Origin of the sequence: Burkholderia sp. AU45274 (assembly GCF_030482505.1) — a bacterium.
Lineage (GTDB): Bacteria > Pseudomonadota > Gammaproteobacteria > Burkholderiales > Burkholderiaceae > Burkholderia.
In genome coordinates this window covers 276289-391631 of record NZ_JAUJQE010000006.1, presented here as the reverse complement: position 1 = coordinate 391631, position 115343 = coordinate 276289, and the positions used below count along the sequence as shown (strand labels likewise).

At 67.4% G+C, this 115343-nt stretch carries 97 protein-coding genes and 1 pseudogene (2 of these 98 only partly in view); 46 read left to right on the top strand and 52 right to left on the bottom strand.

Going from position 1 to position 115343, the window contains the following annotated elements; genetic code table 11:
• Together QZM35_RS23840 and QZM35_RS23835 are read left to right on the top strand one after the other, a co-directional pair.
• On the top strand, positions 1 to 816 hold the 3' portion of the coding sequence (locus tag QZM35_RS23840) for a porin (RefSeq protein ID WP_089433215.1). 297 nt of this gene lie to the left of the window's left edge; the window shows 816 of its 1113 coding nt (coding positions 298-1113); the start codon falls outside the window, past its left edge; its stop codon occupies positions 814 to 816.
• A 10-nt stretch (positions 817 to 826) separates the two neighbouring features.
• Entirely contained in the window at positions 827 to 1879 is a 1053-nt protein-coding gene (locus tag QZM35_RS23835) for a nucleoside hydrolase (protein ID WP_301776925.1), read from the top strand.
• Between the two features lie 6 nt (positions 1880 to 1885).
• Here QZM35_RS23835 and QZM35_RS23830 read toward each other — a convergent pair whose 3' ends face one another.
• Complete coding sequence (locus tag QZM35_RS23830; protein WP_089426706.1) at positions 1886 to 2797, bottom strand: LysR family transcriptional regulator; 912 nt, start codon at positions 2795 to 2797, stop codon at positions 1886 to 1888.
• 94 nt (positions 2798 to 2891) lie between these two features.
• Here QZM35_RS23830 and QZM35_RS23825 point away from each other — a divergent pair, with 94 nt between their 5' ends.
• The 4 genes from QZM35_RS23825 (at position 2892) to QZM35_RS23810 (ending at position 9039) form a co-directional block, all read left to right on the top strand.
• Positions 2892 to 4241: an NCS2 family permease gene (locus QZM35_RS23825; protein WP_089426707.1), complete on the top strand. Its 1350-nt coding sequence runs from the start codon at positions 2892 to 2894 to the stop codon at positions 4239 to 4241.
• Positions 4242 to 4287: 46 nt separating this feature from the next.
• Positions 4288 to 5388, top strand: coding sequence for an adenosine deaminase (add, locus tag QZM35_RS23820; protein WP_301776924.1), 1101 nt, complete (start codon positions 4288 to 4290; stop codon positions 5386 to 5388).
• A gap of 408 nt (positions 5389 to 5796) precedes the next feature.
• Positions 5797 to 7059 (top strand): hypothetical protein, encoded by a 1263-nt coding sequence (locus tag QZM35_RS23815; RefSeq protein WP_256976922.1) that lies wholly within the window; start codon positions 5797 to 5799, stop codon positions 7057 to 7059.
• A gap of 54 nt (positions 7060 to 7113) precedes the next feature.
• A complete protein-coding gene (locus tag QZM35_RS23810) occupies positions 7114 to 9039 on the top strand; it encodes a WG repeat-containing protein (RefSeq protein WP_301776923.1) in 1926 nt (641 codons plus the stop codon).
• 46 nt (positions 9040 to 9085) lie between these two features.
• Here QZM35_RS23810 and QZM35_RS23805 read toward each other — a convergent pair whose 3' ends face one another.
• Both QZM35_RS23805 and QZM35_RS23800 read right to left on the bottom strand, forming a co-directional pair.
• Positions 9086 to 11314: a penicillin-binding protein 1A gene (locus QZM35_RS23805; RefSeq protein ID WP_089433209.1), complete on the bottom strand. Its 2229-nt coding sequence runs from the start codon at positions 11312 to 11314 to the stop codon at positions 9086 to 9088.
• Between the two features lie 192 nt (positions 11315 to 11506).
• Positions 11507 to 13021 carry a PLP-dependent aminotransferase family protein gene (locus tag QZM35_RS23800; protein WP_089433208.1) on the bottom strand — a complete coding sequence of 505 codons (1515 nt, stop codon included), beginning with the start codon at positions 13019 to 13021 and terminating at the stop codon, positions 11507 to 11509.
• 123 nt (positions 13022 to 13144) lie between these two features.
• Between QZM35_RS23800 and QZM35_RS23795 the strand changes: the two genes are divergently transcribed.
• Complete coding sequence (locus QZM35_RS23795) at positions 13145 to 13783, top strand: FMN-binding negative transcriptional regulator (protein WP_301776922.1); 639 nt, start codon at positions 13145 to 13147, stop codon at positions 13781 to 13783.
• A 55-nt stretch (positions 13784 to 13838) separates the two neighbouring features.
• Here the strand turns inward: QZM35_RS23795 and QZM35_RS23790 are convergent, their stop codons facing one another.
• Positions 13839 to 14420: a thioredoxin family protein gene (locus QZM35_RS23790; protein WP_089426713.1), complete on the bottom strand. Its 582-nt coding sequence runs from the start codon at positions 14418 to 14420 to the stop codon at positions 13839 to 13841.
• Between the two features lie 227 nt (positions 14421 to 14647).
• Here QZM35_RS23790 and QZM35_RS23785 point away from each other — a divergent pair, with 227 nt between their 5' ends.
• Entirely contained in the window at positions 14648 to 15388 is a 741-nt protein-coding gene (locus tag QZM35_RS23785; RefSeq protein ID WP_089426714.1) for a response regulator, read from the top strand.
• Positions 15385 to 16707, top strand: a complete 1323-nt coding sequence (locus QZM35_RS23780) for an ATP-binding protein (protein ID WP_301776921.1) — start codon at positions 15385 to 15387, stop codon at positions 16705 to 16707. Before QZM35_RS23785 ends, QZM35_RS23780 begins: the two co-directional genes overlap by 4 nt.
• Before the next feature lie 60 nt (positions 16708 to 16767).
• Here QZM35_RS23780 and QZM35_RS23775 read toward each other — a convergent pair whose 3' ends face one another.
• The 4 genes from QZM35_RS23775 to QZM35_RS23760 form a co-directional block, all read right to left on the bottom strand.
• Entirely contained in the window at positions 16768 to 17379 is a 612-nt protein-coding gene (locus QZM35_RS23775) for an alpha/beta fold hydrolase (RefSeq protein ID WP_301776920.1), read from the bottom strand.
• Between the two features lie 62 nt (positions 17380 to 17441).
• Positions 17442 to 18176 carry a metallophosphoesterase gene (locus QZM35_RS23770; protein ID WP_174976155.1) on the bottom strand — a complete coding sequence of 245 codons (735 nt, stop codon included), beginning with the start codon at positions 18174 to 18176 and terminating at the stop codon, positions 17442 to 17444.
• Between the two features lie 110 nt (positions 18177 to 18286).
• On the bottom strand, positions 18287 to 18820 hold the full coding sequence (locus tag QZM35_RS23765; RefSeq protein ID WP_174976154.1) for a GNAT family N-acetyltransferase: 534 nt from the start codon (positions 18818 to 18820) through the stop codon (positions 18287 to 18289).
• 12 nt (positions 18821 to 18832) lie between these two features.
• Positions 18833 to 19465: a LysE family translocator gene (locus QZM35_RS23760; RefSeq protein WP_226272435.1), complete on the bottom strand. Its 633-nt coding sequence runs from the start codon at positions 19463 to 19465 to the stop codon at positions 18833 to 18835.
• Positions 19466 to 19771: 306 nt separating this feature from the next.
• Here QZM35_RS23760 and QZM35_RS23755 point away from each other — a divergent pair, with 306 nt between their 5' ends.
• The 3 genes from QZM35_RS23755 (at position 19772) to QZM35_RS23745 (ending at position 23532) form a co-directional block, all read left to right on the top strand.
• Entirely contained in the window at positions 19772 to 20965 is a 1194-nt protein-coding gene (locus tag QZM35_RS23755) for a porin (protein ID WP_089475553.1), read from the top strand.
• 56 nt (positions 20966 to 21021) lie between these two features.
• Entirely contained in the window at positions 21022 to 21144 is a 123-nt protein-coding gene (locus QZM35_RS23750) for a hypothetical protein (protein ID WP_301776919.1), read from the top strand.
• A 465-nt stretch (positions 21145 to 21609) separates the two neighbouring features.
• Positions 21610 to 23532, top strand: coding sequence for an SMP-30/gluconolactonase/LRE family protein (locus tag QZM35_RS23745; protein ID WP_089426720.1), 1923 nt, complete (start codon positions 21610 to 21612; stop codon positions 23530 to 23532).
• A 43-nt stretch (positions 23533 to 23575) separates the two neighbouring features.
• Here QZM35_RS23745 and QZM35_RS23740 read toward each other — a convergent pair whose 3' ends face one another.
• From QZM35_RS23740 to QZM35_RS23720, 5 genes are all read right to left on the bottom strand, one after another.
• A complete protein-coding gene (locus QZM35_RS23740; protein ID WP_301776918.1) occupies positions 23576 to 24511 on the bottom strand; it encodes a c-type cytochrome in 936 nt (311 codons plus the stop codon).
• Positions 24508 to 25194, bottom strand: coding sequence for a c-type cytochrome (locus QZM35_RS23735; RefSeq protein WP_301776917.1), 687 nt, complete (start codon positions 25192 to 25194; stop codon positions 24508 to 24510). The genes QZM35_RS23740 and QZM35_RS23735 overlap by 4 nt, the downstream gene beginning before the upstream one ends.
• 58 nt (positions 25195 to 25252) lie before the next feature.
• A complete protein-coding gene (locus QZM35_RS23730) occupies positions 25253 to 26317 on the bottom strand; it encodes a substrate-binding domain-containing protein (protein WP_301776916.1) in 1065 nt (354 codons plus the stop codon).
• 8 nt (positions 26318 to 26325) lie between these two features.
• The gene (locus QZM35_RS23725) at positions 26326 to 27117 is read right to left on the bottom strand and encodes a transcriptional initiation protein Tat (RefSeq protein ID WP_089475548.1); all 792 of its coding nucleotides are present in this window, start codon (positions 27115 to 27117) and stop codon (positions 26326 to 26328) included.
• A 425-nt stretch (positions 27118 to 27542) separates the two neighbouring features.
• Positions 27543 to 29732, bottom strand: coding sequence for a TonB-dependent siderophore receptor (locus tag QZM35_RS23720; protein WP_301776915.1), 2190 nt, complete (start codon positions 29730 to 29732; stop codon positions 27543 to 27545).
• Between the two features lie 399 nt (positions 29733 to 30131).
• On the opposite strand from QZM35_RS23720, the gene QZM35_RS23715 reads away from it, so the two are divergent.
• A complete protein-coding gene (locus QZM35_RS23715; RefSeq protein ID WP_089426725.1) occupies positions 30132 to 30578 on the top strand; it encodes a hypothetical protein in 447 nt (148 codons plus the stop codon).
• A gap of 25 nt (positions 30579 to 30603) precedes the next feature.
• Here QZM35_RS23715 and QZM35_RS23710 read toward each other — a convergent pair whose 3' ends face one another.
• The 5 genes from QZM35_RS23710 to QZM35_RS23690 form a co-directional block, all read right to left on the bottom strand.
• A complete protein-coding gene (locus QZM35_RS23710; RefSeq protein WP_301776914.1) occupies positions 30604 to 31695 on the bottom strand; it encodes a porin in 1092 nt (363 codons plus the stop codon).
• A gap of 102 nt (positions 31696 to 31797) precedes the next feature.
• A complete protein-coding gene (locus QZM35_RS23705; protein WP_301776913.1) occupies positions 31798 to 33141 on the bottom strand; it encodes an MFS transporter in 1344 nt (447 codons plus the stop codon).
• 155 nt (positions 33142 to 33296) lie between these two features.
• Positions 33297 to 34361, bottom strand: a complete 1065-nt coding sequence (locus tag QZM35_RS23700; RefSeq protein WP_301776912.1) for a Rieske 2Fe-2S domain-containing protein — start codon at positions 34359 to 34361, stop codon at positions 33297 to 33299.
• Positions 34362 to 34410: 49 nt separating this feature from the next.
• Complete coding sequence (locus QZM35_RS23695) at positions 34411 to 35376, bottom strand: PDR/VanB family oxidoreductase (RefSeq protein WP_301776911.1); 966 nt, start codon at positions 35374 to 35376, stop codon at positions 34411 to 34413.
• Positions 35373 to 36452, bottom strand: coding sequence for an aromatic ring-hydroxylating dioxygenase subunit alpha (locus QZM35_RS23690; RefSeq protein WP_301776940.1), 1080 nt, complete (start codon positions 36450 to 36452; stop codon positions 35373 to 35375). Before QZM35_RS23690 ends, QZM35_RS23695 begins: the two co-directional genes overlap by 4 nt.
• Positions 36453 to 36651: 199 nt before the next feature.
• On the opposite strand from QZM35_RS23690, the gene QZM35_RS23685 reads away from it, so the two are divergent.
• The gene (locus QZM35_RS23685; protein ID WP_089426730.1) at positions 36652 to 37140 is read left to right on the top strand and encodes a MarR family winged helix-turn-helix transcriptional regulator; all 489 of its coding nucleotides are present in this window, start codon (positions 36652 to 36654) and stop codon (positions 37138 to 37140) included.
• A gap of 55 nt (positions 37141 to 37195) precedes the next feature.
• Here QZM35_RS23685 and QZM35_RS23680 read toward each other — a convergent pair whose 3' ends face one another.
• Positions 37196 to 37942, bottom strand: coding sequence for a TetR/AcrR family transcriptional regulator (locus QZM35_RS23680; RefSeq protein ID WP_089426731.1), 747 nt, complete (start codon positions 37940 to 37942; stop codon positions 37196 to 37198).
• 170 nt (positions 37943 to 38112) lie between these two features.
• Here QZM35_RS23680 and QZM35_RS23675 point away from each other — a divergent pair, with 170 nt between their 5' ends.
• The 6 genes from QZM35_RS23675 to QZM35_RS23650 all read left to right on the top strand — a co-directional run bounded on the left by QZM35_RS23675 (position 38113) and on the right by QZM35_RS23650 (position 46469).
• Complete coding sequence (locus QZM35_RS23675) at positions 38113 to 39294, top strand: isovaleryl-CoA dehydrogenase (RefSeq protein WP_039339638.1); 1182 nt, start codon at positions 38113 to 38115, stop codon at positions 39292 to 39294.
• Between the two features lie 31 nt (positions 39295 to 39325).
• Positions 39326 to 40933: a carboxyl transferase domain-containing protein gene (locus QZM35_RS23670; RefSeq protein ID WP_089426732.1), complete on the top strand. Its 1608-nt coding sequence runs from the start codon at positions 39326 to 39328 to the stop codon at positions 40931 to 40933.
• Between the two features lie 19 nt (positions 40934 to 40952).
• Complete coding sequence (locus QZM35_RS23665) at positions 40953 to 41738, top strand: enoyl-CoA hydratase/isomerase family protein (RefSeq protein WP_089433191.1); 786 nt, start codon at positions 40953 to 40955, stop codon at positions 41736 to 41738.
• Between the two features lie 45 nt (positions 41739 to 41783).
• Positions 41784 to 43781 carry an acetyl/propionyl/methylcrotonyl-CoA carboxylase subunit alpha gene (locus QZM35_RS23660; RefSeq protein ID WP_301776910.1) on the top strand — a complete coding sequence of 666 codons (1998 nt, stop codon included), beginning with the start codon at positions 41784 to 41786 and terminating at the stop codon, positions 43779 to 43781.
• Positions 43782 to 44108: 327 nt separating this feature from the next.
• Positions 44109 to 44312 (top strand): hypothetical protein, encoded by a 204-nt coding sequence (locus tag QZM35_RS23655; protein WP_301776909.1) that lies wholly within the window; start codon positions 44109 to 44111, stop codon positions 44310 to 44312.
• A 42-nt stretch (positions 44313 to 44354) separates the two neighbouring features.
• Entirely contained in the window at positions 44355 to 46469 is a 2115-nt protein-coding gene (locus QZM35_RS23650) for a phosphocholine-specific phospholipase C (protein ID WP_089433188.1), read from the top strand.
• 104 nt (positions 46470 to 46573) lie between these two features.
• Here the strand turns inward: QZM35_RS23650 and QZM35_RS23645 are convergent, their stop codons facing one another.
• Positions 46574 to 47896, bottom strand: a complete 1323-nt coding sequence (locus QZM35_RS23645) for a galactosyl transferase GMA12/MNN10 domain protein (protein ID WP_301776908.1) — start codon at positions 47894 to 47896, stop codon at positions 46574 to 46576.
• A 445-nt stretch (positions 47897 to 48341) separates the two neighbouring features.
• On the opposite strand from QZM35_RS23645, the gene QZM35_RS23640 reads away from it, so the two are divergent.
• From QZM35_RS23640 to QZM35_RS23630, 3 genes are all read left to right on the top strand, one after another.
• A complete protein-coding gene (locus tag QZM35_RS23640) occupies positions 48342 to 49484 on the top strand; it encodes a DUF2827 domain-containing protein (protein WP_089426737.1) in 1143 nt (380 codons plus the stop codon).
• Positions 49485 to 50262: 778 nt separating this feature from the next.
• Complete coding sequence (locus QZM35_RS23635; protein WP_089426738.1) at positions 50263 to 51066, top strand: EAL domain-containing protein; 804 nt, start codon at positions 50263 to 50265, stop codon at positions 51064 to 51066.
• Between the two features lie 92 nt (positions 51067 to 51158).
• On the top strand, positions 51159 to 51575 hold the full coding sequence (locus QZM35_RS23630; RefSeq protein WP_089429033.1) for a hypothetical protein: 417 nt from the start codon (positions 51159 to 51161) through the stop codon (positions 51573 to 51575).
• A 98-nt stretch (positions 51576 to 51673) separates the two neighbouring features.
• Here the strand turns inward: QZM35_RS23630 and QZM35_RS23625 are convergent, their stop codons facing one another.
• The 11 genes from QZM35_RS23625 to QZM35_RS23575 form a co-directional block, all read right to left on the bottom strand.
• On the bottom strand, positions 51674 to 53647 hold the full coding sequence (locus tag QZM35_RS23625; protein ID WP_301776907.1) for an FkbM family methyltransferase: 1974 nt from the start codon (positions 53645 to 53647) through the stop codon (positions 51674 to 51676).
• 23 nt (positions 53648 to 53670) lie between these two features.
• A complete protein-coding gene (locus tag QZM35_RS23620; RefSeq protein WP_301776906.1) occupies positions 53671 to 54807 on the bottom strand; it encodes a DUF2827 family protein in 1137 nt (378 codons plus the stop codon).
• A 31-nt stretch (positions 54808 to 54838) separates the two neighbouring features.
• Complete coding sequence (locus tag QZM35_RS23615; RefSeq protein ID WP_089426741.1) at positions 54839 to 55303, bottom strand: DUF4019 domain-containing protein; 465 nt, start codon at positions 55301 to 55303, stop codon at positions 54839 to 54841.
• A gap of 25 nt (positions 55304 to 55328) precedes the next feature.
• Positions 55329 to 56483 carry a DUF2827 domain-containing protein gene (locus QZM35_RS23610; RefSeq protein ID WP_089475529.1) on the bottom strand — a complete coding sequence of 385 codons (1155 nt, stop codon included), beginning with the start codon at positions 56481 to 56483 and terminating at the stop codon, positions 55329 to 55331.
• A 14-nt stretch (positions 56484 to 56497) separates the two neighbouring features.
• Positions 56498 to 57643 (bottom strand): DUF2827 domain-containing protein, encoded by a 1146-nt coding sequence (locus QZM35_RS23605; RefSeq protein ID WP_301776905.1) that lies wholly within the window; start codon positions 57641 to 57643, stop codon positions 56498 to 56500.
• A gap of 402 nt (positions 57644 to 58045) precedes the next feature.
• Entirely contained in the window at positions 58046 to 58708 is a 663-nt protein-coding gene (locus QZM35_RS23600; protein WP_089426744.1) for an OmpA family protein, read from the bottom strand.
• A 124-nt stretch (positions 58709 to 58832) separates the two neighbouring features.
• Positions 58833 to 66686: an ESPR-type extended signal peptide-containing protein gene (locus QZM35_RS23595; RefSeq protein WP_301776939.1), complete on the bottom strand. Its 7854-nt coding sequence runs from the start codon at positions 66684 to 66686 to the stop codon at positions 58833 to 58835.
• A 1008-nt stretch (positions 66687 to 67694) separates the two neighbouring features.
• Positions 67695 to 68597 carry an aminomethyltransferase gene (locus tag QZM35_RS23590; RefSeq protein ID WP_089426749.1) on the bottom strand — a complete coding sequence of 301 codons (903 nt, stop codon included), beginning with the start codon at positions 68595 to 68597 and terminating at the stop codon, positions 67695 to 67697.
• 95 nt (positions 68598 to 68692) lie between these two features.
• Complete coding sequence (locus tag QZM35_RS23585; protein ID WP_011354057.1) at positions 68693 to 68911, bottom strand: hypothetical protein; 219 nt, start codon at positions 68909 to 68911, stop codon at positions 68693 to 68695.
• Positions 68912 to 69139: 228 nt separating this feature from the next.
• Positions 69140 to 69790: an NADPH-dependent FMN reductase gene (locus QZM35_RS23580; protein WP_089433181.1), complete on the bottom strand. Its 651-nt coding sequence runs from the start codon at positions 69788 to 69790 to the stop codon at positions 69140 to 69142.
• Between the two features lie 311 nt (positions 69791 to 70101).
• On the bottom strand, positions 70102 to 70407 hold the full coding sequence (locus tag QZM35_RS23575) for an NIPSNAP family protein (protein WP_089426751.1): 306 nt from the start codon (positions 70405 to 70407) through the stop codon (positions 70102 to 70104).
• A 279-nt stretch (positions 70408 to 70686) separates the two neighbouring features.
• Between QZM35_RS23575 and QZM35_RS23570 the strand changes: the two genes are divergently transcribed.
• The 3 genes from QZM35_RS23570 to QZM35_RS23560 all read left to right on the top strand — a co-directional run bounded on the left by QZM35_RS23570 (position 70687) and on the right by QZM35_RS23560 (position 74631).
• Positions 70687 to 71475, top strand: a complete 789-nt coding sequence (locus QZM35_RS23570) for a GNAT family N-acetyltransferase (RefSeq protein WP_089426752.1) — start codon at positions 70687 to 70689, stop codon at positions 71473 to 71475.
• A 359-nt stretch (positions 71476 to 71834) separates the two neighbouring features.
• Positions 71835 to 73892, top strand: coding sequence for a potassium-transporting ATPase subunit KdpB (gene kdpB / locus QZM35_RS23565; RefSeq protein WP_089433180.1), 2058 nt, complete (start codon positions 71835 to 71837; stop codon positions 73890 to 73892).
• A 40-nt stretch (positions 73893 to 73932) separates the two neighbouring features.
• Positions 73933 to 74631, top strand: coding sequence for a winged helix-turn-helix domain-containing protein (locus QZM35_RS23560; protein WP_089433179.1), 699 nt, complete (start codon positions 73933 to 73935; stop codon positions 74629 to 74631).
• Between the two features lie 8 nt (positions 74632 to 74639).
• On the opposite strand, the gene QZM35_RS23555 is transcribed toward QZM35_RS23560, so the two are convergent.
• The 3 genes from QZM35_RS23555 to QZM35_RS23545 all read right to left on the bottom strand — a co-directional run bounded on the left by QZM35_RS23555 (position 74640) and on the right by QZM35_RS23545 (position 80156).
• Positions 74640 to 75293 (bottom strand): lytic transglycosylase domain-containing protein, encoded by a 654-nt coding sequence (locus QZM35_RS23555; protein ID WP_089433178.1) that lies wholly within the window; start codon positions 75291 to 75293, stop codon positions 74640 to 74642.
• A 121-nt stretch (positions 75294 to 75414) separates the two neighbouring features.
• Positions 75415 to 76758 carry a DUF3999 domain-containing protein gene (locus tag QZM35_RS23550; RefSeq protein ID WP_301776904.1) on the bottom strand — a complete coding sequence of 448 codons (1344 nt, stop codon included), beginning with the start codon at positions 76756 to 76758 and terminating at the stop codon, positions 75415 to 75417.
• Entirely contained in the window at positions 76755 to 80156 is a 3402-nt protein-coding gene (locus QZM35_RS23545; RefSeq protein WP_301776903.1) for a DUF2339 domain-containing protein, read from the bottom strand. Before QZM35_RS23545 ends, QZM35_RS23550 begins: the two co-directional genes overlap by 4 nt.
• Before the next feature lie 482 nt (positions 80157 to 80638).
• Between QZM35_RS23545 and QZM35_RS23540 the strand changes: the two are divergent.
• The 5 genes and pseudogenes from QZM35_RS23540 to QZM35_RS23520 all read left to right on the top strand — a co-directional run.
• Positions 80639 to 81930 (top strand): annotated as a pseudogene (locus QZM35_RS23540) (glycine betaine/L-proline ABC transporter ATP-binding protein); the annotation flags it as partial.
• Positions 81923 to 82819: a choline ABC transporter permease subunit gene (gene choW / locus QZM35_RS23535; RefSeq protein ID WP_046549695.1), complete on the top strand. Its 897-nt coding sequence runs from the start codon at positions 81923 to 81925 to the stop codon at positions 82817 to 82819. The pseudogene QZM35_RS23540 and the gene choW, both read left to right, overlap by 8 nt.
• A 105-nt stretch (positions 82820 to 82924) precedes the next feature.
• Entirely contained in the window at positions 82925 to 83923 is a 999-nt protein-coding gene (locus QZM35_RS23530) for a GlxA family transcriptional regulator (RefSeq protein WP_089433175.1), read from the top strand.
• A gap of 98 nt (positions 83924 to 84021) precedes the next feature.
• Entirely contained in the window at positions 84022 to 84969 is a 948-nt protein-coding gene (locus tag QZM35_RS23525) for a choline ABC transporter substrate-binding protein (RefSeq protein WP_089426758.1), read from the top strand.
• A gap of 302 nt (positions 84970 to 85271) precedes the next feature.
• Positions 85272 to 85898 carry a trimeric intracellular cation channel family protein gene (locus QZM35_RS23520; RefSeq protein ID WP_174973900.1) on the top strand — a complete coding sequence of 209 codons (627 nt, stop codon included), beginning with the start codon at positions 85272 to 85274 and terminating at the stop codon, positions 85896 to 85898.
• A gap of 9 nt (positions 85899 to 85907) precedes the next feature.
• Here the strand turns inward: QZM35_RS23520 and QZM35_RS23515 are convergent, their stop codons facing one another.
• Positions 85908 to 86333, bottom strand: a complete 426-nt coding sequence (locus QZM35_RS23515) for a PACE efflux transporter (protein ID WP_301776902.1) — start codon at positions 86331 to 86333, stop codon at positions 85908 to 85910.
• Between the two features lie 147 nt (positions 86334 to 86480).
• Between QZM35_RS23515 and QZM35_RS23510 the strand changes: the two genes are divergently transcribed.
• Positions 86481 to 87410, top strand: a complete 930-nt coding sequence (locus tag QZM35_RS23510) for a LysR substrate-binding domain-containing protein (RefSeq protein WP_301776901.1) — start codon at positions 86481 to 86483, stop codon at positions 87408 to 87410.
• A gap of 49 nt (positions 87411 to 87459) precedes the next feature.
• Here the strand turns inward: QZM35_RS23510 and QZM35_RS23505 are convergent, their stop codons facing one another.
• The 3 genes from QZM35_RS23505 to QZM35_RS23495 form a co-directional block, all read right to left on the bottom strand.
• Positions 87460 to 88605 (bottom strand): exo-alpha-sialidase, encoded by a 1146-nt coding sequence (locus QZM35_RS23505; RefSeq protein WP_174973872.1) that lies wholly within the window; start codon positions 88603 to 88605, stop codon positions 87460 to 87462.
• A gap of 66 nt (positions 88606 to 88671) precedes the next feature.
• Entirely contained in the window at positions 88672 to 88941 is a 270-nt protein-coding gene (locus QZM35_RS23500; RefSeq protein ID WP_043180651.1) for a MoaD/ThiS family protein, read from the bottom strand.
• 122 nt (positions 88942 to 89063) lie between these two features.
• Positions 89064 to 89462: a nuclear transport factor 2 family protein gene (locus QZM35_RS23495; RefSeq protein WP_301776900.1), complete on the bottom strand. Its 399-nt coding sequence runs from the start codon at positions 89460 to 89462 to the stop codon at positions 89064 to 89066.
• Positions 89463 to 89542: 80 nt separating this feature from the next.
• Between QZM35_RS23495 and QZM35_RS23490 the strand changes: the two genes are divergently transcribed.
• Positions 89543 to 90499: a LysR substrate-binding domain-containing protein gene (locus tag QZM35_RS23490; RefSeq protein ID WP_089426763.1), complete on the top strand. Its 957-nt coding sequence runs from the start codon at positions 89543 to 89545 to the stop codon at positions 90497 to 90499.
• 25 nt (positions 90500 to 90524) lie between these two features.
• On the opposite strand, the gene QZM35_RS23485 is transcribed toward QZM35_RS23490, so the two are convergent.
• Positions 90525 to 91214, bottom strand: coding sequence for an aspartyl/asparaginyl beta-hydroxylase domain-containing protein (locus QZM35_RS23485; protein WP_301776899.1), 690 nt, complete (start codon positions 91212 to 91214; stop codon positions 90525 to 90527).
• 243 nt (positions 91215 to 91457) lie between these two features.
• Here QZM35_RS23485 and QZM35_RS23480 point away from each other — a divergent pair, with 243 nt between their 5' ends.
• On the top strand, positions 91458 to 91802 hold the full coding sequence (locus tag QZM35_RS23480) for a DUF4148 domain-containing protein (protein ID WP_301776898.1): 345 nt from the start codon (positions 91458 to 91460) through the stop codon (positions 91800 to 91802).
• Between the two features lie 80 nt (positions 91803 to 91882).
• Positions 91883 to 92158 carry a DUF4148 domain-containing protein gene (locus tag QZM35_RS23475; RefSeq protein ID WP_175239984.1) on the top strand — a complete coding sequence of 92 codons (276 nt, stop codon included), beginning with the start codon at positions 91883 to 91885 and terminating at the stop codon, positions 92156 to 92158.
• A gap of 266 nt (positions 92159 to 92424) precedes the next feature.
• On the opposite strand, the gene QZM35_RS23470 is transcribed toward QZM35_RS23475, so the two are convergent.
• Positions 92425 to 93006, bottom strand: a complete 582-nt coding sequence (locus QZM35_RS23470; RefSeq protein WP_301776897.1) for a cytochrome b — start codon at positions 93004 to 93006, stop codon at positions 92425 to 92427.
• Positions 93007 to 93196: 190 nt separating this feature from the next.
• On the opposite strand from QZM35_RS23470, the gene QZM35_RS23465 reads away from it, so the two are divergent.
• From QZM35_RS23465 to QZM35_RS23455, 3 genes are all read left to right on the top strand, one after another.
• The gene (locus QZM35_RS23465; protein WP_301776896.1) at positions 93197 to 93547 is read left to right on the top strand and encodes a hypothetical protein; all 351 of its coding nucleotides are present in this window, start codon (positions 93197 to 93199) and stop codon (positions 93545 to 93547) included.
• A gap of 62 nt (positions 93548 to 93609) precedes the next feature.
• The gene (gene hpnI / locus QZM35_RS23460) at positions 93610 to 94779 is read left to right on the top strand and encodes a bacteriohopanetetrol glucosamine biosynthesis glycosyltransferase HpnI (RefSeq protein WP_089433167.1); all 1170 of its coding nucleotides are present in this window, start codon (positions 93610 to 93612) and stop codon (positions 94777 to 94779) included.
• A complete protein-coding gene (locus QZM35_RS23455; protein WP_089426770.1) occupies positions 94776 to 95864 on the top strand; it encodes a lysylphosphatidylglycerol synthase domain-containing protein in 1089 nt (362 codons plus the stop codon). The genes hpnI and QZM35_RS23455 overlap by 4 nt, the downstream gene beginning before the upstream one ends.
• A gap of 43 nt (positions 95865 to 95907) precedes the next feature.
• On the opposite strand, the gene denD is transcribed toward QZM35_RS23455, so the two are convergent.
• From denD to QZM35_RS23415, 8 genes are all read right to left on the bottom strand, one after another.
• Positions 95908 to 96879, bottom strand: coding sequence for a D-erythronate dehydrogenase (gene denD / locus QZM35_RS23450; protein ID WP_089426771.1), 972 nt, complete (start codon positions 96877 to 96879; stop codon positions 95908 to 95910).
• 28 nt (positions 96880 to 96907) lie between these two features.
• Positions 96908 to 97684, bottom strand: coding sequence for a 2-oxo-tetronate isomerase (gene otnI / locus QZM35_RS23445; RefSeq protein ID WP_089426772.1), 777 nt, complete (start codon positions 97682 to 97684; stop codon positions 96908 to 96910).
• A gap of 80 nt (positions 97685 to 97764) precedes the next feature.
• The gene (locus QZM35_RS23440) at positions 97765 to 99090 is read right to left on the bottom strand and encodes an MFS transporter (protein ID WP_301776895.1); all 1326 of its coding nucleotides are present in this window, start codon (positions 99088 to 99090) and stop codon (positions 97765 to 97767) included.
• A 112-nt stretch (positions 99091 to 99202) separates the two neighbouring features.
• Entirely contained in the window at positions 99203 to 99841 is a 639-nt protein-coding gene (locus tag QZM35_RS23435; RefSeq protein WP_301776894.1) for an aldolase, read from the bottom strand.
• Complete coding sequence (gene otnK, locus QZM35_RS23430) at positions 99838 to 101136, bottom strand: 3-oxo-tetronate kinase (RefSeq protein WP_301776893.1); 1299 nt, start codon at positions 101134 to 101136, stop codon at positions 99838 to 99840. The genes QZM35_RS23435 and otnK overlap by 4 nt, the downstream gene beginning before the upstream one ends.
• A gap of 19 nt (positions 101137 to 101155) precedes the next feature.
• Entirely contained in the window at positions 101156 to 102046 is an 891-nt protein-coding gene (gene ltnD / locus QZM35_RS23425) for an L-threonate dehydrogenase (protein ID WP_206147542.1), read from the bottom strand.
• A gap of 49 nt (positions 102047 to 102095) precedes the next feature.
• Positions 102096 to 102800 (bottom strand): FadR/GntR family transcriptional regulator, encoded by a 705-nt coding sequence (locus QZM35_RS23420; RefSeq protein ID WP_011354089.1) that lies wholly within the window; start codon positions 102798 to 102800, stop codon positions 102096 to 102098.
• A 189-nt stretch (positions 102801 to 102989) separates the two neighbouring features.
• Positions 102990 to 104057 (bottom strand): GlxA family transcriptional regulator, encoded by a 1068-nt coding sequence (locus QZM35_RS23415; RefSeq protein ID WP_089433349.1) that lies wholly within the window; start codon positions 104055 to 104057, stop codon positions 102990 to 102992.
• 289 nt (positions 104058 to 104346) lie between these two features.
• Here QZM35_RS23415 and QZM35_RS23410 point away from each other — a divergent pair, with 289 nt between their 5' ends.
• Genes QZM35_RS23410 through QZM35_RS23385 form a run of 6 tightly spaced genes read left to right on the top strand, consistent with a single transcriptional unit; the run spans position 104347 to position 111391 of the window.
• Entirely contained in the window at positions 104347 to 105732 is a 1386-nt protein-coding gene (locus QZM35_RS23410) for an L-serine ammonia-lyase (protein ID WP_089426777.1), read from the top strand.
• 16 nt (positions 105733 to 105748) lie between these two features.
• Complete coding sequence (locus tag QZM35_RS23405) at positions 105749 to 106993, top strand: sarcosine oxidase subunit beta family protein (RefSeq protein ID WP_050068735.1); 1245 nt, start codon at positions 105749 to 105751, stop codon at positions 106991 to 106993.
• A 31-nt stretch (positions 106994 to 107024) separates the two neighbouring features.
• Entirely contained in the window at positions 107025 to 107324 is a 300-nt protein-coding gene (locus QZM35_RS23400) for a sarcosine oxidase subunit delta (protein WP_011354096.1), read from the top strand.
• Positions 107321 to 110332: a sarcosine oxidase subunit alpha family protein gene (locus QZM35_RS23395; RefSeq protein ID WP_089433163.1), complete on the top strand. Its 3012-nt coding sequence runs from the start codon at positions 107321 to 107323 to the stop codon at positions 110330 to 110332. Before QZM35_RS23400 ends, QZM35_RS23395 begins: the two co-directional genes overlap by 4 nt.
• A complete protein-coding gene (locus QZM35_RS23390) occupies positions 110322 to 110954 on the top strand; it encodes a sarcosine oxidase subunit gamma (protein WP_089426779.1) in 633 nt (210 codons plus the stop codon). The genes QZM35_RS23395 and QZM35_RS23390 overlap by 11 nt, the downstream gene beginning before the upstream one ends.
• A complete protein-coding gene (locus QZM35_RS23385) occupies positions 110951 to 111391 on the top strand; it encodes a dihydroneopterin aldolase (RefSeq protein WP_011354099.1) in 441 nt (146 codons plus the stop codon). Before QZM35_RS23390 ends, QZM35_RS23385 begins: the two co-directional genes overlap by 4 nt.
• A 130-nt stretch (positions 111392 to 111521) precedes the next feature.
• Here QZM35_RS23385 and QZM35_RS23380 read toward each other — a convergent pair whose 3' ends face one another.
• Positions 111522 to 111758 carry a hypothetical protein gene (locus QZM35_RS23380; protein ID WP_206147544.1) on the bottom strand — a complete coding sequence of 79 codons (237 nt, stop codon included), beginning with the start codon at positions 111756 to 111758 and terminating at the stop codon, positions 111522 to 111524.
• Between the two features lie 68 nt (positions 111759 to 111826).
• Here QZM35_RS23380 and QZM35_RS23375 point away from each other — a divergent pair, with 68 nt between their 5' ends.
• On the top strand, positions 111827 to 112591 hold the full coding sequence (locus tag QZM35_RS23375; RefSeq protein ID WP_301776892.1) for a hypothetical protein: 765 nt from the start codon (positions 111827 to 111829) through the stop codon (positions 112589 to 112591).
• Positions 112592 to 112744: 153 nt separating this feature from the next.
• Here QZM35_RS23375 and QZM35_RS23370 read toward each other — a convergent pair whose 3' ends face one another.
• Positions 112745 to 113818 (bottom strand): alkene reductase, encoded by a 1074-nt coding sequence (locus tag QZM35_RS23370; protein WP_301776891.1) that lies wholly within the window; start codon positions 113816 to 113818, stop codon positions 112745 to 112747.
• 172 nt (positions 113819 to 113990) lie between these two features.
• On the opposite strand from QZM35_RS23370, the gene QZM35_RS23365 reads away from it, so the two are divergent.
• Positions 113991 to 114866 (top strand): LysR family transcriptional regulator, encoded by an 876-nt coding sequence (locus tag QZM35_RS23365; RefSeq protein WP_301776890.1) that lies wholly within the window; start codon positions 113991 to 113993, stop codon positions 114864 to 114866.
• 22 nt (positions 114867 to 114888) lie between these two features.
• On the opposite strand, the gene QZM35_RS23360 is transcribed toward QZM35_RS23365, so the two are convergent.
• On the bottom strand, positions 114889 to 115287 hold the full coding sequence (locus tag QZM35_RS23360) for a lysozyme inhibitor LprI family protein (protein WP_174973849.1): 399 nt from the start codon (positions 115285 to 115287) through the stop codon (positions 114889 to 114891).
• Positions 115288 to 115309: 22 nt separating this feature from the next.
• On the bottom strand, positions 115310 to 115343 hold the 3' portion of the coding sequence (locus QZM35_RS23355) for a lytic transglycosylase domain-containing protein (RefSeq protein WP_089426785.1). The gene runs 650 nt beyond the window's last position; the window shows 34 of its 684 coding nt (coding positions 651-684); its start codon lies beyond the right edge, outside the window — the gene reads right to left on this strand; it ends in the stop codon at positions 115310 to 115312.

Genomic DNA, 115343 nt, shown 5'->3' with positions numbered 1-115343 from the left:
GCCTACGTCGGCCTCGCCGACCGCACCTACGGCTCGCTGACGTTCGGCCGCCAGTACGATGCGATCCACGACTACATCGGGCCGGTGATCATCGCGAGCAACGGCGTGAACATCGGCGACAACGACAACGGCTACAACGACATCCGCGTGCAGAACTCGGTGAAGTACGTGAGCCCCGTCTACTACGGCCTGAAATTCACCGCGCTGTACGGCTTCAGCAACGCGCCCGGCTTCGCGAACAACAGCGCATACAGCTTCGGGCTCGGCTACGAGCAGGGCCCGCTGCGCTGGAGCGCGGTCTACGCGCAGTACAACCATCCGTACAGCGCGACGAACCAGGACGGCGCGATCGCGAACGACTATGCGTCGCCGCTGCTGATCTTCAGCAAGAGCGCGATGTCGCCGGCGGCTTACGCGAGCCGGCAGCGGATCGCGGGCACGGGCGGCTTCTACACGATCGGCCGCGCGCAGTTCGCGGCGATGTTTACCGACGTGCGCTACGATTACCTCGACAATTCGCACCTGCACCTGCAGAACCTCGGCGTGAACGTCGTCTACACGATGACGCCGCAGCTCTTCCTCGGCGCCGCGTATGCGTTCACGAACGGCAAGTACGACGTGATCGACAAGCGGCCGAAATGGCACCAGGTGAACCTGCAGGCCGATTACTTCCTGTCGAAACGCACCGACGTCGCGCTGACGGTGATCGCGCAGCAGGCGGCCGGCGACGCGGACCATGCGCAGATCTTCGCCTACGCACGGTCGACCGGCACGCGCCAGATGATGGCGACGCTCGGCGTCCGGCATGTTTTCTGAGCGCCCGACCATGACCCATCCGATCGCATCCCGCCGTACCTTCCTGAAACTGTCCGCCGCGCTGGCCGGCACCGCGCTGCTGCCGGAAACGGGCGCGTTCGCGGCCGGCGACGCCGCCGGGCGCCGCACGGTGATCATCGATACCGACCCGGGGCAGGACGACGCCATCGCGATCCTGTTCGCGCTGGGCGCGCAAGACAAGCTCGACGTGCGCGCGCTGACCGCCGTCGCCGGCAACGTGCCGCTCGACCTGACTGAACGCAATGCGCGGATCATTCGCGACTGGGCCGGCCGCACGAAGACGCTGCCCGTCTACGCAGGCTGCCCGCGTCCGCTCGTGCGCGACCTCGTGACGGCCGCGAACGTGCACGGCAAGACCGGGCTCGAAGGCGTCGAGCTGCACGAGCCGCGCGCACCGCTTGCCGCCGGTCACGCGGTGGCGTACCTCGTCGATACGCTGAGCCGCGCGGCGCCGGGTAGCGTGACGCTGTGCGCGCTCGGCCCGCTGACGAACCTCGCGACCGCGTTGGTCGAAGCGCCGCAGATTCGCGGCGCGCTGCGCGAGATCGTGCTGATGGGCGGCGCGTTCTTCGAGCGCGGCAACATCACGCCGGCCGCCGAATTCAACATTTACGTCGATCCGCAGGCGGCCGAAGTCGTATTCGGCAGCGGCGTGCCGATCGTCGTGCTGCCGCGCGATGTCGCCGTGAAAGCGCCGATCACGCCGGCGCGCGTCGCGCCGTTCCGCGCGCTCGGCAACCGCTGCGGCGCGATCGTCGCCGACATCATGGAGGCCGAACTCGCGTACAACAAGAAGCGGCGCGGCGTCGAAGATGCGCCGATGTACGATCCGACCGCGGTCGGCTATCTCGTCGATCCGACGTTGTTCGGCGGACGCAAGGTGAACGTGACGGTCGAGACGACCGGCCAGTGGACACTCGGCGAGACGGTCGTCGACTGGAACGGGCGCAGCGGCCGTACGGCGAACGCGACGTGGATCAACGAGGTCGATGCGGACCGCTTCTACGCGGCGCTCGTCGAGCGCATCGCGAAGTTGCCCTGAAGGCATTCAGATGTGCTTCGCAATCCATTCGCGGCACGCGCGCACGTGCGGGCCGCGATCGTCGCCGGTGAGCGAGATCAGCGAGATCGCGCGCGTGACGCGTGGCTTGTCGACGCGCAGCGCGACGAGTTCGGGATCGTGCAGATGCATCGTGTAGAGGCTCGGCAGCACGGCGGTCGCGAGGCCGTTGCGCGCAAGCGCGTAGAGCGGCTCGGTGTACTCCATCCGGTACGTGACGTTCAGGCGCAGCTTCTCGGCGCCGCCGGTGCGATGCAGCGATTCGCTGACGCTGCCGCGCACGAACACCGCGAGCTCGCGATCGACGAGCCTGGCCCACGTGACGCTCTTCGCGCGGGCAAGCGGATCGTCATGCCGCACGACGATCACGATCTCGTCCTCGAAGAGCTGCTGGTAGCGCAGCGTGCCGTCGTCGCTGTCCGGTTCGCGCACGCCGATGCCGAGATCCGCGACGCTGTCGCGCACGGCTTCGACGAGCGCGCTGTTGGGCAGGTCGGTGAGGGTGAAGCGCAGGGTCGGATGCGCGTCGCGCAGCGCATTGAGCGCGGGCAGCAGGCGGCCCGCGACCGACGGGATGAACGCGATGCGCACGGTCTGGATGCGTTCGCCGATGAGCCGTGTCATGTCGTCGAAGGTGCCGCGCGCCTGGTTGAGCAGGCGTTCGGCGAGCGGCAGCACGGCAACGCCTGCGGAGGTGAGTGTGAGCCGGTGCGCGGAGCGCGCGAACAGGCGCCCGCCGAGCAGGAACTCGATCTGGCGGATCGACGCGGTGAGCGCGGGCTGCGTGAGCGACAGCGCCTGCGCGGCCTGCGTGAAGCTGCGTGCGTGGGCAAGCACGACGAAGTGCTGGACCTGCCGCAGCGTGAGCGCGGGCAGCAGCGACGAGCGGTCGGACGACATCGGGCAATAACGGTCGGGATGCGGTACGCGGCAGTATAAGACCGCGCTGCGTGAATCGACACAGGACAATATTCGGAATCACAGGAGAACCACCATGTCAGCGACTGACACGATGCCGGCGCACGCGCCGGCCAACTGGCTCGAACGCCGCTTCGCGCTCGCCGCGCGCGGCACGAGCGTGCGCACGGAGACGATCGCGGGCGTCACGTCGTTTCTCGCGGCCGCGTACCTGCTCGTCGTGATCCCGTCGCTGCTCGCGACGGGCGGCATGGAGCGCGGCGCGGCGACGACCGCGACGATCATCGTGTTCGTGCTGTTCACCACGCTGATGGGGCTCTACGCGAACCTGCCGTTCCTCGTCGGCCCCGGCATCGGCGGCTCGGTGATCATCGGCGTGACGCTCGCGACGACCGAGCACGTCGGCTGGCAGACGGGTCTCGGCATTGCCTGCGTGTCGGGCGTGCTGTTCTTCCTGCTGACGATCCTCGGCGCGCGCGGCGTCGTGGTGCGGCTGATTCCGGTGCAGATCAAGCTCGGGCTCGGCGCGTCGATCGGGCTGTTCGTGACGATGCTCGGGCTGCGCAACGCGGGGATGGTCGTCGCGAACGCGAAGACCAACGCGTTCGCGCTCGGCGATTTCTCGCGGCCGGGTGCGCTCGTTGCGCTGATCGGCCTCGCGGTCGCGATCGTGCTGCAGGCGCGCAAGGTGCCCGGCGCGATCCTGATCGCGATCCTCGTCGCAGCCGCGGCCGGCGTGCCGCTCGGCGTCACGCATCTGCCCGCGTCGTTCGTGTCGCTGCCGCACAGCATCGCGCCGATCGCGTTCAAGCTCGACATCGGCAGCGCGTTGAGCCTCGCGGCCGCGCCGTACCTGTTCGCGTTCTTCGCGGCGGAATTCTTCTCGACGCTCGGCACCGCGCTCGCGGTCGGCGCGAAGGCGAACCTGCTCGACGAGCAGGGCAACCTGCCGAACATCAACCGGCCGTTCCTCGTCGATTCGCTCGCGGCGACGCTCGGGCCCGTGTTCGGCATTCCCGCGCTGACCGCGCTGATCGAATCGGCGGCAGGCGTCGAGGCCGGCGGCCGCAGCGGGCTGTCGTCGCTGGCGGCGGCCGTGCTGTTCGCCGCGATGCTGCTGTTCGTGCCGGTCGCGCTCGCGATCCCGAAAGAGGCGACCGCGCCGGCGCTGATCCTGATCGGGCTGTCGATGTTCGCGACGATCCGCCATACGCATTTCGACGACTTCACCGATGCGCTGCCCGTGATGTCGATGGTGCTGCTCACGCTGATGTCGAACAGCTTCGGCACCGGCATCGCGGGCGGGCTGCTGTGCTACGTGCTCGTCAAGCTGCTGGCCGGCCGCTGGCGCGACGTGTCGTGGGGGCTCGTCGTGCTCGCGCTTCCGCTCGGCTACTACTTCTGGACCGTCGTGAAGCCGCACTGAGAGACGGCTTTCGCGACGCATCGGCACTACCCATAACGAGACTGCAATGAAGGCAACACCAGGTAACGTCCCGGCCGCGCGCACAGGCATCGAGATCACGCCGGCCCACCGGGCCTTCTTCCACGCGCTGCCGAAGGTCGAGCTGCATTGCCACCTGCTTGGCGCGGTGCGGCACGACACGTTCGTCGCGCTCGCGGCGCGCAGCGGCGCGCCGATCGAGCGCGCGGAGATCGACGCGTTCTATGCGCGGGGCGAGAAGCCGGTCGGCGTGCTGCATGTGCTGCGCGTGCTCGACCGGTATCTGCTCACGCAGCCCGACGACCTGCGGCGGATCGCCTACGAGTATCTGGAGGATGCGGCCGCGCACCACGTCCGGCATGCGGAATTCTTCTGGAATCCGACGGGTACGGTGCGCGTGTCGGGGATCGCGTATGCGGATGCGCAGGCCGCGATCGTGACGGGTATTCGCGACGCCGCACGCGACTTCGGGATCGGCGCGCGCCTGATCCCGAGCATCGACCGCGAGCAGGATCCCGACGAAGCGGTGGCGATCGTCGAATGGATGAAGGCGAATCGCGCGGATGAAGTGGCGGGGCTCGGGATCGACTATCGCGAGAACGACCGGCCGCCGGAGCTGTTCTGGAAGGCGTACCGCAATGCGCGCGCGGCGGGCTTTCGCACGACCGCGCATGCGGGCGAGTTCGGGATGCCGTGGCGCAACGTCGAGACGGCCGTCGATCTGTTGCAGGTCGATCGCGTCGATCACGGTTACACGATCGTCGACAACCCGGAGCTGTGCGCGCGCTATGCGGAGCGCGGGATCGTCTTCACCGTCGTGCCGACGAATTCGTACTATCTGCGTACGCTGCCGCCGGAGCAATGGGCGGAACTTCACCCGATGCGCAAGATGCCGGGCCTCGGGCTGAAGATCCATCCGAACACCGACGATCCGACGCTGCACAAGGTCAATCCGTCGGAGGCATGGGAGCTGATGTTCAGCCATTTCGGGTTCACCGTGGCCGAGCTGAAGCAGTTCATACTGAACGGGATCGACGGCGCATGGGTGGACGACGCGACGAAGGCTGCGTGGCGTGCGGCGTGGGCGCCGGAGTTCGACGTGCTGGCTGCCACGCTCGCGGCGGGCTGAACGCGGCTGCGTTTTACGCCGGCTGGTGCTTCAACCGGCCGGCGACTCGTTGTGCCGGAACAGCTTCACGACGCCCGGCAGGCCGCCGGCGTCGAGCGATTCCGCGTAGCGGTGCAGCAGGTTCGCGATCGCGACTGCGCTCTGGGTCATGCGGGCTCCCCCCTCGTTGAGCGATGACGACGATGGTGCGCGGCGCGCGGCGGCTCCGCTTCGTCCGGGTGGCCTGAGCCGGCACACGCCTCTCCATACCTTTTCATTTCCTGCACATCGCCGTTATTGCCCGCGCCGGCTGGCACGCGTCGCCCGCGTTCGCTATATTGGCGTCCGGTAGCGATTGGTCGTGTCGCAGCCGCCGTGCGCTGTCGCGCCGGATATTCCCAAAACAATTCGAAGAGAGAGGCTTCAGCCGTGCGTACCCCCTTGTTCTGTCTGCTGTTGCTCGCGTCGCTGTCCGCGCGGGCCGGCACTGCCTGTGATGCGTTGCTCGGCGATTACGCGCCGGCGGCCGGCAAACCCGCGACGCTGCGCGTCGAGAAAGTGGGCGGCGAGATCGTGCTGCGTGTGCGCGACGCCGGCCAGTGGAGTGTCGAAACGGCGCCGACGCACGAGGCCGAGCTGGAAACCGACGGTCCCGACAAGGCGCCGCCGGGCACCTGCGTGCTCGACGTGCCGGGCGGCGAACTGATCAAGCTGCCGATCGGCGCGCCGTATCAGGTTACATCGATTGCCGGCAAGAACTTCGAGACGAAGCATTCGACGACTGGCGTCGTGATGCTGGCGATACAGGGTTTTCAGGTCAACGGCATGGAACTGTATCCGGTCGCGCGCAGCGGCGATTCGCGGCCGGAGCCCGTGAAGGCGGTGGCGGGGCGGGAGATTGCCGGCGCGGGCCCGTGCCCGGGCCACCGTCCGCCCGACATGAGCCAGGCCGACTTCGATGCGCTGCCGGAAGCCGCGCACACGTATTTCGCCGACCTCGATCCGGTGCGGCAGCGCGCGTTCGTGTGCGGCCAGACGCTCGACGAGATCGTTGGCGACGGCCTGATGTCGAACGACGACAAGGAAATCGATACGATGTGGCGCCGGCTCGGCATGCTGTTGCGCGCGCATCAGGTGCCGCGTGACGAACTCGGCCGCGACGATCGCTGGCGCGTGGCCGGCCAGTTGCTGCGGCAGATCCGGCCCGACGCAGGCGCGCAGGCGTCGCCCGATCGCGCGCGCCGGCAGGCACTCGTGCTCGACGCGCTGGTGCCGAGCCTGCCGCCGCCCGACACGCTGCGCGATGGCCGCGAAGAGCACGCGAGCGACCTCGTCGCCGAAATCGTGAAACTGCCGGAACCGGAGGCACTCGCCGCGCTCGGCAAGTTGCAGGCGCGCGGCGTGCTGCGCTGGCAGCTCCATGACAACAACCCGTACCGGCTCGCCGACGTCGCATTGCCGGACGCATTGAATCCGCCCGTGGCCGCTTCGGTCTTCGTGCTGCTCGCGAAGGAGGCGAACCCGGACGTGCTGCATGACGATGCGCTGCTCGACGGCGAGGTGACTGCGCGCCGTGTCGACGGCGTGCAGCGCCTGCTCGACGCCGGCGTGAAGCCGTCCGCGAAAGTGCTGGCGGACGCCGCCGACACGCCGGAGATCCTGCGGCTGCTGAAGGCATCCACCGCACGCTGATGGCGGGCGAACCGACGCAATACGACGACAACAAGAACCAGGGCGACCCTTCCAATGGGCAATCGATCATGGCTGTATCTCCAGGCCGGTGACGGCGACGACGCGCGGACGATCGCGCTGGCGGAATCCAACAATCACTTTCCGCTGCTGTGGCGCGTATTGCTCGCCGACGGCGGCGCGGGCGACGCGATCACCGATCAGCGCGTATTCGGCGATGCCGGCACGCCGAATCTCACCAGCGACGCGCGCGCCGCGCTTGCGCGACTCAGCCGGCTCGCGTCGTTCGTCGTCGCGTATCCGCTGCCCGGCGACGATCCGGCGCTCGCGCGCCAGTTCGATGCGGTCGTGCGGCATCTCGGCGAATCGATCGATGCGCTCGGCGACGCGCACGGCGCAGCCCGGTTTTCCGCGAATCTCGACGAGTTGTCGTGGCTCGACGGCGGCGATCCGAACGACTACATCGACCAGGAACGCGATGCCTGCACGCGGCTGTGGTGGCAGGTCGCAAACTGCATGGATTTCCGCGACGTGCGCGGCGTGCGCGATGCGCTCGAGATCGAGTCGCCGCCCGACTGGCGCGACTGGGCGTGGGGCTTCGGGTTCGGCGGCCTGTTGCATCACTATTTCGTTCGTCAGCAGCCGCCGCGCGGCGTGGCGTTTGCCGAGCTGTTCGATGCCGGCGAAGCGCACGGCGACCGGCTCGGCTACGGCACGTTCAGCTTTCGCGCACGCAACGGGCTGTGGGGTGTGCGACGTGAAACCGACGATGCGTGGCACGTGATCGTGCCGCCCGAGTGGACGAACCTGTGGACGAGCGGCGCGCGCGACGACCGGCTCCTGTGGGCCGAGCGCGACGGGAAGGTCGGCCTGCTGTTCGCCGATGGCGATGTCGACCGCGACGGTGATGGCGACGGCGACGAGATGCGGATCGTGCGCGAACCGTCGTTCGACGCCGTGTGGGATTTCAGCGGCGACGTCGCCTGCGTGCGCGTCGGCGAGCGGTTCGGACTCGTGCGCACGGACGGCACGTGGGTGCTCGAACCGTCGCTCGACGATTTCGGCGACTTCACGGGCGGAGTCGCGTCCGCGAGCCTGGACGGCCGCTGGGGCTTCGTCGACACGCGCGGTGCGTGGGCGATTCCGCCGCGTTTCGACGATGCGCACGAGTTCGAGAACGGCACCGTCGCGGCGGTATCCGAGGGCGAACGGTGGGGGCTGATCGGGCGCGACGGGCAATGGCGCGCGCAGCCCGATTGGGACGCGCTCGAATGGTCGTCCGAATGCGGCGCCTTCGTCGCGCGGCGCAACGGTCACGTCGGCCTCGTCGATGCGAAAGGCCGCGTCGTCGTCGAGCCGCATTATGCGGAAGTCGCCAGGCTGACCGACGACGAACGGACGGACATGCTGACGGAGCTCGGCGCGATCCGCCATATCGTGCGGCGCGACGACGGGCGTTGCGCGATCGTCGACGGGCAGGGCCGCGTGCTGACGCCGTTCGACTTCGTCAACATGGGGGCGCTGCCGTGGTTGCCCGATGACGAAGCCGTGCCGGGCGAGCTGTTCACGCGTTACGCGATCGGTGTCCTGCCGGGCGAGCCGGTGCAACTCGCGATCTGCGATCTCGAGACGGGCGCGACGCTCGTGCAGGGACGCTACGACGACGTGGCCGGCCTGTTCTGGGGCGCCGGTCACGGCTGGCTGGCCGGTGTGGAGGAGGGCGGCGACGACGTGCGTGCGACGGTGCTTCGCGCGGACGGCACCGTGCTGCATCCGGCGCGTTACACGCGCATCGGTGACGATGCGCTGTTCGACGACGATCGCGACGCCGCCGACGGACACGCGATGCTGATGCCGTGGTTCGTCCGCCGTGTCGCGGTCGCGCAGAGCTGGAGCGTGGGCGAACCGGTCGCCGCATTGCGCGACGACGGCGTGCCCGTATGGCTGTACGCGGACGGGCACGTGACGACGACGCTTCGATAGGCCGAGCCGTTGTCGTGGAGGCCGGCGTGGCGCGCCGGCACTCCGATCATCGGAAGAACTTCAGCCAGTCGAACAGGCCCGGATGCGGCGTGCGCCGCCGTGGCGCCGGCGCGCTGCGCGGCCGGAAATCCGGCGAGAACTGCGCGTGCGGATCGATCGCCCGCGCGCGCAGCGCCGCATCGTAGAAACTGCCGACGATCGGCAGCGCGCTGTGCGCGCCCGCGCCCCAGTAATCGCTGCGCAGCGTCACGCTGCCGTCGTCGAAGCCGACCCACGCGCCGGCCACGAGCTGCGGATGCATCAGGATGAACCAGCCGTCCGCGTTGTCCTGCGTCGTGCCCGTCTTGCCGGCGACGTCGACGCGAATGCCGTAACGCGAACGGATGTCGGCGCCGGTGCCGCGATCGACGACATCGCGCATCACGTCCACTAGCGTCTGCGCGGCGGGCTCGGGCAACGCACGTTCGGGCGGCGCGCTGCCGAAGACGGCGAGCACCTTGCCGTCGCGGTCCTCGATGCGCGTGATCGTCTGCGGTGCGACGTATACGCCGCGGTTCGCGATCGTGCCGTACGCGGACACCATCTCCTTCAGCGTGACGGGGCTCGTGCCGAGCGCGAGCGACGGCACCGCGTCGAGCGGGCTTTCGCGCACGCCCATCGCGCGGGCGAGCTGTGCGACCTTCGCGGCGCCTTCGTGCTGCATCACCTGCGCGGTGATGCGGTTGCGTGACAGCGCGAGCGCATCGCGCAGCGTCATCGGCTCATCGGTCGGCGGCTCGGCATCGGTCGGGCGCCAGACCGCGCGCCCGTCGATCGGGATCGCCACGGGGCGGTCCATGAACGTATCGCCCGGCCGCATGCCGTCCGCGAACGCGGCGCCATAGACGAACGGCTTGAACGTCGAGCCGGGCTGGCGCCGCGCCTGCGACACGTGATCGAACGGTTCGCTGCCGAAATCGGGGCTGCCGACCCACGCACGGATCGCGCCGTTGCGCGGATCGATCGCGACGAAGCCGGCCTGCACCTGCGTCTTGCGCTCGCACAGCGCGCGCATGAAATCGCGATTGGCGCCGAGCCGCTTCAGCGCCACGACATCGGTCAGCCCCGCGTCGCGCGCTTGCCGATAGTCGGGCGTCTGGCGGATGAAGCCGCGGAACAGGTCGTTGCGCAGCCCGCAGCCGGACGGGCCGCGCCACGCGCTGTCGGCGATCGCCTGCAGCCGTTCGGTCTGCCGCGTCAGCGCCTGCGTCGCCATGTCCTGCAGTCGCGCGTCGAGCGTCGTGCGCACGACGAGTCCATCGGCGTACAGATCGTAGTTGTTGCGATCGGCCCACGCGATCAGCCATTTGCGCAACTGCACCGCGAAGTGCGGGGCGAGGCCGGGCTGCCCGGATTGCGGCTCGAAGTCGACGCGCAGCGGCTGGCGCTGCAGTTTCGCGAGCTGCTGCGGCGTCAGCATGTGCATCTGCGCCATCCGGTCGAGCACGATGTTGCGTCGCTGTACCGCGCGCTCCGGGTTCAGCACCGGGTTGTAGTAGCTGTTGCCCTTCAGCATCCCGACGAGCGTCGCGCTTTCGACGATGTCGAGCTGGTCGGCCGACTTGCCGAAGTAGGTGCGCGCGGCCATTTCGACGCCGTACGCGTTGTACAGGAACGGCACGGTGTTCAGGTAGGTCTCGAGAATCTCGTCCTTGCTGTACACCGACTCGATCTTGAACGCGGTGATCAGCTCCTTCACCTTGCGCGTGAGCGTCGGCGCGCGGCCGACTTCATCCGGATACAGGTTGCGTGCAAGCTGCTGCGTGATCGTCGAGCCGCCCTGGCGGTCGCCCGAGAACGTGTGCAGCCCGGCCGCGAGCGTGCGGCGCACGTCGATGCCGTGATGCGCGTAGAAACGGTGGTCCTCGGTCGCGATCAGCGCGTCGACCATGTGCGGCGAGATCTGCTTGAGCGGCACCCATTCGCGGTTGACGGGCCGGAACTCGGCGATCAGCTGGCCGTCGGCGGACAGCACGCGCGCGGGACGATCGATGCGCGCCTTGCGGATGTCGCCGATGCTCGGCGTGAACGGGACGAACGCGAGCAGCACCAGCAGGCCCAGCACCGGGATCGCGGCGAGCGTCAGCGCGACGCCGCGTCGCGTCGGATGACGCAGGCGATGCAGCACGCCGGCGCCCAGCGCGCGGAGGCGCACGCCGCAGGCGGCGGCGAACGGTACGACGCGGGCGCGGCAACGGAGCCACGCGTGTCGGAGAAGCGGCACGAAGCGATTCAAGGCGACAGGAGCGCGGATGGAAGAGGCGCGATCCTAGCAAACGGCACACGGGCGACGCCCGCCAAAACAGCCGTTTGCTTGCAGGATTTACAGACGATTACGTTTGTTGCCCGCCGACAACCTTTTACGGGGCGGCGTGGCGCGATTCTCCCGACGAATCGCGCCACGCCGCCGGCGCTCGAAGCTGTCCGGTCAGCGCGGCACGGCGCCGTCGGCGGCCATTGCGACCACCTCCGCGAGCCGCTGCGCGGCCGCTTCCATCTGCGCGCGGCCGAACCCGCCGAAGCCGAGCACGAGCCCCGGGCGGGCGGTGCCGGGCGCGAACATCGGCGACACCGCGCGCACCGCGACGCCGGCTTGCGCGGCGCGCTCGACCACGTCGAGATCGTCGATCCCTTCCGCGAGCCACAGCACGACGTGCATCCCCTGATCGCCCGGCTGCACCCACGCGCGTTCGCGCGGCAGCCGCGCACCGAGCGTGTCGATCAGCAGCGTGCGCTGTTCCGCATACACGCCGCGCACGCGGCGGATGTGGCGGTCGAGGTGGCCTTCCGCGATGAACGCGGCCAGCACGTGCTGGTCGGCGGTCGGCACATGGCGATCCATCAGCACGCGGGCGCCGCAGAACGCGGGCACGAGATCGTCGGGCGCGATCACGTAGCCGAGCCGCAGCGACGGAAACAGGATCTTGCTGAACGTTCCGAGGTAGATCACGCGGTCGGGGTCGAGCCCTTGCAGCGACGGGAACGGATGGCCTTCGTAGCGCAGCTCGCTGTCGTAATCGTCCTCGACCACCCACGCGCGTTGCCCACGCGCCCAGGCGAGCAGCGCATTGCGCCGCGCCATGCTGAGCGGCATGCCGAGCGGATATTGATGCGACGGCGTGACGAACGCGACCCGCGCATGCGGCGCGAGACGGATGCCGGCATCGACGTCGATGCCGTCGGCGTCGACCGGCACCCGCACCATCGCGTCGCGCCGCCCGGTGCTGTCGAGCAGCGCGGTGATGCCGCGATAGGCCGGATTCTCGACCCACGCCTGATCGCCCGCGCCGAGCAGCACCTGGCTCGCGAGATGCAGCCCCTGCTGCGTGCCGCTGGTGATCACGACCTGGTCGGCATGGCAGCGCACCGAGCGCGAGCGGCGCACGTAGTCGGCGATCGCCTCGCGCAGCGGCAGCGCGCCTTGCGGATCGGCATAGCCGGACGGCGCGCCGGCGCCGCGCGCGCGCAGGCGGTTGCCGAGCCGGCGCCAGATGTCGTCGGGCGCGGTGAGGCCGATCGGCACCGAAATCGCGAACGGCATGGCCGGCAGCGGGCGGAATTCGCCGGCGATCCGCGCGAAGGTGGCGGCCGGCTCGGGGAGGCCGGCGCGCGCGGGAGGGCGGTGTCGGGCAGGCGGTTCGGGGGCGTTGACGGGAGGCGGCCCGGCGAGCGCGAGCGCGCTCGCGACCCGCGTGCCCGCGCCGCCGCGCGATTCGAGAAAGCCTTCGGCGATGAGCTGCGCATACGCATCGACGACGGTGCCGCGCGCCACTTGCAGCGACGCGGCGAGCAGCCGTGTGGACGGCAGCGCGTCGCCCGGGTGGACGTCGCCGCGCCGCACGGCGTCGCGCAGCGCCTGCGCGAGCTGGCGGCTCAGGTCGCCGGCTGCACGATCGAGCGCGCCGAGCGACGGGATGTCGACGTTCCGGGCCGTTCTTGCCATGATTCTGGTCTGCTGAAATTGTTTCAAACTGGCTCTACAGCATAAACCAGTTTGGCGCCACAATCGGCGCATGACGGGCCCGCGCCCGTTCCATTCCCACCCCCGCATGACCGTGGAGCCGCCATGTACGTCCCCGCCGATTTCAACGAACCCAACCCCGACGCGCTGCGCGAGCTGATCGTGCAGCATCCGTTCGGCAGCCTGATCACGCACGGCAAGAGCGGGCTCGATGCGAATCACATCCCGTTCGAGCTGCTGCCCGGCGACGGTGGGCTCGGCGAACTGCATGCGCACGTCTCGCGCGCGAATCCGGTCTGGCAGGACGTCGCGAACGGCGACGAGGTGCTCGTGATCTTCCGCGCGGGCGACGCGTATATCTCGCCGACCTGGTATCCGAGCAAGCATGTCGCACACCGGCAGGTGCCGACGTGGAACTACGTGGTCGTGCATGCGCACGGCCGCATCACGGTGCGCGACGACGCGAAGTTCGTGCGCGGCGTGGTCGCGCGGCTGACGCGCACGCATGAGGCGTCGCAGCCGGTGCCGTGGAAGATGGGCGACGCGCCGGCGGATTATCTCGACGCGATGCTGCAGGCGATCGTCGGGCTGCAGATTGAGATCACGCGGCTCGTCGGCAAGCGCAAGCTCGGGCAGAACAAGGACGAGGCCGATATCCGCGGCGCCGGCGACGCGCTGGTCGCGAACGGCAGCCTCGCGATCGGGGAAGCGATGATCGCGGCGGCCGACGCGAAGCACGGGTGAGCGCCCGCGACGGGCAGGCATGCGCGGGCAAGCGCCACGCCCGCACGCCGGCCCGTCACTGCGTGCGCGTCGCGCCCTTCGCGCCTTCACCGGCCTGCGCGAGCGCGCCGCGGATCGCGGCCTCGGTCTTGTCGTACCCGCCTTCGCCATAGCGCGTATAGACGACTTTCCCGTTCGCGTCGATCAGGTACAGCGCGGGCCAGTACTGGTTGCCGTACGCGCGCCACGTGTCGTAGCGGTTGTCCTGCGCGACCGGATACCGGATGCCGAAGCGCTTGATCGCATCGGCGACGTTGCCCGCGTCGCGCTCGAACGGATACTCGGGCGTATGCACGCCGACCACGACGAGCCCCTGGTCGCGATACTTCCGGTCCCACTCCTTCACGTACGGAATCGTATGAATGCAATTGATGCACGAGTACGTCCAGAAGTCGACGAGCACGACCTTGCCGTGCAACTGGCCGAGCGTCAGCGGCGCGCTGTTGTGCCAGCGGTCGATGCCGGTGAAATCGGGTGCGGCCATGCCGGCCTGCGAAGTCGGCATGCCCGCGTCGTCGCGGGTGCCCGCGAAGGCGGCGAGCCCGGCCGTGGCGGCAAGGGCGAAGACGAGGGCGGCGATCTTGAGGCGGGGCAGCATGGCGTTCTCCTGAGCGGGAGGCCGCCGCGCGGTGGCGGCGGCCGGACGGGTTTCGACAGGCCCCATTAAGCGGCGCCGACGTATCTGCGATGTGTCCGGCGCGCCACGCGTGTGCAATGTTGTGTGTCGTCACGGCGGCGCGATACATTGGGATACAAACGCATGCCCGCCGTGCGGTATAAAAGCGGACATCACCTGCCCGAATACCTCGACACCGACCACGACTCATGGACAAGATCGACCACGTGCTGATCGTCGACGACGACCGCGCGATCCGCGAACTGATCGCGGATTACCTGGAGAAGAACGGCATGCGCGTGTCGCTGGCCGCGAACGGCCGCGAGATGCGCAACGTGCTGGACGACGGCGCGCCCGACCTGATCGTGCTCGACCTGATGATGCCGGGCGAGGACGGCCTCACGCTGTGCCGCGACCTGCGCGCCGGCAAGTTCCGTACGGTGCCCGTGCTGATGCTGACCGCCCGCGGCGAGGAAACCGACCGCATCATCGGCCTCGAGATGGGCGCCGACGATTACCTGGCCAAGCCGTTCGCGGTGCGCGAGCTGCTCGCGCGGATCCGCTCGGTGCTGCGGCGCGCGCGCATGCTGCCGCCCGGCATGCAGGTGACGGAAACCGCGGAGATGCTCGCGTTCGGCGAATGGCGGCTCGACACGACCGGGCGCCACCTGCTCGATGCGGAAGGCACGCTGGTCGCGCTGAGCGGCGCCGAATACCGGCTGCTGCGCGTATTCCTCGACAACCCGCAACGCGTGCTGACGCGCGACCAGTTGCTCAATCTCACGCAGGGTCGGCAGTCCGATCCGTTCGACCGTTCGATCGACCTGCTCGTGAGCCGGCTGCGCCAGCGCCTGCGCGACGGCGCGCGCGAACCGCGCTACATCAAGACGCTGCGCAACGAGGGCTATGTGTTCTCGTCGGCCGTGACCGCCGTCGACGGTGCGCCATGAGCGCGCGCATGCCGTGGCACTGGCCGCGCTCGCTGTTCGCGCGGCTCGCGCTGATCCTGTGCGTGGGCCTCGCGCTCGCGCAGACGCTGTCGTTCTGGCTCACCGTGACCGAGCGCGACCAGGCAACCACCAACCTGATGATGGGCTACATCGAGCGCGAGGTCGCGAGCTCGGTCGCGCTGCTCGACCACCTGCCGCCGGCCGAGCGGGCCGCGTGGGTGCCGCGCCTCGCGCGGCGCAGCTACGCGTTCATCCTCGGGCCCGGCGAGACCGGCACGCCGCCGGAAGCGCGGCTGTCGGCGCGCGTCGAGCGCTCGATTTCCGACGGCATCGGCGGCGACTACCCGCTGACCGCGAACGCGATTCCCGGCGACCGCGAACATCTGCAGGTGCATCTGCGGCTGACCGACGGATCGCCGCTGACGATCGACATCCATCCGATGTCGACGGTGCCGCTGTCGGGCTGGCTGCCGGTCGTGCTCGTGCTGCAGCTCGCGGTGCTGGCCGCGTGCTGCTGGCTCGCGGTGCGGCTCGCGACGCGGCCGCTCAAGCAGCTCGCGCAGGCCGCCGATGCGCTCGGCCCCGACCTGAAGGGCGAGCGGCTGAACGAGGGCGGGCCGTCGGAAGTCGCGCGCGCCGCCCGCGCGTTCAACGCGATGCAGGATCGCATCGCGCAGTACATGGCCGAGCGTATGCAGATCCTCGCGTCGATCTCGCACGACCTGCAGACGCCGATCACGCGGATGCGCTTGCGCGCCGACATGATGGAGGACGACGCGCAGGGCGCGAAGCTGCGCCAGGACCTGCTCGAGATGGAGCATCTGGTGAAGGAGGGCGTCGCGTATGCGCGGACGCTGCACGGCAACGAGGAAGCCGCGCGCCGCATCGATCTCGATGCGCTGCTCGACAGCATCGTGTGCGACTACACGGATGCGGGGCAGGACGTGGCGCTGCACAGCCGCGCGCCGCTCGCGCTCGTCACGCGGCCGAAGGCGCTGCGCCGCATCGTCGGCAACCTCGTCGACAACGCGCTGAAGTTCGCGGGCGCGGCCGAGATCGACGTGCACGCCGCGCCGGACGGCGGCGCGGTGATCGCGGTGCTCGACCGCGGGCCCGGCATTCCGGACGATCAGCTCGACGCGGTGTTCGAGCCGTTCCGGCGTGTGGAGACGTCGCGCAACCGCGAGACGGGCGGCACGGGGCTCGGCCTCGCGATCGCGCGGCAGCTCGCGCTGGCGATGGGCGGCACGCTCACGCTGACCAACCGGGCGGACGGCGGCGGGCTCGAGGCGCGGCTCACGTTGAGGAATGCGGGGTGACCGCGCGCGGCGTGTGAGCACTTCGGCTTCAGGTTCGTGCTGAAGCCGAAGCGCGCGACGTCACCCGCGCCGCAGATGCGCATCGACGAGCGGCGCGAGCGTCGTCGCATGCACGGCCGCGAGATCGTGCCGGCCGCCCGGCACGACATGCAATTGCGCATCGGGCAGCCGTTCGAGCAGGCGCCGGCCGGCCGCGACGGGGCTGATCGGGTCGTCGTCGCCCCACAGCAGCAGCGTCGGCTGCGCGATGCGGCCGATATCCCGCGACAGGTCGGCACGGAACGTCAGGAACCAGTCGGGAAGCTGCGGGTTCGCTTCCGCGAAGCCGGTGCGCCAGTCCTGCGCGCCGAGCCCGGCCATGTCGAGGCCGCCGGACGTGACCGTCAGCACGAGGTGCGTGATCAGTGCAGGCTTGTCGAGCGCCGCGCGCATCGCGATCACGCCGCCCATCGATTGCGCGATCACGGCGGTCGGCCGGTCGATCGTTTCCAGCACATGACGCACGAGGCTGTCGAAATCGTCGACGGCCGGATCGTGCGGCGTGTCGCCGAAGCCCGGGTAGCCGACGATCCGGCGCTCGGCCGGATGCGTGAGAAGGCCGGCGAGCGGTTGCCAGAAAGCGGTGCTGCCCGATGCGCCGGGCAGGAAGAGCAGTTGCGACGGAACGGGCATGGCGGTGCGGTTTCCCGGTGAATGAAGTGAAGCGGAAGGGCGCGCGATGCGAGCCGGGCGGATCAGCACCGGCCGGTGCGCAGCGCGACGGTCCAGTCGTCGCGCCCGCGCGAGGCCGCGGTGGCGGCCGCCGTGTGCCAGTCGTATTCGACCGCATGGAATTCGACGTTCCAGCCGGCGGCCGTGCGCGTCACCATCGCGTAGCGCGCGTGCGGCGAGCCTGTCTCGATGCGGTGCGGATGCGGCAGGTCGTCCGTGTAGGCCTGCAGCCCGACGCTGCCCGGGTTGACGATCAGCCGGCCGTCGTCGAGCCTGGCCGTGCGCGGGAGGTGCGTGTGGCCGCACAGGATCAGCGATGCCGGTTCGTCACCCGCGCGCTGCGCGATTTCATCGGGCGTGGCCGCGCGGCAGCCGTCGGGCGTGACCGTTTCGAGGAAATAGACGAGGTCGCTGTCGGGCGTGCCGTGCACCATCAGCACGTCGTCGTCGAGCGTCATGCGTTCGGGCAGCGCGGCGATCCATTCCAGATGATCGGCGCGCAGCGTGTCGTGCGCCCAGCGATCCGACAGCCGCATCGACTCGCGGTCGCCGGTGAGCAGTTGCCGCTCGTGATTGCCCTTGATGGTCGGCAGGTCGAGCGCGATCAGGCGGTCGGCTGTCTCGGGCGGATGGAGCGCGCCGGACAGGATGTCGCCGAGATTGACGATCACGTCGGCGCCGCGGCGGCGGACGTCGTCGAGCACCGCGTCGAGTGCGGAGAGATTGCCGTGGATGTCGGACAGCGCGGCGATTTTCATGGTGGATCGGGAGGAGGGGAACGGCGATTGTCGCCAATTCGGCGCAGGTCGTCCAATGGCGTGCGCATGCGAAGCGGTGAGCGGTTTGACGTGACGCCGCGATGGGTGTGTCAGTCGGTCGCGAGGCGCGCGTACATCGCGAAATCGCCCGGCGTGCCGCGCACCATCTTGTACGCGCGCAACAGCCCTTCGTAGCGGTAGCCGCATTTCTGCAGCACGCGCGCGGAGCCTGCGTTGCTGGTCAGCACGACGGCCTGCATGCGCATGAAGCCCGCGGCGAATGCCCACTCGGTGACGGACGTACACAGCGCGCTCGCGATCCCGCGCCCCCAGCGCGACGGCGCGAGATCGTAAGCGATTTCCGCCGAGCGGTTCACGGTCGAGACGGTATGCAGGCCGATCGTCCCGGCGAGCGCGCCCGATGCGTCGTCGATCACGGCGAGACGCCGGATCGAGTCGGGATCCGTCGATTCGATGGCGTCGAACAGCGGCAGCAGATCGTCGGGCGAGCGCAGGTTCCAGCTCGTGTGGCAGTAGACGTCGGGGTTCGTCAGGTACGCGTACCACGCGTCGAGGTCGGCGCGTTCGATCTGGCGGAGCGACAGGCCGGGAAAGCCGGAGCGGGGCGGCGCAGCGATTTTCAACGGCATCCGCTCCTATGCCGCATGACGCCGATACAGCGCCAGCGACCCGGCGAGCGCGAGCAGCATCGCGCCGCACGTACGTTCGAGCCACAGCGCCCCCGCGCGCTTCAGCAGCCGCACCGCGCGTGCGCCGAGCAGCGCGTAGCCGAACATCACGACCCCGTCGAGCAGCGCGAACGTGACCGCGAGCGCGACGTATTGCGGCGCGAGCGGCGCGGACGGATCGAGGAACTGCGGCAGGAAGGCGGAGAAGAACAGATAGCCCTTCGGGTTCGTTACCGCCGTGAGGAAACTCTTCGCGAAGATCGACGCGTTGCGCCCGGATGTGTCGCCACCGTGCGCGGCGGCGACGTCGAGCGAGCCCTTCGACATCAGCAGCCGGATGCCGACGTACGCGAGATACGCGGCGCCGAGCCACTTCACCACCGAGAACCAGAACGCCGACGCCATCAGCAGTGCGCCGAGGCCGAGCGCGACCGCGACGATCAGCACGAAGTCGGACAGCATCGCGCCCGCGAAGCCGTAGGCCGCGCGGCGCACACCATAGCGCGAGCCGTTGGTCAGCGCGAGCAGCACGGTCGGGCCGGGGGTCGCGATACCGACGAACGCGACGGCGGCGAAGATCAGCAGGGTCGTTTCATGCATGAAGGCACTCCCGATGGATGGCGGCGCGTTCGATTATCGGTTGCGCCCGCCCGGGCTGTACAGGTGCGGCGTGCTGCGCACAAGGCCGCCCGCCCGACTATCTCGATTTTGGCAAGAAACTGTTTTCATTATTGTGCTTTCGACGGGAACCGGTTCCAACTACCATGGCGGCCGCAGTGGGCATGCCCGCCGCGTCGTCGCGCGCGGACGCGGCCGGCCTCGCACCGCCGGCATATATCGCCGCCCGCGCGCTGCTCGCAACTGACAGCCAGAACAACGGGTTCAACGCCCGGAGACACGACAATCATGAACAAGCAACTGATCGCAGCCCCGCTGCTGCTCTCGCTCGCGGGCATCGCCGCCGCGCAAAGCTCCGTCACGCTGTACGGCATCGTCGATGCGGGCGTCACCTATCGCAGCAACGAGCGGGTCGGCTCCGCGGGCGCGTACACCGGGCATTCGAGCGTCGGGCTCACGACCGGCAACCTGTCCGGCAGCCGCTGGGGGATCAAGGGTTCCGAGGATCTCGGCGGCGGGATGCGCGCGCTGTTCGTCCTCGAGAACGGCTTCGACATCACGAACGGCACGTCGGGGCAGGGTGGCCGCCAGTTCGGCCGCCAGGCATTCGTCGGCCTCGGCAGCGACCGCTACGGCACGGTCACGCTCGGCCGCCAGTACACGTCGCTCGACGACTTCGTGAGCCCGGTCGGCCCGTCGTCGTACATCGGCGGCTTCGGCGCGCACCCGGGCGACATCGACGACCTCGACCAGACCGCGCGGGTCGACAGCTCGATCAAGTACACGAGCGCCAACTACTCGGGCTTCACGTTCGGCGCGCTGTACGGCTTCGGCAGCCAGCCGGGCAGCATGAAGCAGCGCAACACGTGGAGTGTCGGCGCGGCGTACGCGGCGGGCCCGCTGCGCGTCGGCGTCGGTTACGAACGGTCGGACAACAGCAAGACGGGGGCGACCGACCCGACGGCCGGCAAGTGGCAGAGCACCGACGACGGGCTGTTCAACTCGTCGATCAACGAAGGCTATGCGAGCGCGCAGTCGCAGCAGATCATCGCGACCGGCGCGACCTACGACTTCGGGCCGGCCGTCGTCGGCGTGAACTACAGCAACGTGCAGTACCGCAGCGGCGGCCAGTCGCTGTTCACGGGCCACGCGACGTTCAACGTCGCAGGCGTGTTCACGCGCTGGAACGTGCGCCCGCAGACGCAACTGTTCGCGGGCTACAGCTACACGCGCGGCAGCGATGTCGACGGCGTGGACGACCGCGCGCAATATCACAACGTCACGCTCGGCGCCGTCTACGACCTGTCGAAGCGCACCAGCGTGTACCTGCTCGGCGCGTACCAGCATGCATCGGGCATGACGCTCGACGCGCTCGGCCACCCGGTGGCCGCGACGGCCTCGGTGTCGGACAAGGCGAACGGCCACTCGTCCGATTCCCGCTCGCAGGCCATCGTCAGCCTCGGCCTGCGCCAGAAGTTCTGACGCGCAGCGATCGTTGCAGCCGCAACGTTGCCCGCCGCCGATGCCGGCAACGTTGCATGCAGGCTTCCGTACTGTCGCCGCCTTTCCTGGACTACCGGTACCGCGTGATCGACGTCGTCGACGCGCGGCCGAAATTCCTCGACGGCCGGGCTGGCCCGACGCTCGACGACGCGAACTGAACGATCGCGGCCGCGTGCCGGCATGGCCGGCGCGCGGGTTGTGGGTTTGCTCCACCGTATCCCGCTTTCCTCTCCCTTCCTCCCGCCGCATGCCGCCGTGCCGAATCGCGATGACGTGATTGCGCCGGATATTATTTTTTCTCTTTCATTTCAATTTCGATTTGTAATCATTTGGCCCATTTCCGGGCAATGAAAAAGACAATGCGGGCATTTCAGAAAAAATGACGCATTCGCATTGAGTGAGCCGGAAGAAAATGCCGGGGAAAAAGCGCCGAAACCGTGCGCCCGGCCAGCTGCTGCGGCGCGGTGAGCGGGTTTGACCATCGTTGACGGAAAAGCGCCGGACGGCAAAAGGAACGGAGTGAATAATTCGGGAGGGCGGCGAATGCGCTTTAGCCGGAATCACCAATATTTCACGCGCCGCGATTTACAGTGTCGACCATTGAACGTTCGGGAGCATTATTCATGTCAATGAAACAAATTCGGGCGGCGTTGCTGGGAATGTGCATGGCAATGCTGGCGCCGGCGAGTCACGCGCAGGTGCAATACTCGACCGACTGGCTCGCGAACACGTACGGCACGCTGGCCCAGCACGTCGGCAATGCCGCGCGCTCGATGTGGGTCGCGCCCGAGGGCGTGATCTATACGTCGTCGCGCTGGGACGAGAACGCGGGCGGCGTCGCGCTCTACCAGAACGGCCAGACGTTGGGCACGATCGGTATTCACGACGAATTCCAGGGCGGGGCGATTACCGGCAACGCGACGTCGATCTTCGTCGCGCTCGGCTACAACCGCACTTTCGGCAGCGGCTCGGTCGGCCGCTACGATCGCAGTACGAACAAACGCGACCTGCGTATCCCGGTCAGCACGTGGACGGGCCTCCCGAACCCGGACGTGATCACCGGCCTCGCGACGGCCGGCAACCTGCTGTACGCGAGCGATTTCTACGGCAACCGCGTGCGCGTCTATACGACCGACGGCGTCTGGCAGCGCGACATCGGCGTGACCGGGCCCGGCGCGCTGGCGCTCGATGCGGCGGGCAACCTGTGGGTCGCGCGCATGAGCGCGGGCGTGGTCGCGCAGTACAGCGCGACCGGCACGCTGCTGAACACGATCCAGATGGCAACCGGCGCGCGGCCGTCGGCGCTGTATTTCGATGCGTCGACGGGGCAGTTGCTGGTGGGCGACCAGGGCCCGGACATGAACATCAAGCTCTACAGCCTCGCCGGCCTGCCGCAGCAGATTGGCACGTTCGGCGTGCAGGGCGGCTATCTCGACACGACCTCGGGCATCAAGGGGCAGGTCGGCGACAAGCGCTTCACGCGCGTGGTCGGCATCGGCAAGGATTCGGGCGGCAACCTGTACGTGCTCAACAACGCGTGGGGCGGCGGCTGGGATCTCGGGCGCAACGGCAGCACCGATCTTCATTCGTACAGCCCGACCGGCGCGCTGCAATGGAAGCTGCAGGCGCTGAACTTCGAGGCGATCGCCGCGCCCGACCCGGCGACCGACGGCGCGTTCTTCTACAGCGGCAACAACGTGTATACGGGCTCGGCGGGCGGCACGTTCGTCGCGAACACGGTCGACCCGTTCACCTATCCGAAGGACCCGCGCCTCGACATGAACGACTACCAGCGCGGCCAGCATTTCGGCCAGCTCGTGATGGTGGGCGGCAACCGGATTCTCGTCGCATCGGGCCAGAACCCCGGCAACTTCAATTTCTATTACTTCACGCCGGCGACCGGCTACATCGCGAATCCGGCCGGCTCGCTGCCGGGCAAGCCGTTCAACACGACGTTGCAGGTCACGACCGGTTTCGACATCGACGGCAACGGCGACGTGTGGGCCGGGCTGAACGGCACCAACGCGATTACCCGCTACCCGATGACGGGCTTCGATGCGACCGGCAAGCCGTCGTGGGGCAAGCCGGTGACGACGCCCGTGCCGAGCACCGTGGCGCCGACGACGCGCATCGTCTACCAGGCGGACAGCGACACGATGATCCTCGCGCAGGGCCTCGCGAACAACTGGGACTGGACCGCGATGAACGGGCACATCGAGGTCTATCACGGCTGGAAGAACGGCAACACGACCGCGCCGAACCCGGTGATCAACCTGACCAGCGCGAACCCGAAATCGATCGCGGCGGCCGGCCACTACCTGTTCGTCGGCTACGTGCACACCGTGCCGAACGTCGACGTGTTCGATCTCAACACCGGCGCGCTCGTGACGACGCTGACCAACTCGAACACGTCGGCGATGGACGTCGGCAACGACGTCGACTCGATGTACGGGATCCGTGCGTACCTGCGCTCGACCGGCGAATACGTGATCACGAAGGACAACTACAACGGCACCAGCATGATCGTGTATCGCTGGCATCCGTGAACGCGCAGGCCGTGCGGGCCGGGTGGCCGGCACGGCGTTTGCATCACGGTGCGCCGAGCACGCGCCCGTTCACGCTGAGCCCGTACATCGAATCGGGCGAGTCGTGGAACTTCGCGCGCGTGTCCTGCACCGAGCCTGTGAAGCGCGGGTCCTGCGGACGTTCGTGGCTGTCCATGAAGGTCGCGACGTCCCACGCCTCCTGATCGGTCAGCGTGCCGCCGAGCCCGAGCGGCATGTTGGCCTTGATGAAGCCGGCCGCATTGCGGATGTCGCCCATCCCGGCGCCCCAGTTGAACGAACGCGCGCCCCACAGTGCCGGGAAGACCGCCTTGCCGCCGCTCGACTGCCCCTGGCCGTCCGCCCCGTGGCACAGCGCGCAGTGCTGCGTGTAGACGGCGCCGCCGCGTGCATAGTCGGCCTTCTGCGCGGGCGGCGGCAGTTTCAGGAACCCCTGCCCCGGCAGCTTCGTGCCGACCGGCGCGCCCTTCGCGAGCCAGTACGAATAGGTCTCGAGCGCGACGAGGATCGGGTCGCCGGCCGGCGGTGCCTTGCCGTTCATGCTGTATCGAAAGCATCCCTGCAGGCGCTCGGCGAACGTGTTCACGTGGCCGTTCTTGCTGCGGTATGCCGGATACAGCAGGTAGGCGGCCCACATCGGGCTCGAATCGGGCCGGCGGCCCGCGTCGAGGTGGCAGCTCGCGCAGGTCAGCTTGTTGCCGACGTACTTGCCCGCGAACTCGGGCGTGTGCAGGAAGATCTGCTCGCCGAGCTTCACGGTCTTGCCGAATTCGTCGGCGGGTATCGCGGATTCGGCGGGCGGCGCGAAGGGTTTGGCGGCCGTTGCCATCGTGGCCGGCGCGGGTGCGGAAGCCGCGGCCGGTGCATCCTGCGGGGTAGCCGCGAACGCCAGCACGGGCATCCAGGCCGCGCCGAGCAGGGCCGCGCGGGTGCGGCGGATCAGCGTCGTGCGGTCGATCATCGCTTGTCTCCTTGTGCCGCGCCGCCGCGCGCGTAGTAGGCGGCCACCGCGTCGATGTCGGCGTCGGACAGCTTGCCGGCGATCGCCGGCATCAGCGCCATTGGCCCGGGCGGGCGCGTGCCGTGTTTCCAGCCGTTCAGCTGGCCGGCGATATAGGCGGCCGGCTGGCCCACGAGCGGCGGAAACGCGGTGCCCACCCCGAGGCCGCCGGGGCCGTGGCATTGCGCGCACGCGGGCAGGCCCTGCGACCAGCGTCCGCGCGTCGCGAGCCACGCGCCGGTGTTAGCCGGGTCGATCGACGTGTCGTTGGAGGCCACGATGCCGGCCGGCGCGGGCAGGCTCGCGAAGTACGCGGAGACCGCGTCGCGCTCGTGCGGCGTCATCAGTTTCGAGAGCGGCTGCATGACCGGGTTCTGGCGGCTGCCGTCCGCGAACGCGGCAAGCTGCGCGGACAGATAGGCGGCAGGGGTGCCCGCGAGGCGCGGGAAGCCGGCCGCCGCGTTGCCTTCGCCCTGGCTGCCGTGGCAGCCGATGCACGCGACGACGCCCGTCGTCGTGCCCTGTGTGGCGATCGTCTTGCCGAGCGCCGCGTCGTCCGCGCGCGCCTGGCCGGCCAGCAACGCCGCCGCTGCGAGCAGCAGCGGTGCGAACCGGCGTCGCGGTGTGTCCACCGTATCGTTCACGTATCCCCTCCTTGTTGTAGGTCCCTCGCGCCGCCGAACTGCCGGCGCGGCCGCGCGGTCAGCCCGCGTCGGATTGCTGCTGCTCCGGCGCGAGGTGCTGCGTCGGTGTCGCCGCATCGTATCGGCCGAAGCCGTAGCGCTGGAAAATCCGGAACGCCTCCGGCGACCGGATGAACGCGAGCCACGTGCGCGCGGCCTCCGGATGCGGCGCGTCCTTCACCATCGCCCCCGCATAGATGGCCGTCGTATTCTGCTCGGCCGGAATGTCGATGTGCATCAGCGGATGCCCGACCTGTTCCTGGAACGCCGCTTCGGATTGCCACAGCACGCCCGCGTCCGCGCGACCCTGCATCAGGAACAGCGCGGTTTCCCGATGATGGATGTGCGTGAGCTCGGCCGTGCCGGTGCGCACCTTGTCGTCGTAGACGGTACGCGCGAGCGCGTCGCCGCCGGCTTTCACGAGCGACGCGCGGATCTGCCGCGCGACGCCTTCGAATGTCGGATTGGGCATCGCAAGCTGCACGTCGGGCCGCGCGAGGTCGTTCAGCGATGCGATACGCTTCGGATTGCCGGCGCGCACCATGATCGTCAGCTGGTTCGTCACGTACGGCACGGCCGGGCCGATGAGCGTGCCGTCCGCGATCAGCCCGTTGATCTTGCCGAGCCCCGCGAAATACGCATCGGGCTTGACCGTCCACGTCATGTTGCCGACGGTGATCGTGCCGCCCGCCTGGATCTGCTTCACGAGCAGGCCGGGTGGGATCGTCTCCCAGTAGATGCGGCCACGGTACTCGGGGTGATCTTCCTCGAACTTCGCGACGAGCGGCGCCATCGCGAAGAAATAGTTGCCGCCGACGAACAGCACGAGCTTCGGCGCGGTGAGGTCGCCGTGGAAATCGGCGAGCACGTCGACCTGCGGCACCGTGAATTCGAGGCCACGGTGCGTCGCGTCGTTGTTGCGGCCGTTTTGCCAGGGCGGAAAGACGGTTGCGGCGGTATCGGCGGGCGCGGCGAGCGACAGGGCCGACGCGCAGCAGAGCCACGCGGCCAGCACGGCGCGCAGCGTGCGCCGACGGCGGCGCGACGGCGATGGCGGTTCCAGTTGCAGCGGGATCGATGTCATCGCGAGGCTCATTTTGCGTACGTGAAGCCGGCCTGCTGCAGTTCGGGCAGCGTGCCGACCGCGCCTGGCGTGACGATCGCCGACGGGATCACGTGGTTGGTCAGGTCCGCCGCAAGCGCATCGAGCGGCAGCTTGTCGGGATTCGCGTTCGCGCCGTCGAGCCGTTCCGCGAGTTCCCAGATCGCGTTGTGGCACGACAGGAACACGACGCCACGCTGCTGCAGCGCGGCGATGCTGTTGTCGTGCGACGAGAACGCGCCGTCGGGTAACTCGTGGTCTTGCGCGCTTTTCGATTGCGCGGGCTTTGCATCGAGCAGCGTGTTGGACGGAAACGCGGCACCGGCGAATTTCGCGAGGCCGTATTTGTCCCACGCGGCCTGGTCGAACAGCGCGAGATGCGCGCTGCCGTGCGTGGCCGAAACGACGAGGAAATCCGGGTGACGGTACGACCAGATCTGCGCATTCAGCGAATTGCGCATCAGGTTCAGCCATGGGCCGCCGAGCTCGGTGTTGTCCCATACCTGCTTCGGGCCGCCGCGGTAGCCGGTTACTTCGGCGAGCGCCGCGTGATCCCACTGGTCGGGGCGTTCGAGGATCATCGGCACCGTCTTGAAGTCGCGCCGCCTCGGCGCGGCCGCGAGGCGGCGCGTGAGGTCGGCGAGGTGCGTGGCGCCGCCCGGCAGCAGCGCGCCGGTGTCGGGCGTGGCGGCGTGAGCGGGGCGCGCGGCGGCGAGCAGCGCGGTGCCGGCCGCGAGGCCGAGTGTCTTGAGCGCGCCTCGGCGTGCATGCCGGTCGGACATGGCATATCTCCCGGAATCGTTTTTGTGGGGGGGGGCGTGTCGCGTTGCCGTGCGGCGATTCGGCGTCGCGAATGCGTAGCCAGTCTAGCGGCGCATGCTCGATACGGAAAATCGCGATATCGGATGGGAGGTATTCGAGGGTCTGATGATTGGACGGGCGGGCGGGGGCGGTGCGAACGGTGCGGCGACCGTCGGGGCGAGCGTTGCATCCGACCTTCTTCGCAGCGCCGGGTCGTCGGAAGCATCCAGCGGACGGGTCCGGTTGCGGTCGACGAATTGACCTGATTATTGATATTGATAACTGATTATAAGGCGAGGGGAGCAAATGGTCGGCTTGTATAATCGCCCCCCACGAGTGTGATGCGGGTTTGCGGGTGGGCCGCCGCTTGCCGGCCAGCCCACGCCCGCATCAGCGCATCAGACCATCAGAACGACACCGTCGTTGTCAGCGTGACGAGCCGCGGCTCGCCGACCGCGATGATCAGGTTGTTGTTGCTCGACGGGTAGTAGGTCTTGTCGAGCAGGTTCTTCACGTTGAGCTGGAAGCGCGTCGGGAACTTGCCGATCGTCGTTTCGTAGGCGGCGAATGCGTCGACGGTCACGTAGCCGGGCAGCGTGAAGCTGTTCGCGGTGTCACCCGAACGTGAGCCGACAAGTCGTGCGCCGCCACCGAAGCGCCAGCGGCCGGGCAGGTTCGCGATCGCCGTGTCGTATACCGCGAAGAGGCTGCCCGTATGGCGCGCAACGTTGGTTAGCGGCGTATTGCTGTCGCGATCGGTCGCATTCGTGTACGCATAGCTGCCGATCACGCTCAGGTGGCGCGTGATCTGCCCCGCGACGTCGAGCTCGATCCCGCGCGAGCGCGCGGTGCCGATCGTCGACGTCAGATCGCCCACCGTGACCGCGACGTTGCGCTTGTCGATCTGGTAGACCGCGAGCGTGCCAGTGATCGCCGGCTTCAGGCTGAACTTCAGCCCGGCCTCGAGCACGCGGCCGTATTCCGGTGCGAGCGGCGCCGCGACGTTCGTGGCGACGTTCGGCTTGAATGAGCGGCTGACGTTCGCGTAGGCGGTCAGCGCCGGCGTGAGCGCATAGGCGAGCCCGAACTGCGGCAGCCACACGCTGCCGCGCGAGCGGTCGGCGAACACGAACGGCCGCCCCATCCCCGATTCCTGCTGCCAGTTTTCCCAACGCAGCCCGCCTACCGCGGTAAGGCGATCAGTGAGCTTCACCGAGTCCTGCACGACCATCGAATATGCATGCACCACCGAGCGCGAATCGCTCTGCTTCGGGTTGGGCGTGCCGCCCGGCGCGAGCAGGTCGTACACGGGATCGTAGAGATTGAAGCCCTTCGTCGCCTTGCCGCGGATCGTGTCGCCGCGGAAGCTGCGCTGCCGCTCGTATTCGCCGCCGATGTAGATCGCGTGATTCATGCCGGCGAGCGTCACGTTACCGAGCAGGCCGAGCGTCGCGATCTGGTCGGAATCGTTGCGCCCGAGATTCGCATCGGACGAGCGCGTCAGTGCGCCGGTGGTGCTGTTGAACGCGGTTGCGCGGGTAATGTATTGATCGTAGCGATCGCGGCCCCAGCCGTAGGTTGCACGCACGCGCCACGCATCGGAGAAGCGGTGCTCGACGCGCGCACGCAGCGTTTCCTGGATGCCGGTGCTCTGCGACCACGCTTCCTCGTAGCGGCGATAGCGCAGCGCATCGTCGAGCTGGCCGTTCACGAGCACGGTCCCGCGATCGAACGGTGTCGTGTAGTCGACGTACTGGTAGCTGACGTCGATCGACGTGCTCGCGTCGTGCCACGACAGCGCGGGTGCGATCAGCGCGTCGCGCTGGCGGCCGAAGCTGCGCCAGTAGCGGCTCGTGTCGTACTGGCCGGTCAGCCGGAACGCGAGCGTGCCGCCCGCGACCTGGCCCGGCTTGCCGAGCAGGCCCGTAAGATCGAACGTCGCGCTGCTGCCGCCGTGGCTCGTGCGCGAGGCCGAGATCGAGCCGCCGAACGTGTCTTCCGGCTTGCGCGTGACGAGGTTGATCACGCCGCCCGGATCCTGCATCCCATAGAGCAGCGACGCCGGGCCCTTCAGCACTTCGACGCGGTCGATCGTCGCCAGATAGCTGTGCAGCACCGGCGTGCGCACGCCGTCGACGAGCACGGAGCCGTCGTTGTTCGACCCGAAGCCGCGTTTGATGAACGCGTCGCGCGTGCCGCCTAGGGTGTTCGTTTGCGTGACGCCGCTGATGTTGCCGAGCACGTCGTCGAGCGTGCGCGCCTGCTGGTCCTGCATCACGCTGCTGCTGACCACCGCGACCGATTGCGGAATCTCCTTGATCGAACGGTTGTCGCCGCCCGCGATGCTCGTGGTGCGCGGCTGATAGCCGACCGTCGGATCGGCGGTTGCCGATGCGCTGACGCTGATCGCCGGGAGTTCGCGCGCGGCCGGCGGCGCGGGTGTGGAAGCGGAAGCAGGGGCGGCGGATTCGGCGTCGGCGCGTTCTGCGGCGGACGCATGCGTGCCGCTCGCGACGCACAGGGTGATCAGGGCAGGCAGGCTCGTGCGCCACGGACGCAGGGTCCGGGCACGGCGGGGTGTTCGGCGGGGTGGCATGAATCGATGCAGGACGGAGTGCTAAGGATCGGGGCGCGGGCCGCGGCGTTTCGCCACGACCAGGACGCGAATAATATATGTAATGAGAATCATTTGCAATTGTAATGAAATGATTCGCGCCACGGGGACCTTGGTTGCCGGGCCGTCGGCCGTCTGCTACCGTAGCGACCAAAATCAGACGCAGTGAAATTCAATGAGAGAGCCGGGGGCCGCACCATGTCACCTTCCTGTCACGTCGCGTTCAGCGCGACGCTGCGCACCGCGCACGACCATGCGGGTGGAGAAGTGATCGCAGCCGTGTTCCGCCATTCGAACGATTAAAGCAACGGAAGCGAATTCGTCAGGCGCAAGCGCCGGGCTTCAATTACTTCAACCACCACGCTAGACGGGAGACCACCCATGAAGAAGATTTCCGCGCCGTTCGCGGCGGCCGCGCTTGCAGCATGCACGATGCTGGCGGGCGTTCATCAGACCGCCTGCGCCGCGTCGGACACCGAGCCCGCGATCGACGCGCATTACGGCGCCGTGATCGAGGCGTACACGCAGGACATGGCCGCCGCGAAGACGAAGTACGACGGCAAGCGCCTCGTGTTCGTCGGCGCCGTGATCCGGATGGGCAGCGATCCGGGCGGCACCTATTTCGGCGCGCTGACGAAGGACGGCGAGCAGTTCGACACGCATTTCGACGTGGCCGACCAGGATGCGCTGAAGCCGAAATTCCCCGGCGGCGAGATCAAGCCGTTCGTCACGTCGGCGGCGTTCCGCTTCAGCTGCGTGAACGAAGGCTATATCGATGCGCCGGTGCTGCCGGGGTTGAAGCTCTCGCACTGCAAGCTCGCCAACTGACCTGCGCCGGCGCGGTGGCCGGCGTTCAGAACTTCTGCTGGATGCCGGCCATCACGCCGAGCTGGTTCATCCCGGTCCTGACCGTCCCGCCGGCGGCGACCGCGTTCGCAGCCAACTTGCTATTGAACATGTAGCCCACCGACGTATAGACGGTCGTCCGCTTCGACAGGAAATAGTTCGCGCGGCCGACGAGCAGCGTGGCATTCGTGCCTTCGCTGTTTTCGCGGCGCTGCAGGTAGCGTACGCCCTGCAGGTCGAGCGCGAGGTAGGGCGTCGCGTAGTACGTGCCGCCGGCGAACACGATATCGGCCTGCAGGTGGTCGGCCGCCGCGAGGTTGCGGCGGATCCATCCGGCGCCGAGTTTCGCCGGGCCGATCTTCACGTAGCCGGCGACGATGTCGCGCGTGTCGGTGTATGCGGGATTGTTCAGCGGGGCGAGCGCGCCGCCGCCGCCGCGCATCACGTCGTGCGACGCGGCGATCCCGAAGTTGCTCGCGTCATACGCGAGCATCGCCGTGTACTGGCGGCAGGCGACGATGTCGCCGGGCACCTGCCCGGCACAGCCCGTCGCCGACGGCCCTGCCGGCCCGGCCGCGTCGCGGCCGAAGCTGTAGGTGGCGCCGAGCGTCACGCCGTGGAACGTGCCCTTGTAGCCGATCGCATTGTCGCTGCGCGCGTTCGGCAGATAGGAATCGAAATCCGCCATCGAGTGAATCGACGGGCCGATCACGTCCGCATTGGTCAGCACGATCATCGACATGTTCATCTGGCGGCCGAGGGTCAGCGCGCCGAACGGACCGTTCACGCCGACGTTCGCCTGTCGCCCGAACAGGCGCCCGCCGTAGTTCAGTGCGCCGGTGCCGGGCTGGAAACCGTTTTCGAGCACGAAGAAGGCCTGATAGCCGCCGCCGAGATCCTCCGTGCCTCGCAGCCCCCACCGTGACGGCACCTCGCCGGTCAGCGTCGGCATGCCCGTGAACGATCCGCCGTGCGCGGCGTTGTTGTAGTAGGACACGCCGGTATCGATGATCCCGTACAGCGTGACGCTGCTTTGCGCGCAGGCCGGTCCGGCTAGTGCCATCGCCGTCGCGAGCGCGACGCCCAGTTTCTTTTTCATGATTGTCTCCAAACGGTATGTAGCTATGCTTATCGATTTTTATAATGACCCGGACGAATCCGGGGTGCCGACAGGCAGCGGCAAGACGGCTGGCGTCGCGTGTTACGACATCGCCGGGTCGCGTTGCGGGCGCGGTGCCGCGGCACGCGCGCCCACTACGGCGACGGCGATTGCCGCGCCGGCCATCGGCATGAGGAACGCGAGATAGAGATGGGACACGGACCAGCCGTCGTCCAGCAGCGCACCGACCGTCATCGGCGACAGGATCGCGCCGAGGCGGCCGATGCCGACGGCGAGGCCGATGCCGGTCGTTCGAATTTCGGCGGGGTACGGCGTCGGCGACAGCGCATACATGCCGGCCACGCACGCATTGATCACCGCGCCGAGGAGCACCGCGACGGTCATCCCGATACCGAGCGAGCCCGTGTTCGCGCCGAACACGACCATCAGCGCGCCGCCGAGCAGCAGGGTCGCGCCCAGCAGGTTGCGCAGGCCGACGCGCGTCGACAGCAGGCTGAAGAGCGAGGCGCCCGCAATGCCGCCGAGGTTGAGCAGGACGCCGCCGGTGACGCCCTGCGATGCCGACAGCCCGGCCTGGACCAGCAGCTTCGGCGTCCAGCTCACGACGAAATAGAAGCTGCCCATCACGAGGAAGAACGCGATCCACAACGCGATCGTGCGGCGCGCGAGCGGTGCGCGGAGCATGGCCGTCCAGCTCGACGCGGGGCTTGCCGTGCCGGTGGACGAGGCCACGGGCGGCAGCGCGTCTATCGGTGCGCGCTTCATTCTCGCGAGGATGCGGTTGATTTTCTGCAGCGCGTGGTCCGGACGCCTCGCCAGCAGGAAATCGAGCGATTCCGGCAGCAGCGCGAGCACCATCGGGATCGCCAGCAAGGTCAGGATGCCGCCGAACGCGAACACGCTGCGCCATCCCCACGTCGACAGCAGGTAACCGGCGATGACGCCGCCGGCGGTGGCGCCGATCGCGTAGCCGGTCGACTGCATGCCGATCGCGGCGCTGCGCCATTTGTTCGATGCGTACTCGCCGCTGATCACGGTCAGGCTCGCCAGCATGCCGCCGATGCCGAGCCCCGTGTACGCACGCGCGACGGCGAGTTGCAGCGTGCTGTGCGTGGCCGCGCAGGCGAGCATCCCGGTCGAGATCACGGCGAGGCAGAGCAGGATGATGCGGCGGCGGCCGACGCGGTCGGCCAGCGGCGCGATCAGCACCGAGCCGATGCCCATGCCGGCCAGCCCGGCACTCAGCAGCAGGCCGATTTCCTTGCCGCTCAGTTTCCATTCGGCCGCCAGGTGCGGCGCGGCAAACGCGACGGCCAGCACATCGAAGCCATCGAGCATGTTCAGCACGACGCAGGCCGTGACCGCCATCGTCTGGAACGCGCTCATCGGGGATTCGTCGATCGTATTGCGGATATTTGCGCTCACGTCAAAGACCCTTCATAAAATAGTATGACTAATCAAATGGAATGGCATTGAAGCCGGGGTAGCGAATGGGACGAAAGCGAATGCGTGGGTTGACGGGCATCCCCGGGGAACACCCGCTGCGATCGGCAGGCGCCGCAAGTGCGCCGACAAGATGCTTACGCGGGTTCGGGTTGCAGCAGCAGCAGCCGCTCGATCACGCGCCGCGCACGATTGGGGCCCGCGTCGACGTGAATGTCGAGCTGGCGACCGTCCGGAAAGCGCAGCTGATTCCGGTATTGCGCTTCGATCACGGCCTTGTCCTCGTCGAACGTCGCCGCGGATTGCTCGATGACCGTTTGCGCGATGCGCTCGACGTCGTGCTGCGGATTGGTCGCGACGGTCCAGAAGTAGTGCGTCGTCGTTTCCGTCTCGGGCGTGATGCCGTGGAAGCCGCGCATGTGAAGGCCGCCGCGTGCCGGATCGTGCAGGTCGCCGGTGCCGGCGTCGATCGCGCCGGTCCAGATCCGGATGTGCGACACGTGGAACTCGATTTCCTGCCAGCGATCGACGCGGGCCGCGAACGGCCATGCGGCGGTGTAGGTCGGCGGCGGGACGGAATCCGGCATCCGGCGAACCAGCGTCACCGTGTCGCCGTCGCTGCTGACGCGGGTTTCCGCGCCCATGTGCAGCGGCGCGTTGCCGCCGATCGTTTTCAGATGGACATAGCCGAGGTGGCTCAGGTCCATCAGATTGTCATGAATCAGTTGATACGGCGCGTCGTAATGGTACTGGCCGCCGCCGAACCGGTATTGCGGATCCGTATGGAACGCGTAGCGCGGCGGCGCGCAGGTCGGTCGAGCGTGCGCGTCGGCGCCGATCCAGATCCACACGATCGCGTCCTGCTCCTTCACCGGATACGACGACACGCACGCCTTGGCCGGAATCCGGTCTTGCCCGGGAATTTCCACGCATGCACCGCCGCGGTCGAACAGCAGACCGTGATAGCCGCAGCGCAGGCCGCGTGCTTCGAGCGAGCCGCACGACAGCGGCAGCGACTTGTGGCAGCAGCGATCCTCCAGCGCACCGACTTCCCCGGACGGCAGCCGGAACAGGACGACCGGATGGCCGAGCAGCGTGCGGGCGATGGGCTTGTCCGTCAGTTCGGATGACAGTGCGGCGACCCACCATCGGTCGACCGGGAATTTAGCAGTATTGATTGATGGACGGGCAGGTTGCGCCATTGATCGTCTCCATTGTGGTGGTGGGTCGCCTCGGGTCGGGCGTGTCCGTCTACAGGTCGAGTACCAGCAGGTCGGTTCGCGCTCGCGAGCAGCAGGGCATGAACTGGTCGCCGGCGGCTTTTTCCTCGTCGGTCAGATACGCATCGCGGTGATCGGGCTCGCCTTGCAGCACGCGTGTCAGGCAGGTTCCGCATACACCTTGCTCGCACGACGTCAGCACGTCGACGCCGTTGGCCGCCAGTGCGGCGATGACGGTGCATTCGGCCGGCACGTCGATCACCTGGCCGCTGCTCGCGATCCGGACCTGGAACGCGCGATCCGCGCCGGACACCGCCACCGCGCCGCCGAAGAACTCGTAGTGCAGTCGCGCTTCCGCCCAGCCGCGCTCGCGTGCGGCGTTCAACACCGCATCCATGAAGCCGCGCGGCCCGCATACGTACAGGTGCGTACCTTCGGGCGCCGCGGCGAGCACGGCTGCCACGTCGAAGCGTTGCTCGGGCGCGCCGTCGTCGACGTGGAAGCGGGCACGATCACGGAACCCGGCCGCGTTGATCCGTTCGACGAAGGCCATGCGGTCGGCCGAGCGCGCGCAGTAATGCATGTCGAACGCGACACCGGACGAGAACAACCGTTCCGCCATGCAGAGGATCGGCGTGACGCCGATCCCGCCTGCGAGCAGCAGGTGGTGCGGCGCGTCGGGGGCGAGCGGAAACTGATTGCGCGGCACGCCGATCCGCACGGTATCGCCTTGCCGGACTGCATCATGAATGGTGCGCGACCCGCCGCGACCGTCGGCATCGCGCAGCACGGCGATCTGATAGCGATCGCCGTGCTCCGGGTGGTTGCACAGCGAATACTGGCGCACGAGGCCGCCCGGCAGATGCACGTCGATATGGGCGCCGGCGTCGAAGCGCGGCAGCGGCGAGCCGTCATCGCTGACGAATTCGAAGCCGCAGATGTCGCGTGCTTCCTGCCACTTGCGGGCCACGCGGACCGTCAGCGTCGCGGCGCTCATGACGCCTCCCTGACCTGCGCGACCGGAATCACGGGCCGCGACGGGCTCGACGCATGCTCGTCGGCGAGCAGCCGCTCGATCACCTTGCGCGACAGCACGCCGCCGGCGTCGATGTTGAGCTTGAGCAGCTTGCGATCGGGCCACTTCTCCAGGTTGAGCTGCTGGCGCTCGAGCATCTCGAGATCCTCGGCGAAGATCTTGCCCTGGCCTGCGCGGATCTCGGCGGTCAGTGCGTGGTCGTCGGGCCGGAAGTTGCGCGCCATTCCCCAGAAGTACCAGATCGAGGTGTCCGACTCGGGCGTGATGAAATCGACGACGATCGACGACGCCTTCAGGTCGGCCGGCGCGTCGTAGCCGCCGTGGCCCGCATGCGCGACACCGACTTCGATCATCACGTGGCTCGGCGGCGTGAAGCGGCAGATCTGCCAGCGATCCACCGGCACGTCGTCGGCCAGCCCGTTGCCGCGCAGCGCCATCTGCCAGAACGGCGGCGGCATCACGTTCTCCATGAAGCGGCTCGTGACGACTTCGTCGCCGTGGCTGGTGGTCTTCGGCGGCGCTTCGTCGATTTCCTTCTGGCCGATGCTCGACGCATGCACGTAGGTTTCGTGCGTGAGATCCATCAGGTTGTCGATCATCAGCCGGTAGTCGCAGCGGATGTGGTACAGGCCGCCGCCGTGGGCCCAGGCCGGATCCTCGGCCCACGCCAGCGCGGGCAGTTTCGCGGGATCGGCTGCCGACGCATCGCCCGGCCAGACCCAGATGAATCCATATCGCTCGATCACCGGGAAGCTGCGAATCGGCGGGAAGCCGCCGACACGCTGGCCCGGCATGCCGGCCGCCTTGCCGTTGCAGCCCATTTCCAGCCCGTGATAGCCGCACACGAGCACGCCGTCGCGCACGAATCCCAGCGACAGCGGTGCGCCACGATGCGGGCAGAAGTCCTCCAGCGCGGCGACCTGGCCGTCCGCCGCGCGATAAAACACCATCGACTCGTTGCAGATCTGGCGGCCCAGCGGCTTACCGTCGATTTCGTCGGGCGTGCACGCCACGTACCAAGCATTCTTGAGAAACACGTTCGTCGTCTCCTTCAGGTCGATGCCGCCGGTACGCGGCATCTTTTCATTCCGTGTACTGAATGAGATTCAGTGTACTCATTGAGATTGGCTGGAGCAAGGCGGGCGGTATACTGGTTTTCCCGGGAAATGGCGCGAGGCAGCGCCATGCCGTCGGCGCGTGCAACCGGCATGCGCCGTTTATGTCATCGACTCATTCATGGAAAAAACGAATCCCGCCGACCTGCCGGTTTTCCCGCTCGATCTGTACGACGAACCCGGGCACCTGATCCGGCGCGCACACCAGATCGCGGTTGCGATGTTCTACGAGAAGCTGGGCCGGGACGTGACGCCCGTGCAGTACGCGGTCCTGCGGATGCTGTACGAGTGCCCGGGGCTCGATCAGGTGACGCTCGCGCAGCGGGTCGCGCTCGACACGTCGACGACCGCGGATCTCGCGGTCCGGCTCGAAGCGAAAGGATTGATCGTGCGCGAAGTGCTGCCGCGGCGTCAGCGCCGCTTGCTGCTGACACCGGCGGGCGTCGAACTGCTGACGCACCTGATTCCGTCGGTGAAGGAGTTGCGCGCCGGCCTGTTCGACGGGATGGGAGAGGACGATTCGCAGGAACTGGTGCGCCTGTTGCGCAAGTTCGTCCATTTGAACAACGAGCAGAGCCGCGCGCCGCTGCGCGTCGGCGACGAGTCGTAACGCCCTCGACCCCCAGCAGCGGCGGGGAAGCGGCGGGCGCGCTGCCCGCCGTGCGTCACCCGCGCGTGCTGTCGCCTTCCAGCCGTCGCACGGCTTCCGCCACTTCGTTCCTGAAGCGCACGAGCGCCGCCTGTTCCGGCGCCGGCGGCTGCACGGCCGCCCACAGCATGTCGACGAGCTGCGTGGCCGTCGTTTCCGTATCGAGCTTGCGGTGCCCGAGGATCGCATCCCACAGCACGTGCTCGATCGGCCCGAACACCATCGAGCGCAGCAGGCTCAGCGGCAGGTCGGTGCGCACCTGCCCGGCCGCCTGGCCGCGCGCGAGCACGTCCATCAGCGGCGCGGTGTAGCGGCGCTGCAGCGCGGTGAGCTCGTCGCTCAGCGCATGCTGCTTCGCGCGGCCTTCCGACAGCACCAGCGCGCACAGGCCGGTGCCGTTCACCAGCATCAGCCGCAGGTGGGTGCGCACGATGAACGCGAACTGCTGCTGCACCGATGCGTCCTGCGGCATCCCTGCCTCGAATGCGGCGATGTTTTCGTCGTACCAATCCGCGATGACACGCGCGCACAGCTCGCGCTTGCCGCGGAAATAGCTGAACACCGTCGCCTCCGACACGCCCACGCGCTGCGCGATCTCGGCGGCCGTCGCATGCTCGTAACCTTTTTCGGCGAACACTTCCCGGCCGGCGCGCAGAATGTCCTGCACGCGTTGCTGGGATTTGCGCCCGGCGGGCGCGCGCGAGGTATCGGCGCGGTCGGCTTTGACGGTGGCGGTCATGGTGTCGGCGGTAGCGGCTGTCATCTCGGCATGATATCTGAGTGTCACTCAAAAAACTATTGACGCCGAACCCGGCGAGGCGCGAAACTGTGCAAAATTTACGCTGTATTGGTCAATGAATCTAGGTATTCATTCGATTTGAGCAAAACTCAGAAATCGGTGGGTGCCACACACTTTCTGGAGACGGAGGAGACATGATCAACCTGCCCGGTGTGCAATTCATGCTCGGTGAAGACATCGAGATGCTGCGCGACGCCGTCGCGACGTTCGCGGCGAAGGAAATCACGCCGCGCGCGGCGGAGGTCGACCGCACCGACCAGTTTCCGATGGATCTGTGGAAGAAGTTCGGCGATCTCGGCGTGCTCGGCATGACGGTGGCCGAGGAATACGGCGGCGCGAACATGGGCTACACCGCGCACATGGTCGCGATGGAAGAGATCTCGCGCGCATCGGCATCGATCGGCCTGTCGTACGGCGCGCACTCGAACCTGTGCGTGAACCAGATCCACCGCAACGGCACGGAAGCGCAAAAGCAGAAATACCTGCCGAAGCTCGTGTCGGGCGAACACATCGGCGCGCTCGCGATGAGCGAGCCGAACGCGGGCTCCGACGTCGTCAGCATGAAGCTGCGCGCCGACAAGCGCGGCGATCGCTACGTGCTGAACGGCACGAAGATGTGGATCACGAACGGCCCCGATTGCGACACGCTCGTCGTCTACGCGAAGACGGACGTCGAAGCCAACTCGCGCGGCATCACCGCGTTCATCGTCGAGAAGGGCATGAAGGGCTTCTCGGTCGCGCAGAAGCTCGACAAGCTCGGCATGCGCGGCTCGCACACGGGCGAGCTGGTGTTCCAGGACGTCGAAGTGCCGGAGGAGAACATCCTCGGCCAGCTCAACGGCGGCGTGAAGGTGCTGATGAGCGGGCTCGACTACGAGCGCGCGGTGCTGTCGGGCGGCCCCACGGGCATCATGGCCGCGTGCCTCGACGCGGTGGTGCCGTATATCCACGACCGCAAGCAGTTCGGCCAGGCGATCGGCGAATTCCAGCTGATCCAGGGCAAGGTCGCCGACATGTACACCACGTTCCAGGCCTGCCGCGCGTACCTGTACGCGGTCGGCCGCCACCTCGACTCGGCCGGCAGCGACCACATCCGCCAGGTGCGCAAGGACTGCGCGGGCGTGATCCTCTACACGGCCGAGAAGGCGACGTGGATGGCCGGTGAGGCGATCCAGATCCTCGGCGGCAACGGCTACATCAACGAATACCCGGTCGGGCGCCTGTGGCGCGATGCGAAGCTGTACGAGATCGGCGCCGGCACGAGCGAGATCCGCCGGATGCTGATCGGCCGCGAGCTGTTCGCGGAAACGATGTAACGCCCCACGTCACGCGAACGGAGCCCTGTCGATGCCGATCATCGAATCGAAACTGAATCCGCGCTCGGAAGACTTCCGCGCGAATGCCGCCGCGCTCGAGGCGGTCGTCGCCGACCTGCGCGCGAAGATCGAACAGCTCGCGCAGGGCGGCGGCCAGGCCGCGCGCGACAAGCACCTGTCGCGCGGCAAGCTGCTGCCGCGCGACCGCATCGCGCAACTGCTCGATCCGGGCGCGCCGTTCCTCGAGTTCTCGCAGCTCGCGGCGAACGGCATGTACAACGACGACGCGCCGGGCGCGGGCGTCATCACCGGGATCGGCCGCATCGCCGGCCGCGAATGCGTGATCGTGTGCAACGACGCGACGGTCAAGGGCGGCACGTATTACCCGGTCACCGTGAAGAAGCATGTGCGCGCGCAGGAAATCGCCGCGGAAAACCGGCTGCCGTGCGTGTATCTCGTCGATTCGGGCGGCGCGAACCTGCCGAACCAGGACGACGTGTTTCCCGATCGCGACCACTTCGGCCGCATCTTCTTCAACCAGGCGACGATGTCGGCGGCGGGAATTGCGCAGATCGCCGTCGTGATGGGTTCGTGCACGGCGGGCGGCGCATACGTGCCGGCGATGAGCGACGAGTCGATCATCGTGAAGGAGCAGGGCACGATTTTCCTCGGCGGGCCGCCGCTCGTGAAGGCCGCGACCGGCGAGGAAGTGAGCGCCGAGGATCTCGGCGGCGGCGACGTGCATACGCGCCTGTCGGGCGTGGCCGACCATCTCGCGCAGAACGACGCGCATGCGCTGTCGATCGCGCGCAACATCGTCGGTCACCTCGCGCCGAAGATTGCGTCACCGGTCGCGCTGCGCGAGCCGAAGCCGCCGCGCTACGACGCGAAGAGCCTGTACGGCGTGATTCCGGTCGATACGCGCAAGCCGTTCGACGTGCGCGAGGTGATCGCGCGCATCGTCGACGATTCCGAGTTCGACGAATTCAAGGCGCGCTACGGCACGACGCTCGTCACGGGCTTCGCGCACATCTGGGGCCACCCGGTCGGGATCGTCGCGAACAACGGCATCCTGTTCTCCGAATCGGCGGTGAAGGGCGCGCATTTCATCGAGCTGTGCTGCCAGCGCAAGATTCCGCTGGTGTTCCTGCAGAACATCACGGGCTTCATGGTCGGGCGCAAGTACGAGAACGAAGGCATTGCGCGACACGGCGCGAAGATGGTGACGGCCGTGTCGAACGCGAAGGTGCCGAAGTTCACGGTGATCATCGGCGGCTCGTTCGGCGCCGGCAACTACGGGATGTGCGGTCGCGCATTCGGCCCGCGTTTCCTGTGGATGTGGCCGAACGCGCGCATCTCGGTGATGGGCGGCGAGCAGGCCGCGTCGGTGCTCGCGACGGTGCGCCGCGACGGCATCGAGGCGAAGGGCGGTTCGTGGTCGGCCGAGGAAGAGGATGCGTTCAAGCAGCCGATCCGCGACCAGTACGAGCGCCAGGGGCATCCGTATTACGCGAGCGCGCGGCTGTGGGACGACGGCGTGATCGACCCCGCGCAGACGCGTGACGTGCTGGGGCTCGGCCTCGCCGCGTCGATGAACGCGCCGATCGAGGACACACGCTTCGGCGTGTTCCGCATGTAACGGCCGGGAGGGCTGAACGATGCGATACGAAACGATCAAGGTAAGCGAAGCCGGCCGCGTGGCGACCGTCACGCTCGCGCGTCCCGACGTGCGCAACGCGTTCAACGAGACGACGATCGCCGAGCTGACCACCGCGTTCGAATGGCTCGACGCGCATGAAGGCGTGCGCGCGATCGTGCTCGCCGCGGAAGGCGCGGCGTTCTGCGCGGGCGCCGACCTGAATTGGATGAAGAAGATGGCCGGCTACTCGGACGACGAGAACCGTGCCGATGCGCGCAAGCTCGCGCGGATGCTCGAGGCGATCCATCGCTGCGGCAAGCCGGTGATCGCACGCGTGCATGGCGACGCGTATGCGGGCGGCGTGGGCCTGGTGGCGGCGGCCGACATCGCGATCGCCGCCGACGGCGTGAAGTTCTGCCTGTCGGAAGCGCGGCTCGGGCTGATCCCCGCGACGATCGCGCCGTACGTGGTGCGCGCGATGGGCGAGCGCGCGGCGCGCCGCTACTTCACGACGGCCGAGGTGTTCGACAGCACGCGCGCGGCGTCGCTCGGCTTCATTCACGACGCGGTGCCGGCCGACGCGCTCGACGAAACCGTCGCGAAGCTGGCCGCGACGCTGGTCGCGAACGGCCCCGACGCGGTGAAGGCGTGCAAGCGGCTCGTCGCCGATGTGGCCGGCCGGCCGCTCGACGCGACGCTGATCGAGCAGACCGCCGACTGGATCGCGCGCACCCGCGCCGGCGCGGAAGCGCGCGAAGGGATTGCATCCTTCCTCGAAAAGCGTACGCCGTCGTGGCGTGAATGATCGCGCAGCGCGCGTGACCCCCTCTTTCCGGACGAGACCGAAGCCATGTTCGACAAGATTCTGATCGCCAACCGCGGCGAAATCGCGTGCCGCGTCGCCGCGACGTGCAAACGTCTCGGGATCGCGAGCGTCGCCGTCTATTCCGACGCGGACGCGAACGCGAAACACGTGGCCGCATGCGACGAGGCCGTGCACATCGGCGGCTCGGCCGCCGCGGACAGCTACCTGCGCATCGAGCGCATCATCGAAGCCGCGCGCGCCACCGGCGCGCAGGCGATCCACCCCGGCTACGGCTTTCTGTCGGAGAACGAAGATTTCGCACATGCGTGCGAAGCGGCCGGCATCGTCTTCATCGGGCCGCCGGTCGACGCGATCGCGGCGATGGGGTCGAAGGCGGCCGCGAAGGCGCTGATGCACGCGGCGGCCGTGCCGCTCGTGCCCGGCTATCACGGCGACGACCAGGACGCGTCCAACCTGCATCGCGAAGCCGACGCGATCGGCTATCCGGTGCTGCTGAAGGCCAGCGCGGGCGGCGGCGGCAAGGGGATGCGCGTGGTCGAGCGCTCCGACGATTTCCCGGCGGCGCTCGCGTCGTGCCAGCGTGAAGCCGCGAGCAGCTTCGGCAACGATCGCGTGCTGATCGAGAAGTACCTGACGCGCCCGCGCCACGTCGAGGTGCAGGTATTCGGCGACACGCACGGCAACACCGTGTACCTGTTCGACCGCGACTGCTCGGTGCAGCGGCGTCACCAGAAGGTGCTCGAGGAAGCGCCGGCGCCGGGTTTGCACGACGACGTGCGCCAGGCGATGGGTGAGGCGGCCGTCGCGGCCGCGCGTGCGGTGAATTACGTCGGCGCGGGCACCGTCGAATTCATCATGACGGGTGAAGCGTTCTACTTCATGGAAATGAACACGCGCCTGCAGGTCGAGCATCCGGTCACCGAGATGGTCACGGGGCTCGATCTCGTCGAGTGGCAATTGCGCGTCGCCTCCGGCGAGCCGCTGCCGCTGAAGCAGGACGAACTGCGCGTGCAGGGCCACGCGTTCGAGGCGCGTCTCTATGCGGAGAACCCGGCGCGCGGCTTCCTGCCGTCGACGGGCACGCTGAAGCACCTGCGGCTGCCGGCCGGCGTCGAGTTCGCGATCGGTGCGTCGGTGCGCGTCGACAGCGGCGTGCGCGAAGGCGATGCGATCACGCCGTTCTACGATCCGATGATCGCGAAGCTGATCGTTCATGGCGCGAACCGTGCGGAAGCGCTGAGCCTGATGCTGCGCGCACTGCGTGCCTGTGAAGTGGTCGGCCTGCACACGAACGCCGCGTTCCTGCAGCGAATCGTTGCGTGCGCACCGTTCGCGACCGCCGATCTCGACACGGGCCTGATCGAGCGCAACCACGACGCGCTGTTCGCGCCGCAGGCGCCGCCGCGCGCGATGCTGGCGCTCGCGTGCGCGGCGCTGCTCGCACGCGAACGCGGCGCGACTGCGCAGGGTTCGTCGCCGTGGGGCGCGCTGCCGGACTGGCGGCTGAACGGCGGCTATCGCCGCACGCTCGAATGGCTCGCGGCCGAGCGCGAAGCGGACGTGACGGTCACGTACGAGGACGACGGCGCGGGTACGCGCCTCGCGATCGGCGACGCCGCCGCGCAGCCGTTCGCGTGGACGCGTGGCGCCACGCCGCTCGATTTCGACGTGACGCTCGGCGGCGTGCGCAGCAGCGGCCGCGTGTATGCGGACGGCGACCACTTCCACGTGTTCACGCAAGGCGCGGCGGAGACGTTCGAATGGCGCAACCTGCTCGCGCATGCGGGTGACGCGGAGCAGGGCGGTGGCCGCCTGACCGCGCCGATGCCGGGCAAGGTGATCGCGGTGCTGGTCGAGCCCGGCCAGAAGGTCGAAGCCGGCACGCCGCTGATCGTGATGGAGGCGATGAAGATGGAGCACACGATCGGCGCGCCGAGCGCGGGCGTGGTCGCGGAAGTGCTGTACGGCGTCGGCGATCAGGTGTCGGATGGCGCGCAGTTGCTGATGATGGCGGAAGGCTGAGCAGCGCTTTCGTCGTACACGGGCTGGCGGCTGCCGGCCCGCGCAAAGCGCGTCGCGATTCACCGCGCGCCGGTGGTTGCGACAGCGCCGCTTCGATCGCGTCGACAAGCGGCAGCAGTACGAAGCTTTCGATTGGATTACGCATTCGCCGGCGCTGATGCCATGCAGCGCCGCACATTCCGCACCACGGGTGTTTTCACCCGCCGCACACCGATCCTCCCGCCGCACGACACCATCGTGTAACACGTCGAAATTAGCATCTCGCCGTCGATATGACCGGAGCGCATCCGCGCCTGGGTCACGTCGTCACATCCACGGAGAGACGTTATGCGAAACTCGGCCCTACGGCCCTTCGCGGTCGCTGGCCTGATCGCGCTGACCGCACTCCTCGGCGCCTGCAACGACGACGTGACCGCACCCGCCGCACCCGTCGCGCAGCAGAAGGCCGCCTGCGGCGGCGTCGTGGTCGCCACCGCGCAGATGCACTGCCCGCCCGGTTTCACCGCGCCTGCCTCCTCGCCCGCTTCCTGATCCCGGCCGTTTCCACCAGAAATCCAATCAAGAGCAACCAGCATGGCCACCCATTCGCGACGCGACTTTCTGAAGTTCTCCGCCGGCCTCGCCGGTGCGACCGCCGCCACCGCACTGCTGCCCGAATCGATCCGCAAGGCGCTGGCGATCGAGCCGAACACCGTGACGGGCACGATCCAGGATGTCCAGCACATCGTCGTGTTCATGCAGGAGAACCGTTCGTTCGATCACTACCTCGGTCACCTGAGCGGCGTGCGCGGCTACAACGACCGCTTCCCGGTCACGCTGCCGAACGGCAAGCCGGTGTGGTTCCAGCCGCGTCAGGAAGACACGTCGAGCGTGATCGCGCCGTTCCGCTACGACACGACCAACCCGGGCGTCAACGCGCAGTGCATCGGCGGCCTGCCGCATACGTGGGCGACGACGCACGGCGCGATCGACAACGGTCGCGCGGACCAGTGGGCGGTGCAGAAGTCGAACATGACGATGGGCTATCACGTCCGCGACGACATCCCGTTCCATTACGCGCTCGCGGATGCGTTCACCGTGTGCGACAACTACTTCTGCTCGATCCCCGGCAACACGCACCCGAACCGCATGTACCTGATGACGGGCATGGTCGACCCGCTCGGCACGGGCGGCGGCCCGCTGCTCGACAACACCGATTACATCGACAACCAGTTCGACAAGATCAAGCTGCCGCCTTTCAACTGGACGACCTACCCGGAACGGCTCGAAAAGGCCGGCATCTCGTGGCAGATCTATCAGCAGGGCACCGGGTTCGACAACTTCACCGGCAACTACGGCACGAACATGCTCGCGTGCTTCAACAACTTCGTGAATGCGCCGGCCGGCTCGTCGCTGCAGACGCGCGGGATGAGCACGCGTCCGATCACGCAACTGAAGGCCGACGTGCAGGCGAACGCGCTGCCGCAGGTGTCGTGGCTGCTGCCGCCCGCCGCGTATTCGGAACATCCGAAGTTCACGCCGCTCTACGGCGCGTACTACCTGTCGACGATTCTCGATGCGCTGACGTCGAATCCGGAGGTCTGGAGCAAGACCGTCCTGCTCATCATGTACGACGAGAACGACGGCTTCTTCGATCACGTCGTGCCGCCGTCGGCGCCGACGCTGCCGGGCTCCGGGATGAGCACCGTGGACGTGTCGCTCGAGCGGCACAACGTCGTGACCTCGACCCAGACCGGCACGTACACGGCCGACAACCTGCCGTATGGCCTCGGGCCTCGCGTGCCGATGTTCGTGGTCTCGCCGTGGTCGAAGGGCGGCTTCGTCTGCTCGCAGGTCTTCGATCACACGTCGGTGCTGCAATTCATCGAGAAGCGCTTCGGCGTGATGGAAACGAACATCTCGCCGTGGCGCCGCGCGATCTGCGGCGACCTGACGTCGGCGCTCGACTTCTCGAAATCGGATGCCACGCTGCCGACGCTGCCGAGCACGCAGGCGTATGTCGCGCAGGCGGACCTGCAGTGCTCGCGCGCGTCGTCGCAGACCGCGCCGGCCAGCACCGCGCAACAGGTCGTGACCGCGCAGGAACCCGGCACGCGGCCGGCGCGCGCGCTGCCGTACGAACTGCATGTGACCGGCCAGCTCCAGGCGCAGGGCTACGCGCTGACGTTCGCGAATACCGGCACGCAAGGCGCGCACTTCTGGGTCTATACGGGTGACGCGACCGCGATGCCGCGCCGCTATACGGTCGAAGCGGGCAAGCAGCTGACCGATACGTGGGCGCTCGACGCGAACGGCAACTACCTGGTGAGCGTGTGGGGGCCGAACGGCTATTTCCGGCGCTTCGCGGGTTCGGCCGCGGCGGATGCCGGCGCGAAGCCTGAAATCACGCCGTGCTACGACACGGCCAACGGCGACGTGTACGTGACGATCGCCAACGCGGGCACCGGCGCGCTCACGGTCACGGTGACCGATGTCGCGTACGGTAGCGCCGCGCGCACGCTGACGGTGCCGGCGGGGCAGCGCATCGAGGCGCGCTGGGATCTGTCGTGCAGCAGCCACTGGTACGACCTGCAGTTCGCGGTGGCGGGGAATGCCGGCTGGACGCGACGCATTGCGGGGCACGTCGAAACCGGCAAGCCCAGCCTTACCGATCCGGCCGCCGTCGCGCCGACGGTGACGGCGATCTGACCGCGGCCCGTGCGTGCCGGCGGCTCGCCGGCACGCGATGAGCGCCGTCGCTCGGGGGATGGATTGTAGTCATCCAGCGGCTTTTGCCGCTTCGAACATCGGTATCAGCCCAGCACCCCGTCGTCGTGCGCCATCATCAGCGCACGCATCGCGGACCACATTCCGTAGTAGTGGACGATGTAGCTGTCCGCGCGCCGAAACAGCCAGGGCGTGTTGAAGCTGACGAGATCGGCCACGCCTTCGCCGTCCAACTGCCCGTCGCGCTCCATCGCGCGAATGAAATGCAGCTGGTCGCCGTCGCTCGCGTAGACGCTCGACCGGTCGTGCAGCGCGGCGATCGTCGTCATCATGTCGCGCAGCATTGCGTCGTTGCGCTCGGTGTGCCGGAACGCCATCACGCCCGAGTTGAACGCCCACTGGCCGAGATCGTGCGCGAGCAGCCAGTCGCGCCCTTCGAGCAGCGGCGCCAGCGCTTTCTGCTGGTCCGCGATCAGCACGTCGGCATCGAGCCACACGACCCATTCGTGATGCTGCAGGTACGCATGCAGCAGCCACGGCTTGAACCAGTTGCCGGTCGCGTTCAGGCCGATCTCGGCCGGAATGTCGCGATGCACGTAGAGCGTGTAGCCGTGCGTGTCGCAGTACCGCCGGAAATTCCGTTCGGCGACGCGCGCATAGCTGCCGATGTTCGGCGTGTAGAGCGTCATCAACGCAATCGGGCGGCCCGGGTTGTAGGTGCTGCGCTCGGCGGCTTCGTCCGGCGTGTTGGCGGCGTCGTGATCGAACGAGAACATCGGCCGGCCGGCGGCACGGCATCGATTGACGTACGCGACGAGCGTGTCGCGGAAACGGGGTGTCGTGCCTTTCCGTTCGGGATCGTCCGGCGTGTCGTCGATGCTGATCGCGAACGTCGGTTCGCGGCTCCACATCGGATCGAGGTCGGGGCTGCTCGGCATGACCGGATACAGCCCGTCGATCGGGGTCATGTAGTGATGCGTGTCGAGCGCCGCGAACAGCGCGGCCTCCGAGGTCAGCCGCGGTTCGCTGCCGAGCTTGCAGCGTTGCACCAGCTGCATCGCGATCGCCCGCACGGCCGCCGTATTGCGCCAGATCTGCACGTCGACCTGCGGCAACGGGGGCGCGAACGCGTCGACGAACAGCATGTCGCGGCCGCGCATCAGGCGATCGAGCGCGACGGGCTCGATGATCGCCGCATCTTCGCTGAGCAGCAGCACGAGCTCGTCGGGCTGCGCGCCGCGCAGCACATGGAGCAGTGATTCGTAGCGATGGAGCGGCCGCAACGGCAGCGCCTGCGGCATCGCGGAGGCGTCGACGATTGCGTGGCGATAGCCGTGCGCCTGCGCGTACTGCCGGTGATTCTCGAGGCTGGCGGGCGCGTCGTGACTGAAATGGCTGAGGACGATCATCGCGCGCTCCGGAGGCCGCGAAGCGGATCGCGGCGGGCGCCGGGTGCGGGGCGTGTCGGCACGGCATCGCGGCCGGGCACGCGTTCCGGCGCATGCCGCCCCTGTTCATGATGGATTGCCCGGAAGACTTGCGCGGCGTCGCGTTCCATTCTGTCAGCCATTTTTTCCGCAGCGTGGCTGCGAGGTCGTTGTCTGCCCGCGCCGGATGCCGATACCGTCCGGTCATCCCCCGGCATCCCGGTAGCGCGGCGGGTCGCCGGAGTATCGCACAACCGTCTCGCCGATTGGCATGCGCCGGCCGTGCGCTGACCATCCCTGACAGTATGCGGCCGGCGCTCCGCTAGAATGCCCGCTGGCCGCCGGCGAGCGCCGCTTGACGCGGGCGGCGCATCGCGCGCTACACTGCGTCCATTCCATCCCCATCCAACCTTCCATCCTGCCGACGATGACGTCCCCTGTCCTGAACGGCCTGCGCATCGGTATCACGATCGGACTGCGTGCCCCCGACGAAAGCCTGTGGATCAACGGCATCAAGCAGAACGCGCTGTTTCTCGCGAAGCTGCTGATGGCGTCGCCGCACGGCTACCGCGTGACGCTGGTCAACACCACCGATGTGCCGCTCACCGATGCGCTGCCGTGGGATCGCCACGTATTCGACACGCGCACGTTCGACGACATGAAGGATTCACTCGACGTGATGATCGAGCTCGGCGGCCAGGTCAACGGGGAGCAGACGGCCTACCTGAAGGCGCGCGGCGCGAAGCTCGTCAGCTACTGCTGCGGCGTCGAGTACATCAACGTGATGGAGTCGATGCTGTTCGGCCGCCGGCTGTGGGATTCGCTGTTCATCAACCGCGGCTACGACGAGGTGTGGGCGATTCCGCAGATCGCGCCCTCGTCGCTGCCGTTCCTGCAGTCGCTGCGCCGCTGCCCCGGGCGCGTCGTGCCGTTCGTGTGGGATCCGATGTTCCTGAGTGCGCGCGCCGCGCCGCTGCCCGAGCACGGTGAATACCGGCCGCGCAGCGAGCCCGGCAAGCGGCTGACGGTGATGGAGCCGAACCACGACGTGGTGAAGTTCTGCGTGTATCCGATGCTGATCATCGACGAAGCGTATCGGCGCGACCCCGATGCGATCTGCTTCACGCACGTGACGAATGCCCTCCATCTCGCACACGACAGCCCCGAGTTCGTGATGCTGATGAACTACCTCGACATCGTGCGCGCGGGCAAGGCGAGCTTCGTCGGGCGCTTCGATACGCCGCTGTTCCTGGCCGACCTGACCGATATCGTCGTGTCGCACCAATGGTCGAACCCGCTCAACTATTTCTATTTCGATGTGTGCTGGCAGGGCTATCCGCTCGTGCACAACGCGAGCCTCGCGCCCGATCTCGGCTACTACTATCCGGACAACGACGTGCAGCAGGGCGCCGATGCGCTGCTGCGCGCGCTGCATACGCACGATGACGACTGGGAAGCGTACACGCGGCGCCAGCGCGAGATCCTCGGCCGCTATACGTCGGCCAATCCGGCACTCGTCGCCGAATACGACGCGCTGCTCGCGAACCTGGTCGGCGCCTCGGCCGCATAAGGCCCGATGTTTCGCGCGACGCACACCGTCGCGCCCAATCCCGCCATCGGGATTGTCCCGCCCTAATGTCTGACGAAATAGTGCCGTTAAAAAAGAAACCGCCGAACCCGATCGGTTCGACGGTTTTGAAGGCACGAATTTGACGGCTCCGAGGGAAGTCCGTCGGAAATCATTTTAGAGGTTAACAAGTATTTAAGATTGTTAAAAATGGTTCAATCTATAATCATCATATGAATTAAATTGATATTATCGATTAAATGCTGTTTGATTCATGTTTGAAAATTCAATAATTCGTTTGAAACAATAAAATTGAATGCTGCGACGATCGAATGACGTGCGGCAGCCGATTTTCGACGTAGGTGCCGGCCTCCGCGATAGGCTCGACAGCGGGCGATGACACGATACTTCATGGGGCGGTATTTATCTGATCAATTCAGGATTTCCTGATTTAGAGATCCGTAAATTCCTGGTGAATTGATTTGGATCGGGTTGTTTAGTCGAAAGAAATAAACAGCATTCGAATCGGGGTTCCGTAATTTGCGTTAGTGTGACCTGTCGCACATTCGGTATCGTGCGCGCATGGTGTATTTCCAGTAACTGAATATCGTTGAAAAATATCGAATTTGACGGCGCGCCGAAGCGAACAGTACGCCCCCGGAAAAGATCGACATAACAGGATGGGCCGGGTAGGCGGCGGAGCGCGTCATGGGTCGGCTTGCTCCGCATGTTTGTTGAGGTCGAGCCGCGATCGGCGGCTCGCCATTTGCCGGAGCGCCGGATGAATGCGGTCGAAGCTCGCCTGGAGGCGAATCGGGAAGCGAATCGTGACGAAATCGATCTCGTGTTCGGCGCCCCCGACGATCATCCCGACCTTGCGTCGGTACGCAGTTTCGTGGAAAGCCGGCTCGGGTTCGCGCAAGAGCCCGTGTGCCGGGCCGACCTCTCGGGTGGTGTGCTGTACCAGGAATGCCTGGCGCGATTGCGGTGGGGTGAGCGCGATACGCTGCCGCCGGTCGCGTTCCTGCCGCGCCTCGAGGCGCTCGGGCTGATGCGGTGGTTCGACCGGCTCGTGGTCGGCCGGACGATCGATGCGCTGCGTGCCGATCCGGCTGCCGTTTACGGCTGCAACGTGGCGGCGGCGAGCGCGGTGGTCGACGACGCGTGGCTGGCCATCTTCAGGCGGCTCGAGCGCGAGCCGTCGGTCGCGGCGCGGCTGGTGGTCGAGATCACGGAGACGGGGCCGCTGAACCCCGTCGCGGGGCGATCGTTCGTGAACCGCTTCCGGCAGGCCGGGTGCCGCATCGCGATCGACGATTTCGGGGTCGGCTTCAGCGCATTGAACAACCTGGTGGTCGGCAATCCCGACATCGTGAAGCTCGACCGGTCGATCCTGTCGATGATCAAGCGCAACGCGATCGGGCGTTACCAGCTCCGCCGGCTGATCGCGTTCGCGCATGAAGGGGCGCGACACGTCGTCGTCGAAGGCGTGGAGAGCGAGGTCGACCGGCAGATCATCCTGGATGCCGGCGTCGCGTGGGCACAGGGCATCCGTTTTTCGTGGCGGTCGCCGGCCGCCGCGTGACGGCGCGGGAACAGGCGAGGTGGCGTGCAGGATGCACGCCGATGTCGGGCGTGATCGGCGCGTGGCCGGGACGAATCGCAAAGGGGCTGAGCATGGCAGGGACGAAGGCCGGAGGCGGAACGGGCACGCAGGCGGCCGGTGCGCGCGACCTCGTCGCGATCACCGAGCTGGCCGACATGCTGTGGCAACTGGGCGCCGAATCGACCGAGGTGCCGATCGACGTCGCACCGTATCTCGACGGCCTGAAAGCCATTGCACGCCGCATTCAGCGGATGACGCCGCTCGACGCCGGCGGCCGCGAGCTGGCGGCGCGGCACTATTACGCGGCCGTCATCGCGGGCGCGTGCGGCGACGATTCGGCCATCGCGCGCGGCGTGTCCGACAGCCTCGTCAAGCCATCCGGCGGCGCCAGCCGGCCGGTGGCGCATTGCTTCGCGGTGCTCGCGCGGATGGGGCGGCGGCATGGCCGTACGTTCGCCGCGCAGAGCGGCGATCGGGTGCTGGTCTAGCGCCTGTTCACGCCAGTCACGGGTGCCGGCGCGGTGCGAGGCGCACGGCCCGCGTCGACATCATCCGCGCGCCGCGGCCCCGATCCGCATCCTGTCGATCAATCCTTCCCGAATCCGCCGAGCACGAACGCCATCGCGCGGTCGACCGCGTCGTCCCATTGCCCGACGCGCGCGGCGCGCACGATCCGGATGCCCGGATAGAGGGCGGTGCGCGAGCCGGTTTCCCAGCGCGCGTCGGCTTTCGGGCTGAGCAGCAGCACGGCCGGCACGCCGAGCGCGCCGGCGAGGTGGATGTGCGCGGTGCAGGTGGTCACCACGGCATCCAGCGCCAGCATCAGCCCCGCCAGGTCGCTGAAGTCGCCGATCGCGTGATGCGGGAACGTCACCGGCAGGTCCGATTGCTCGGACTGCGCGGACAGGTCGCGGTTGATGCAGTACGCGGCGTGGCCGTGCATTCGCGTCAGCGGCGCGAAGTCGCGCAGGCTGGCCGCGCGATGGAAGCGCGCGTCGCTTTCGTCGCGCCCGCGCCAGTTGAGCCCGATGCGGCGCGTGCCGGCGGGATGGCCGTCGCGCGACACGCGCTCGCGCCACGCGGCCGCGCGCTCGGGCGGGCACGACAGGTAGGCGGCCGCCGAGCCTGCGGGCGCCGGCGCATAGCCGAACTGCGCGGCGAGCATCAGGCACGAACACCAGTAGTCGTGCGCGAGCGGCGACGTGTCGACCCATGCGCCCTGTGTGCCGATGAATTCGATGTGCGGGAACGTGTGACGCAGCAGGCCCGTCAGCGCGTCCGGCACGACGACGGTCACGCTCGTGCAGCCGAGTGCGCCGAGCGCAGGCAGGTAGCGCGCGTACTGGAGCTGGTCGCCGACGCCGCCGTAGCTGAGCACGAGCAGCCGTTTGCCTTGCAGCGGCTGGCCCTGGTAGAGCCGCTCCGTCGCCAGCCCGAACTGGGCGGCCGTCAGCACGTTTTCGCTGGCGATGGTGGCGAGGGCGGCCTCGTCGCGCCGGCCGGCGCGCAGCAGCAGCGCCGAACGCGCGAGTTCGATGCGCCCACGCGTCGCGTCGGGCAGGGCGGCAGGATCGCCGAAGCGTTCGAGCGCCGCGAGCCCGGCTTCGGGCGCGCCGGCGAAGCCGTAGCACGACGCGAGCTGCAGCGCGATCGCATCGTCGTCGAGCCCGCGGCCGCGCGCACGGTGCCAGCGGTCGATGGCATGGCCCCATTCGCCGCGCGACTCGTGGTCGAGTGCGAGATTCCAGTTCGTTTCGGGCGCCTCGGCGTCGGCGGCTGTCGCTGCCGGGGGCGCCGTATCGCTTTCCGCCTTCGACGTGACGGCGAGCGGTTCGCCCGAGATGATCAGCTTCTGTCGGTCCCAGCGCGGGTTCGGCACACACAGCATGTTCAGGCCGTCGATCCGGTAGAACGTGTAGTCGAGGCCGGCGAACGTGGCGATGATCGGCGCCTCGCCGACTTTCCAGTATTCGATCCAGCACCACGGCAGATGCGTCTCGATCAGCCGGCGCGCGCCGCGCAGCGCGTCGATCTCCATCCCTTCGATGTCGAGCTTCAGGAAATCCAGCCGAGGCAGCCCGAGCGAGTCGAGCCGCACGACCGGGGTCGGCGTGCCGCCGTCAGCCTGCCCGCCGACGAGCGAGACCTGGCCGAAGTCGGCCTCCTGTCCGTAGTCGACGTCGGGCACCTTCATCGTCCCGTTGGCGCTGGCGAGCCCCATGTTCAGCAGATGGACGTTGTCGAGCTGGTTGAGCGCGACCGTGCCGCCGAGCGCATGGAACAGCGTGCGCTGCGGCTCGAACGCATACACGCGGCCGCCGCGCGCACGCAGCCGGTGCGCGATCGGCACGCACACGAGCCCCGCATTTGCGCCGCCGTCCACCGCGATCGCATCGTCCGGCAACTGGTCGATCACGTGCAGGATCGTGTCGAGCTCGCCCTGGATATGCGGCCGGCCGGTCTTGATCAGCGCTTCGGCCTGAAGCGCGCAGTGCCGGTTGATGACGAACGGGCCGTGGATCGAATCGATCACGACGAAATTGCGGACGGTCTGATTCATGGGCGGGGCGTGTGCGAAGGAGGTCAGCCGAGTGCGCGGCCGTCGAACAGCTGCCGGATCTGCGCGGAATACGCGTGGACGTTGTGCTCGGCGAGCGTGTCGACCTGGTGCAGGCAGCGGCGGGCCGCGGCCGCGTAGTCGTCGAGCCGCGTATCGTGCGTCTGCGCGGCGGTCGCGATCGCACGCGCCGCATCGAAGATCTCGAAGTCGGGGTAGTAGTAGCCGACGTCGCGCAGGAACGGCGAGTTGTGCACGAGCGGGTAGTTGCCGTACAGCGCGTCGTACAGCAGGTAGTTGAGGCCGTTTTCCCAGTGATGGGACACGACGATGTCGGTGTGATGCGCGGCCCAGGCGACGAACGGCGCGCGCACGTCGGCGGTCGCCTTGCCGTCGCGCACCATCTCGAGCCCGAGCGCGAGATGCTTGAAGGCGACGTTTTCCTTCTTGTCGAACGTGTTGGTCATGAACACGTGCTCGACGAGCGCCGGATGCTCGACGTAGCACGCGTTCGCGGCGAGCATCGGCACGATCGCGCTCTTCACGACGTTCAGGTTCGGTTCGAAGAACGCGATGCGCTTCGCGGTGCCGTGGTTGCGATAGCCGAAGCGCGCCTTCAGTTCAGGGTCGGCGTCGAGGCTGCGCTCGATGAAATACGGCGACCAGATGTGCGGCAGCTCGATCACCGGCGCGCGATAGACGGCCCGGAAATACGCCGCGCACGTGTGCATGTGCTGCGGGTTGGTCCAGATCTCGTCGAACTGTACGCGGTTCGGGTTCGGCCGCCACTGATTCTTCTCGAAGTTGATCGTCTCGACCGCGATCACGTAGTCGTTGCCGAAGCGGTACGACACGCACTTGCCGCCGCGCCGGCGTACCGCATCCGTGTGGGTCTGGTCGATGAACGCATTCATCTCGATCAGCAGGTCGGTCTGGTGGACGACGGCCGACAGCGGCCGCAGCGCGTCGCCGAACGCGTCCATCATCAGCGCTTGCGGATAGTCGGTGATGCCGTCGTCGTGCGCGAGCCAGACCTCGCCGATCAGCGGCGACTGCTTCAGCAGCATGTACAGGAACACGCAGTGCTGGTTCGCGCCGTTGTACCAGATCGACTGCGTCGCGTCGCGCTGCACGTTCATCGTTATCGCGACATTGAGTTTCATCGGAGGCTCCGTGGTGCGGGCGATGCGCGGATTACGGCGTGCCGCTCGGCGACTTGTATGGCACGTAGCCGGTCAGGTGCCACTGGCCGTCGTCGAGACGAAAGCTCAGTTTCTCGAACATGGTTTCGCCATTCGTCAGCGTCGTGGTGTAAGCGACGTTCGCGTAGAAGCCGTCGGGCGTCGTCGCGGCATTCACGGAGTGGATACGCGTGATCTGCATCCAGTCGCGGTGGCTGACCGAGCCGACGCTCTGGCGCGCACGCTGCGTGTCGGCCACGAACTGGTCCTGCTTGATGCGCGCCTTCACGAACGGGGCGGCGTCGGTCCACACCGCGCCGAACTGGCCGGCGTCGAGCTGCTTGAGCACCGCAGCCGAGTCGCTCAGCAGCGTGTCGGCCGACGGGCCGGTCGATTGCGCGTGTGCGCCGATCGCGATCGAAGCGACGGCGCAGCCGATCAGCCATTTTGCGCGGGTGAGGAGCGGGCGTGCGTTCATGTCGGAGTCCGGAAGGGGCGGCGCGTCACGCGTCGCGATAGAGGGTGGCGATCGCGTCCGTATAGGCGGCGACGTTCTCGGGGTTGTAGATGCTGACGGAACTGAGCACGTGCCGCGACTGCTCGCGGTACGCCTCGAGGTTCGCGTCGTGCTCGGTGAACGCCTTCAGCAGCGCGCGGCCGCCGGCCTGGCAGTCGAAGTCCGGATAGAAATACCCGGCCTTGCCGAGGAACGGCGAGTTGTGGATCAGCGGGTAGTCGCCGTACAGCAGCTCGTAGTACAGGTAGTTCTGCGCGTTTTCCCACGTGTGCGACACCACCGCATCGCCGTACGCGGCCATGAACTCGTACACCGCGTAGCGGCTTTCGAACGTCGTGATCCCGTGATTCACGATGTCGAGGCTCTTCGCGAAGTGGACGAACGTCGCGTGTTCCTTCAGGTGCAGCGTGTTGCACACGCGCACGAACTCGAGGAAATCAGGCTTGGCCCGATACGCTTCCTCGGCCACCAGCATCGGAATGACGCTCGTCTTCACCATGCAGATGTTCGGCTCGAACATCGTCACGCGCCAGCGCGGCTTGCCGGGCGCATAGCCGAACGACAGCCCGGCGCCGAGCGTCGCGCGCGCCTTGTCGAACAGCATCGGGTGCCAGATATGCGGGACGATCGTGACGGGCGCGCGCAGGCCCGTCTGGTAATAGTGCAGGCACGAGCGCTCGAATTCGGGGATCGTCCACACGGCGTCGTACGGCGCGCCCGAGAACAGGAAGCCCGACGGCTTGTTGAACATCGCGCGTTCGATGTCGATCACGTAGTCGTTGCCGACCCGCATCGTGACGACCTTGCCGCCGCGCTCGCGGAACGCGCGCAGATAGTCCGCGCCGAACTGCGCGCTCATTTCGATCAGGACGTCACAGCGCTGCAGCGCTTCGTCCATCGACAGCAGCGGCACGTCCCATTCGCCGAGCATCATCTGCGGATCGGCGACCTGTTCGCCGCCGTTCACCATCACGGCTTCCGCGACGAGCGGCGACTGGCGCAGCAGCAGGATCAGCAGCAGGCAGTTCTGGAAGATGCCGTTTTCCCACAGCGACTGGCCGGCGCCGCGCACGAACAGCGACACGCCGACGACGAGACGCTTGCCCTCGCCGGGCGCTTGACGGGCATTGGAGTCCGACATGCGTATGCTCCGGTTCAGGCGACCAGACGCGAGACGAACGCGTCCAGGTTCGCGGGGTTGTCGATCGAGACCGACTGCAGCAGCCGGCCGGCCTTCGCGCGGTAGTCGTCGAGGCGTTCGTCGTGATGCAGCCACGCCTCGAGCAGCGCTCGGCCGCCCGCGGCGGAATCGAAGTCCGGGTAGTAGTAGCCGGCATCGCCGATCAGCGTCGAGTTGTGGATCAGCGGATAGCCGCCGTACAGCACGTCGTAATACAGGTAGTTCTGCCCGTTTTCCCAGTGGTGCGACACGACCGCGTCCGCATGGCGCGCCATGAAGCCCGGCAGGTCGAGGCGCGGCTCGAAGGTCGCCTTGTGCTGGCGCACGAGCTCGAGGCTGTTCGCGAAGTGCACGAAGGTCGGATGCTCCTTCATGTGCAACGAATTCACGACGAACATGTGCTGGACCGCGTCCGGGCGCGCGCGGTAGAACTCGTCGCACGCGAGCATCGGGTAGTGGCAGGACTTCGCGACCGAGATGTTCGGTTCGAGCATCGCCAGGTGCCACGGGCGGCGGCCCGGCCGATAGCCGAACGTCGCGCCTTCCGCGGCGAGCGCGGCGACGCGGCGATCGAGGAAGTACGGCGACCAGATGTGCGGCATCAGGTGGACCGGCGCGCGCAGGATGGTCTGCAGCATTGGCGCGGCGGTCTTGTCGTATTGCGGCAGCAGCCACACTTCGTCGAACGGCGCGCCGTTGAAGATGTGTCCCGACGGTTTGCCGAAGATCGGGGTTTCGCACAGGCCGGCATACACGTGCCCGCAGAAGAACGCGGCGATTTTCTTGCCGAGCGCCTTCATGTGCCTGAGCCATTCCACCGGCAGCTGCGCGCCCATTTCGATCACGACGTCGAGTTCGTGCGTGACGTCGGCGGGCTTCACGAGCGGGATGTCGAGGCCGTCGAGTTCGAGGCCGGCCGGCAGCGCGTTGGCGTCGCCGCCGTTCAGAAAGTAGACGGGGCCGACACGATCCGAGCGCTTGAGCATCATCGCGAGGAACGCGATGTTCTGGTGTATGCCGTTTTCCCAGATCGCCTGGCCGTCGCGCGCAAACAGCGAGATGCCGACCGCCGGCCGTTGCTTGCGGGTGCCGCCCGAGGCGGCTTCATTGATGTCCGTCACCGGTTGGTTTCCTCTGCGGCGTCGTGCGTCCGGGCATCGCGTCGAGCGTCTGGCCTGGAAGCGGCGCGCCGTGGATCGTCATGGTTGCATGTGCGCCGGTGCGCCGCGGCGGGCGAATCGGGCGACCGGGTTCGCGAGGGCGGCAGCCGGTTTCCGGCGTGTCGTCGGGTACGCCTGGCACGGCGTGCGAGTCGGGCAGGCTGCCCCGGCGACTGTCTGCGGCGATTGTGGCACGGAAACCACCGGTTTTGGCGGGACGTGACGAACTTTGACATAGCCGACGGCCAACGGAAACGGGCGCCGGCGAAGCGGCGCCCGGGCGGTCCGGCGGCGGTCGGGTGCGAGCCCGGCGCGGCGCTGGCGGCCGGCCGGATCGGGGCGCCGCGCGCGGCGGCGCCCCGATCAGTGCTGCAGGCGGATTTCCACGCGGCGGTTGCTGGCGCGGCCTTCCGGCGTCGTGTTGGACGCGACCGGATCGGCCTTGCCGCGACCCGTGACCGTCAGCGAGTCGGTCTTCAGGCCGTGCGCCTTCAGGTACGCCGCGACGGATTCGGCGCGACGCTTCGACAGCGCGAGGTTGTAGTCGTCGCTGCCCACCGAATCCGTAAAGCCGGTGACGCTCACCTGCGAGTACGTGTGGTCGGCGCGCTCGCTCAGCAACCGGTCGAGCGATTCGCGCGCGGTCGGGGCGAGCGTCGCGTGGTCGGTCGCGAACAGCGCGTCGCCCGACAGGTTCACCTGTTCGACGACGGCAGCCGCCGGCGCGGCGGCCGACGCTGCTTCGGCCGGCGCCGCGCCGCACTGGAACACGAGCGTCGCGGGATCGGATTTGTCGCGCAGCGCGCGGGCCGAGTCGACGGCGCGCACCGGCTCTTCGCCGCAAATCTTGCGGGCGGCCTTCATGCAGGTCTGCGGGCCCGACAGCAGGCCGTGGCAGTCCACCTGGAAGGTCCGCACGCCGTCGCGCGGCTGCAGTTCGGAAGCGCTGAAGGTCGGGCCGGATGCGGTCGAGCACGCGGCGAGGGCCGTTGCGGAAAGTGCGAGCGCAAGAGCGAGTTTGTTCACGGTTACATCCTCAATGCTTGGGTTGACTGAAGCCCGCCACGGGTGGCGCGGCGGGCTCGTCCGGCCGTCGGGGCCGCCGCGGGCCGTCCGGCTGGCGAGCCGGGCGGCCTGGCGGCGCGACGCGTTACTTCCACTGGTACAGCATGCCGGCGCCGATCACCTTCTGACCGCCGCTGAAGCCGCCGTTGATCGACGCCTTCAGGTTCTCCGTGATGCGAGCCTGCATGTTGACCGCCATCGCCTTCTGGCCGAGGAAGGTCGACGTACCCACGCCCATCCCGAAGTTGGCATCGCGATCGAGCTGCGGGATCGATGCCATCGCGCCGACGGCCGCGATACCCTGCTTCGCCATCTGGTCGGTCTGCTGCAGTTGCGAACCCAGCGAGTTGATCTGCGCCTGCTGGCCCGACAGTGCCGTCGACAGCGTCGTCTGCACTTGCGTCAGCTGGTTCACGTTCACCGCGTCGGTGCCTTGCGTGCCCGGCGCGACGTTCGTGATCTGGCGCTGCTGCTGGTCGCTGCCGACCGACACCACGTTCGAGCGGCCGCCGTCGTTGGAGCCCGCACCGATCGCCACCGAGTTAGAACCCGCGGTGACGACCGGAAGGTCGTTGCCCTTGCCGTTCAGGTCGGCGGCGACGCCGTTGTTGTTGTTGGAACGAATCGTGTTGTTGTTGATCGTCGTCGACAGCGAGTTCAACGTGTTGTTGATGTTGGTCACGCCGGTCGACAGCGAGGCCACGTTGCTGTTCGTCGTGCTCAGGCCGGTGGACAGCGAGCCGATGCCGGTCGAGGTCGACGTCGACAGCGAGTTGACGTTGCTGTTGGTCGTGCTCAGGCCCGTCGACAGCGAGTTGATCGCGGTCGAGGTCGACGTGGACAGCGAGGCCACGTTGCTGTTCGTCGCGCTCAGGCCGGTGGACAACGAGTTGATGCCCGTCGACAGCGACGCGACGTTCGACGCGGTCGACGTCGACAGCGTGTTGATCGCGTTGTTCGTCGCGTTGAGCTGGCTGCCGTTGATCGCGTCCGTGCTGCTGGCCGAGATCCGGCCCGCGGCGACGTTCGTGATCTGGCGTTCCTGGCCCGGTGCGCCGACGCTCACCACGCCGACCGGCGAGCCGCCTGCGAAGGGGTACGTGACGCCGCCGATCGTGGCGCTCGACGTCGGGTTCGCGGCGCTCGTGACCGAGTTCGCACCGAGTGCGATCGAGTTGGCGACGTTGGCCTGTGCGTTCGTGCCGAAGGCGAGTGCGTCGGCGGCGGTTGCCTTCGCAGCCGAGCCGTATGCTTGCGCGCCGGTGGCGCTTGCCGTGGCCTGGTTGCCGAGCGCGATCGTGTTGTCCGCGGTGGCCTGGTTCGAGCTGCCGAGGGCGAGCGCGCTCGCGCCGTTGGCCGTGTTCGCGTTGCCGAGCGCCACTGCGCCGTTGCCGGTCGCCGTGTCGTTCGCGCCCATCGCCACCGCGCCGGTACCCGTTGCGATGCTCGGGTCGCCGATCGCGACCGCGCCGTCGCCGGTTGCCGTGTTGCCGGAGCCGATCGACACGGCCTTGCCGCCCGTTGCCGAGGCGTTCTGGCCGATGGCGACCGCGCCTGCCGACTGTGCGTTCGAGCCGTCGCCGACCGCGACGCTGCTGGCGCCTGCCGCGCTGGCGTTCACGCCGGCTGCGAGGGCGTTGGTGCCCGTTGCGCCCGTGTTGTCGTAGTTGGCTTGCTGCACGCCGTTGTCGTTGACGCTGTAGTAGTGCGTCTTCGCGGCATTGATCGCGGTCGAGGTCGAGGTCGACAGCGAGGTGATGGAGCTGTTCGCCGAGGACAAGCCGGTCGAGGTCGACGTGGACAGCGAGGTGACTGAACTATTCGTCGAGCTGAGGCCCGTGGACAGCGAACCGATCGAGCTGTTGGCCGACGAGAGGCCCGTTGACGTCGAGGTCGACAACGACGTGATCGAGCTGTTGGCCGAGGACAGACCCGTCGAGGTCGAAGTCGACAGCGAGGTCACCGAACTATTGGTCGAGCTGAGACCCGTGGACAGCGAACCGATCGAGCTGTTAGCCGAGGACAGGCCGGTCGACGTGGAGGTGGACAGCGACGTGATCGAGCTGTTAGCCGAGGACAGACCGGTCGAGGTCGAGGTCGACAGCGAGGTGATCGAGCTGTTAGCAGACGACAAGCCGGTCGACGTGGAAGTCGACAACGACGTGATCGAGCTATTTGCCGAAGACAGGCCCGTCGAGGTCGAGGTCGACAGCGAGGTGATCGAGCTGTTGGCCGAGGACAGACCGGTCGACGTGGAAGTCGACAGCGACGTAATCGAGCTATTCGCCGACGACAGACCGGTCGACGTGGAGGTGGACAGCGACGTGATCGAACTGTTGGCCGAGGACAGACCGGTCGAGGTCGAGGTCGACAACGAGGTGATCGAGCTGTTCGCAGACGACAAGCCGGTCGAGGTCGAAGTCGACAGCGACGTCACCGAGCTATTCGTCGAGCTGAGGCCCGTGGACAGCGAACCGATCGAGCTGTTGGCCGACGACAGGCCGGTCGACGTGGAAGTCGACAGCGACGTCACCGAGCTATTCGTCGAGCTGAGGCCCGTGGACAGCGAACCGATCGAGCTGTTTGCCGACGACAGGCCGGTCGAAGTCGAGGTCGACAGCGATGTCACCGAGCTATTCGTCGAGCTGAGGCCCGTGGACAGCGAACCGATCGAGCTGTTTGCCGACGACAGGCCGGTCGAAGTCGAGGTCGACAGCGATGTCACCGAACTATCCGTCGAGCTGAGGCCCGTGGACAGCGAACCGATCGAGCTGTTGGCCGACGACAGGCCGGTCGAGGTCGAAGTCGACAGCGAGGTCACCGAACTATCCGTCGAGCTGAGGCCCGTGGACAGCGAACCGATCGAGCTGTTAGCCGACGACAGGCCGGTCGACGTCGAAGTCGAAAGCGACGTGATCGAACTATTAGCCGACGAGAGGCCGGTCGAGGTCGAGGTCGACAGCGAGGTCACCGAACTATCCGTCGAGCTGAGGCCCGTGGACAGCGAACCGATCGAGCTGTTAGCCGACGAGAGACCCGTCGACGTCGAGGTCGACAACGACGTGATCGAGCTGTTAGCCGACGACAGGCCGGTCGATGTCGAAGTCGACAGCGAGGTGACCGAGCTATTGGTCGACGAGAGGCCGGTCGAGAGCGAACCGATCGAGCTGTTGGCCGACGACAGGCCCGTCGAGGTCGACGTCGAGAGCGAACCGATCGAGCTGTTAGCCGAGGACAGACCGGTCGACGTGGAAGTCGACAGCGAGGTGACCGAGCTATTGGTCGACGAGAGGCCGGTCGACGTGGAAGTCGACAGCGAGGTGATCGAGCTGTTGGCAGACGAGAGCCCCGTCGACGTCGACGTGGACAGCGAAGTGATCGAGCTGTTAGCCGAGGACAAGCCGGTTGAGGTCGAGGTCGACAGCGAGGTGATCGAGCTGTTGGCCGACGACAAGCCGGTCGACGTCGACGTGGACAGCGAAGTGATCGAACTGTTAGCCGAGGACAGGCCGGTCGACGTCGAGGTCGACAGCGAGGTGACCGAGCTATTGGTCGACGAGAGGCCGGTCGACAGCGACGTGATCGAGCTGTTGGCCGACGAGAGGCCGGTCGAGGTCGAAGTCGACAGCGACGTGATCGAGCTGTTTGCCGACGACAGGCCGGTCGACGTTGAAGTCGACAGCGACGTGATCGAGCTGTTGGCCGACGAGAGGCCGGTCGACGTGGAAGTCGACAGCGATGTGATCGAGCTGTTTGCCGACGACAGGCCGGTCGAGGTCGAAGTCGACAGCGAAGTGATCGAACTGTTAGCCGACGAGAGGCCGGTCGACGTTGAAGTCGACAGCGACGTGATCGAGCTGTTAGCCGAGGACAGACCGGTCGAGGTCGAAGTCGACAGCGACGTGATCGAACTGTTAGCCGACGAGAGGCCCGTCGACGTCGAGGTCGACAGCGAGGTGACCGAGCTATTGGTCGATGAGAGGCCGGTCGAGAGCGAACCGATCGAGCTGTTGGCCGATGACAGGCCCGTCGACGTCGACGTGGACAGCGACGTGATCGAGCTGTTAGCCGAGGACAAGCCGGTCGAGGTCGAGGTCGACAGCGAGGTGATCGAGCTGTTGGCCGACGACAAGCCGGTCGACGTCGACGTGGACAGCGACGTGATCGAGCTGTTAGCCGAGGACAAGCCGGTCGAGGTCGAAGTGGACAGCGACGTGATCGAGCTATTGGCCGACGACAGACCGGTCGAAGTCGAGGTCGACAGCGAAGTTACCGAACTATTCGTCGAGCTGAGGCCGGTGGACAGTGAACCGATCGAGCTGTTGGCCGACGACAGACCCGTCGACGTCGACGTCGACAGCGACGTGATCGAGCTGTTAGCCGACGACAGGCCGGTCGAGGTCGAGGTGGACAGCGACGTGATCGAGCTGTTGGCCGACGACAGACCCGTCGACGTCGACGTCGACAGCGACGTGATCGAGCTGTTAGCCGACGACAAGCCGGTCGAAGTCGAGGTCGACAACGAAGTCACCGAGCTATTCGTCGAGCTGAGGCCGGTGGACAGCGAACCGATCGAGCTGTTAGCCGACGACAGGCCGGTCGAGGTCGAGGTGGACAGCGACGTAATCGAGCTGTTGGCTGACGACAGCCCCGTCGACGTGGAAGTCGACAGCGACGAGACCGAACTGTTGGTCGAACTCAGGCCGGTCGACAGCGACGAGATTGCGCTGCTGGACGACGACACAGTTGTCGACAGCGAATCCACGGCCACATTGGTTGCAAAGAGCTGCGAGCCGTTGATTGCGTCGGTACTGGCCGCGGAGATCGCGCCGGCCGCAACGTTCGTGACCTGGCGCTGGTTGGTCGAGCTTCCAACACTGACCACGCTCGTCGGATTACCGCCCGCGAACGTGCTGGTTACGCCGCCGACGGTACCGGTAGGCGTCGGGTTGGCTGGGGCCGTAGTGGAGCCGCTGCCCAGCGCGACGCTGCCGACGTTGCTCGCGACGGCATTCGGGCCGATCGCGACCGCGTTGCTTGCGCTCGCGCTCGCAGCATTGCCGACGGCGACGCCGCTTGCGCCGGCTGCGTTGGCAGCATTGCCGACGGCGACACTGCTGGCGCCCGCGGCCGTGGCGGCTACACCGGCGGCGAGCGAGTTGATGCCCGTTGCGCCGTTGTTGTTGTAGTTGGCTTGCTGCACACCACCGTCGTTGACGCTGTAGTAGTGCGTCTTCGCGGCTTCGATCGCAGTCGAGGTCGAGGTGGACAGCGAGGTAATCGAGCTGGTGGCCGACGAGAGACCGGTCGACGTGGACGTGGACAGCGAGTTGATGCCCGTCGACGTGGACGTGGACAGCGAGGTAATCGAGCTATTGGCCGACGACAGACCCGTCGACGTGGAAGTCGACAGCGAAGTGACCGAGCTATTGGTCGACGAGAGACCGGTCGACAACGAGCCGATCGAGCTGGTAGCCGACGACAGGCCGGTCGAGGTCGAAGACGACAGCGAAGTGACCGAGCTATTGGTCGACGAGAGACCGGTCGAGAGCGAGCCGATCGAGCTGGTGGCCGACGACAGGCCGGTCGAGGTCGAAGTCGACAGCGAAGTGACCGAGCTATTGGTCGACGAGAGACCGGTCGACAACGAGCCGATCGAGCTGGTAGCCGACGACAGGCCGGTCGAGGTCGAAGTCGACAGCGAAGTGACCGAGCTATTGGTCGACGAGAGACCGGTCGAGAGCGAGCCGATCGAGCTGGTGGCCGACGACAGACCGGTCGAGGTCGAAGACGACAGCGAAGTGACCGAGCTGTTGGTCGACGAGAGACCGGTGGACAACGAGCCGATCGAGCTGGTAGCCGACGACAGGCCGGTCGAGGTCGATGTCGACAGCGAAGTGACCGAGCTATTGGTCGACGAGAGACCGGTCGAGAGCGAGCCGATCGAGCTGGTAGCCGACGACAGACCCGTCGAGGTCGACGTGGACAGCGACTTGATCGAGCTGTTAGCCGACGAGAGGCCGGTCGACGTGGAAGTCGACAGCGAAGTGACTGAGCTATTGGTCGACGAGAGGCCGGTGGACAGCGAGCCGATCGAGCTGTTAGCCGACGAGAGGCCGGTCGACAGCGAACCGATCGAGCTGGTAGCCGACGACAGACCCGTCGACGTCGAAGTCGACAACGAAGTGACCGAGCTATTGGTCGACGACAGGCCGGTCGACAACGAGCCGATCGAGCTGGTGGCCGACGACAGACCCGTCGATGTCGAAGTCGACAGCGAAGTGATCGAGCTATTCGCCGACGACAAACCGGTCGAAGCCGACGTCGACAGGCTCGTGATGCTCGACGTCGTCGTGCTTGCTACCGAATAGAGCTGGCTGCCGTTGATCGCATCGGTGCTGGTCGACGTGACGAGGCCCGCTGCAACGTTCTGGATGCGACGCTCGTTGCCCGCCGTACCGACGCTGACGACGCCGTTGGCAGCGCTTGCGCCGGCAAAGTTGCCGAACGTCTGGCTACCGATCGTGGCGGAGCTGATCGAACCTGTGCCGCCGGTCGCCGAGTTCGCTGCACCAATCGTCGCCGAGTTGTTGCCAAGAGCAACGGAATTTGCCACGTTGGCTGTCGACAGGTAACCGAGCGCCATCGCGTTGCCGGCCGAAGCGGTCGACTGGTATCCCATCGCGACCGCATTGCCGTTGCCGCTGGCCGTCGCAAACGAACCGATCGAAATGTTTCCTGCCTGGGAAGCCGTGGATTGCTGGCCGATTGCCACGCTCTGGAGCGCACTTGCGGTGGCCACGCCAAGCGCCACGCTGCCCCCGCCAGCCGCGCTGGCATTGACGCCGATCGCGGTCGCATAGTTCGCCGTCGCGGAGCTGCCGTTGCCGTAAGCGGAAGCCGGTGCCGAAGAGCCGCCCGCATACGACGAAGCGCCGATTGCGGTCGAACCTGCGTAAGCCGCCGTGGCGCTGCTGCCGATACCGACCGAACCCGCACCCGTCACGCTGTTGGCACTGCCGAGCGCAACCGCGCCGGTGCCATTCGCCGAGTTGCCGTTGCCGAGCGTGACCGCGCCCGTGCCGCTTGCCGAATTGCTGGTGCCGAGCGCAACCGCGCCGTCGCCGCTGGCCGTCTGCGAACGACCGATCGCCACCGCGCCGCCAGTTGCGGAACCGCTGTTGGCCGTCGTGCCCGACGAGCCGATTGCGACGTTCTGGCCGGTTGCACCGGAAACGACGCCATCGCCCTGTGCGATGCCGTAGGCGCCGTTCGTCGTCGCACCACGGCCGATCGCGATGCCGGACGTTGCGCTCGAGGTGACCGACGATTGGCCGCCGATCGAGATCGAATCCTGCGCGGTCGCCTGTGCGCCCGCGGTGGAGTTGCTGCCGATCGCGGTCGAGCCGGCGCCGGACGCCAGTGTCTGAATGCCGTTGACCGCGCTGGTGCTACCCATGGCGGTTGCATAGTTGCCGGTTGCCTTCGTGCCGCTGCCAACGGCGGTGGCGAACTGGCCGGTTGCCGACGTGCCCTGGCCGAATGCGGAAGAGGCAGTGTTGGTGGCCGATGAGCCCGTACCGAAAGCCGTCGAGTTCGATCCGCTGGCGACCGTGTTGCTCGGCGAGTTGGCGCCGATAGCAATCGCGCCGGCATTGGAGGCGGTCGGGCTTTGGCCCGCCACGCACGAGCCGAAAGAGCCGGAGCCGATGGCGATCGAGGTTGAGCTGGTCGAATTGCCGCCCCCGGCGCTATACCCGGATGTCGAGCACTGCGCATAGGCGACGTTGCCGCCGGCCGCCCCGGCGACCATGATGGCGGCCGCGACGGCCTTGACGACGGCCGACTTGTTCGGCTTGCCCCGTGCCGAATCGATTTCCGATGCGGCGACCCACGCGCCGAGGGATTCGTTCCAGATCGAGCGGTATGTGCGGTTCATGTCCTGCTACCTCCAAATATGCACGCCACACACCGGTCTCTTTTGTTAGAGGAATACTCCGTGCGCTCGCGCGAATCTCAAAATTGATGGGCGGAGTTTATTGGAGGGGGATTTTTCAGATTGATAAAAAGTGATAAATAGCGGGTTTTTAAAGTTAAAGGATGGTTAATAAGTCGCGTTTTGATGCATCTGTGCGGAATGTATTTGAAAGTTGTAAGAATGTTTAGTGCAGGGTTTGAAACTTCCGGGGGCGCCTTGGTTTTTCGTATAAAAATCATGGGTTTACGGTAGTTTTGTGCGTTGGATTACACAACGGAGACGCTCAATTGTAAGATGGATGAAATAGCAAACGTTTGCGGAGCGGAGGATTCTTTCGGCTATGTAATGTATGTGGATGTGCCATGGGATAATGTGATTCCCATCTTGTTAATGTGTTAATTCAAGATTTGTGTTTCGTTTTTATATTGATTTTATCGATTATCTTTAAATTAAATTAATTTGAAATATCGAACATCTGGCTGTGCTGATTTACGCATCGGGTCCACTGCGATGGCCCGCGAGACGGGCGTTTCGGGCCGGTTGACCCGTCCAATTTGTAAAAAAGTGCTACAGGGTGGTGGGCCGAACCATCACCATTCATCTTTCGAATTTGTCCTATTGACTATTTCGATGATGGTGACAATCGGATGGGATTCGGCGACGGGGCGAATCCGTCTGACAGGCGTGACGGACTTCGATGGTGCGCCTGGCGGCGACAGGTTGTTAAAAGGGGCTGTCCGGCAGCGGTGGCGACGTCCCCGAAACGTCAAATCCCGGGTGTGACAATTTGTCCGCGCGTGCCGAAGCGCCGAAGAAAAAAGGGCGCGAGTGAGTGTGTCAGCCGCGCCACATCAGCAGGTCGATGAAGGTCAGCGAGGTTCCGCACCGCGTGCGATGGGGCGGCCTCGAGTTGCCCGGTTGCCCGACCGGACAACCGGGGCAACCGGGCTGCTGCCCGGCGCGGCGCCCTTACTTCTTGAGAAACCGCAGCGCGAATCGCGCCATGCGCGGCACGAACAGCGGGCGCAGCAGGCGCTTGTCGTAGCCGGCCATCCGCCGGTCGTTCTCGGCGAGACACAGTTCGATCAGCTCGCGCGGATTGAGCGCGTCGCCGATATCGGCGGTGCCGGTTGCCGGGAAGTTCGCGTCACGTGCCACGCCGTCGGAATCGATGCCGCGCGCGATGCCGATGCGCTCCCGGATCAAATGCACCCACACGGCCGCGACCCGCGCGAAGAACCACGGCCGGCGCCACCACGGGAGCGAGCGCCAGTACCACGCGTACCAGTTCACGAAGAACAGGATGTGGCGGCCTTCTTCCTGGATCACCGGCTCGAAGGTTTCAACGAGTTCGGGCGGGAAATAGCCGGAGCGCTGCGCGGAACGGAACAGGCCGAACGCGAAGAAGCTGTCGATGCATTCGCTGAAGCCCGTGACGATCCACCACCACTCGGGATCTTTCGGTGCAGGGTAGGCCGGCTCGGGGGCGAGCCGGATGCCGTATGCCTCGACGAGCTTCGACAGCACGACCTTGTGCCGCGCTTCCTCGCCGCCGTCCATCTCGAGCGCGCGGCGCAATAGCGGATTGCCGATCGTCGCCGCATAGGTGGCCACGCGAATCGATGCGCGGCCTTCGGTCTGCACCGCGATGTCCCAGATCGGCAGCGACGTGAGCCGTTTGAGCTCGGCGGGCGTGAGCGCCGGCCAGTCGATCACGGCCGGCTTGTACGGATTGTGTGTGTCGAGCAGCATGCGGCAGAACATCTGCATGTGCGCATCGGAACCGATCCGGACCGGACCTTGCCTCTCGAAGGTCCAGTTGCGCATTGCGTGATCTGCTGCTGCATGCTGTTCCTGCAGCGTGTCACTCATGGCTGTTGTTATGCGATTACGGGTCGAAAGATTCTTGCATAGCTTCCGTAAACGCGTATTTTCGAGCGGCCATGCGCACGCCGGCCAGGCGTGCGTCACGCGTTCGTGTCGACCCAGAGGCGGCCCCAGCGGGACGCGTAGGCCAGAGCGTGCTCTTCCTCGAAGAAGAAATCGATCGCGTCGAACGAAACGGCGCGCGGCGACGGGCCGCCGCTCGCCTTCTCGATCGTCAGGTTGGCGGCGAACAGCCCGTTCGGCAACCGGGCGGCAGCGGGGGCGACTTCGTAGCCCTTGTAGCGGATCGTACGGTTCATGGCGTGCGCGGAGAAAGTTCGGAGGTTCAGCGTACGAAAACCCGCCCGCGGCGTGAACCAATCTTTCGGCCAATGCAAATCACGCGGCGGGCCGAATTCTTATCGGCGCGGGGAAAGGGCAGCAGGGAGAGGCGTCGACGTACACGGCGCGTGGCCGCTCGTCCGAATGTGCACCGCCCGCGCCGGCGAATGGAATCGTCCGGGCGCGGGCGGTGGAAGGCGGGGAAATTACTGGTTGGCGATCTTCAACACGGGTGCGAGCGCATCGACCGATGCCGCATGCGAGGCCGCGCGATGCGATGCGAACGCGAGCGCGAACTCGGCCGCCTGCGTGCCGACCGTCTCGAGCTGCGCGACGACCTTCGGATCCGAGCAGCTCTCGGCGCTGTCGAAGCGCGTTTCGAGCGTGTTCACGGTCGCGCCGAACGGCGTCGGCCAGCCGCGCAGCGCGTGCACGATCGAACGCAGCGACGTCAGCACGGTGCCGGCCGCCTGCCAGCCGTAGGCCGTGACGATCAGGCCGACCGCACGGCCGTCGAGATACGGGCGATCGTCCGCGCGCAGTTCCTCGAGCGTGTCGAGTGCGTTCTTCACGAGGCCGGAGACGCCGCCGTGATAGCCGGGCGTCGCGATGATGATCGCGTCGGCCTGGCGCACGGCGTCGATCAGTTCGCGCTGCGCGTCGGTCAGCGTTTTGTGCTCGGGCGCGTAGTGCGGCAGCGTATGCAGGAACGGGCCGTCGAACAGCCGCGTGCGTGCGCCGGCCGCTTGCGCGCCGCGCAATGCGAACGACAGCGCGCGTTCGGTCGACGACGCTGCCCGGGTGGTACCGCCAATGCCGACGACGAACGGGCGGCGGTGTTGATCGAATGCAGTCAAGGGGCGCTCCTGGGGGATGGCTTGCCCGGCTAAGCACAGGCTTAAAACCAGATGGTAACGACCCCGCCGCCACTCTGAAAACGACTTTTCGTTCTATCGATATGCCGCGCGGCAGGGGCAATCGTGTGCGCCGCCGCCCAGATCGATAGCAGAAATGCTTGGTTGGGACGGCGGGCCGCGGTCGATAAGATGGGCCCGTCTCCTCCATGATGTCTCTACTGACATGGGTTGGCCCCGCCGCGCGGATGCAGGCGGGGCTTTTTTTCGTCCCGGTCTGGAAAAAGGGGCGCGATGTGCGGGGCCGTTGCCCGTTACTCGAACACCGGCCGGAAGAAGCTGCGCTCGTAGCTGACGATGCAGCGTGTTTCCTCCGCGTAGCGGAACGCGGCCTGGCAGGCCGGATCGTCCATCGAGCGTTCGCGGTAGCGCTCGTATTCGGCGAGGCTCGGGAACGAGAACATCGCGAGCGCGATGTTGTTCGCCCCTTCGGACGGCAGGAAGTAGCCGTGATGCGTGCCGCCGAACTTTTCGACGAGCGGAATCCACATCCTGCCGTAGGTTTCGAACTGGTCGAGCTTGTACGGATCGATGACGTAGCGAAGGTAGCAGGTGATCATGAGCGCGCTCGGTGAGGGAAGGAACCCGCGAGTCTGGAAGGCGTCGCCGCATGTGTCAACGGCGTTCGCCGGCGAGTGATTCGGCCGCGGGATGCGTTGCTTGCGCAAACAACGATCGGTGCGCTTTCATGCGTTCGCAACGACCCGCGCAGCGCCGCGGCGCGCACCTTTTCAACCATCTCTCCCGCACGCATTTCCCCAAACTTTTACGACATTTTTTCTTGCGAGGGCGGCTGGCGCGCTCATAGACTTCGGGCATCCCAACCACGGAGCAAGGCAATGTCGATACCCTGGAACGCGATCGCCGAACACATACCCGCCGCGCCGCCTTCCGTGCGCGCCGATCGGGTGATCGTGCGGCGTTTCGATCCGGCCTTCGACAGTTATGCACAACTCACGCCGATGCTGCATCGCGCGTTCGCGCGGCTCGGCGCGATGGGACTCAACTGCACGTGCGTCGACCAGAGCGAGGACGTCACGCGCCGCCGCGCGGAAGCGGGCGAGTGCTACGTCGCCGTGTGCGGCGGGCGCGTGATCGGCACGGCCACGCTGTATGCGACCGATCCGTCGTCGGCGTGCTCGCTGTACCGGCGCGAAGGCGTCGCGAGCGTGCGGCAGGTGGCGGTGGACCCCGATTGCCAGAGCCGCGGGATCGGCGCGTTGCTGCTGTCGTTCGCCGAACAGTGGGCCGCGCTGCGCGGCTATACGCTGCTCGCACTCGATACGCCGCATCCCGCTTCGCACCTGCTCGCGTTCTACGGCGCGCAGGGTTTCGACGTCGTCGACGTGATGCGCTTCGACGGCAAGCGCTACGACAGCGCGATCCTCTGCAAGCGGCCCGTCGCGCAGGTGGCGCGCCGGGTGGCGCCGGCGTCGCGCATGGCCGCGCGCGTGGCGGCCGTGCGGCGTCTTGCGTATGCGTTGCCGTCGCGCGTGGTCGCCGTGGCCCGGCGCGGCCAGCACGTGCGCCGCGGCGCCGGCTGGGCGGCACGACGCGCGGCCGGTGCCGCGAGTTGCCGCTCGTCGCCGTGGCGTCCGCGTCAGCACGGGCGCTACACGTTCGGCTGAACGCCGCGCACCGGTTCGTTTTCCTGCTTTGCCGCGTAAGCGTCGGATGAGCGGAGTGTGGCGCTCCCGCTCGTGTACGGCCCTTGAGACACCCCCGCCGCGCCGCGGCGAAACGGACGTTTACGCGCTTTTTACACCCCGACGCGATCCTTTGCCGCGATCTTCACGCGAACCTTCATAAGATGGTTGCGTGGAAACGAAAGCCGCACGCGAGCATGCGCGAAGGCCGCCGGCTCGCCTGACCGATGCCGGATGTCGATGCGCGGGCGTGCCGGCAAAAGGAAACCGCCATGTCTCTCTCGCCCGTGACAGGTCCGCGCCCTGCGCAGCCCGGCCATCCGCGCACGGCCGTGCGCTCGATGTTCGATCCCGCGCTCGTGCGCCCGGCGATCGCCGATTCGTTCCGGAAACTCACGCCGCGCACGCAGTTCCGCAACCCGGTGATGTTCTGCGTGTACGTCGGCAGCATCCTGACCACGATCCTGTGGATCGCCGCCTTGTTCGGCCAGGCCGAAGCGCCCGCCGGCTTCATCGTCGCGATCGCGCTGTGGCTGTGGTTCACCGTGCTGTTCGCGAACTTCGCCGAAGCGCTCGCCGAAGGGCGTTCGAAGGCGCAGGCCGCATCGCTGCGCAGTGCGAAACACAACGTGGTCGCGAAAAAGCTCTCGGCGCCGCGTGCGAAGGCGGTCGTCGAAGTGATGGCATCGACCGACCTGCGCAAAGGCGACGTCGTGCTCGTCGAAAACGGCGACACGATTCCGGCCGACGGCGACGTGATCGAAGGCGTCGCGTCGGTCGACGAATCGGCGATCACCGGCGAATCCGCGCCGGTGATCCGCGAGGCGGGCGGCGATTTCTCGTCGGTGACGGGCGGCACGCGCGTGCTGTCCGACTGGATCGTCGTGCGTGTCGCCGTCAATCCGGGCGAGGCGTTCCTCGACCGGATGATCGCGATGGTCGAGGGTGCGAAGCGCAAGAAGACGCCGAACGAGATCGCGCTGACGATCCTGCTCGTTGCCTTGACGATCGTGATGCTGCTCGCCACCGCCACGTTGCTGCCGTTCTCGACGTTCGCGGTCGAGGCGATGAAGGCCGGCCATGTCGTGACGATCACCGCACTGGTTGCGCTGCTCGTGTGCCTGATCCCGACGACGATCGGTGGCCTCTTGTCCGCGATCGGCGTGGCCGGGATGAGCCGGATGATGCAGGCGAACGTGATCGCGACGTCGGGCCGCGCGGTGGAAGCCGCCGGCGACGTCGACGTGCTGCTGCTCGACAAGACCGGCACGATCACGCTCGGCAACCGCCAGGCGTCGGCGTTCGTGCCCGCGCCGTTCGTGACCGAGGAAGCGCTGGCCGATGCCGCGCAGCTGTCGTCGCTTGCCGACGAAACGCCGGAAGGCCGCAGCATCGTCGTGCTCGCGAAGCAGCGTTTCAACCTGCGCGAGCGCGACATGCAGGCACTGCACCCGGTGTTCCTGTCGTTCAGCGCGCAGACGCGGATGAGCGGCGTCGACCTCCCGGGCCGCGAGATCCGCAAAGGCGCCGCGGATGCGATCAAGCACTACGTCGAGTCCTACGGCGGCCGCGTCACCCGCGAAGTCGAGGCCGTCGTGACCGACATCGCGCGTCGCGGCAGCACGCCGCTCGCGGTGGCGGAGCGCGTCGACGGCGTTGCCCGCGTGCTCGGCGTGATCGAGCTGAAGGACATCGTGAAGGGCGGCATCAAGGAGCGCTTCGCGGAACTGCGCAAGATGGGCATCAAGACCGTGATGGTGACGGGCGACAACCGGCTGACGGCCGCGGCGATCGCGGCGGAAGCGGGCGTCGACGATTTCCTCGCGGAAGCGACGCCGGAAACCAAGCTCGCGACGATCCGCGAGCATCAGGCGGCGGGCCGTCTGGTTGCGATGACGGGCGACGGCACCAACGATGCACCGGCGCTCGCGCAGGCCGACGTCGCCGTGGCGATGAATACCGGCACGCAGGCGGCGAAGGAAGCCGGCAACATGGTTGACCTCGACTCGAACCCGACGAAGCTGATCGAGATCGTCGAGATCGGCAAGCAGATGCTGATGACGCGCGGGTCGCTGACGACGTTCTCGATCGCGAACGACGTCGCGAAGTATTTCGCGATCATCCCGGCCGCGTTCGCGACGACGTATCCGCAACTGCGCGTCCTCGATGTGATGCACCTCGCGTCGCCGGCGTCGGCGATCCTGTCGGCGGTGATCTTCAACGCACTGATCATCGTCGCGCTGATCCCGCTCGCGCTGAAGGGCGTGCGCTATCGCCCGCTCGGCGCCGCGCCGCTGCTGCGCAGGAACCTGTTGCTGTATGGACTCGGTGGCGTGCTGTTGCCGTTCCCGTTCATCAAGCTGATCGACGTGGTGCTGGTGGCATGCGGATGGGCCTGAGCATGGGCGCGCACAATGCACCGGACGAAGGTGCTGCCGCATGAGCGAACCGAGCGTCGTCATCGTGATCGTCGACGAAGACAGGTTCATCCGGCATTTCGTCCGTGTCGCGCTGAAGGCCGAGCACATGCACGTCTTCGAGGCCGCGACCGGAGCGGCGGGCGTGGCGGCCGTCGGCGCGCGACGTCCCGACCTGATCGTCGCGGACACGAACCTGCGCGACATCGGCGGCACCGACCTGATCCATGTGCTGCGTGCGTACTCGGCCGCGCCGCTGATCGTGCTGTCGGCACTGAGCGCGGAACGCGACAAGGTGGCGGCGCTCGACGCGGGCGCGGACGACTACCTGACCAAGCCGTTCGGCGCCGCCGAGTTGATCGCGCGGATTCGTGCGCACCTGCGGCGGCAAGCCGGCGGCGGGCGCATCGATGCGGCGTGCGTCCGCTTCGGCGACGTGACCGTCGATCTCGGCGGTCGCCAGGTGTTGCGCGGCGGGGCGCGCGTGCATCTGAGCCCGATCGAATTCCGGCTGCTGGCCGCGCTCGCGCATCACGCGGGCCGGCTACTGACGCACGACCGCCTGCTGAGTGAAGTATGGGGCGCGGCGCACGGCAAGGATGCGCACTACCTGCGCGTGTATGTCGGCCACCTGCGGCGCAAGCTGGAATGCGATCCGCGGCGGCCCGCGTACATCGTCACGGAGACGGGCGTCGGCTACCGGCTCGACGGTGCGCGGTAGCGACGCGCTCAGGGATTCGCGGCCGTCCGCAGCGCGTCGCTCGCCGCGCCGTTCGAACGGCGCAGCTGCGCATCGAATTGCTGCACGCGCAGCGCGACCCGCTGCGCATAGCGCTTCGTGCCGCCGTTGTAGCGCACGAGCGCGGTTTCGACGTCGCCATCCGCATCGTCGAGATAGCCGCGGAAGATCGCCGCGCCGATCCGCACGTTGGTAGCCGGATCGGAGAGATCCTTCACATGCGCGACGAGATCGCGATGGGCGGTGGGCATCACCTGCATCAACCCGCGCGCGCCGGCGACACTGACCGCGTGGCGATCGAAGCCCGACTCGACCGCGATGATCGCGAGCAGCAGTGCCGGAGCAAGCCCATAGCGATCCGATTCGGTCTGCACCGCGCGCGCGATCGTGCGCGCGTCGGCGTACGCGAGGTGAAAGCGGTTGCGCAGCGCGGTGACGATCGTGTCGAGGGTCGGGGGAAGCGAGGGTTCGGTCGTGCTGGCTGCGCTGGCCGGCGCCGCTGGCGTGTCGTCGGCATGCGCGGGCAATGCGATCGACAGCGGCAGCACGATCGGGAAGAGCAGCAGAAGCCGCTTCAGCCGCAGGGCCGGGCGCACGCGCGTGCGGGGCAGCGGCCGGTCATACGATGGATAGGTTTCCTGCATGTCGTCGCATCGTGGTTCCGATGCGACGACTGTACGCAGTTATGCATTGCGACCGTCGAAAGAAACCGGCACGCGAGATAAACGGCGCGTAAAGACGGGTGGTGCGCATGACTGCGCGGCGTCACCCGTCGCGGCCGTGCGTATCGCCGCCACTTTTCGCGAGGCGCCACGCAATCGTGCCGAGCACGCCGACCGCGACGACCAGCGCGCCCCACAGCACATAGCGGCGCGGTGCATCCGGATCGGCGGCTGACGCCGGCGCGACTGCCGACACCGGCAGCACCGCGCCGACCCGCGCGGGCCGCACTTCGGGCGCCATGCCCACCAGCAATGCGTCGCGGCTCACGGCCGACGACACGAGCGACGCGTCGCCGACGCCGAGCGTAAACGGCGGCGTGCCGCGCGCGACGAACGTCAGCGCGGCCGGATGCCAGCCGATCGCGACGGCCGGCTGGCCGCCGCCGAATCCGCCATTGCGCATGTCGACGACGATCCGCCACGCGCGATCCGTATTCGCCGCGAATTCGAGCGGCGGATTGCGCTGTTCGCCGGCCTTGCCCTGCAGCCGGAACAGCACGGCGCCCGCGACGTCGCGCCACGGCGCCTGCGGGTCGGCGCGGCTCTGCAGCGTCGCGCGTGCGACGGTGTTCGGCTGCGGCAGGTCGATGCGCACGCGGTCGACCGGATACGCGCCGTCGGTGTCGAACAGATACTCGCCTGGCGTGGCGCCGGCCCGCATGCGCACGGCGTCGCGCCATTGGCGCGGCACGGAGGCGGTGTCGGTCCCGCGTGCATCGCGTGGGTGCGTCTCGACGTCGATCGACGCGATCGCGGGTGCGCCGTCGAGCCAGTCGAGCCGCAGGTAGCGCGGCGCCGCGCCTTCGAGCGCGATGCGTTCCTGCACCAGCATCGCGTCGCCGTGGCCCACCTTCAGCAGTTGCGTGCTGCCGAGCGGCCGCCAACTGCGCAGGTCGTCGCTGGCTTCGACGGCGACACGCCCCTGGTAGCTGTCGTCGCTCACGTGCACGAGCAGCGCGTCGATCTCGCCGTCCGCATGCGACAGGTCGACGAGATCCGCGCCGTGCTTCGCGCGCACCGGTGCGGCGACGCCCGCGCGCAGCGCGCCGTCGGGGCCGACCGTCACGCCGAGCGGCGCATTGCCGTTGTCGGCGTGGGCGGGCGGCAGCGCAAACCAGTGCACCGGCGTGCGCTTCGGCGGGACGGCGGGCGCGGCCGCCGCGGGCGCGTCGAGCGAATACGGCACGGGCTCGCCCGCGCCGTTGAAGATGCGCACGTCACCGAGGTCGTCGCGCCGGCTCGCCGCGTAGACAGGCTGCGGCACGGTGAGCTGGTAATACGCGGCGGTGCCGTCGAGGTCGAGCGAGAAGCGCTGCGCGACGCGCCCGTCGGCCGCCGCGAACGACGCGAGCAGGCTCAGTCCGAGCAGGGCGGCGAGTCGTTTCATGGCGTGTCGTCCTGCTGCGCGGCGGCCTTCGGCGGCAGCGGCGAGAAATACCCGATCAACAGCAGCAGCACGCCGATGCCGATGAACGACACGATGCGCTCGATGCCGGTCACGTGCGACAGGTCGAACAGGAACAGCTTGACGACCGTGAGCGCGAGCAGCGCGGCGCCGACGAACCACAGCGGACGCAGCCCGCGGCGCGTGGCCCAGATCGTGATCGCGAGCGCGCAGAGCGTCCAGTACACGGATACCGATGCCTGCACGAGCGTCGATTCCGCCATCGCGCCGAGTTCGTACGGCACGCCGGCCCAGTGATGCAGCGTGCGCAACAGGATCGCGTTCAGCCACAGGAACGCGGTCGCGCCGGCCGCGCTCAGCAGCTCGACGCGATACTTGCCGAACGACCAGCCGAGCTTGCGTGCGCGCACGAACCACGACGCAGCGAGTGCGTAGACCACCGCGAGCACGAGGTCGAGCGGGTTGAAGAGCGGCACGCGCGCCCAGCTTCCGCCGTCCTGCGTGAAGTTTGCGTAGAAGGTCCACCCCCACATCACGACGATCAGCGGCAGCGACGCGAGCGCGCACACGCGGGCGATGCCGTCGCGACGCGTCAGCCACATCCCGGCGAACGCAAACAGGCTCCAGCCGACCATGAACACCTGCTGGATGCCGAACGACGACAGCACGGTGTCGATGTCGTAGGCCAGGTGGAAGCGCTGATGCAGCGTGCGCAGCATCAGTGCGTTGAACCACAGGAACACGGTGGCGATGGCCACGTAGTCGACGACGCGCGGATGCCACGCGATGCCGAGCGTCTTCAGCCGGCGCAGCCACACGGCGAATGCAATGAACACCAGGCACTGCGCGATGTCGAGCGGGTTGAGCAGCGGCAGCCAGAAGAGCGGCGCCGCGTTGCCGTCGCTGATCACGCTGGCAATGCTCCACAGCCACAGCAAGGCCGCGAGCGGCGCCGCACCCCACACCTGGTACGCGCGCGGAAACGCCGCGACGGGCCAGCGCAGCCGCGAGCCGGGGCCCGACACGAGCAGGAGCAGCGCGCCGAAACCGTAGGCCCACGCGCTCCAGCTCCACGCGCCTTCGGGCACGTACGCACGCAGGCGCCAGAAGCCTTCGAGCGACAGCAGCCCGCACACGGTCCAGAACATCAGCGTATGCAGCGGCGCGATGATGGCTGCGGAGAGAGATGGCGCGACGGCGCGCGCCGAGCCTGGCGCGGAATCGGCGCCTGCCGTGCCGCGCGACTGGCGCCACAGCAGCGCAAGGCCTGCGCCGACGGCGACGGGCCACGCGAACGCGCCCATCCCCGACAGCGGCGCTTCGTGCGCATCGAACACGCGCAGCGCGAGCAGCGCCAGCACCGGCGTCAGCGCGAGCGCGGGCCATTCGGCGAGCGGCCACGCCAGCCGGCGGCGGGCGACGTGGGCGAGCCACGCGGTGCCGGCCGCGAACAGCGCGGTCGAATCGACGACGAAGCGGTCGGCATGCAGGTCGACGTGACGGCTCGCGTAGACGAGGATCTCGTGCAGGCCGCCGCTCACCCACCACAGCAGCCCCCATGCGGCGGCCGCGGCGCCGATCTCGGGCATCCACGCATGCCACGCGCGGGCTTCGCCGCGCCCGTGCAGCCACCAGCCGGTGAACAGGCCGGCGAGCGCGATCAGCAGCATCGCGATATACGGGCTGTTGAGCACCGGCAACGCGGTGGCGTCGGCCGGCCCGAGCAGGCTCGTGAAGAACGCGCCGGCCGCGGCAACCTGCATCAGCAGCCCGAAGCCGAACCGCAGCATGCGCTTCTCGCGCACGCCGAGCCAGACGACGGCCGCGCCTTCGATCGCCCACGCGGCGCTGGTCGTCGGACCGGAGAACGCGAGCGGCACGGCCAGCGTCGCGAAGATCACCGCGAGCGCGAGCGTGGATTCGAACAGCAGCGCGAGGCGGTCGCGGCGCCGCGCGAGCCACGCGGTGACCACGACGTAGAACGCCGACAGCGCGACGGCGCTCCACGCGAGCCCGAACGGCATGTCCTTCACGAGCGACGCCTGCAGCGCGGTCGCGACGATCGGCGTGCCGAACACGAGCGTGCCGTCCACGTAGTGCCGCAGCGCGAGTTCGCGCTTCACCGCATACAGCAGCGCGATGCCGACGTACATCAGGAAGAACAGGATGAGGAACGGCTCGGTGCTCGCGAACAGCGCGGGGCGGTAGGCCGTCACGCCCCACGCGGAGCCGATCGTGAACGTGAAGACGAAGCCGAGCAGGTTCAGCGGACGCCAGGCCTTGAACCACGCGATCGCGAAGATGCCCGCGTTCAGCAGCGCGTAGTAGCTGAACAGCGCGACATGGTTGCCCTGGCCGGTCGACAGCAGCACCGGCGCGAGAAAGCCGCCCGCGGTGCCCATGAATGCGAGCGGCAGCGCGTTCTGCCGCACCGCGAGGAACGCGCTCAGCGCGCACACGGCCACCATCAGCGGGAACGCTGCGCCGACGGGCAGCAGCGCGTAAAGCTTGGTCGCGGCGAAGATCGTCAGGTACAGGATGCCGACGCCGCCGCCCTGCAGCACGAGCCCGTACGCCGAACGGCGCGCGCGCACGCGCCAGCCGATCGCGAGCAGCGCGGCCGCGGCGAGCGCGGTGCCGGCGAGGCGGAATTCGATCGGCAGCATGTGGTTGTCGGCCGCGTACTTGAGCAGGAACGCGACGCCGAAGAACAGCACGATGATCCCGACGCGCACGACCGTGTTGCCGCCGAGCAGCCAGTCGCGTGCGGCGCGGAATGCGCGCTCGACGAGGTCGGGCTCGCGCGGTTTGGGCGGCGCGGGAGGCGCCGACGGTGCGGGCGCCGGGGCGGCACGCGTTTCGCTCGCGCGGATCGCGGCGGCCGGTGTCGGTGCCGGCGTGGCGGCGCGAACGAGGGTGGGAGCGGGGGCCGATGCGGACGCCGGTGCGTCCGCGCGTGCGGCGGCCGGCTGGGCAGGCGGGCGCGGCGGCAGGGCGGCCGAAGGCGGGACGGGTGCGGATGGGGTGGCGGAGGCGGTGCCGGAGGGCGTGTGCACCGTCGCGCCGCTCGCGGCCGAGCCGGCTTTCGCACCGGCCAGCTGGCCGCGCAGCGATGCGACTTCGCGCGTCAGCGTCTCGACGGTTGCTTCGAGGCGCGCGACGCGCTCGGCCAGGGGAACCAGCGGCTGGGCGGGCGGTGCCTGCATCGCGAACGCATCGGGGGCCGTGCCTTTGTTCTTGCGCTTGCGCTGTTGCAGCGTGTTGTCGAGGCAGAACCCGATCGCGGCGCCGAGCACTGCGCCGGTAATGGCGGAGACATCCCCGATCAATGCGGCAATCCCGCCCACGATGAAGCCGATTGCGGTAAAAGCCCAGTTCATCTCGCCTTGCTCCCTCTCTCGTATCGTTATCGGCCTGCGATCGGATGTTTGCCGGTCGAGGCGGTATCGGCATGGCCGGCAGGCGAACCGGCATGCGCTGCTGACCACGGCGGCCGCGTGATGGCCTGTGTCGCGGTCAGCCTGTTGGCGGGGAATGTATCACAGCGGCTGTCGGGGATTTTCCGGGTTGGCGCGGTATCGCGGCGTGCACCGTCCGGTGTCGCCACGCGGCTTTTTGCACGGTCATGCTTTTTATCGGTGGAGACGATGCGCTTTCGTCTGAGCAGATCGACGCGTGATCGGACGTGAAATTGTCGTAAAGCGACGCGTGCCCGATGCGAATTGGCGCAACGCGCGACGCGATCCGCGCCGCGTTGCTGCGCACAAGTCCGACGCGCGACGCCCGCCGTTGCTGGCCGTGCGCGTATTGCGCCGCCGCAATCGGGGGCCGCCGCGTGCCGCGGCCCGCCCGGCGGGGCTGGCAGCCGTGTCGTATTTGCGCAAGCGTTTGTCGTAATTCGTCGGCAGGTCGGGGTTTTTTCTGGCAACTATGTAGGCACGCTAAGACAAGCGCGAGTCCCCGCTACACGAGGAGAAGGTTTCGATGGATGCCCCCAAGGTCGTGGTCGAAGGTCTGTGCAAGGTGTTTGGAAGCAACCCGCAGCAGGCGCTCGACATGCTCGCCGCCGGCGCGACGAAGGACGATGTGCTCAAGCGCACCGGCCAGGTCGTCGGCGTGCACAACGTCTCCTTCGATGTGCAGGAAGGCGAAATTTTCGTGCTGATGGGCCTGTCCGGCTCCGGCAAGTCCACGCTGATCCGCCTCGTGAACCGGCTGGTCGATCCCAGCGCCGGCAAGGTGATGATCGACGGGCTCGACGTCGCGTCGGCGCGTCGCTCGGCGCTGACCGCGCTGCGCCGCAAGGACATGAGCATGGTGTTCCAGTCGTTCGCGCTGATGCCGCACCGCACCGTGGTGTCGAATGCCGCGTTCGGACTCGAAGTCGGGGGCATGGGCAAGAAGGAGCGCGAGCGCCGCGCGATGGAAGTGCTCGAGCAGGTCGGCCTCGCCCCGTTCTCGCACAAGCTGCCGTCCGAGTTGTCGGGCGGGATGCAGCAGCGCGTCGGCCTCGCCCGCGCACTGGCCGTGAACCCGTCGCTGATGATCATGGACGAGGCGTTCTCCGCGCTCGATCCGCTCAAGCGCCGGGAAATGCAGGATGTGCTGCTGCAGCTGCAGAAGGAACAACGCCGCACGATCATGTTCGTGTCGCACGATCTGGAAGAAGCGCTGCGCATCGGCAACCGCATCGCGATCATGGAAGGTGGCCGGCTCGTTCAGGTCGGCACGCCGCAGGACATCATCGCGAACCCGGCCGACGATTACGTGCGCGCGTTCTTCGACGGCATCGACACCAGCCGCTACCTGACGGCCGGCGACCTGATGCAGACGGGCGCCGTGCCGATCGTGTCGAAGTGCGATGCCGCGAACGTCGCGGCGACGCTGAACGGCAGTGCCGACTATGCGTTCGTGCTCGATGCGCAACGCAAGATCCGCGGCTTCGTCACGCGCGACGCGATCGGCCAGGCGACGCCGTCCGTGAGCCCGATCGAATCCATCCGGCGCGACGCGTCGCTCGAACATGTCGTCGCGCGTGTGGTCGCGAGCCCGAATGCACTGCCGGTCGTCGACGACGACGGCTGCTACTGCGGCTCGGTCGATCGTGCGCTCATCCTGAAGGCCATCACGCGTTCGCGAGGTTCCCATGTCTGAAATGATTCCGCTCGGTACCTGGGTCGACCAGTCCGTTCACTACCTGCTCGACCACGACGCCAAGACGTTCGACACGATCGGCCAGGCGATCGAGGGGCTCGCGGCATTCGTCGAGCACGGCCTGCAGGCGATCCCGATGTGGCTGATGATGGCGATCTTCATCGGCGTCGGGCTGTGGCGGGTGGGCTGGCGCTTCGCGCTGTTCACGACGCTGTCGCTGTTGCTGATCTTCGCGACGGGCTTCTGGGACCAGACGGTCATCACGCTCGGCCTCACGCTGTCGTCGACGATCATCAGCCTCGTGCTCGGCATCCCGCTCGGCATCTGGGCCGCGAAGAGCAAGTGGGTCGCCGCGATCGTGCGCCCGATCCTCGACCTGATGCAGACGATGCCCGCGTTCGTCTACCTGATTCCGGCCGCGATGCTGTTCGGTCTCGGCCGCGTGCCGGGGATCCTGTCGACGGTGATCTTCGCGATGCCGCCGGCGGTGCGCCTGACGAGCCTCGGGATCCGCCACGTGAACCGCGAGATCGTCGAAGCCGGCCAGGCCTTCGGCTGCACGCCGTGGCAACTGCTGTACAAGGTGCAGTTCCCGAATGCGCTGCCGTCGATCATGCAGGGCGTGAACCAGACGATCATGATGGCGCTGTCGATGGTGATCATCGCGTCGATGGTGGGTGCGGGCGGCCTGGGCAACGACGTGCTCGCCAGTATCCAGCGCCTCGACATCGGCCTCGGTTTCGAAAGCGGTCTGTCGGTCGTGCTGCTCGCGATCATTCTCGACCGCATCACCGAAAGCTTCGGCCGTGCGCCGGGCACCGTGAAGGCGCCGCTGTTCTCGGGCCTCAAGCAGCTGTTTCGCGTGAAGGCCGCGCCCGCGCAGGCCTGACCTCCGGCGGCCGGCATCCCCGGCCGCTCACCCTGAATGAATAACGGCTTCCGCGGTTTCCGCCGCGGGGCTGGCCCCCTGCAACCTCCTCGCCAGGAGACCGATGTGACGTCCGCCGTCGCTGTCGCGCCCGCAGCCTGCGTTTCACCGGTTTCATCGCTCGCCCATTTCGGCTTCCTGACGCTGCCGAACTTTTCGATGATCGCGTTCTCGAGCGCCGTCGAAGTGCTTCGGATGGCGAACTACGTCGGGCGCGCCGATCACTACCAGTGGTCGATCTATTCGCTCGACGGCAGTCCGGTTCACGCCAGCAACGGCATCGCGGTACGGCCCACGCAGGCGCTCGACTACACGAACCTGCCCGACGTGATGATCGTGTGCGGCGGCATCCGCATCCGCGACGTGGTCGACGAAGGCGCGCGCGATACGCTCGCGGCGCTCGCCGAACGCGGTCTGCCGCTCGGCGGCATCTGCACGGGCGCGTATGCGCTGATGTCGAGCGGGCTGCTCGACGGCTATCGCTGCACGGTGCACTGGGAGAACCTGTCCTCGCTGCATGCCGAGTTTCCGCAAGTGGGTTTTGCGGACGAACTGTTCGTCGTCGACCGCGACCGGCTGACCTGCACCGGCGGCACCGCGCCGCTCGACCTGATGCTGAACCTCGTCGGGATGCGCTTCGGCCAGCAGCTGGCCGCGCAGGTGTCCGAGCAGTTCATCCTGGAGCGCATCCGCAGCTCGACGGACACGCAGCCGATTCCGGTCGATGCGCGCGTCGGCTTCTCGCGCGCGGAGCTGATCGAGGTCGTGCGGCTGATGGAGGCGAACATCGAGGAGCCGCTGTCGCTCGAGGAGCTCGCACGGCTCGTGCGGCTGTCGCAGCGACACCTGCAGCGCATGTTCAAGGTGTACCTGAACGTGTCGCCGACCCACTATTACCTGACGCTGCGCCTGAAGCGCGCACGCGACCTGCTGCGCACGACCGACGCGTCGATCGCACGCGTGACGACGGTCTGCGGCTTTCATTCACCCTGCCATTTCAGCAAGGCCTACCGTGCGCAGTTCGGCCACGCGCCGAGCTACGAGCGCCGGTTGCCGGGGCGCTGACTAATCCAATGGTCCGCGACGCCGCCGGGATCGCGGCGCGCGGCTTCAATAAACGATCCCGCATTCAAGCAAACGACATCACTTTGAGGAGAAGCAAGATGAAGCGCCTATTGATCGCAGCGGTGTGCGGGATCGGGATAACCGCGCCGATGTCGGCCGTGTATGCGGCCGATCCGCCCGTGTGCAAGAACGTGCGCTTCGCGGACGTCGGCTGGTCCGACATCGCGGCGACCACGGGCCTCGCATCGACGATGCTGCAAGGGCTCGGCTACAGCCCGACGAAGACGATCGCGTCGGTGCCGATCACGTTCGCCGGCATCAAGAGCAAGCAGATCGACGTGTTCCTCGGCTACTGGTCGCCGACGATGGACCCGATCATCCAGCCGTTCACGAAGGCCGGCCAGATCAAGGTGCTGTCGACGCCGAACCTGACCGGCGCGAAATACACGCTCGCGGTGCCCGACTACGTGTACCAGGGCGGCCTGAAGTCGTTCGCGGATATTCAGAAGTACGCGGACAAGCTGAACGGCAAGATCTACGGGATCGAACCGGGCAACGACGGCAACCTGCTGATCAAGAAGATGATCGACGGCAACAAGTTCGGCCTCGGCAAGTTCAAGATGGTCGAGTCGAGCGAGGCCGGGATGCTGGTCGAGGTGAATCGCGCGATCCGCGACAAGCAGTGGATCGTGTTCCTCGGCTGGGAACCGCATCCGATGAACGTGCAGATGAAGATCGACTACCTGAGCGGCGGCGACGACGTGTTCGGCCCGAACTACGGCGAAGCGAAGGTGCTGACGGCGACGCCGCCCGACTACTCGCAGCGCTGCCCGAACGTCGCGAAGTTCGTGTCGAACCTGCAGTTCACGACGTCGATCGAGAACCACGTGATGATGCCGATCATGAACAAGGAAGACCCGAACAAGGCGGCGGCCGAGTGGCTGAAGGCGAACCCGCAGGCGCTCGACAAGTGGCTCGCCGGCGTGACGACGCTCGACGGCAAGCCGGGCCTGCCGGCGGTGAAGGCCTATCTCGGCGTGCATTGAGCGTGACGCGTCGGGCTTCGCGGCTTCGGCTGGAAGCCTGACATGTTTCCGAGCCGGTGGAAGCAGGGTGCGCATCCTGCTTCCGCCGGCTTTTTGCTTCCGGCTTCAGGTTCGGCCCGTCAGTGGACGGGCGATGCGCTAGACTGCCCGATCCCGATCGAGGAGACGGCAATGATACGCAGTGCGCTTGAGGTGCCCGGATGGCGGCAGGTAGCCGGCACGCGGTCGAGGCCGAACGGCGCGTCGGCTTGTCGCGACGCAGGCTGCAGCCGGACGATGCCGCACTGCGGCCATTCACGCGCATGAAGCGCATCGAGCAAGTGGTGCTGGCTGCCGATCTCGCGGGCACGGCGGTGTTCGCGGTCGAGGGTGCCAATGCGGCGATCGGCGCCGGGCTCGACCTGTTCGGTGTGATGGTGCTGTCGCTCGTCGTCGCGCTCGGCGGCGGCGTGATCCGCGATCTGCTGATCGGCGCACGGCCGCCCAGCGCCGTGAGCGACTGGCGCTATCCGGCGCTTGCGTTCGCGTCAGGCCTGTTCGCGTTCGTGTTTCATGAGCGGGTCGCCGCGTTTTCTCCGTCGCTGCTCACGACGCTCGATGCGGCCGGCCTTGCGTTGTTCGCGGTCGCTGGCGCGGTGAAGGCGCTCGAATTCCGGGTTCACCCGTTCATTGCGACGCTGATGGGCGCCGTGACCGGTTGCGGCGGCGGTGTCGTGCGCGATGTGCTGCTTGCACGGATCCCGGTCGTCCTGGTCACGGACATTTATGCGAGCGCGGCGCTGCTCGGCGCGGTGGTCGTCGTGTCGTGCCGGCGGCTCGGCTGTTCGCCGATCGTCGCGGCCGTGCTGGGCGGCGCCGCATGCTTTGCGCTGCGGATGGCGGCGGTGCGCTTCGGCTGGCAATTGCCGAAAATTGCCGCCGGGACGTGAGCGATCGGCTCATTGCCCCTTCGTCGTCGCCGGCACGTCGAACACCCGATCGAACGCCCACTGGAACACGAACGCGTAGCAGAAGAAGAACGCGAACAGCCCGATGTCGACGACGAACGCGTCGAGCCACGAGATGTCGAGCCACCCCGCCACGACCGGCACCAGGATGAAGATCAGCCCGCCTTCGAATCCGGTGGCATGCAGGATCCGCCGCCCGAGCGTGCGTGTCGGCTGGCGACGCGACGCTTCCCAGCGCTCGAACAGCGCGTTGAAGATCATGTTCCACAGCATCGCGATCGCCGACATCGTTGCCGACAGCGCGCCCGAATAGACGAGGTCCTGCTTGAAGATCGCCGCGATCACGGGCGAGATGCAGGAAATCGCGATTGCTTCGTAGAGCACCGCCTGCGTGATCCTGCGCGGTAGGCCTTGCACGTTGTTGCTCCGGTGGGACGTCACTCGCCGCGGCACCGTACCGCGACGTCCCGCAAGGCTATCCGCGTTGCACGCCCGCTTCAATTCACCTAATCTCACCCGGATTCAATTGAATTCAACCCGGCCCGATCCGGCCCGCGAGGCCCCGTGTTCTCGAAAATCCCCCTGACTGCATTGCGTGTATTCGAGTCGTCGGCACGGCTCGGCGCATTCAAGGCCGCCGCGGACGAACTGTCCGTGACGCCGGCCGCCGTGTCGCACCAGATCAAGTCGCTCGAAAGCCGGCTCGGCGTGCTGCTGTTCGAACGCGGTGCGAGCGGCGTGCGGCTCACGGACGAAGGCGAACGCCTGTTTCACGCGAGTCACGATGCACTGCTTGCGTTGAGCCGCGGGCTCGACGCAGTGCGGCCCGAGGCGGCCGGCGAGCGCACGCTCGTGCTGACCACCACGCCCGCGTTTGCCGCGATGTGGCTGATTCCGCGCCTCGGCCGGTTTCGTCAGGTCGATCCGCAACTGCACATCAAGGTTGAAACCGGCAACACGCTTGCGGATCTCGAACGCGATGCGCGGATCGATCTCGCGATTCGCGCGACGTCGCGCACGTTTCCGGCGCTGCACGAGATTGCGCTGATCGACGAGTATTTTGGCGCGTATGCGGCCGCCGGGTTCGACGCGCATCGCACGGACGAGCCGCTCGACCTGATCGAGACCGTGTGGGATACGCCGCTGCCGGTGTCGGTCGACTGGGCGTCGTGGTGTCGCGCGGCCGGCCGCGACGCGTGGCTCGAGCGCGCGGTGTTTCGCCACTACGACGACGAGCATTACGCGTTGCAGGCGGTGCTGCACGGGCAGGGCATCGCGTTGCTCAGTTCAGTTCTGGCTGCCGAGCATGTCGCGCATGGGGCGCTGACGCCGATCGAGCCGGCGGTGCGGATCGAGGGCGCGCGTTTTGTCGCGCTGTGCCGGCCCGGGCGGGAGCGCGAGCCGCAGGTCAGGTCGTTTCTCGACTGGCTCGAGGCGGAGATTGCGCAGACGCGGGAGGCGGTGGGGCGGATGGGGGCGGGCGTTGAGCGGTAAAGCGGGCCGTGCAGGCCCGATGCGAACCGACCCGCTCGCACACCCACCATCACCCGAACCTGACGCAATAAACCGGTGGCAAATGCGCAGACACCAGTTGCCAGTTTTCGCCGCCGTCGCCGGACGTCCATAACCCGCCGGTGGTCGATCCCATTGCGAGGTGCGTGCCCGTGTCATCGATCGCGAGCCCGTGCCGATACACGAGGTCGTACGCCGGCGCACTCGGCAGCCCGTTCGAGAATTGCTCGAAACTGCGCCCGCCGTCGCGCGTGCGCGTGACGACGAACCGGCCGTTCACCGGAATCCGGCACGCGTCCTTCACGGCCGGCACGAACCACGCGGTGTCCGGCTCATGCGGGTGCACGGCTACCGCGAAGCCGAAGCTCGAAGGCTGCGCCTCGATGCGCCGCCAGTGCTCGGCGCCGTCGGTCGAGCGGAAGATCGCGCAGTGATGCTGCGTCCACAGCACGTCCGGGTTGGCCGCGCACTGCACGACGCGGTGCGGGTCCTGCGCGTTGGGCTCGCCGCGCCGCTCGGGCGGCATGTAGTCGGCTTCCATGCCGTCCGCGGTCACGCGCCACGTCGCGCCGCCGTCGACTGTCTGCCAGACGCCGCCGCACGAGATGCCGACCATCACGTGCCGGCTGTCGCGCGGATCGACCATCACCGAATGGATGCCCGGCGCATCGTATCCGCCGCCGCCCCATTCGGCGCGCTCCGGGCGATCCCACAGTGCCCGGTTGAGCACCCAGGAACTGCCGCCGTCGTCGGAGCGGAACAGGCCACCGGGAATCGTGCCGGCCCACAGGACGCCCGGCTCGTCGGCGCCGCCGGCTTCGAGCGACCAGATCTGCTGGAGCGTCCATGGCGGTTGCGGCGGGCCGGGTGGCGCGTCGTCGTCGCCGGTGCCGGCATTCACGCTGGCGCTGGCGGGTGGGGCGTCGGCGGGCTGTGGCGGATAGACGGGAACCGCGCATTCCTCCCAGTCGGCGGCGCCTGCGCGCTGGCGGTGCAGCTTGACGCCGAAATGGCCGAGGTTCAGCGCGGCGTACAGCGTGCCGTCGCGCGGGTCGGCGAGCGCCATGCTGACCGGCTCGCCGGCGAAGTGCGGCTCACCGAGCGTCCAGCCGCCGTGGCCGTCGGCCTGCAGGACGAACAGGCCCTTGCGGGTGGCGACGAGCAGTCGATCGTTCATTTGCGATGCCTCCGGATGCCCGGCTTGACGTTGGGGTGCGCGGCCGGCGCTTGTGCATATGTCCCCTTATCCGCCCGTCAACGCCTGCACGACATAGACCCGGCTGGCGTCGCCGAGCACATCGGACAGGTGTTGCCGGTCGCGGATCGGCTGGCCGTCGATGAATACCGACAGGTGTTTGCGCAGCGCACCCTGGTCGTCGAGGATGTAGCCGCGCAGCCGCGGCTGCTCGCCGAAAACGGTGTCGAATGCTTCGCCGACCGAGTGGGCGTCGATTTCGCGCTCGGGCGTTTCGATATGCCGCTGGATCGAGGCGGCGAAGAAGAGGTGCGCCATGGCGGTGGCTGGCAGGAGCCTCGCGGAGGGGACGGTCTGTAGTTTAGGCGATCCAGCGGGCACGACGGGGCTGGATCCCGCATCGGTTGGGTCTTGCGGGGTCGCCCCGTCGGGCGCTTCGGTCACGCGTACTTGTCACCCACCGCCGCCCTGACCGGATGCGTGTCATAGACGATGACCATGCGCTCGACGCGTCCGCTTTCGTCGAATTCGAACACATCGACACATTCGAACTGCACCGCCGAGCCGTCCTTCAGCCCCCAGTCATACACGAAGTAACCGGTTGCTCGTCGTGCGCCGGTCGCGCTGACACAGATGTCGATCGCCGTGATGCGGCTTTGTCCGGATGCCGAAACGACCTTGTCGAAGAACGGTGTCGGCTGCATCCAGCCGAGAAACGGCGAAAAAATCCGCGCATCCGGCGTGAACAATGCGCAGATCGCGGCGACGTCGCCGCGCTCGAGCGCCTTCAGGTAGGTGTCGACCTGCCGCGTGTATAGTGCCTTCGACGATGGGTCCATTCTCTTTCTCCGCTGGTTGTTGACGAGCCGGGCCGCGACAGGTGAGGCGGACCCGGCGCAACCACGATAGCGATGCACAGATGTCCGAACAATCGAAAAATCCGCAACCCGGGCATGCGGCCCGTGCATACCCGCTGGCCGAACTCACGCGAACCCTGCCGCCATTGACGGCGTTCCAGGCCTTCGTTGCCGCGGCCGAACTCGGCAGCTTCAGCCGGGCCGCCGATCATCTGTGCCGGACCCAGGGTGCGGTGAGCCGTCAGGTGCAGCAACTGGAAGTGCATTACGGGTGTGCGCTGTTCGTGCGTCATGCGTCGGGGCTGACACTGACTGCGGAAGGCGGCGCGTTGCTGACGGTGGCCGTCGACGTCCTGACGCAACTGGCACGCCACGCGGAGGCGCATGGCGACGTCGCGCCGGTTCTCACGCTGCGGTTGCCGTCGACCTTCGCGATCCGCTGGCTGCTGCCGCGTCTCCCGGCGATCAATCGCGCACTCCCGCAGACCGAGCTGCGGATCCAGACGTCGGCGGACGACACGCCGGATTTCGCCGGAACCGACGTCGACGCGATCGTCGTACGAGGCGCCGGGCACTGGGCCGGCATGGTGTCGGTTCCGCTCTTTGCAGAGCGGCTGACACCGATGTGTACCGGCACGCTGGCCGCTTCATTGAGATCGATCGCCGATCTTGCGCAGGCCACGTTGCTTCATCCCGCCCCCGGGCACGACGAGTGGCGCTGCTGGCTCGCGGCCGTCGGCGCGACGCAGGTCGACCCGGAAGCCGGGCTCGTACTGGACACGCTCGAGCTGACGCTCACCGCCGCCGAGCAGGGGCACGGCGTGGCGATCGGTGACCCGCGCATGGCCCGGGACCGGCTTGCCGCCGGGTCGCTGGTTGCCCCGTTTGGCGACGTCGCGGACAACGGTCTCGGCTATTTCCTCGTGTACCCGTCGCCGCGTGCGATGCAGCCCAAGATTCGCGCGCTGACGTCGATCCTGACGGAACTGGCACAGGACGATTCGCCGCGCATGGCGTGACGGGAAGCCACGCCGCTCACACGCGCTAAACCGGAATCGACCGCCCGCGCATCCTGATCCCGATTCGCACGACACCGATCACCGCATTCGACAGCCACGTGAGCAGGCGCGGCATCCCGCGCCGGCGGATATCGAGCAGCAGCACGATCCGCACCGCGTCGCTGTCGTTCCACACCTCGTGCATGAACGTGTCGTCCCACAGCAGGAAACGCCCTTCCTCGAGCCGGTATTCGTGGCCGTCGACTTTCAGCACGGCGGCCGGCGTGCCGTCCGCGCGCTTCGGCATCGACAGCACCAGATAGCCGCGCAGGATGCCGCGAAACGGCCCGCGATGCGGGGGAATGTGCTTGCCGGGTGCGAGGAACGACAGCGATGCGGACAGCACGTCCGGCGATGCCGCGACGATCGACGCGACGGTCGGGCAGCGCGACAGGTTGCGCGGGAACGGCTGGCCGTATGCCTGCATGATGAACATCCGCCAGTCGCGTGCATCGTTGGCCGAGATGTCGTACTGCTCGCGCATGATCTCGTGAAAGCGCGGGATGCGCGGCATGTCGTGCGCCACGGCGAATGCCTCTGCCTGGATGTCGGTCCAGGCACGGACGAAACGCTCGGTGTCGGGAAACACGGCCGTGTCGAGCACCGCGCCGCCGTCGATATGGCGGTCGAACAGCGTGCGCAGCAGGCCGGCTGCATAGTCGTAGGCGACGGACATGATCGATCGAAGGGCGATCCGTAAGGGGTGACGTCAGTCTGCCCGAAGCGCGGCGGGCGCTGCGTTACGTCAGGTTACGCCGGCTGACGAAAGAATGACAGTTGCATGAACGTCCGCGCCGGGCGCGCCCGGCGCTCGAGAAGCCGCGTGATCCGGGTTGCGCGACGCGCGGGAATAAACGCACGCGCTCCGTCGTCATACGGGTGTAGCACGTCGTCTCGTTGACTTCTCAAGGAGTGGAACATGAACACGCATTGGCTGGTGGCCGCCGCGGTGGCGGCGATTTCTCTCGCGGGTATCGCGACGCAAGCGTCGGCACAGGCACTGACGCGCGCGCAGGTCAGGCAGGAACTGATCGACGCCGAAAACAACGGGCTGCGCTTCGTGACCGATACGTCGTATCCGGACGTGAGCCCGCTGTTCCAGCGGCAGGTCGAACAGATGCCGGCGCATCAGGCCAGCACGGCGGTCGGCAGCGATCCGGCCGCGTCATCCGAAGCGGGCAGGCCGGCGACGATGTCGCCGCGCCAGGGTTCCACCGCATGCGTCGGCCCCGCGAGCTTCTGCGCGATCTATTTCGGAAGCTGACGCAGCCGCCTGCGTTCGCAGGTCAGGCATTCGAGGCATTCAACACGGTTGATCGATACGGAACATTGAAGGAGTTCATGATGAAAACATATATCGCAGTACTGATGATGATCGGCGCGATCGTCGGTCAGTCGGCCTTCGCGCAATCGGCCGCGCCGCTCACGCGTGCCCAGGTTCGCGACGAATTGATCCGCCTGGAAGCGGCCGGGTACGACCCGGCAAAGGGGGACGACGGCGAGTATCCGGCGGACATCCAGGCGGCGGAAGCGAAGCTTGCCGAGCAGGACCGGGCCCGGATGGCGGCCGCCGCCGCGCACGCGCCGGCCGCCGGTATGCCGGCGCAGACCAGCAACTAGGTGTCGACATGGTCTTGTGCGACTTCAGGCCGTCGTGTTCGCGACACGGCCGTACGGCAGCCCTTCGTGCCGCTCGACGCGGCAGAAGGGCGCCGGCCGCGCCGCCGGTCATCGCGCGCCGCTTCGCGCGGCGGCGCGATCATCTCATCGGCCGCGTGCGATGAGCGGCCGGTCGGTCGTGCGATGAACCGGAACAAAGACGGTCGCGGTATCGGCTGCAATCCGGCTCACGCGCGCGATGGCATGCGGTGCCGCCGGCATGACGATCACCAGGGCATCATTCGCTGCATGACCTGATCGCGCAGCACGAAGCGGTGCGCGAGCGCGGCCGCCACGTGCAGGCAAATGCCGACGAACAGTGCCCACGCGAGGATGCCGTGCACGTCGCCCATCGCGTGGCCGAACGCGGAGCCGGCCGCCGACAGCGCGGGCAACGGCACGATCCCGAGCAACGTCACGCTCCATGCGCGCGACGACGCGTTGATCCAGCCGAGCAGCGGCACCGCGATCAGCAGCGCGTAGAGCGCGAAATGCGTCGCGCCCGACAGTGCGCGCATCGCGGGCGGCAGGTCACTCGCGGGCGGGCGATGCGTCACGCGCCATAGCACGCGGCAAGCCATCGCCGCGAGCAGCGCGGTGCCCACGAGGAGGTGCGCGGCGATCAGGCCGATGGGCTGCGTGTCGCGATGCACGTCGGGCATCGTCCAGCCGATCGCATATTGCGCGATGACCAGCGCGACGATCACGTCGGGCATCGTCCAGCCGATCGCATATTGCGCGATGACCAGCGCGACGATCAGCCAGTGAAGCAAGCGCGCGACGGTGTCATATCGGGCGGGCGTGGACATGGAGACTCCTGCGGACGACGGGGACGATATCGGTCGAGCGGATTCTACGTTCGCTTTCTTAACGAAACGTTAAGCAGGCGTCGCCACAATCGTTCTCAGCTGGACTTTCGCCTTTCTTCATCCTGACCTACGCGACCTTTCGAATCTTTCAGATCGATAGTGGTCGTCCGCACAGGGAGACTCTTTCACCATGGCACCTTCGACGATCGAGCGATGGCGTGCCCACCTGCTGATCGCCGCGCTGGCCGGCATGTTCATCCAGTGTTTCATGCTGGTGTCGTTGCTTGCATGGCACGTACCCGAAGCATTTTTCACCACGATGACGTTTCGTATCTGGGTCGCCATCGCGTTAGCCACCGCGATCCTTTCGGCCCGCAAGCTTGCCGACGTCGCGTTCCGCGCCGCGCTCGCCTGCGGCTACGTGCGCGTGACAGGAATCGATCGTCGCACGGTAGTTGTGTCATCTGATTGCGCGTATCGTCGCTTGGTCGTCCTTCATATCCGGCTCCACGGGAATCGATACGGCGGCGTGCACGGGTGACCCTGCGTGCGCGCGGCGGCTCCCGGGTGTCGTGGTCGCACGGGTCACCACTGGGGAGAAGCATGGTTTTGCTGCATGTGCTGCGCGCGCTGGCCGGGGCAATGTCGATCGTCTGCGGGCTGGGCGTGTTACTGGGCATTGCCTACACGATCACGGCCAGCGTGCTGGTCGGCCGGTTCTTTTCCCGGGCGGCGGCCGAGCCGCGCGACTATCCGGGCGTCACCGTCGCGAAGCCGCTGCACGGCGACGAGTGGCAACTCGTACAGCATCTCGAAAGCTTCTTCGTGCAGAATTATCCGGGGCCGGTCCAGCACCTGTTCGGCGTGCACGATGCGAACGACAAGGCGCTCGTGGCCGTCGAGGCGCTGCGGGCGCGCTACCCCGACGCGAACATCAAGGTCGTCGCCGATGCGCGGCTCTATGGGCCGAACCGCAAGATCGCCAATCTCGTGAACATGCTCGAACACGCGGAGTATTCGGTGCTCTGTCTCGCCGACAGCGACGTGCGGGTCGAGCGCGATTATCTGCGCGCCGTCGTCGGCGCGCTGCAGCAGCCGGAGGTCGGCATCGTGACGAGCGTGTATCGCGGCATCGCATCGCCGGGCTTCTGGCCCGGTGTCGCCGTCGCGATGACGAACTACCATTTCCTGCCGGGCGTGATCACCGGGCTCTTCCTCGGGCGCGCACGGCCATGCTTTGGCCAGACGATTGCGATCACGCGCGCGACGCTCGAACGCATCGGCGGCCTCACGCGTTTCGCGCATCACCTGGCCGAGGATCATGCGCTGGGCGAGGCGGTGCGGCAGGTGGGCGCGCAGGTCGTCATTCCGCCGTTCGTCGTCGGGCATGCGTGCGTCGAGGAGACCTTCGCGAAGCTGTACGCACACGAATTGCGCTGGAGCTGCACGATCCGCGCGGCGGACCGGCTCGGTCACGCCGGCTCGGTGCTGATGCACCCGGTGCCGCTCGCGCTGCTGGCGCTGCTGTTCTCCGGCGGTACGGCCGTCGCATGCGGGCTGGCGGTCGCGGCGCTTGCCGCGCGGGCGCTGCTGATGCTGAACACGAGCCGGGCGACCGGCGCCGGCCTGCGCGGCGCGCTGTGGCTGCCGTTCGTCGATCTCCTGCAGTTCGTCGTGTTCGTGTCGAGCTTCTTCTCGTCGCATGTCGTGTGGCGCGGCACGCGTTTTCGCGTCGACCGGGAAGGCCTGCTGTCGCCCGCGAGCGAATCATGACGACCCCAACGAACCCCGCTGCCGATGCCACGGAGCGCAACGCCGCGCGGGGCGACGCACGGCTGCGCCACGTGGGGCGGGTGGCGGCGCTGGGCGGGCTGGCGCTCGCCGTGTGGCTGATCTGGCGCGAGCATCCGCTGGACATCCTGCATCGCCTGCAGATCGCCGGGGCCGGGCTGTTGCTCGCGGCGCTGGCGCACATCCTGCCGATGCTCGCGAATGCGTGGGACTGGCGGATGCTGATCCGCGGCCCGCGCCGGCCGTCGTTCGCGACGATGCTGAAACTCGTGTGGATCCGCGAATCGATCAACGGGTTGTTGCCGGTCGCGCGGATCGGCGGCGAGATCGTGTCGTTCGGCCTGCTGCGGCAGGCGGGCGTGCGGCCGGCCACCGCCGTCGCCAGCCTCGTCGCCGACATGCAGCTGACGCTGATCAGCCAGCTCGTGTTCGCGCTGGTCGCGATCGGCTACGTGCTCGAGCACGTGTCGTCCGACGCCGCGCGGGTGGCCGGCAACCTCGCGATCGGCATGGCCGCGCTGGTGCCGGTGCTGCTGCTGTTCGCGCTGGTGCAGCATGCGCGGCCGTTCGAGCGCGCGATGCGCGTGCTCAACCGCGTCACGAGCGGCAAGGTGGTGGCGCTGGTCGGCGAATCGGCGCGCACCGATCAGTCGATCCGGATGATCTGGAGAAAGACCGGCATCGTCGTGCGTTATCTCGTGATCTGGCAGACGCTGCAGTTCGTCGGCTATGCGCTGGAAATCTGGCTCGCGCTGTATTTTCTCGGCGCGGAGCCGACGTTCGCGCAGGCGCTCGCGATCGAGGCGCTGATCCAGCTCGTGAGCAGCATCGCGTTCCTGATGCCGGGCGGGCTCGGCGTGCAGGAGGGCGGGTTCGTGCTGATCGGCGGGCTGCTCGGGTTCGACCCGCCGACCTGTCTCGCGCTGGCCGGCGCCCGCCGCGTGCGCGACCTGCTGTTCTATCTGCCGGGCCTGCTGGCATGGCAGTGGGCGGCCGGTTCGGCGAAGCGGCCAGGCGCGACGCAAAACCCGTCGTTGCCCATCGGGGAATCGGCCCGGCCGCGTTGATGCGACCGGGGAGCCCACGCCCGCGCGGCGGGCCGCGCGGGACTCAGCGCCGTTCGTCGGCGAGATGGCTGCGGATCACGTCCGCGAACGACGTATCGCCCTTCAAGCCGAGGGCTTCCGCGCGCGACGTATCCCAACGGCCCGGCCAGCTGCCGACGATCTTCTCGACGCGCTCGTCCGGCACATGGCGGATCAGCTTCACGACGTCGTCGCCCGCGACTTCGCGCAGCGCCGCGATCATTTCGTCGACCGACACCGACAGGCCGGGCAGATTGATCACCCGTTTGTTGCCGAGCTTCGCGCTGTCGATCTCGCAGCCCGCGACGAGCGCTTCGATCGCGCCGCGCGGCGACAGCAGCCACAGCCGCGTCGAACCCGGCACCGGGCACACGCTTTCCTCGCCGTTCAGCGGCTCGCGGATGATGCCGCTCGCGAACGACGACGCAGCCGCGTTCGGGCGGCCCGGCCGCACGCTGATCGTCGGCAGCCGCAGCACGCGGCCGTCGACGAAGCCGCGCCGCGCGTAGTCGCACAGCAGCAGCTCGGCGATCGCCTTCTCGGCGCCGTACGACGATTGCGGGTTCAGCGCGGTGTCGTCCTGCACGACGTCGGGCAGCGTGCCGCCATAGACCGCGACGGAGCTCGTGAACACGACGCGCGGCCGATGGCCACGCGCGCGGCACACTTCGAGCAGCGTGCGCGACGCGTCGAGGTTGATCCGCATGCCGAGATCGAAATCGGCTTCGGCCTGCCCGCTGACGATTGCCGCGAGGTGGAAGATCGCGCCGGTTTGCGTGTCGATCGCGCGGTCGAGCACCGCGCGATCGGCGATGTCGCCGACGATCGACGTCACGCGTGCGTCGCCGAAATCGCTGCCTGCGACGACGTCGAGCAGCACCAGCTCGTCGATCTTCTCGCTGCGGCCATCGGGGCCGGTGAGTTCGCCGCGCTCGAGCAGCTTGCGTGCGAGACGCTGGCCGAGAAAGCCGGCGCCGCCGGTGATCAGTACTTTCATGTTGTTTACCCTCAGAGGAATGCTCGAATTACAGGTACGGCCTGAGCCAGCCGAGGCCTTCGGACGTGCCGGCCTTCGGGCGGTACTCGCAGCCGATCCAGCCGTCGTAGCCGAGCGCGTCGATCAGCGCGAACAGATACGGGTAGTTGAGTTCGCCGATATCCGGCTCGTGGCGTTCGGGCACGCCCGCGATCTGGATATGGCCGATGCCCGCGAAATCGCGCTTGAGCTTCATCGCGAGATCGCCTTCGACGATCTGGCAGTGGTAGCAGTCGAACTGCACCTTCAGGTTCGGCGCGCCGACTTCCGCGCAGATCGCCTGCGCGTCGTCCTGGCGGCTCAGGAAATAGCCGGGCATGTCGCGTTGGTTGATCGGCTCGATCAGGATCGTGATGCCGTGCGCGGCGGCGGCCTGCGTTGCATGCCGCAGGTTCGCGAGGTAGGTGTCGCGATGGCGGGCACGATCGGCGCCCGGCGGCACCATGCCGGCCATCACGTGCAGCTTCTTGTTGCCGAGCACGCGCGCATAGTCGAGCGCCTGGTCGATGCCGCGCCGGAACTCGTCCTCGCGGCCCGGCAGCGACGCGGTGCCGCGTTCGCCCGCGGCCCAGTCGCCGGGCGGCGCGTTGAACAGCGCCTGCTCGAGGTGGTGCGCGTCGAGGCGCGCGCGGATGTCCTCGGCGGCGAAGTCGTACGGGAACAGGTACTCGACGGCCTTGAAGCCGTCGTAGGCGGCAGCGGCGAAGCGTTCGAGGAACGCGTGCTCGGTGTACATCATCGAGAGGTTGGCGGCGAAGCGTGGCATGGCAGCGGGTCCTGTGAATGAATGGGGCGGGGCGCACGGCGCCCCGCGTCGAATGGCGGCCGGATCGTTCGTGGGGCGAATCAGCGGTTCACGAGTTTCGCGGGCGTGAGCCACACCGCGATCGCGCCGATCACGAGCATCGCGGCGAGCACGTACATGCCGGACGCGGTGCTGTGCGTGACATCCTTCAGGTAGCCGATCACGTACGGGCTCGCGAACCCGGCGAGGTTGCCGACCGAGTTGATGATCGCGATCCCGGCCGCGGCCGCGGAGCCTGCGAGGAACGCGGTCGGCAGCGACCAGAACAGCGGGGCGCAGGTCAGCACGCCGCCGGCCGCGAGCGACAGGAACACGATCGACACCGCCGTATTGTGCGAGTACGACGCGGCGACCGCAAACCCGATTGCGCCCATCAGCGCCGGCACGATCAGGTGCCAGCGGCGTTCGCGGCGCTTGTCCGCGCTGTGGCCGAACAGGTTCATCACGACGATCGCGACGAGGAACGGAATGGCCGACAGCAGGCCGATCTGCAGCGTATCGGTGATGCCGGTCGACTTGACGAGCGTCGGCATCCAGAACGTGAGCCCGTACTGGCCGGTGACGAACGCGAAGTAGATCAGCGACATCCACCACATGCGCGGGTCCGCGAACACGGCCTTCAGCGAATGGCCGTGCTTCTGCTGTTCCTGCGGCTGCGCGGCGATCTCGTCCTCCAGCAGTTGCTTCTCGCGCTCGTCGAGCCACTTCGCGCTGCGGATGCTGTTGTCGAGATACAGGATAGTCGCGATGCCGACCAGCACGGCCGGCACGGCTTCGATCATGAACATCCATTGCCAGCCGTGGAAGCCCGAGCCGCCGTGGAAGCGTTCCATGATCCAGCCCGACAGTGGGTTGCCGAAGATGCCCGACACGGGAATCGCGGACATGAACACCGCGATGATCTTCGCGCGGCGGTGCGACGGGAACCAGTACGTGAGATACAGGATCACGCCCGGATAGAAGCCGGCTTCCGCGAGGCCGAGCAGGAAGCGCAGCACGTAGAACTGCGTCGGCGTCTTCACGAACGCGAACAGCGCGGAAAGCAGGCCCCATGTGATCATGATCCGTGCGATCCAGATGCGTGCACCGATGCGATGCATCAGCAGGTTGCTTGGCAGTTCGAACAGAAAATAGCCCAGAAAGAAAATGCCGGCGCCGAGCCCGAACACCGTTTCGCTGAACGCGAGATCCTGCGACATCTGCAGCTTCGCGAAGCCGACGTTCACGCGGTCGAGATACGCGACCACGTAGCAGAGCATCAGGAACGGCACGATGCGCCAGAACACTTTCTTGTAGGTGCGGTCGAGTTCCGCGGCATGGGCGGGCGCGGCGGGCGAGCGGCCTGCGGCCGCGTCGAGAGCAGTCATCGTCGTCTCCAATGATGTCGTGTGCCGGCGGCGCGTACGTCGCCGGTCGTGTGTGTGCTGACGGAAGGGCCCGCGCACACGGCGGGCATGGGAATCGTTGGGTGGCGCGTTGTTACCAGCGCGCGCCGAAGCTGATGCGCAATTCGTCGAGCGCGGCGTCGTCGAGCGGCTCGGGTTTCGGGTGCGTCATCAGCCACAGCCGCGCCGTTTCCTCGAGTTCCTCGAGCGCATACGACGCGTGCGACACCGACGGCCCCCACATCACGGGGCCGAGGCGATCGAGCAGCACGCCGCGCACCTGGTCGGCGAGCGCCGCGACTTCGGCCGCGACGGCCGGGTCGCCAGGGCGGCGGTAACGGATCAGCGGGATGTGGCCGACCTTCATCACGTAGTACGGCGTGATCGGCGGCAGCACGTCGGTGTCGCGCCACACGCCCGCGAGCGTCAGCGCGACGAGGTGTGTCGAATGCGTGTGGACGATGCCATTCGCTTCGACGTTGCGCGCGTAGATGCCGCGATGCAGCGCGAGCGTCTTCGACGGCTTGCCGCCCGATACGGGCTGGCCGTCGAGGCCGACCTTCGCGATGTCGTTCGGGTCGAGCCGGCCGAGGCATGCGTCGGTCGGCGTGATCAGCCAGCCGTCGGCGAGGCGCGCGCTGATGTTGCCCGCGCTGCCGACCGCGTGGCCGCGCGCATACAGGCTCGCGCCGACCACGCAGATCTCTTCGCGCAGTTTCGCTTCGTCGCTCATCGTGCGGCTCCGTCCAGCGCGCGCAGCGCCTTGTCGAAAAAGTCCGTGGCGCCGAAGTTGCCGGACTTCAGCGCGAGGCCGAGCGGCTGCGCGTCGATGGTGGCCGTCGCCGGCACGCCCGGATCGATCTGCGCGCCGATCTGCAGCGACTTCACGTCGAGCGCCTGCACGACCGCGCCGGACGTTTCGCCGCCGGCGACCACGAACTTGCGCACGCCGAGATCACGCAGACCGCGCGCGATCGCCGCGAGCGTGGCTTCGACGAGATGGCCGGCCGCGTCGACGCCGAGCGCCTGCTGCACGGCCTTCACTTCGTCGGGCGTCGCGGTTGCATAGATCAGCACGGGCTGCGGCAGGTGCGAGCGCGCAAAGGTGAGTGCTTGCTCGACGACGGGTTCGCCGCGCGATGCCGCGAGCGGATCGATGCGGAAGCTCGGCCGCGTGGCGCGCCATGCGGCGACCTGCGCGTTGGTGGCCTTCGACGCGCTGCCGGCGAGCACCGTCGAGAGCCCTTCGATGCGCGGCAGCGACGCCGCGTTGTCGCGTTCGGGCAGTTGCTCCGCGCGACGGAAATTCGCGGGCAGGCCGAGCGCGATGCCCGAGCCGCCGGTGACGAGCGGCAGGCCCGCGCACGCTTCGCCGAGCACGTAGAGGTCGCGGTCCGACAGCGCGTCGGCGATCGCTAAGCGCACGCCTTCCGCGCGCAGTTGCTCGATCCGCGTGCGCACGGCGGCCGCGCCGAGCGCGATCGTGTCGTAGCGGATCAGGCCGACCGGCGACTTCGTCTGCCGCTGCAGCACGCGTACGAGGTTCGCATCCTTCATCGGCGTGAGCGGGTGATTCTCCATCCCCGATTCGTTCAGCAGCACGTCGCCGACGAACAGGTGGCCGCGATAGATCGTGCGGCCGTTCTCGGGGAACGCCGGGCAGGCGATCGTGAAGCTGCCGCCGGCCGCATCGAGCAGCGCATCGGCGACGGGGCCGATGTTGCCCGCGTCGGTCGAATCGAATGTCGAGCAGTACTTGAAGAAGAACTGCCGGCAGCCTTGCGCGCGCAGCCATTCGTACGCGGCGAGCGATTGCGCGACGGCGTCGGCGGCGGGGATCGTGCGTGACTTCAGCGCGACGACGATCGCGTCGGCGTCGAGCGGGGTGTCTGCGGCGCCGTCGGCGGGCACGCCGATCGTCTGCACGGTGCGCATGCCGCTCTTCACGAGCATGTTCGCGAGATCGGTCGCGCCGGTGAAATCGTCGGCGATGCAGCCGAGCAGGGGACGGGAAGCGGAAGCGGTCATGGCAAGTACGTCGGTCGAATCAGCGTGCGGGCGGCAGCGTGATGCCGGGGAAAGTCTTGATCACGGCGGAATCGTCCTCGCCGCCGTGGCCGGCGCTCGACGCGCTCATGAACATCTGGTGCGCGGTGGCCGACAGCGGCAGCGGGAACTTGCTGCGGCGGGCCGTATCGAGCACGAGGCCGAGATCCTTCACGAAGATGTCGACGGCCGACAGCGGCGTGTAGTCGCCGTTCAGGATGTGCGGCACGCGGTTCTCGAACATCCACGAGTTGCCGGCGCTGTGCGTGATCACGTCGTACAGCGCGTCGGCATCGACGCCTTCGCGCAGGCCGAGCGCCATCGCCTCGGCCGCTGCCGCGATGTGCACGCCGGCCAGCAACTGGTTGATGATCTTCACTTTCGAGCCGATGCCGTGCGCGTCGCCGAGGCGATAGACCTTGCCGGCGATCGCCGCGAGCACGTCCTCGCAGCCCGCATAGGCGGCGGCCGGGCCCGACGTCATCATCGTCATCTCGCCGGAGGCCGCGCGCGCGGCGCCGCCGGATACCGGCGCATCGAGCATCTGCAGGCCGGCCGCCTCGATCCGCGCGCCGAGCGTAACCGCGAATTCGGGCGCGACGGTCGCGCTGGCGATCACGACGCCGCCCGGCTTCATCGCCGCGACCGCGCCGTGTTCGCCGAACAGCACCGTTTCGGTCTGCGCGGCATTGACGACGAGCGTGACGACGACGTCGCACTGCGCGCCGAGTTCGGCCGGCGTCGCGCAGGCGATGCCGCCTTCGGCGGCGAACGCCTGCAGCACCGTGTCGCGCACGTCGCATGCGTGCACGCGCAGGCCGGCGCGCAGCAGCGAGCGGGCGACGCCGAGGCCCATCGCGCCCAGGCCGATGACTCCAACATTTCGTGACATGGTCAACCTTGATCGATTCGGGAGAGGGGCGGCGCGGCGGCCGCCGGGTTCAGCAGATACCGGCTTCCGCGAGGCGGCGGGCGGCGTTGTACATGTGCGTGCGTGCCGCGTTGCGGGCGGCCATCGGGTCGCGCGCGCGGATCGCGTCGGCGATCGCCGCGTGTTCCTCGCGCACCTGGCGCGAGAAGTCCTCGCGCGTCGCTTCGTTGCGCCGCGTGACCTTCACGCCGGCTTCGAGGTACTGGTTCAGGAACTGCAGCGTCTTCAGGAAATACGGGTTGCCGGTGACGGCCGCGATCGTGCGGTGGAACGCGACGTCTTCCGCGACGCCGTCGCGCCCTTCGGCGACCGCATCGTCGATCTTGCGCAGCGCATCGTCGATGTCGGCCATGTCTTCATCGGTGTGGTTCAGCGCGGCTTCGGCGGCGACCTCGGCCTCGATCGCGCGGCGCACCGCGAGCAGGTGCGGCAGCGACGTGGCTTCGACGGCCTCCGCGTAGTCGATCCGCAGCGGCCGGATCGCGCCGTGCTGGTTCACGTACACGCCGCTGCCCTGGCGCGGCTCGACCACGCCTTCGTTCTTCAGCCGCGAGATCGCCTCGCGAATCACCGTGCGGCTCACGCCGAATTCCTGCGCGAGCACGGCCTCCGTGGGCAGCTTGCCGGTGGCGGAGAAACTGCCGACTTCGATCTGCTTGAGCAGTTGCTGCGCGACATGGTCGCTCATCGCACGGGCGGGAATTTTCTCGAACATGGTGCTCTGGCTTGTAAGGTTATGTGGTCATCATACAAATTTGAATGAATGGCAGCATCCGGGATAACCCTCGGTTAACGGAGCGCAACGTCGGTTAAATTGACTGGAACCGGTTCCAATTGAGTCGAAACCGCTGCGTTCGAGTGTCGTGTCGCAATCGGTTGGTAAAGGAGCGGGGGCCCGTCGCCGTCAGTCGGCGATGTCCTCGATGGGATCCGCCGCGATTACCGCGCCGGCTTCCGCCACTTCCCCGCCCCGTTCCCGATACGTCGCCGGCGGCACGCCGAACTGCTTGCGAAATTCGCGCCCGAGGTGCGATGCATCCGCGAATCCGCAGCTCGACGCGATATCGGCCACCGTGCGGTCCGAGCTCGTCAGCAGCCACGCGGCCGTGCGCAGCCGCACCTGCTTCGCGAACGCCTGCGGGCTCTTGCCCGTCTCCGCCTTGAACAGCCGCTCGAGCTGCCGCGTCGACAAATCGAGCTTGCTCGCGAGTTCGTCGAGCGACAGCGCCCGCCCGACATGCTGTTCCATCAGGAGAATCGCGCGCTTGACCTTCGGGTGCGTCGCCGGCTCGAGGCCCGGCGGATGCGGCTGCGGCGCGTTGCCTTTCTGCATCTCGCCGACCAGCAGGATGCGCAGCGCCTTCTGCACGGTCGCGTGATCGAAGTGGCGCAGCAGGATCGCGGCGGCGACGTCGATCGACGCGCGGCCGCCCGAGCAGGTGATGCGGCGCCGGTCGATCACGAACAGCCGGTCGGCGATCAGCAGGTCGGGATCGGCAGCCGGAAAGCGCTCGATGAAATCCCAATAGTGGAACCAGCTCACGCAGGTGCGGTAGCCGTCGAGCACGCCTGCGCGCATCAGCGTGAACACGCCGGTGCAGATGCCGACGACCGTCGCGCCGCCCGCCGCCGCGCGGCGGATGAAGTCGAGTGTCTCGGGGCCCGCCTGCGGCCCCGAATGCAGCAGCCCGCCGACCACCACCACATAGTCGAACGGCTCGGCCGCGTCGAACGTTTCCCACGGCGTGATCTGGATCCCGCAGCTCGCGCGCACCGGCGCGAGGGTCTCGCCGATCACGCTCCACGCGCAGCGCACGGGCTTGCTGTAGTCGCCGTCGTCCGCCGACAGCCGCAGCATGTCGACGAAGCCGGAGAAGGCCGTCAGCGTGAAGTTCGGCAGCAGCACGATGCCGAAGCGGATACGCCGCGGCGTGGGTTCTGCGAGGGGGGAAGCGGGTACGTCGGTTGTCATCGCGGCCAGTCTCTTCACGCCGGGCGGGCGGTCTCACTCAGTCTGTTGATACGGGTCATGCGGGTACGGCGGCCGGGCGGGGCGGATGTAGCCAGCGTCGCTGATCGGTTCCGGCACGACTTGTGGTTTTCCGTCGCGAACCATCGCCAAAACGCACTTTCGGGCCTGCCGGCAGGGCGCTTGGCGGCGGTATCCCACGCCGATGCCGTTTTTGTTCTATCGGCCGATTTTACGCTTTGATGTACTGGCGCCAACGTCATTTCACGTGTGTGCCACCCAGAGGAAGCCAATGAACGTCAGCGTCTTCGACCTGTTCAAGATCGGCATCGGCCCGTCCAGTTCGCATACGGTCGGCCCGATGATCGCCGCGTGCCGCTTCGCGTCGCACGTGGAGGACGCGAACCTGCTCGGTTTCGTGCGCCGCGTGCGGGTCGAACTATACGGCTCGCTCGGCGCGACCGGCAAGGGCCACGGCACCGACAAGGCCGTGCTGCTCGGTCTCGAGGGCCACCTGCCCGACACGATCGATCCGGACCTGATCGAGCCGCGGCTCGCCGCGATCCGCGCGGAGAAATCGCTGTCGCTGCTCGGCAAGCAGACCGTCCGTTTCGAGGAGAAGGAGCACATCGGCTTCTATCGCAAGCTGATGAGCGGCACGAGCATCGTGCACCCGAACGGGATGCGCTTCCAGGCCTTCGACGAGCACGGCCAGCTGCTCGTCGAGAAAGAGTATTACTCGGTCGGCGGCGGCTTCGTCGTGAACCGCGACGGCGATCGCGTGAACGGCGTGCGTGCGGCGGTCGAGGTGCCGTATCCGTTCCGCACCGGCGACGACCTGATGCGCCAGTGCCGCGAGCACGGGCTGTCGATCGCCGAGCTGATGATGCGCAACGAATGTGCGCTGCGTCCCGCCGACGAAGTGCGCGCCGGGCTGCTCGCGATCTGGCGCACGATGGCCGCCTGCGTCGAGCGCGGCTGCAAGGTCGAGGGCGACCTGCCCGGCCCGATGCGCGTGAAGCGCCGCGCGGCCGAGCTGAACAATCGCCTGCGCGCGCGTTCGGAAGAGTCGCTGCGCGACCCGCTGTCGATGCTCGACTGGGTCAACCTGTATGCGATGGCCGTCAACGAGGAGAACGCGGCGGGCGGCCGGGTCGTCACCGCGCCGACCAACGGCGCGGCCGGCGTGATTCCCGCGGTGCTGCACTACTACGTGAAGTTCGTGCCGGGCTCGAACGAAGCCGGCATCGTCGAATTCCTGATGACGGCCGCGGCGATCGGGATCATCTACAAGGAAACCGCGTCGATCTCCGGCGCGGAAGTCGGTTGCCAGGGCGAAGTGGGCGTCGCGTGCTCGATGGCCGCGGCCGCGCTCGCCGCGGTGATGGGCGGCACGCCCGACCAGGTCGAGAACGCGGCCGAGATCGGCATGGAGCACAACCTCGGGATGACCTGCGACCCGGTCGGCGGGCTCGTGCAGATCCCGTGCATCGAGCGCAACGCGATGGGCGCGATCAAGGCGCTGAACGCGTCGCGCATGGCGCTCAAGGGTAACGGCCAGCACTACGTGTCGCTCGATTCGGTCATCAAGACGATGCGCGAGACGGGCGCCGACATGAAGACGAAATACAAGGAAACGTCGCGCGGCGGTCTGGCCGTGAACGTCATCGAATGCTAAACGAAGGATCACTCACATGAGCCGCTACTCGATATTCAGCCTGTTCCGCAACGGCCTCTCGTATCACGAGAACTGGGAAAAGCAGTGGAAGAGCCCGGAACCGAAGAAGGAATACGACGTCGTGATCGTCGGCGGCGGCGGCCACGGCCTCGCGACCGCGTATTACCTCGCGAAGGAGCACGGGATCACGAACGTCGCGATCCTCGAGAAGGGCTGGATCGGCGGCGGCAACACCGCGCGCAACACGACGATCGTCCGCTCGAATTATCTGTGGGACGAATCGGCCGCGCTGTACGAGAAGGCGATGAAGCTGTGGGAAGGGCTGTCGCAGGACCTGAACTACAACGTGATGTTCAGCCAGCGCGGCGTGATGAATCTGGCCCACACGCTGCAGGACGTGCGTGACACCGAGCGCCGCGTGAACGCGAACCGGCTGAACGGCGTCGACGCCGAATTCCTGACGCCCGCGCAGATCAAGGAAATCGAGCCGACCATCAACCTGAACAGCCGCTACCCGGTGCTCGGCGCGTCGATCCAGCGCCGCGCGGGCGTGGCGCGCCACGACGCGGTGGCCTGGGGCTTCGCGCGCGGCGCGGATCGCGCGGGTGTCGACATCATCCAGAACTGCCAGGTGACGGGCATTCGCCGCGAAGGCGGCGCGGTGGTCGGCGTCGACACGGTGAAGGGCTTCATCAAGGCGAAGAAGGTTGCGGTGGTCGCGGCCGGCAACACGACGACGCTCGCCGACATGGCCGGCGTGCGCCTGCCGATCGAGAGCCACCCGCTGCAGGCGCTGGTGTCCGAGCCGATCAAGCCGGTCGTCAACTCGGTGATCATGTCGAACGCGGTGCACGCGTACATCAGCCAGTCCGACAAGGGCGACCTCGTGATCGGCGCCGGCATCGACCAGTACACGGGCTTCGGCCAGCGCGGCAGCTTCCACATCATCGAAAGCACGCTGCAGGCGATCGTCGAGATGTTCCCGGTGTTCTCGCGCGTGCGGATGAACCGCCAGTGGGGCGGCATCGTCGACGTGTCGCCGGACGCGTGCCCGATCATCACCAAGACCGACGTGAAGGGCCTCTATTTCAACTGCGGCTGGGGTACCGGCGGCTTCAAGGCGACGCCCGGCTCGGGCTGGGTGTTCGCGCACACGATCGCCTGCGACGAACCGCACCCGCTGAACGCGCCGTTCGCGCTCGACCGTTTCTACACGGGCCACCTGATCGACGAGCACGGCGCTGCCGCCGTCGCGCACTGACCGCTACCGCACAGACACAGGAGAAAGAAACATGTTGCTGATCGAATGTCCGTGGTGCGGGCCGCGCGCCGAATCCGAGTTCTCGTGCGGCGGTGAAGCCGACATCGTGCGCCCCGTGAACAACGAGAACATGACCGACCGCGAATGGGGCGAGTACGTGTTCATGCGCGAGAACAAGCGCGGGTTGCACAAGGAGCAATGGCTGCACGCACAGGGCTGCCGCCGCTGGTTCAAGGCCACGCGCGACACGGTGACCTACGATATCAAGGGCTACGAAAAGTTCGGTGGCGAAGCTGCCGGAAACGCACACGAAGAGGGCACCAGCAAATGAGCCAGAAAGACCGCCTCGGCACCGGTGGCCGCATCAATCGCGCGATTCCGTTGACCTTCACGTTCAACGGCCGCACGTATCAGGGCTTCCAGGGCGACACGCTCGCGTCCGCGCTGCTCGCGAACGGCGTGCACTTCGTCGCGCGCAGCTTCAAGTACCACCGCCCGCGCGGGATCGTGACGGCCGACGTCGCGGAACCGAACGCCGTCGTGCAGCTCGAATCGGGCCCGTACACGGTGCCGAACGCACGCGCGACCGAGATCGAGCTGTACCAGGGGCTCGTCGCAACGAGCGTGAACGCGGAGCCGTCGCTCGAGAACGACAAGTACGCGATCAACCAGAAGCTGTCGCGCTTCCTGCCGGCCGGCTTCTATTACAAGACCTTCATGTGGCCGCGCAACATGTGGCCGAAGTACGAAGAGAAGATCCGTGAAGCCGCCGGCCTCGGCAAGGCGCCGGAAGCGCTCGACGCCGATCGCTACGACAAGTGCTACGCGCACTGCGACGTGCTCGTGGTCGGCGGTGGCCCGTCGGGTCTCGCGGCCGCGCATGCGGCGGCCACGGCCGGCGCGCGCGTGATCCTCGTCGACGACCAGCGCGAGCTCGGCGGCAGCCTGCTGTCGTGTCGCGCCGAGATCGACGCGAAGCCCGCGCTGCAGTGGGTCGAGAAGATCGAGGCCGAGCTGCGCAAGCTGCCCGACGTGACGATCCTGTCGCGCAGCACCGCGTTCGGCTACCAGGACCACAACCTCGTGACGGTCACGCAGCGTTTGACCGATCACCTGCCGGTGTCGATGCGCAAGGGCACGCGTGAGCTGCTGTGGAAGGTCCGCGCGAAGCGCGTGATCCTCGCGACCGGCGCGCACGAGCGTCCGATCGTGTTCGGCAACAACGACCTGCCGGGCGTGATGCTCGCAGGCGCCGTGTCCACCTACGTGCACCGCTTCGGCGTGCTGCCGGGCCGCAACGCGGTCGTGTTCACGAACAACGATCGCGCGTACCAGACCGCGCTCGACCTGAAGGCGTGCGGCGCGAAGGTGACGGTCGTCGATTCGCGCGCGTCGTCGAACGGTGCGCTGCCGGCCGCCGCGAAGCGGCAGGGCGTGACGGTGATGAGCGGCGCGGTCGTGACGGGTGCATCGGGCAAGTGGCGTGTATCGTCGGTCGACGTCGCGTCCTACTCGAACGGCCAGACCGGCGGCAAGCTGCAGACGCTGCCGTGTGACCTCGTCGCGATGTCGGGTGGCTTCAGCCCGGTGCTGCACCTGTTCGCGCAGTCGGGCGGCAAGGCCTGCTGGAACGACGAGAAGGCCTGCTTCCTGCCGGGCAAGCCCGTGCAGGCGGAAGCGAGCATCGGCGCAGCAGCCGGCGAATTCGGCCTGGCGCGCGCGCTGCGGCTCGCGGTCGATGCAGGCGTGGAAGCCGCGAAGGCAGCGGGTTTCACCGCTGCGCAGCGCGCGGTCGCGCCGCAGGTCGCGGAAACCGTCGAAGGCGCACTGCAGCCGCTGTGGCTGGTCGGCAGCCGCGAAGCCGCGGCACGCGGGCCGAAGCAGTTCGTCGACTTCCAGAACGACGTGTCGGCCGCGGACATCCTGCTGGCCGCCCGCGAAGGCTTCGAGTCGGTCGAGCACGTGAAGCGCTACACGGCGATGGGCTTCGGCACCGATCAGGGCAAGCTCGGCAACATCAACGGGATGGCGATCCTCGCGGGGGCGCTCGGCAAGACGATTCCGGAAACGGGCACGACGACGTTCCGCCCGAACTACACGCCGGTGTCGTTCGGCACGTTCGCGGGCCGCGAGCTCGGCGATTTCCTCGACCCGATCCGCAAGACCTGCGTGCACGAATGGCACGTCGAGCACGGTGCGCTGTTCGAGGACGTCGGCAACTGGAAGCGGCCGTGGTATTTCCCGAAGAACGGCGAGGATCTCCATGCGGCCGTGAAGCGCGAATGCCTCGCGGTGCGCAACAGCGTCGGCATCCTCGACGCGTCGACGCTCGGCAAGATCGACATCCAGGGTCCGGACGCGGTGAAGCTGCTGAACTGGATGTACACGAACCCGTGGAACAAGCTCGAAGTGGGCAAGTGCCGCTACGGGCTGATGCTCGACGAGAACGGGATGGTGTTCGACGACGGCGTGACGGTGCGCCTCGCCGACCAGCATTTCATGATGACGACCACGACGGGCGGCGCGGCGCGCGTGCTCACGTGGCTCGAGCGCTGGCTGCAGACCGAATGGCCCGACATGAAGGTGCGGCTGTCGTCGGTCACCGATCACTGGGCGACGTTCGCGGTGGTCGGCCCGAAGAGCCGCAAGGTCGTGCAGAAGGTGTGCCAGGACATCGACTTCGGCAACGAGGCGTTCCCGTTCATGAGCTACCGGAACGGCACCGTCGCGGGCGCGAAGGCGCGCGTGATGCGGATCAGCTTCTCGGGCGAGCTCGCCTATGAAGTGAACGTGCCGGCGAATGCGGGCCGCGCGGTGTGGGAAGCGCTGATGGCGGCCGGTGCCGAGTTCGACATCACGCCGTACGGCACCGAGACGATGCACGTGCTGCGCGCGGAGAAGGGCTACATCATCGTCGGCCAGGATACCGACGGCTCGATCACGCCGTACGACCTCGGGATGGGCGGCGTCGTCGCGAAGTCGAAGGACTTCCTCGGCAAGCGCTCGCTGTCGCGTTCGGATACCGCGAAGGAAGGCCGCAAGCAGTTCGTCGGCCTGCTGACCGAGGACGAGCAGTTCGTGCTGCCGGAAGGCGCGCAGATCATCGCGAAGGACACGCAGGTGTCGGCGGTCGATCCGACGCCGATGCTCGGCCACGTGACGTCGAGCTACTACAGCCCGATCCTGAAGCGCTCGATCGCGCTCGCGGTGGTGAAGGGCGGCCTGAACAAGATGGGCGAGAGCGTCGTGATTCCGCTGGCCAACGGCCGCCGCATCACCGCGACGATCTCGAGCCCGGTTTTCTACGATACCGAAGGGGTGCGCCAGCATGTGGAATGAAACCAGAAACCAGACGCAGGTGGCGGGCGCGGGCGGCGTGACGCTTGAATCGCCGTTCGTCGGCGCGGCCGACGTGCTGAAGCCGCACCAGGCGCGCGCCTCGAAGAAGTTCACGCTGCGCGAGCGGCCGTTCCTCGATCTCGTCAACGTGCGCGGCGAGTTGAGCGATCCGGCGTTCGTGAGCGCGTTCGAGCGCGTGGTCGGCTGCCGGCCGCCCGCGGCGCCGAACACGGTCGCGCGCGGCGCCGAGTACGACGTGCTGTGGCTCGGCCCCGACGAGTGGCTCGTGCGCTCGAACGGACCCGTGCCGGCCGGCGTGCTCGAAGCGAAGCTCGCGGAAGCCGTGCAGGGCACGTATTCGGCGGCCGTCGACGTCGGCAGCGGCTATACGGTCGTCGAGATCAGCGGCGAACGCGTGCGCGACGTGCTCGCGCGCGGCTGTCCGCTCGATCTCCATCCGCGTGCGTTCAAGCCGGGCCAGTGCGCGCAGTCGCATTACTTCAAGTCGTCGATCGTGCTGATCCCGACCGGTGACGATGCGTTCGAGATCGTCGTGCGCCGCAGCTTCGCCGACTACTTCGTGCGCATCATGCTCGACGCGGCCGCGCCGCTCGCATCATGAAGCCGTTCGACGAACCGTTCGTGGCGATCGACGCGCCGCGCCTGCGCGGGCGCGGCTGGAGCGTGTTCGTCGACGAACTGAAGGTGCCCGCGCGGATCGGCATTCATGCACACGAGCATGAAGCGCCGCAGCCGATCGTGATCGATGCACGGCTCGGCTATCGGTGCGAGCCGAGCGAGCAGGGCGAGTGGATCGATTACGACGGCTATTGCGCGCGCCTTGCCGCGTTCCTGTCGCACAAGCCGCATACGCGGTTGCTCGAGACGCTCGTCGCCGATATCGCGGTGCTGTCGTTCCGCGAATGGCCGGCGCTGGAGTCGCTGACGCTGTCGGTGTACAAGCCGAAGATCCGGCCCGGCACGAAGCGGGTCGGCGTGTCGCTCGACTGGACGCGCGGGGATTATTTGCGGTGGACGGGGGCGGCGGGGCAGTTTTGAGGCGTGATGACACGGCAAGCCGGTGCATCTGGCTTGCCGTGCGTTTCTCTTTGTTCGTGAAATATGAGAACAATGGGTGTGCGGTGAATGTAGTCGGCATTGTTCCTGAAATATCGGAACAATGAGACGTTCACTCGCCGTCACGTATAACGCGAGCGCTCTTGGGCGACCCGCTTCGGCCCCGCTCCAGCAGCTTGCGCTGGCCTTGCAGGCCAGTGTTCGCGGTGCCGTCCTCTACGAGCCATGCCAGCGGCAATGCCATCGCGGGTTCGGCCGTGCTTTGCGTGCGCGCGTCGATCGTCGCGGCAACCGTCAACGGCGATCTTTTCAAGATTGTGTTGTGCCGCCCCGGCACGACCTGTTCCAATCACCGTCAAACTTCCTCTGACCGCAGTGCGATGTTTCCCACGTACTATTCGCTATTGGGAAATATTCATGAAGTCCATCGGGATGGCGATAATGAAACGCGCTGTGATTTTCGTTGTTGCCGCTTTGGCGCCGCTCATCGCACATGCCGGGTGCAGTGATAACCTTCAGAACTGGTCGGCGCGACTCCATCCCGACCATACACTGGATGCTACGCACGCGGTTTGCAAGGTCTGGCCTGCGAACGCGGCGCTGACGATCGGGGCGTTACCGCTGATGCAGAAAGGCAGCGTCGACGGGCCGAACGTCGTCGACATCGAAGTAGTGGTTGCCGATACGGCCACGGGTGCGATTATCGCGCATCGGTTTCAGCGATCGGCGATTCGCTATGCCGAGGATCACTATTTTGAGGGCATCGACCTCGACACGGCGCGCTATCAGCTGACCTCCACTCAACGTGCCTTCGGCGTGCGCCTGAAGTCGTCTGGCGGCCCGCCCGCGGATATGTCGGGCATCGCTACGCTGAGTCTCTATTTGATCGATGGGCAGCATTTGCGCACGGTGTTGGACCGCCTGATCGTGAGCGATTGGACGGGCGACCGCGATGGTCCTTGTACCAGCATTTCAGAAACGTCACGCACACTCGCACTCGGCCCGCCAGACACGCAAGGCTATGCCGTTTTGCGGGTCAGCGAAAAGTACGTCGAGCGCGTGAACCGGCTCGAGGTCGATAAATGCTCGGGTCACACGTCACCCGCTCAACGCCGCAACATTACACTCGACTATCGCGATGGTACATACGGGATACCGGATGCCATGCGAAATGCCGATTGATCAGTTGCCTCCGCTTCACCATTCTCCTGCCCCGTTCAAAGTGATAGGTGGGGAGCAATGAAACGTTTGGTTTTTGACGGATATCGAGCGGACCACCTGCGATAGCTGCGAGACGTTTCAGGCGTATCGCAGCTATCGCTCCGTGCGACAGCATCAAGCCGCAGCCGCCCCATCCAGCGCCGGATAGTCGACATACCCGCGCGCATCGCCGCCGAAGAACGTCTCGCGCTGCGCGTCGTTCATCGGCGCGCCGGTCTTCACCCGCGTCACGAAATCCGGATTCGCCAGCACCATCTGCCCGTACGCTTCGAGATCGGCCAGCCCCGACGTCACGTCGGTGCCGATCGCGTCGCGCGTGCGGCCCGGACGGTTCAGGATCAGCGTGCCGCTCCAGCGCGCGCGCAGGTCGGCCAGCAGCGCTTCGTTGCCCTGATGCATCACGTGCAGGTAGGCGAGGCCGAGCCGGTCGAGTTCCGTCGCGAGGTGGCGATACAGGTCCGGCCCTTCCGCCCCTTCGTCGAGGCCGCCCAGCGTATTGCCGGGCGATACGCGGATGGCCGTGCGATCCGCGCCGATCTCGTCGGCGATCGCCGTGGCGACCTCGATCGCGAAGCGCGCGCGGTTCTCGATCGAGCCGCCGTACGCGTCGGAGCGCGTGTTGGCATTCGGCGCGAAGAACTGCTGGATCAGGTAGCCGTTCGCACCGTGAATCTCGACACCGTCCGCGCCCGCCTCGATCGCGCGGCGCGCGGCGATGCGGAAGTCGTTCACGGTCTCGCGCACTTCGTCGAGCGTCAGCGCGCGCGGTGCGGGGATGTCCAGCATCCCCTTCATCGTGAACATCTGCGCATTCGGCGCGATCGCCGACGGCGCGACGGCCTGCCGGTGATGCGGCGTATTGTCGGGATGCGACATGCGCCCGACGTGCATCAACTGGATGAACAACCGGCCTCCATGTGCATGCACGCGGTCGCTGATCGCCTTCCAGCCGGCGACGTGCGCGTCGGTATAGATGCCGGGCGTCGTCAGGTAGCCTTGCCCGTCGTCCGACGGCTGCGTGCCTTCGCTGACGATCAGACCGAGGCTCGATCGCTGCGCGTAATACTCGGCGGCCCATTCGCCGGGCGTGCCGTCGAAGGCGGCGCGGCTGCGGGTCATCGGCGCCATGACCAGGCGGTTTTCCAGCGTATATCGGCCCACGCGGACCGGGGTGAACAGTTGGCTCATGATGCGTCAGCTCCTCGAGATTCGGGATAGCGGCGCCGGGTCGGTGCCGCCTCGGGCGCCGGCCGCGCACGGATGTGCCGACCTCGCCTCCACACACCCATCATCCATTGCTTCCTTTTCGGGATAAACCGGGTAATCTGGATAACATTGATCCATTGATGGAGCAGTGGGCATGGAACTGCTGAACGACATGGCGCTGTTCGTCGAAGTCGTGAAGGCGAAGGGTTTTCGCAGTGCGGCCGAGACGCTGGGGATGCCGAACTCGACGCTGTCGCGGCGCATCAGCGCGCTGGAGAAGGCGATCGGGCTGCGGCTGCTGCATCGCACGACGCGCCGGATCGAGCTGACCGAGGCCGGCCAGCTCTACTTCGAGCGCTGCAAGCGCATCGTCGACGAGGCGCGGCTCGCGCACGAGCAGCTCGGCGGGTTGCTGGCGGAGCCGACCGGCGTATTGCGCGCGTCGTTTCCGGTCGATTTCGCGGTGACCTACCTGGCGCCGCTGATCGTCGAGTTCTCGACGCGTTACCCGAAGCTGACATTCGATTTCGAGCTGACGTCGCGGCGGGTCGATCTGGTGAGCGAACCGTTCGACGTGGCGATCCGCTTGGGCGAATCCGACGATTCTCAACTGATCGCGCGGCGGCTGGCCACGCTCGGGAACTACCTTTATGCGTCGCCCGGCTATCTCGCGCGCGAGGGCGAGCCGCGCACGCCGGACGACCTGGCACGGCACGCGTGCCTCAGCCTGGCGAGGGCCGGCACGTGGACGCTGCATGACGGCACGCACTCCGTCGCGGTGCCAGTGAGCAGTCGTTTCGCGGGAAACAGCGTCGGCATGCTGCGGCGGCTGGCCACGCTCGATGCGGGCATCATCGTGCTGTCCGAGGCGATCGTCGCGGACGACCTGGCCGCCGGCCGGCTGCGCCGCGTGATGCCCGCATGGGAGGGCGAGCCGATTGCGGTCTACGCGATGACGGAAACGCGGCTGCTGCCCGCGAAGACGCAGCATTTCATCGAGTTCTTGCGGGAGCGCTTCGCGCAGGCGTGACGGGCGGGTAGCCGTTCGTCGTTCAGTTCTGCGCCGGTGGCGGTGCATCCAGCTGCGCTTCCCATTTCTTCAGGATGCGCACGCGTGTCTGGCTGAAATCGACCCAGCAGTTCATCCGCGCGTCTTCCGGGATCATCTGCTGCGGATTGGCGGCTTTCACGTAGTCGCAGGTGTCGTCGGCGAAGCGGGTCCAGCTTGCCTGCGACTTCGCGAGCGCGCTGGCGGCATCGGGGTTGCGCTGCTTGAGCTTGTGCTCGAGCGACCGGTACGCGCGCTCGACGGCCTGATCGTTCTGACCGAGTACGCAGGTCCGCACGTCGTTCATCGTCAGCGCGTGTTTCTCGCAATCGACGGCGGCAAACGCGGTGGTGTGGCCGATCGCCAGCGCGGCGACGGCAAGGAAGCGGGTGGCGTGGCGCATGCGCGTCGATCGAAGGGGGAGACTAGTTGGCGCGGGCCGACGTCGGGCTCGTCCTT

Excerpts from the sequence above, each read along its gene's own strand:
- QZM35_RS23835 (WP_301776925.1), top strand. The coding sequence starts at position 827 with ATGACCCATCCGATCGCATCCCGCCGTACCTTCCTGAAACTGTCCGCC.
- QZM35_RS23830 (WP_089426706.1), bottom strand. The coding sequence starts at position 2,797 with ATGTCGTCCGACCGCTCGTCGCTGCTGCCCGCGCTCACGCTGCGGCAG.
- QZM35_RS23825 (WP_089426707.1), top strand. The coding sequence starts at position 2,892 with ATGTCAGCGACTGACACGATGCCGGCGCACGCGCCGGCCAACTGGCTC.
- add (WP_301776924.1), top strand. The coding sequence starts at position 4,288 with ATGAAGGCAACACCAGGTAACGTCCCGGCCGCGCGCACAGGCATCGAG.
- QZM35_RS23810 (WP_301776923.1), top strand. The coding sequence starts at position 7,114 with ATGGGCAATCGATCATGGCTGTATCTCCAGGCCGGTGACGGCGACGAC.
- QZM35_RS23800 (WP_089433208.1), bottom strand. The coding sequence starts at position 13,021 with ATGGCAAGAACGGCCCGGAACGTCGACATCCCGTCGCTCGGCGCGCTC.
- QZM35_RS23795 (WP_301776922.1), top strand. The coding sequence starts at position 13,145 with ATGTACGTCCCCGCCGATTTCAACGAACCCAACCCCGACGCGCTGCGC.
- QZM35_RS23790 (WP_089426713.1), bottom strand. The coding sequence starts at position 14,420 with ATGCTGCCCCGCCTCAAGATCGCCGCCCTCGTCTTCGCCCTTGCCGCC.
- QZM35_RS23785 (WP_089426714.1), top strand. The coding sequence starts at position 14,648 with ATGGACAAGATCGACCACGTGCTGATCGTCGACGACGACCGCGCGATC.
- QZM35_RS23780 (WP_301776921.1), top strand. The coding sequence starts at position 15,385 with ATGAGCGCGCGCATGCCGTGGCACTGGCCGCGCTCGCTGTTCGCGCGG.
- QZM35_RS23775 (WP_301776920.1), bottom strand. The coding sequence starts at position 17,379 with ATGCCCGTTCCGTCGCAACTGCTCTTCCTGCCCGGCGCATCGGGCAGC.
- QZM35_RS23770 (WP_174976155.1), bottom strand. The coding sequence starts at position 18,176 with ATGAAAATCGCCGCGCTGTCCGACATCCACGGCAATCTCTCCGCACTC.
- QZM35_RS23760 (WP_226272435.1), bottom strand. The coding sequence starts at position 19,465 with ATGCATGAAACGACCCTGCTGATCTTCGCCGCCGTCGCGTTCGTCGGT.
- QZM35_RS23755 (WP_089475553.1), top strand. The coding sequence starts at position 19,772 with ATGAACAAGCAACTGATCGCAGCCCCGCTGCTGCTCTCGCTCGCGGGC.
- QZM35_RS23750 (WP_301776919.1), top strand. The coding sequence starts at position 21,022 with ATGCAGGCTTCCGTACTGTCGCCGCCTTTCCTGGACTACCGGTACCGC.
- QZM35_RS23745 (WP_089426720.1), top strand. The coding sequence starts at position 21,610 with ATGTCAATGAAACAAATTCGGGCGGCGTTGCTGGGAATGTGCATGGCA.
- QZM35_RS23740 (WP_301776918.1), bottom strand. The coding sequence starts at position 24,511 with ATGATCGACCGCACGACGCTGATCCGCCGCACCCGCGCGGCCCTGCTC.
- QZM35_RS23730 (WP_301776916.1), bottom strand. The coding sequence starts at position 26,317 with ATGACATCGATCCCGCTGCAACTGGAACCGCCATCGCCGTCGCGCCGC.
- QZM35_RS23725 (WP_089475548.1), bottom strand. The coding sequence starts at position 27,117 with ATGTCCGACCGGCATGCACGCCGAGGCGCGCTCAAGACACTCGGCCTC.
- QZM35_RS23720 (WP_301776915.1), bottom strand. The coding sequence starts at position 29,732 with ATGCCACCCCGCCGAACACCCCGCCGTGCCCGGACCCTGCGTCCGTGG.
- QZM35_RS23715 (WP_089426725.1), top strand. The coding sequence starts at position 30,132 with ATGAAGAAGATTTCCGCGCCGTTCGCGGCGGCCGCGCTTGCAGCATGC.
- QZM35_RS23710 (WP_301776914.1), bottom strand. The coding sequence starts at position 31,695 with ATGAAAAAGAAACTGGGCGTCGCGCTCGCGACGGCGATGGCACTAGCC.
- QZM35_RS23700 (WP_301776912.1), bottom strand. The coding sequence starts at position 34,361 with ATGGCGCAACCTGCCCGTCCATCAATCAATACTGCTAAATTCCCGGTC.
- QZM35_RS23695 (WP_301776911.1), bottom strand. The coding sequence starts at position 35,376 with ATGAGCGCCGCGACGCTGACGGTCCGCGTGGCCCGCAAGTGGCAGGAA.
- QZM35_RS23685 (WP_089426730.1), top strand. The coding sequence starts at position 36,652 with ATGGAAAAAACGAATCCCGCCGACCTGCCGGTTTTCCCGCTCGATCTG.
- QZM35_RS23680 (WP_089426731.1), bottom strand. The coding sequence starts at position 37,942 with ATGACAGCCGCTACCGCCGACACCATGACCGCCACCGTCAAAGCCGAC.
- QZM35_RS23675 (WP_039339638.1), top strand. The coding sequence starts at position 38,113 with ATGATCAACCTGCCCGGTGTGCAATTCATGCTCGGTGAAGACATCGAG.
- QZM35_RS23670 (WP_089426732.1), top strand. The coding sequence starts at position 39,326 with ATGCCGATCATCGAATCGAAACTGAATCCGCGCTCGGAAGACTTCCGC.
- QZM35_RS23665 (WP_089433191.1), top strand. The coding sequence starts at position 40,953 with ATGCGATACGAAACGATCAAGGTAAGCGAAGCCGGCCGCGTGGCGACC.
- QZM35_RS23660 (WP_301776910.1), top strand. The coding sequence starts at position 41,784 with ATGTTCGACAAGATTCTGATCGCCAACCGCGGCGAAATCGCGTGCCGC.
- QZM35_RS23655 (WP_301776909.1), top strand. The coding sequence starts at position 44,109 with ATGCGAAACTCGGCCCTACGGCCCTTCGCGGTCGCTGGCCTGATCGCG.
- QZM35_RS23650 (WP_089433188.1), top strand. The coding sequence starts at position 44,355 with ATGGCCACCCATTCGCGACGCGACTTTCTGAAGTTCTCCGCCGGCCTC.
- QZM35_RS23645 (WP_301776908.1), bottom strand. The coding sequence starts at position 47,896 with ATGATCGTCCTCAGCCATTTCAGTCACGACGCGCCCGCCAGCCTCGAG.
- QZM35_RS23640 (WP_089426737.1), top strand. The coding sequence starts at position 48,342 with ATGACGTCCCCTGTCCTGAACGGCCTGCGCATCGGTATCACGATCGGA.
- QZM35_RS23635 (WP_089426738.1), top strand. The coding sequence starts at position 50,263 with ATGAATGCGGTCGAAGCTCGCCTGGAGGCGAATCGGGAAGCGAATCGT.
- QZM35_RS23630 (WP_089429033.1), top strand. The coding sequence starts at position 51,159 with ATGGCAGGGACGAAGGCCGGAGGCGGAACGGGCACGCAGGCGGCCGGT.
- QZM35_RS23625 (WP_301776907.1), bottom strand. The coding sequence starts at position 53,647 with ATGAATCAGACCGTCCGCAATTTCGTCGTGATCGATTCGATCCACGGC.
- QZM35_RS23620 (WP_301776906.1), bottom strand. The coding sequence starts at position 54,807 with ATGAAACTCAATGTCGCGATAACGATGAACGTGCAGCGCGACGCGACG.
- QZM35_RS23615 (WP_089426741.1), bottom strand. The coding sequence starts at position 55,303 with ATGAACGCACGCCCGCTCCTCACCCGCGCAAAATGGCTGATCGGCTGC.
- QZM35_RS23610 (WP_089475529.1), bottom strand. The coding sequence starts at position 56,483 with ATGTCGGACTCCAATGCCCGTCAAGCGCCCGGCGAGGGCAAGCGTCTC.
- QZM35_RS23595 (WP_301776939.1), bottom strand. The coding sequence starts at position 66,686 with ATGAACCGCACATACCGCTCGATCTGGAACGAATCCCTCGGCGCGTGG.
- QZM35_RS23590 (WP_089426749.1), bottom strand. The coding sequence starts at position 68,597 with ATGAGTGACACGCTGCAGGAACAGCATGCAGCAGCAGATCACGCAATG.
- QZM35_RS23585 (WP_011354057.1), bottom strand. The coding sequence starts at position 68,911 with ATGAACCGTACGATCCGCTACAAGGGCTACGAAGTCGCCCCCGCTGCC.
- QZM35_RS23575 (WP_089426751.1), bottom strand. The coding sequence starts at position 70,407 with ATGATCACCTGCTACCTTCGCTACGTCATCGATCCGTACAAGCTCGAC.
- QZM35_RS23570 (WP_089426752.1), top strand. The coding sequence starts at position 70,687 with ATGTCGATACCCTGGAACGCGATCGCCGAACACATACCCGCCGCGCCG.
- kdpB (WP_089433180.1), top strand. The coding sequence starts at position 71,835 with ATGTTCGATCCCGCGCTCGTGCGCCCGGCGATCGCCGATTCGTTCCGG.
- QZM35_RS23560 (WP_089433179.1), top strand. The coding sequence starts at position 73,933 with ATGAGCGAACCGAGCGTCGTCATCGTGATCGTCGACGAAGACAGGTTC.
- QZM35_RS23555 (WP_089433178.1), bottom strand. The coding sequence starts at position 75,293 with ATGCAGGAAACCTATCCATCGTATGACCGGCCGCTGCCCCGCACGCGC.
- QZM35_RS23550 (WP_301776904.1), bottom strand. The coding sequence starts at position 76,758 with ATGAAACGACTCGCCGCCCTGCTCGGACTGAGCCTGCTCGCGTCGTTC.
- QZM35_RS23545 (WP_301776903.1), bottom strand. The coding sequence starts at position 80,156 with ATGAACTGGGCTTTTACCGCAATCGGCTTCATCGTGGGCGGGATTGCC.
- choW (WP_046549695.1), top strand. The coding sequence starts at position 81,923 with ATGTCTGAAATGATTCCGCTCGGTACCTGGGTCGACCAGTCCGTTCAC.
- QZM35_RS23525 (WP_089426758.1), top strand. The coding sequence starts at position 84,022 with ATGAAGCGCCTATTGATCGCAGCGGTGTGCGGGATCGGGATAACCGCG.
- QZM35_RS23520 (WP_174973900.1), top strand. The coding sequence starts at position 85,272 with ATGAAGCGCATCGAGCAAGTGGTGCTGGCTGCCGATCTCGCGGGCACG.
- QZM35_RS23505 (WP_174973872.1), bottom strand. The coding sequence starts at position 88,605 with ATGAACGATCGACTGCTCGTCGCCACCCGCAAGGGCCTGTTCGTCCTG.
- QZM35_RS23500 (WP_043180651.1), bottom strand. The coding sequence starts at position 88,941 with ATGGCGCACCTCTTCTTCGCCGCCTCGATCCAGCGGCATATCGAAACG.
- QZM35_RS23495 (WP_301776900.1), bottom strand. The coding sequence starts at position 89,462 with ATGGACCCATCGTCGAAGGCACTATACACGCGGCAGGTCGACACCTAC.
- QZM35_RS23490 (WP_089426763.1), top strand. The coding sequence starts at position 89,543 with ATGTCCGAACAATCGAAAAATCCGCAACCCGGGCATGCGGCCCGTGCA.
- QZM35_RS23485 (WP_301776899.1), bottom strand. The coding sequence starts at position 91,214 with ATGTCCGTCGCCTACGACTATGCAGCCGGCCTGCTGCGCACGCTGTTC.
- QZM35_RS23480 (WP_301776898.1), top strand. The coding sequence starts at position 91,458 with ATGAACACGCATTGGCTGGTGGCCGCCGCGGTGGCGGCGATTTCTCTC.
- QZM35_RS23475 (WP_175239984.1), top strand. The coding sequence starts at position 91,883 with ATGAAAACATATATCGCAGTACTGATGATGATCGGCGCGATCGTCGGT.
- QZM35_RS23470 (WP_301776897.1), bottom strand. The coding sequence starts at position 93,006 with ATGTCCACGCCCGCCCGATATGACACCGTCGCGCGCTTGCTTCACTGG.
- QZM35_RS23465 (WP_301776896.1), top strand. The coding sequence starts at position 93,197 with ATGGCACCTTCGACGATCGAGCGATGGCGTGCCCACCTGCTGATCGCC.
- hpnI (WP_089433167.1), top strand. The coding sequence starts at position 93,610 with ATGGTTTTGCTGCATGTGCTGCGCGCGCTGGCCGGGGCAATGTCGATC.
- QZM35_RS23455 (WP_089426770.1), top strand. The coding sequence starts at position 94,776 with ATGACGACCCCAACGAACCCCGCTGCCGATGCCACGGAGCGCAACGCC.
- denD (WP_089426771.1), bottom strand. The coding sequence starts at position 96,879 with ATGAAAGTACTGATCACCGGCGGCGCCGGCTTTCTCGGCCAGCGTCTC.
- otnI (WP_089426772.1), bottom strand. The coding sequence starts at position 97,684 with ATGCCACGCTTCGCCGCCAACCTCTCGATGATGTACACCGAGCACGCG.
- QZM35_RS23440 (WP_301776895.1), bottom strand. The coding sequence starts at position 99,090 with ATGACTGCTCTCGACGCGGCCGCAGGCCGCTCGCCCGCCGCGCCCGCC.
- QZM35_RS23435 (WP_301776894.1), bottom strand. The coding sequence starts at position 99,841 with ATGAGCGACGAAGCGAAACTGCGCGAAGAGATCTGCGTGGTCGGCGCG.
- otnK (WP_301776893.1), bottom strand. The coding sequence starts at position 101,136 with ATGACCGCTTCCGCTTCCCGTCCCCTGCTCGGCTGCATCGCCGACGAT.
- ltnD (WP_206147542.1), bottom strand. The coding sequence starts at position 102,046 with ATGTCACGAAATGTTGGAGTCATCGGCCTGGGCGCGATGGGCCTCGGC.
- QZM35_RS23420 (WP_011354089.1), bottom strand. The coding sequence starts at position 102,800 with ATGTTCGAGAAAATTCCCGCCCGTGCGATGAGCGACCATGTCGCGCAG.
- QZM35_RS23415 (WP_089433349.1), bottom strand. The coding sequence starts at position 104,057 with ATGACAACCGACGTACCCGCTTCCCCCCTCGCAGAACCCACGCCGCGG.
- QZM35_RS23410 (WP_089426777.1), top strand. The coding sequence starts at position 104,347 with ATGAACGTCAGCGTCTTCGACCTGTTCAAGATCGGCATCGGCCCGTCC.
- QZM35_RS23405 (WP_050068735.1), top strand. The coding sequence starts at position 105,749 with ATGAGCCGCTACTCGATATTCAGCCTGTTCCGCAACGGCCTCTCGTAT.
- QZM35_RS23400 (WP_011354096.1), top strand. The coding sequence starts at position 107,025 with ATGTTGCTGATCGAATGTCCGTGGTGCGGGCCGCGCGCCGAATCCGAG.
- QZM35_RS23395 (WP_089433163.1), top strand. The coding sequence starts at position 107,321 with ATGAGCCAGAAAGACCGCCTCGGCACCGGTGGCCGCATCAATCGCGCG.
- QZM35_RS23390 (WP_089426779.1), top strand. The coding sequence starts at position 110,322 with ATGTGGAATGAAACCAGAAACCAGACGCAGGTGGCGGGCGCGGGCGGC.
- QZM35_RS23385 (WP_011354099.1), top strand. The coding sequence starts at position 110,951 with ATGAAGCCGTTCGACGAACCGTTCGTGGCGATCGACGCGCCGCGCCTG.
- QZM35_RS23375 (WP_301776892.1), top strand. The coding sequence starts at position 111,827 with ATGAAGTCCATCGGGATGGCGATAATGAAACGCGCTGTGATTTTCGTT.
- QZM35_RS23370 (WP_301776891.1), bottom strand. The coding sequence starts at position 113,818 with ATGAGCCAACTGTTCACCCCGGTCCGCGTGGGCCGATATACGCTGGAA.
- QZM35_RS23365 (WP_301776890.1), top strand. The coding sequence starts at position 113,991 with ATGGAACTGCTGAACGACATGGCGCTGTTCGTCGAAGTCGTGAAGGCG.
- QZM35_RS23360 (WP_174973849.1), bottom strand. The coding sequence starts at position 115,287 with ATGCGCCACGCCACCCGCTTCCTTGCCGTCGCCGCGCTGGCGATCGGC.